We start from the raw sequence: 109644 nt of genomic DNA on the forward strand, positions 1-109644 counted from the left end.
GCGACCCCCGGCGTGACAGGCCGGTATTCTAACCGACTGAACTACCGCTGCGCGTTACTGCAAGATTGGTGGGTGATGACGGGATCGAACCGCCGACCCTCTGCTTGTAAGGCAGATGCTCTCCCGGCTGAGCTAATCACCCTTCACTCTCGAAGTGGGGCGCATTCTAGAGTGGTATCCCTACCCTGGCAAGCCCCTTTTGAAAAAAATTTTGCTAGCCGTTCCAAAGGCTTAGCTCAGGGTTGGCCTGAGTGCTCCGGGGGAGAATAATGCGCGCTTTGTGTCCGGAGAGAATTTCCCCATGTGGTTCCGTAACCTTCTCGTCTACCGCCTCACCCAGGATGTGCCCTTCGACATCGAGGCCCTGGAAGCCGCCCTGGCCACCAAGCCGGCTCGCTCCTGCGCCAGCCAGGAACTGACCACCTACGGTTTCATCGCGCCCTTCGGCAAAGGCCCCGACGCGCCCCTGGTCCACTCCAGCGAAGGCTTCCTGCTGTTGGCCGCGCGCAAGGAAGAGCGCATCCTCCCCGGCAGCGTGGTGCGTGACGCCCTGAAGGAGAAGGTCGACGAGATCGAGGCCGAACAGATGCGCAAGGTCTACAAGAAGGAGCGCGACCAGCTCAAGGACGAGATCGTCCAGACCTTCCTGCCCCGTGCCTTCATCCGCAAGTCCGCCACCTTCGCCGCCATCGCTCCGGCCCAGGGCCTGATCCTGGTCGATGCCTCCAGCCCGAAGCGCGCCGAAGACCTGCTTTCCACCCTGCGCGAGGCCATCGGCTCCCTGCCGGTACGCCCGGTCTCGGTGAAGATCGCCCCCACCGCCACCCTCACCGAGTGGGTCAAGACCCAGGAAGCCGCCAAGGACTTCTACGTGCTCGATGAGTGCGAACTGCGCGACACCGACGAAGACGGCGGCGTGGTGCGCTGCAAGCGCCAGGACCTGACCAGCGACGAGATCCAGCTGCACCTGTCCTCCGGCAAGCTGGTCACCCAGCTGTCCCTGGCCTGGCAAGACAAGCTGTCCTTCATCCTCGACGACAAGCTGGTGGTCAAGCGCCTGCGCTTCGAAGACCTGCTGCAGGACAAGGCCGAGCAGGACGGTGGCGAAGATGCCCTGAGCCAGCTCGACGCCAGCTTCACCCTGATGATGCTGACCCTGGTGGAGTTCCTGCCCCAGCTGATCGACGCCCTCGGCGGCGAAGAGATCCCGCAAGGTATCTGACGCCCCCTCGCCCGGCCGCTCGGCCGGGCGCCTCCTGACGAGTGATCCCCATGCGCGCACTGGCCGCCCTGAGCCGCTTCGTCGGCAATACCTTCGCCCTATGGGTGCTGCTCTTCGCCGTCCTGGCCTATTTCGTTCCCCAGGCCTTCCTGCCCTTGTCCATCGCCATCGTGCCGCTGCTCGGCCTGGTGATGTTCGGAATGGGCCTGACCCTCAGGCTCGAAGACTTCGCCGAGGTCGCCCGCCACCCGTGGCGCGTGCTGCTGGGTGTGGTCGCGCATTTCGTGATCATGCCGGGCGTGGCCTGGCTGCTCTGCCAGTTGCTGCGCCTGCCACCGGAAATCGCCGTTGGCGTGATCCTGGTCGGCTGCTGCCCCAGCGGCACCGCCTCCAACGTGATGACCTGGCTGTCCCGCGGCGACCTGGCCCTGTCGGTGGCCATCGCCGCTGTCACCACCCTGCTCGCCCCGCTGCTGACCCCCGCACTGATCTGGCTGCTCGCCTCGGCCTGGCTGCCGGTGTCCTTCGGCGCACTGTTCTGGTCGATCCTGCAGGTGGTGCTGCTACCCATCGTCCTCGGCCTGATCGCCCAGCGCCTGCTCGGTGCACGGGTACGCCACTTGGTGGATGCCCTGCCCCTGGTGTCGGTGGCGAGCATCGTCATCATCATTGCCGCGGTGGTCGCCGCCAGCCAGGCGAAGATCGCCGAATCGGGCCTGCTGATCATGGCCGTGGTGGTCCTGCACAACGGCTTCGGCTTCCTGCTCGGCTATGCCACCGGCAAGCTCTTCGGCCTGCCGCTGCCCCAGCGCAAATCCCTGGCCCTCGAAGTGGGCATGCAGAACTCCGGTCTCGGCGCCGCCCTGGCCAGCGCCCACTTCTCGCCCCTGGCGGCGGTGCCCAGCGCGTTGTTCAGCGTCTGGCACAACCTCTCGGGCTCGCTGCTGGCCACGGTGTTCCGGCGCATGAAGGATGAATCCGACAAGCCGGTCAACTGACGTCCGTCAGGCCGTCTATCCTCCACAACTTGTCCAGGCGGCCAGAATGTGCAAAATACTGCGCAGTGCAGGGACGGCCCTGCCACTCGCCGAGTGACCATTCCGGGGACGGCCCCGATCCAATCAGTCGTACCTTTGGAGGTCACCATGTCCTGGATCATCCTGTTCTTCGCCGGCCTGTTCGAAGTCGGTTGGGCCGTCGGCCTGAAATACACCGAGGGCTTCACCCGCCCCATCCCCACCGCGCTCACCGTATTGGCCATGGCCATCAGCCTCGGCCTGCTGGGCCTGGCCATGAAGCACCTGCCGCTGGGTACCGCCTACGCGATCTGGACCGGCATCGGCGCCATCGGCACGGTGATCGCCGGCGTCATTCTCTTCGGCGAATCCGTGGCGCTCATGCGCCTGGCCAGCGTGGCGCTGATCCTCTGCGGGCTGATCGGGCTGAAGCTGAGCACCTGAGTGCCCTGACGAAGCCGCCGCCCACAAAAAGCCCGCCGATATGGCGGGCTTTTTCATGCCTGCAGCACCTAGCGCTGGTCGCCGCGCAAGGCCGCCACCGAAGCCTGCAGGCTCAGGCGGTCGACACCTTCCGGCGCCAGCGGCTGGCCGGCCACCAGGTTGATCCGCGACCAGAAGCGCTTGAACAGGCCCTTGCCCGGGTCACGGCTGAAGAAGCTGCCCCACAGCCCCTGCAGCGCCATCGGAATCACCTGGACCGGGTTCTCCTCGAGGATGCGCTCGACGCCGTTCTTGAACTCGTTCATCTCGCCGTCGGTGGTCAGCTTGCCTTCCGGGAAGATGCACACCACCTCCCCTGCACGCAGGTACTCGGAGATCTTCTTGAAGGCGCGGTCATAGACCAGCAGGTCCTCGTTGCGCCCGGCGATGGGCACCGTGCCCGCCGTGCGGAAGATGAAGTTGAGCACCGGCAGGTTGTAGATCTTGTAGTACATGACGAAACGCACCGGCCGCCGTACCGCACCACCGATCAGCAGGGCATCGACGAAGGACACGTGGTTGCACACCAGCAGCGCGGCGCCCTCGTCCGGAATAGCCTCCAGGCCCTTGTGCTCGACGCGGTACATCGAGTGCCCCAGCAGCCAGATGAGGAAGCGCATGCTGAATTCGGGGACGATCTTGAAGATGTAGCTGTTCACCGCGATGTTCATCAGCGACACCACCAGGAACAGCTGCGGAATCGACAGCCCGGCGACGCTGAGGAACAGGATCGAGGCGATGGCCGAAACCACCATGAACAATGCGTTGAGGATGTTGTTGGCAGCGATTACCCGCGCCCGCTCGTTCTCCGCGGTACGCGACTGGATCAGCGCATACAGCGGCACGATGTAGAAGCCGCCGAACAGGCCGATGCCGAAGATGTCGGCGAGGATCAGCCAGGCCTGGGGCACGCTGATCACCGCCAGCCAGTCATGGGGCGCAGCGCCTTGGGGGAAGCCGCCCGAATGCCACCAGAGCAGGATGCCGAAGACGGTCAGGCCGATGGAGCCGAAGGGCACCAGGCCCACCTCCACCTTGCCGCCGGAGAGGCGCTCGCAGAGCATCGAACCCATGGCGATACCCACCGAGAACACGGTGAGGATCAGCGTCACCACGCTCTCGTCACCGAACAGCAGGTCCTTCGAATAGGCGGGAATCTGCGTCAGGTACACCGCACCGAGGAACCAGAACCAGGAGTTGCCCACCAGCGAGCGCGACACCGAGGGACGCTGGCCGAGGCCCAGCTGCAGGATGCGCCAGGACTGGCTGAAGATATTCCAGTCGAGCTTCAGCTCCGGCATCGCTGCCGCAGCGCGGGGGATGCCGCGGCTGGCCAGGTAGCCGAGGGAAGCGGTGATCAGGATGGCGGCGGCGACTATGGGCTCGTAGCGCTCGGCGGACATCATGATCCCGGCACCGATGGTGCCGGCGAGGATGGCCAGGAAGGTGCCCATCTCCACCAGGGCGTTGCCGCCCACCAGCTCGTTCTCACGCAGCGCCTGGGGCAGGATCGAGTACTTCACCGGGCCGAACAGTGCCGAATGGGTGCCCATGGCGAACAGCGCCGCCAGCAGCAACCAGAGGTTGTCGAGGTAGAAGCCCAGGGCGCCCACCGCCATGATCCCCACCTCGGCCGCCTTGATCGCACGGATCAGCGAGTCCTTGGCGAACTTCTCGCCGAACTGCCCGCCGAGGGCGGAGAAGAGGAAGAACGGCAGGATGAACAGCAGGGCGCACAGGTTGACGTAGACCGTCTTGTCACCAGAGATCGCCAGCTTGTAGAGGATGGCGAGGATCAGCGACTGCTTGAAGATGTTGTCGTTGAAGGCGCCGAGCAGCTGGGTCACGAAGAACGGCAGGAAACGTCGCTTGCCCAGCAGGGCGAATTGCGAATGTTGGCTCATCTTCCTTGGTACCTGGGTAATGGCTGGGGTAAAGCCGGTGCACGAAGCACGTCGCTGATTTGACAGCAACTGGCCAGCTCCAGGCCACACTTTGAGACGAAAAATGCCGAATCCCCACGCAAAAAGGGCGCCTTTCACGGCGCCCTCTTCCCTCAGATGGGCAACTGCCCCAGCCCCCAGCGCAAGGCGAAGAACAGCAGCAGGCCGCCGAGGATGGTCGCCAGCAGGTGGCGGGTGACGGCGGCGATGAGGATGCAGCCCAGCCCCCCCAGCAGGTAGGCGTTATCCAGCGCCAGCGCGGCGTGGACGCCATCGGGCATCACCATGCCCGGCACCACGATGGCGGTGAGCACGGCCGTGGGCACGTAGTGCAGGCCCTGGCGCACCACGGGCGGGAAGCGCAGGTCGGGCCAGGCGAACAGGCTGTAGCGGATCGAGAAGGTGATCGCGGTCATGCCGAGGATCAGCAGCCAGGTTTCCATCAGAGCACCTCCTCCAGCTGGCCGAGCCGATAGCGGCGCTCCAGCACGATGCCGACGACGATGCCGCTAAGGGCCGCCGCCATCAGCCCCAGCTTGTAGGGCAACCCGTGGCACAACAGCGCCACCGCGCCGGCCACCAGCGCCGCCGCCACCTGCGGGCGGTTGCGCAGCATGGGCACGACGATGCCGATGAAGGTCGCCAGCATGGCGAAATCCAGCCCCCAGGCGGCCAGGTTAGGCACGGCCTGGCCGAACACCACGCCGACCAGGGTGCACAGCTGCCAGTTGAGGTACATGGCCAGCGCTGCGCCGAGGAAGTACCAGTGCTTGTGTGGCGAAGCGTCCGCCTCCGCGTAGCGGTGCTGCACCACGGCGAAGGCCTCGTCGGTGAGCCAGAAGGCCAGGGGCATGCGCCAACGCTTGGGCAGGTGGCTGACGAAGGGCTGCAGGCTGGCGCTGTACAGGGCGTGGCGCAGGTTGACCACCAGGGTGGTGAGCAGCACCACCGCGATGCCCGCGCCACCACCGAGCAGGGTGATGGCGATGAACTGGGCGGAGCCGGCGAACACCAGCAACGACATGCCGAGGGTCTGCCAGGCACTGAGCCCGGCGCCGGCGGCGAGGGTGCCGAAGATGATGCCGAAGGGCACGGCGCCGATGAGCATCGGCACCATATCGCGCCAGGCGCGGAGGAATTCGGTTGAGCGGGACATGGGTTCTCCTTGTCCGCGCAGCTTAGAAGAGGCGTTTCAGTGAGTCTTGAACGATCTTGCGCAGGCGCTGCGGTATTCACCCGGCGCCACGCCATAGGCCTGCTTGAACTGCCGGCTCAAATGGCTCTGGTCGGCGAAGCCCAATTGCATGGCCACCGACAGCGGCGCGCAGCCCTCGCGCAGCAATGCCCGCGCCTGCTCCAGGCGACGCTGCTTGAGCCAGGAATGCGGCGGCAACCCGGTGGCCCGGCGGAACACCCGGGCGAAGTGGAAGGGCGAGAGCCCCACCGCTGCGGCCAGTTCCTCCAGGGACGGCGGTTCGGCCAGGCGCGAAGCCAACAGCTCGCGGGCAAGGGTCACCGCCTGGGGCTCATGCCCGACGGCACGGGGTGCGCCGATGCGTGCGTAGCGTTGAAACAGCAGCAGCACCGCTTCGCGCCAGGCCATCTGCTGCTCCAGCGCCGTGGCGCCCTGCTCCAGCAAACGGTGCAGGGCGAGGAAGCGGTGGGTCACCTCGGGGTCATGCAGCACGCTGTCAGCGAAGGTGGGCAGGCCGCCCATGGAGATATCCAGCTCCTCCAGCACCTCGGTCACCCGTTGCAGGTCGGGGTAGAAACCGCGATAGCGCCAGCCTTCCTCGTGGGCCTTGGAGCCGGTGTGGAGTTCGTCGGGGTTGATCAGCACCATGCTGCCCTGCTCCGCCAGGTGGTCGCTGCCACGGTGGCGGAAACGCTGGGCGCCGGACTCGATCACGGTAAAGACGTAGCCCTCGTGCACATGGGGCGCGAAACGCTGCTCGATGTAGCGTGCATGCAGCAACTCGACACCGCCGAGTTCGCCGGCCTGCCAGAAATGCGTCTGTTCGCCGCCGATGCCACTCATGTTCAGTTGCCGAAGGAAGCTTCCAGGGCCAGCTTCACCGCCGGCCATTCACGGTCGGTGATGCTGTAGAGCACGCTGTCGTCGAGGCGCCCATCGGCCAGGCGGCGGTTGTTGCGCAGCACCCCTTCGCGCTGTGCACCGAGCTTCTCGATGGCCTTTTGCGAGCGCAGGTTGCTGCCGGCGGTCTTCAGTTGCACCCGCACCACCTGCCACTCCTCGAAGGCGTGGCGCAGCATCAGGTATTTGATCGAAGCGTTGAGGCCGCTGGCGTGCTCGCTGCGGGCCAGCCAGGTCCAGCCGATCTCCACCGCCGGCAGCGCAGGTATGAAATCCGCGAAACGGCTGGTGCCCACCAGGCGGTCGCCCAGGCGGATGGCGAACACCACGGCCAGGCCTTCGCGCTGCTGGGCCAGGCCCTGGCGGTACCAGTCCGGGCGCAGCGGGCCGCTCATGTAGACCAGCTCGTCGCGGTTGGCTTCAGCGAGGGCCGAGAGCTCGGTGATGTCGGCCTCAGTCAGCGGTTCCAGGCGCAAGGCGCCACGCTGCAGGATGACCGGTTGCGGATTGAACATCTGCGCCTCCTCAGGCGAAAGACCCCTGCTGATCAGAGCGTCCGGGCACCCGGAAGTGCCCTGCAGGGCGCCGGCCTGGACGATAGGAAGTCCGCCGGCAAGGTTGCCACGCTAGCAGCCCCGCCAGCAGCGCTCAACCCCGCCTGCGACCTTGGTCGCAGCTGCCTGACGGACAACCGGCTTTGGTGCGAAACTGCCGCATCGAGACACAGGCGGGCGCATCCGTCCGCCGCTTTCACTTCGGAGTCTGCATGTCGTTGTCCAGCGGGCTGATCGCCGCGGTCGCCCTTCTCTATATGGCCGTGCTGTTCGCCATCGCCTTCTATGGCGACCGCCGTCGCGCACCCATGCCGCCGAAGGGGCGCGCCCTGGTCTACAGCCTGTCGCTGGCGGTGTACTGCACCAGCTGGACCTTCTTCGGCGCCGTGGGCCAGGCCGCCGGCCAGCTCTGGGCCTTTTTGCCGATCTACCTCGGCCCCATCCTGCTGATGGTCTTCGCCCCCTGGGTGCTGCAGAAGATGGTGCTGATCAGCAAGCAGGAGAACATCACCTCCATCGCCGACTTCATCGCCGCCCGCTATGGCAAATCCCAGGCCCTGGCGGTGGTGGTGGCGCTGATCTGCCTGGTCAGCGTGCTGCCCTACATCGCCCTGCAGCTCAAGGGCATCGTCCTCGGCGTCAACCTGCTGATCGGCTCCGGCGCCGAATCCACCGGTACCCGCGCCCAGGACACCGCGCTCATCGTGTCCCTGGTGCTGGCGCTGTTCACCATCCTCTTCGGCACCCGCAACCTCGACGCCACCGAACACCACCGCGGCATGGTGCTGGCCATCTCGTTCGAGTCGCTGATCAAGCTGCTGGCCTTCCTCGCCGTCGGCATCTTCGTCAGCTTCAGCCTGTTCGATGGCTTCGACGACCTGACCCTGCGCGCCATGCAGGCCACCCACCTGGAGAGTTTCTGGTTGCAGCCGGTGGACTGGCCGACCCTGATCGTGCAGACCGGCGTGGCGATGGTGGCGTTCGTCTGCCTGCCCCGGCAGTTCCATGTCGCGGTGGTGGAAAACATCGAGCCCCGTGACCTGCGCACCGCGCGCTGGGTGTTCCCGCTCTACCTGGGGCTGGCGGCGCTGTTCGTGGTGCCCATCGCCCTGGCCGGCAAGATGCTGCTGCCCGCCGGCGTGATGCCCGACTCCTTCGTCATCAGCCTGCCCCTGGCCGAAGCCCATCCGTCCCTCGCCCTGCTGGCCTTCATCGGCGGCGCCTCGGCCGCCACCGGCATGGTCATCGTCGAAGCCGTGGCGCTCTCGACCATGGTCTCCAACGACATGCTGCTGCCCTGGCTGCTGCGCCGGCAGAGCGCCGAGCGCCCCTTCGAGGTGTTCCGCCACTGGATGCTCTCGGTGCGCCGGGTCAGCATCGTGGTGATCATCCTCCTCGGCTATGTCAGCTACCGCCTGCTGGGCTCCACCGCGAGCCTCGCCACCATCGGCCAGATCGCCTTCGCCGCCATCGCCCAGCTCGGCCCGGCCATGGCCGGTGCCCTCTACTGGAAGCAGGCCAACCGACGCGGCGTGTTCGCCGGGCTGGCCACCGGCGCCCTGCTCTGGGCCTACACCCTGGTGCTGCCGCAGGTTGCCCGGGGACTCGGCTGGCCGCTGGAGGCCTTCCCCGGTCTCGCCGGGCTGATGGCCAACCCGCTGAACCTGCCCATCGACCCGCAAACCCAGGGCGTGGTGCTGTCCCTGGCCGGCAACTGGCTGCTGTTCGCCTGGGTCTCGGTGTTCTCCCGCACCCGGGTGTCCGAGCACTGGCAGGCCAGCCGCTTCATCGGCCAGATCGTTTCGGCGCGGCCGAGCAACCGTTCGCTGCTGGCGGTGCAGGTGGAAGACCTGCTGATGCTGGCGGCCCGCTTCGTCGGCGAGGAGCGTGCGCGGCAGAGCTTCGTGCGCTTCGCCTACCGCCAGGGCACCAGCTTCAACCCGGTGCAGAACGCCAACCAGGACTGGATCACCCACACCGAGCGCCTGCTCGCCGGCGTGCTCGGCGCCTCCTCCGCCCGCGCGGTGGTGAAGGCCGCCATCGAGGGCCGCGAGATGCAGGTGGAGGACGTCGTGCGCATCGTCGACGAAGCCTCCGAGGTGCTGCAGTTCAACCGCGCCCTGCTGCAAGGGGCCATCGAGAACATCACCCAGGGCATCAGCGTGGTCGACCAGTCCCTGCGCCTGGTGGCCTGGAACCGCCGCTACCTGGAACTCTTCGACTACCCGGACGGGCTGATCAGCGTCGGCCGGCCCATCGCCGACATCATCCGCTACAACGCCGAGCGCGGCCTGTGCGGGCCGGGCGACGCCGAGGCCCACGTCTCGCGCCGGCTGTTCTGGATGCGCCAGGGCAACGCCCACACCTCCGAGCGCCTGTTCCCCAATGGCCGGGTCATCGAGCTAATCGGCAACCCCATGCCGGGCGGCGGCTTCGTCATGAGCTTCACCGACATCACCGCGTTCCGCGAAGGGGAAAAGGCCCTCAAGGACGCCAACGAGGGGCTGGAGCAACGGGTCACCGAACGCACCCTCGAACTGTCCCAGCTCAACCAGGCGCTGATCGAGGCCAAAGGCACCGCCGAAGCGGCCAACCAATCGAAGACGCGCTTCCTCGCCGCCGTCAGCCACGACCTGATGCAGCCGCTCAACGCCGCGCGGCTGTTCTCCGCCGCCCTCGCCCACCAGCAGGACGCGCTGCCGCCGGAATCCCGCGAGCTGGTGGGCCACCTCGACAGCTCCCTGCGCTCGGCGGAAGACCTGATCACCGACCTGCTGGACATCTCGCGCCTGGAAAGCGGGCGTATCACCCCCGACCGCGCCGCCTTCCCCCTGGCCGCGCTGTACGACGCCCTCGGTGCCGAGTTCAAGGCCCTGGCCCAGGAGCAGGGCGTGGACTTCCGCGTCAGCGGCAGCAAGCTGCGCATCGAGAGCGACATGAAGCTGCTGCGCCGGGTGCTGCAGAACTTCCTCACCAACGCCTTCCGCTACGCCAAGGGCCATGTGCTGCTGGGCGTGCGCCGCGAAGGTGGCCTGCTGCGCCTGGAGGTCTGGGACCGCGGCCCGGGCATCCCCGAAGACAAGCGCAAGGTGATATTCGAAGAGTTCAAGCGCCTGGACAGCCACCAGACCCGCGCCGAGAAAGGCCTGGGCCTGGGCCTGGCCATCGCCGACGGGCTCTGCCGCGTGCTCGGCCACCACCTGGAAGTCCGCTCCTGGCCGGGCAAGGGCAGCGTCTTCAGCGTCAGCGTGCCCCTGGCGCGCACCCCGGCACCGGCCCCCGTCGTGCCGCAGAAGGAAGCCAACGGCCACGCCCTGGATGGCACCCAGGTGCTGTGCATTGACAACGAAGACAGCATCCTCACCGGCATGCACAGCCTGCTCTCGCGCTGGGGCTGTCAGGTGTGGACGGCTCGCAACCGCCTGGAGTGCGAACACCTGCTGGCCGAGGACGTGCGCCCGCAACTGGCACTGGTGGACTACCACCTGGATGAGGGCGAGACCGGCACCGAGCTGATGGCCTGGCTGCGCACCCGCCTCGGCGCACCGGTGCCGGGCGTGGTGATCAGTGCCGACGCCCGCGCCGAGCTGATCGCCGAAGTCCACGCCGCCGGCCTCGACTACCTAGCCAAGCCGGTCAAGCCCGCCGCCCTGCGTGCCCTGCTCAGCCGGCACCTGGTGCTGCGCTGAGCGGCTCGCGCTGCGCCTCCGGAAATTCGTCGTGGTGAGTCGGGAGCATCCCGACAGACCTGATGGGCCGGATTCCCCGGCCTGATTCCACGCCCCTGTCGATGGCGTATCCGTCACCGTCCAGCGTCTAGACTTCTGCCATCCGCGCAGCCGTCGAGATGCCGCTGTTCACCTCGGCGACGCGGCCCGGTATAAGGAGTGCCTGGCGCACCTGCCGCCACGCCGTAGAGACAGGAGTCTTCGCAATGAATCTTTCCAGTGGGTCGGGCCCGGTGCCGCCCCACCTTCCCGAGCGCCCGGCCGAGGACTACCTCGCCGAACGGGTCGCCACGCTCTTCTCCACCAGCCCTTCGACGGCAGTCGGCAACGTCTTCTCCGGCTCCATGGTGTTCGGGGTCTACCACGCCAGCGCGCCATTGCGCGGGCTGTGCATCTGGCTGGCCATCCTGGTGGTGCTGATGGTGGTGCGCCTGTCCCTGGTGCGCGCCTGGCGTCGTGATCCGCAGCGCTTCCCGCCGCTGACCTGGGCGCGGATGACCATGTGCCAGTGCGGCGCCGTGGGCGTGGCCTGGGGTGTCGGTGCCATCTGGCTGATGGGCTACGGCACGCCCTACGAGGACGTGATCTTCGGCTGCATCGCCCTGGCCTCGGTGATGGTCGCCATGAGCAACGTCTCCTACTGGCCGGCGCACCTGGCCTTCCATGTGCCCATGTTCTTCTTCCTCGGCATCGCCTACGGCCGTGACCCGGAGCCCCAGGCGATGTTCCTCGCCGTCTCCGCCTGGGTGGTCTGCCCCTTCATCGCCGAGATGGGCCGGCGCCTGCAGATCCGCTTCAACGAGGCTTTGAAGCTGGCCTGGGAACACCAGGTGCTGGCGCACAAGTACGCCCTGGCCAACCAGGAGCTGGCCATCCTCAGCCGCACCGATGACCTCACCCGCATCGCCAACAAGCGCCACCTCGACGAAACCCTGAAACGTGAATGGCACCGCTGCGCGCGCAACCACGAGCACCTGGGCGTGCTGATGCTGGATATCGACCACTTCAAGCTCTACAACGACAGCTACGGCCACCTCGCCGGCGACATCTGCATCCGCCAGGTGGCCGAGGCGATGCGCGCAAGCATCCGCGAGCACTGCGATTTCGTCGCGCGCTTCGGCGGCGAGGAGTTCACCGTGGTCATGCCCGGGGCCGATCTGGAAACCGCCTGCGCCATCGCCGAACGCATCCGCGCGGCCGTGGAGGACCTGGACCAGCCCCATGCCGGTGCCGAGCGCGGCCACCTCACCGTGAGCGTTGGCGTGGCCTCCACCGAGCAGGGCACGGCGATCAGCGAGGAGGCCCTGGTGGGTAACGCCGACGTGGCCCTCTATGCGGCCAAGCACGCCGGGCGCAACCGGGTGGAAGCCTTTCGCGGGCAGTCCACCATCCTCGCTCCCGTGCACTGAAGGCGCGGGCTTCAGCCCTTGAGAAAGCCCCTGAGCAGCTCGCCCACGCGGCCACCCAGCTCCTGGTTGGCCGAGAGCTGCAGCCCGCGCGCCAGCTCGCTGTCCACCACCTGCTCCACCAGCGGGCGCAGCGCCAGCAACTGACGGTTGAGGCCTTCCAGTTCGGCGACATGGGGCAGGCTGGTGCTGAGCAGCGGGTTGACCAGGTGATCGACGATCATCCGCACGATGCCCTCCGCCACCGGCTCCACCTGCTGGCGGATCGTGGCGAACTGCTCCAGCAGCACCAGCAACGGAATCCCTGAACGGTGCAACTGCACCCCGGCATTGAAGATGCGCGGGTTGAGCACGCGCAGGTGGTCCCCGGCGAACTCGATCAGCCCCAGTTCCTGGGCGATGTCCATGGCCTCGTCGGTGAGCTCGTCGCCGAACAGCGCCTGCACCTCGTCGAAGCCCAGGGGCGTGGGCTCCAGCTGGGTCCAGTCACCGACTATGGCCTGCTCCAGGCCGAGCACATGGGCCAGGTCGCGGCCCTGGTCCCAGGCCTCGAACAGCTCGCGGATGCTGGCAATGCTGTAGCCACGCTCCAGCAACTGGCCGATCAGGCGCAGGCGCGCCAGGTGCTCGCCGCTGTAGATACCCACACGACCCCGGCGCTCGGGCGGTGGCAAGAGCCCGCGATCCTGGTAGGCACGCAGGTTGCGCACGGTGGTACCGGCCTCGCGGGCCAGCTCGTCGACCGTGTATTCCTCACCGGGAACGGGCTCGGGGATGTGCGGTGCCTGGGCAAGCAAGCGCTGCATGAAACTGGGGGAATTCTTCATGGGCGGATCATATCTCCGTGCCACAACGGCCAACAACAGCGCCGCCAGAGGCCCAACCTATGGCTGGACCTGCCAACACAGAGGGCCCGCCAAAACCCGGATAACGCCACGCAAGCCCCCTGCCACGGTACTTTGCGGGCAGCGGTAACGCGGTAACAGGCGCACCGGCGAAAGCGCCCCAGCATCTGGCCAGCACCGCATCCCTGGCCGACAATCGATGACATCGAATGATGTAACGATTCAGGCCCGCAGGAGATCCGCCATGCCCGCCACGCACCCCGCCACCCTTTGCCCGCACCGGGAGTCGAGCCGATGAACGCGCCCCTCACCCTCGAACCCCAGCGCGTGACGGTGCAAGGCGACGGCGTGCGCCTGGCCACCTACCAGTGGGGCAATGCCAAGGGGCCGACCTTGCTGTTGGTGCACGGCTACCCGGACAGCCACGAGGTGTGGCTGCCGCTGGTGCGCGAGCTGGCGGCGGACTACCGCATCATCGCCTACGACGTGCGTGGCGCCGGCGCATCTGAGGTGCCGCCGCGCATCCGCGACTACCGCCTGCCGCGCCTGGCCAATGACCTGGAAGCGGTGCTGCGCGCCCTCAGCCCGGATCGCCGCGTACACCTGGTGGCCCACGACTGGGGCTCGATCCAGAGCTGGGAGGCGGTGACCGAGCCGCGTATCCAGCCACTGCTGGCGTCCTACACCAGCATCTCCGGCCCCTGCCTGGACCACGTCGGCCACTGGATGCGCAGCCGCCTGCGGGAAAAGCGCGTCGGCGCCTACCTGCAGATGATCGGGCAACTGCTCAGCTCCTGGTACATCGCCTTCTTCCACACCCCGCTGCTGCCGGAGCTCACCTGGAAACTGGGACTTGCCCGCGCCTGGCCAGGCCTGCTGCGCCGCGTCGAAGGCATCGCCAAGCCCCACGTCAGCAGCACCCAGCTCACCGACGGCCAGCGCGGGGTGAGGCTCTACCGCGCCAATTTCATCAGCAGCCTGTTCCGCCCCCGTGAACGCCACACCGACCTGCCCGTGCACCTGGTCATCCCCACCCGCGACCGCTTCGTGCGCCCGCAGCTGTTCGACGAACTGACCCGCTGGGCGCCGACCCTGTGGCGCCGCGAAGTGCGCGCCGGCCACTGGCAACTGCTGGCCGAGCCGCAGCGGCTGGCCGGTTGGCTGCGTGAATTCGTCGACCGCGAGGAACCGGCCAGGAGAGCCTCATGAGCACCGAGCACCACCGCCTCGAACAGCGCAAGGTGCGCTTCGACTTCGCCGACACGCCGCTGCACTGGGTACCGGGCGAACCCGAGGCTTCGCACATCATGAACAGCCTGCACCTGATCCTGCCGGCCGGGGAGTTCTGGTTCTGCCGGGTCTACAACAAGGCCCTGCCGCAGGTGACCGATCCGCTGCTGGCCGAGGACGTGCGCGGCTTCGTGCGCCAGGAGGCGCAACACGCCCGTGCCCATGACAGCGCCTTGAAACCCTACCTGGAACGCCACGGGCTGGACCCGACGCCGGTCACCGCCGGCATCTACCGCCTATTCGACAAGGTGCTCTGCGACCACCCGCTGGGCGAACACCGCCTGAGCCGCTGGCTGCAACCCTGGTGGCTGCGCCAGCGCGTCGGCCTGATCGCCGCCGTGGAGCATTTCACCTGCGTGCTGGGCAACTGGATCATCACCACCCGCTCCCTCGACCAAGCCGACCCGGTGATGCTCGACCTGCTGCGCTGGCACGGTGCCGAGGAAGTGGAGCACCGCTGCGTCGCCCATGACCTGCATGTGCACCTGGGCGGCAGCCTGCTGGCGCGGGGGTTCTACATGGTGGTGGCGTGCATCGCGCTGATCACCCTGTTCAGCGTCGGCTCCGCCAGCCTGATGCGCCAGGACCCGGCCACCCGCAAGCGCGCCGGCTTCCTCCGCCACTGGCGCCGCCTGGGCGCCCGCGACACGCTGCCCACGCCCGCCAGCATCGGCCGCGCGGTGCTGCGCTATTACGAACCGGGTTTCCACCCGCGTACCGAAGGCGATCTGTCAGTGGCACTGAGTTACCTGGAGCGCTCACCGGCAGCCCAACGTGCAGCGGCGGAAGCGGGCGCCTGACCTGCAGGCCGGCACCGAGGAACGAGGGCCACCACCTGGGCCCTAAACGGGGCATCACTCGTCCAGCTCATCCAGCAGCGGCAGCCCTGCCGCGCGCTCGAGCAGGTCGGTGGGCAGGCTCTTGCTGGCGCGGGCCCCCAACAGCTTGATGTTCTCGACCCGGCTGACGAGGTTGCCGCGCCCGTCCACCAGCTTGTTGCGGGCGGCGGCATAGGCCTTGTCCAGCTGCTGCAGGCGGCTGCCCATTTCGTCCAGGTCCTGCACGAAGGCGACGAACTTGTCGTAGAGGGCACCGGCGCGCTCGGCGATCTCCCGGGCGTTCTGGCTCTGCCGCTCCTGGCGCCACAGGCTGTCGATGACCCGCAGGGTGGCCAGCAGGGTGGTCGGGCTGACGATGACGATGTGCTGGTCGTACGCTTCCTGGAACAGCTCCGGGTCGGCCTGCAAGGCGGCGGCGAAAGCGGCCTCGATGGGCACGAAGAGCAGCACGAAGTCCAGGCTGTGCAGGCCCTCCAGGCGCTGGTAATCCTTCACCGACAGACCCTTGAGGTGATTACGCAAGGACAGCACGTGCTGCTTCAACGCCTGGGCGCGGACGGTCTCGTCCTCGGCGGCGATCAGCGCCTGGTAGGCGGTGAGGCTGACCTTGGCGTCCACCACCACCTGTTTGTCGCCCGGCAGCTGGATCAGCACGTCGGGCTGGAAGCGCTGGCCATCGGCGCTGTTCAGACTGACCTGGGTCTGGTACTCGCGGCCCTTCTCCAGCCCGGCATGCTCCAGCACCCGTTCCAGCACCAGCTCGCCCCAGTTGCCCTGGGTCTTCTGGCCCTTGAGCGCGCGGGTGAGGTTGGTGGCTTCATCCCCCAGGCGCTGGTTGAGCTGCTGCAGGCGCTCCAGCTCCTTGCCCAGGGAGAAGCGCTCGCGCGCCTCCTGTTGATAACTCTCCTCGACACGCTTCTCGAAGGCCTGGATGCGCTCCTTCAACGGGTCGAGCATCTGCCCCAGGCGCTGCTGGCTGGTCTCGGCGAAACGCTGCTCGCGCTCATCGAAGATCTTCCCGGCCAGCTCGGCGAACTGGGCGCGCAGATCATCGCGGGCGGCCTGCAGGTCAGTCAGGCGCTGGGCGTGGGAGTCCTGCTGTTCACGCAACTCGGCGGCCAGGGCGGCACGCTCGCTGTCGAGGCGGCGCAGCTCCCCCTCCTTGCGCTCACGCTCCTCGTTCCAGGCCGCCTGGGCTTCGCGACCGGCCTTGCGCTCGACGCCGAGCAGCTCGGCCTCGCGGCGCAGCGCAGCCAATTCGGCCTGCTGGGCGGCGTTGTTCTGGGTGAGTTCGCGGATTTCCACGCGGCTGTCGTCGAGCTGGGCACCGAGCCCGTCCTGGGCCATCTGCGCGGTGGCGAGGCGTTCGTCGAGCAGCAGCCGTTCGAGTTCGCCGGCGGCGATGCGACGTTGCTGATGCCAGGCCAGGCCCAACAGGGGAACAGCGGCAAGCGCGAGGCCGATCAGCAGGTTGGGCAGGTCGAGGGGCATGGAAGGCTCCGCGGAAGGATGCCGGGCAGTATACCCAGCGCCCGCGCGGCGGTCAGGCGCGGGGCAGGCGGCTCAACAGGCGCTGAGCTTCGTGGGAACCCTGGGCGGCGGCCTGCTCCAGCCAGTGGCGGGCCTGCTGCAGTTCCTGGGTGCGGGGCTGTGCATAAAGGCGGCCCAGTTCGAGCTGGGCGCGGCGATCACCGGCGCGGGCAGCCTGGCGCAGCATGTCGAAGCCGATACGGCGATCACGGGTGTTGCCACAGTCGCGGCAGAGCATCTGCCCGAGGCGGCTCTGGGCAGCCACCACCCCTTGGCGGGCCGGTTGCTTGAGCAGTTTGCCGGCCAGCCGTTTGACGCTGGCGGCCTGGCCGAGGCGAGGGTTGTCGAGCAACCAGAGGGCCACGCGCAGGGGCAAGCGTTGGTTCTGCTGGGCGGTTTCGACGAGTGCTCTGGACTTCATGTAAAGGGGTGTGGCGGCCGGGAAGGTCGCGCACTCTACTCCTTTTTCGCCGCAGGTAAAGTCTTGCCAAGCCTGGGAGTGGCGTTCTAGAGCAAGCGCTCGGGACAATCCACAGAAGCTGTGGATAACTCTGTGGGAAAGCAGCGAGAAATCCCCTTCACACCCGATGAAACGGGCGCTCCCGTCAAATTGACGATTTTTTCACCAACCTGAAAACCCTTTATTTTTCATTGCTTTAATAAAGCGCCACGAAGAATCAAGCGGTTACGCGCGAATGTGACTGCGAAATGACAAGGTGCTTCGCCATTGTGCACAACTCATTCCTGTCAACCCCTGCAGCGCCCCGTTTCAGGGCGCTTCGGCCCCTTTTTCCCGGCGAAAGGCCGTCGGCGGCAAGCCCGTCCAGCGACGAAAGGCTCGGGAGAATGAGCTTTGTTCGGCGAAGCCCAACAGGTAGGCGATTTCCAGCAAGGCGAAATCGGTGTGCTGCAGGTAAAGCTGCGCCAGATCCTTGCGCACTTCATCGAGCAGACCGGGCAAGGCCAGGCCGGCTTCCCCCAGGCGACGACGCAGGATGCGTGCAGTGAGCCCCAGATGCCCGGCCACGTCATCGAGGCCGATCTGCCCCTGCGCCAGACCGGTGCAAAGCGCCGCCCGCACCTCGTTGGCCAGGTTGGCGTCGAGGCGATAGGCCGCCAGGCAGGCTTCGCCCTGTGCATCCATCAGGCTGCGTAGGTGGGGGTCGGCCTCACGCAACGGTGTCTGCAGCAGCGCCCTGTGGAAAACCACCGCATTGCGCGTGCAACCGCCCTGGACCGGGCAGCCAAGCACCTCGGCGTAGACATCGGCAGCCGTGTCGAGGCGATGGCGGAACTCCACCCGCAAGGGCTGCGCGCGTCCGTCACTCAGCCAGCGACCGAAGGCCAGCCAGCCGGCCAGGGCCATCTCCACCGCCTGGCGGGGCACCCAGGGCAGCAAGCGTGGCCGCCAGGTCAGGGCAACCTGTTCACCCTCCTCCTCCAGCCGGGTTTCGCCGATGTCCCAGACCAGTTGCTCGAAACGCTGCAAGCGCTGGATGGCCTCACCGAGCGTGGCGCAACTCATGGCCGAATAACCGAGCACCTGGAACGAACGCGGACGTACAGCCAGGCCCAGGCGCAGGCCGATCAACGGGTCGCCCCCCAGGCGCTCGGCCTGCAACAGCAAGGCAAAGGCCTTGAACAGTGGCAAGCGATAGCCCGGCAACGCCAGCTGCTCCGCCGGGATATCCACAACCCGTAGCAACTCGCTGACATCCAGGCCGCGCTCTGCCGCCGCGGGCAGCAGCGACTCCACGTAGCTCGCGGCGATTCCGGCGGGGGAACCGACCAGGGACAGCAGCCGTTGCGGCCAGGATTCGCTCATCGGGAGGGACTCATGCCGGCTGCGGCAAGCGACCGTTGACGAGGAACTGGGTCATGCGGAACAGGCGCGGTGTGTCCGGTGCCTGAGCGTGCTTGAAGGCGACGTATTCGGCGGTGGTTTCGCAGAGCCAGGGCGTGAGATTGCGCGGCCGCCGCTCGGTGAAGGCTTCAGGGGTGAACAGGGCGATGTTGGTGCCCTGCAACGGGCAACGCGCGGAACGGTACTCGAAGGCCTCGACCCCCGCAGCGCGCATGGCGGCACCCAGCGCCTGGCTGGTGCGGTAGTCCACCGGATCGGCGAGTGCTTCGTCGTGGGCATCAAAAGGCGGCAATTGCAGCTGCACACCGCGCTCGACCTGGAAGCGCGCCTCGAAGGACGAATGCTCGGACAGAATACGCCCGCTGGGCGGCGGCACCGCCATGCCGCTCCACAGCACGAAGCGGTAGAAGGCGCCTTCGGCCATGGCGGTTTCCAGGCGTGATGCGGCATAGAACAGGCTGGGCTCATGAACGGTGCCGAAGCGCGATCCCCAGCGCAACGGCGGGTAGCGGAACGGAGTCTTCAGCAGGTAGTGCAGCGGTTCGGCGCTACGGGGCAGTGGCGGCTTGCTGGTCTCGATCAGCTCTTCCAGCAGCGCCTGCTCGGCGAGGTTATCCACCAGTTGCAGAGTGGCCACCTGCTCCTGGCTCTCCACCAGGCGCACCAGGCGGCCACGCAAGGGCCTGATCCGTTCCGAGCCTTGGCAGGTCGTCCAGATATCCATGTCCAGCCTTCCTTCGTTGTTGTTATCGGGGACGTTCAGATCTTGCCGCGTATGGCGTCCAGGTACTCCACCACCCTTACCAGACCCTGCACCTGGGCCATCAGTTCGAGGGGCACGGCACCCAGGTGGCGGTTCTCGGTGCGCAGGAAATGGCGCATGTCGTCGAGGTTGCCGCCGAACAGGGCGAACAGGGCGCGGTAGGCGCGGATCAGCAGCAGCGCGAGCTCGCCGGTCTTGCTCTGCGGGCGGATGCCGCCGCTGTCCGCCCAGCGGGTGATGGCGGTTCGGTGCACCCCGACGATATCGGCCAGTTGCTGTTGGGTCAGCCCCAGTTGCTCACGGGTATTGAGCAGGGCCTTGGCCAGTACGGCATCGGGATCGAGGGTGGGGCGGCTGAGGGCGCTCATGGGATTCCTCCGTGCGTTTGCATCAATATAAAGCAAATATGCTGCAAACACACAAAATACAATCCCCTCCTCTTCACCGATTGGCAGCCGTAGAATGCACCCTTCGCCGCAGGAACCTCCTCCATGGACAAAGCCCGTATCCAGCACCTGATCATCGACAAGCTCTCGGACGACCTGGACTTGCTGCAACGCGCCGCACAGACGGCCTATGAAGCGGCGACCCATGAAGAGAACGTTGCCGAGAACAAGTACGACACCCTGGGCCTGGAAGCTTCCTACCTGGCAACCGGGCAAGCCCGCCGCGCGGCCGAGATCAAGCAGGCGATCGGGCTGTTCCAGAACCTGGTACTGCGCGAGCATGACCCGGCCCTCGGCATCCAGCTCAGCGCCCTGGTGCACCTGGAGACCGAGAACGGCAGCGGCCAGCTACTCTTCCTCGGCCCGGAAGCCGCCGGGCTGAAAGTGCAGGGCGAACACGGGGAAATCACCGTGATCACCCCACGCTCCCCGCTGGGACAGGCCTTGCTGGGCAAGGACGCCGGCGCGGAGATCACTCTGATGATCGGTGGCACTCGGCAATGCTATGAGGTGATAGCAGCCCATTGAGGTCGAACCTGGCACGCCCGGGTCGGTCCATTGGCCACACAGGAGGTCCCCATGCCCACTCGCAGCCGCACACTTCACGTCAGCCTCAACCCGGTGAAACTGGTGCTGTGCATCGCCCTGGGCATCTGGCTCGGTTTCGTCGCCGTTGCCGGCACCGCCTGGTTCGGCTATCGCCACCTGGTGAGCGCCGCCTGGGAGCAAGTGGGCCAGAGCGCCATCGCACCCTTGGGTTCGCCGGTGGGGCCTGCCCCCACACCTGCACCCGCCCCACAAAGCAACGCGCAGATGTTCGAGCGCTACCAGCAGAACCAGAGTGCCGCCCAGCAGCGCGACAACGCCCGTATCGAAGAGGCGGAACGCCTGGCCAGCCCCAAGTGCCAGTTCTGGACCGCCCAGCAGCGCAACGCTCCCAATGAGAAAGCCCGGCAGAACATGGAGCGCTTCTGCAACTGAGGCACCCCGCCGCACGTCGTTCGACCCGCACTTTATTGCGCCCCTGCTGCCGAAGTTTTCAAGCACCGGCGCATTTCGCCCAAAGGAACCGGCCAGCCGACCGAAGGCGGGGCCTGTCAGGGAAGCGTCACGGATGCCGGACTAAACTCCAGATGTGTGCCCATCTGCGGGCACCGAGGCGGTTAGCGATGAGTCCTGAAGCCTTTATCGTGTTGTTGATCCTGGGTTGGCTGCTGGTAGCCGTTGCGATGCTCTGGGCCATGCTCAGAATCACCCATCACCACCATCACCCCACCACCCGAGCGCCACGTGAGCACGCCGAACACCCGGCTAGCGAGCGCAAATCCCGGCAGGCGACCGTACCCCATCACTGAGGTACGGCTTCACCCTCCCCTCACGCCAATGGCTGCCAGCGCTCCGGTCGACGGAAGCTGTGGGTGACCACGCCGCGGATCATCCAATCCTGCTCGGGCGAGAGGTTCAGCGCAGGGTAACGGGCGTTCTCCGCCAGCAGCACGCGGCGCCCGTCCTCGTGGCGCAACCGGCGTATGTAGAAATCCCCATCGATGACCGCCACCACCAGGCTGCCGTCGACGGTTACGCGGGAGCGATCCGCCAGCAGCAGGTCACCGGCGACCAGGCCCATGCCATCCATGCTGTCGTCTTCCAGACGCACGGTGAAGGTTTGTGGAATGTCGATGCCCAGGAGCTCGTCCAGGCTGACGCAGCCTTCCAGACGCAAGCGCACCGGCCCTTTGGCGTTTTCGTCAATGGCGAGGGTGTAGAGCGGAAGTTTGGCGAATGACGGCCCCAAGCGGCCGATGATGCGGACGTTACCCATGGCGGAGCCTCCATATACTGTTCATATATACAGTATTTGTGCGCCAAGGCTTCGTCAATGGGGAGCTTGCGCCGGGGTTCCCGGCGCAAGTTCGATCAGGCGTTACTTGATGTAGGCATCACCCCAACGTTCGATATCGCGCACGGCGGCCTTGCGCAGGGTCGCGCCCTGGGCCTTCTTCGCCGCTGCGATTTCGTCGTCGATGATCTTGGTGGAAATCGACAGCCAGCTGGTGGCGAACGCCATGGCGTCACCATTGATCTCCAGTGCATCGAGATCGATGTTCGCCGTGCTGTCACAGGCACTGTGGTAGCAGGGGTCGAACGGCTGGCCGGCTGCGCCGCCATATTTCTGCGCCTGCTCTTCGGTCTTGATGTCCTCGGCGCCGGTGAACAGGCCACCGAAGGCGATGCCATCCTCGAAGAACTGCGCATAGTCGGAGCGGAAGTCGATCTCGGTGCCTTCGAACTGCGCACGGCGCAGCTTGAAGTAGGCCTCGAAGAGGTGCTCGATCGCCGCCGAACCGGCCGGCCCCTTCAGGCCGAAGGACGAACCGTCGCCGTCATAGATGAAGTTCGCGTAGTTCGGCGAGCCGATCATGTCGAAGTTCAGGTAGGCCTTGATCTTCTTCTTCTCCTCGGGGGTGAGGTTGTTGACGTAGTAGGTCGAACCCACCAGTCCGGACTCCTCGGCGCCCCACCAGGCGAAACGCACCTTGTTCAGCGGGTAGGCCTTGCGCAGCAACACGGCCATCTCCAGCAACGCGGCGCTGCCGGAACCGTTGTCGTTGATACCCGCGCCCTCGAACACGGAGTCCAGGTGCGAACCCACCATCACCACGTTGTTCGGGTTGCCGTAGCGGGTCTCGGCCACCAGGTTGTAGGTCTGGGTCTTGGAGCGCACCACGTCGACCACCATACGCAGTTGCAGGCCTTGTGTACCAGCCCAGGCCGCACCGTTGTCGTAGGTGGCGAAGATCACCGGGATGCCGCCTTCGTAGCCATCCCCCAGGGTGACGTTCTCCAGGCCCTTGCGGTCGTCGGTGTTGCCCTGGTTGAAGATGATCACCCCGGCAGCACCAGCGGCGGCCGCGTTCTCGGCCTTGATCTCGAAGTTGCAGGTGCCCCGCTGGATCAGCGCGATGGACCCGCTGGGGAAGTTGGCGAAGTCTTCCGCCTCGCAGCCGCTGGAGGAGTTGTTGCCCGCTCCCAGGGCCACATCCACGGGCACCACCTTGGCGCTCACGTCACCGGCCTCGCTTTGCGAGAGGTAGGTGAAATCCGTATCCCAGACATAGTTACCGGGAGTCGGTGTGATCGCATTCAGGGTGCCCGGCCCTTTCGGGTAGTAGGCCGTGAAGGGGAACGGCTGCACCTTCACCTGGTAGCCGGCCTTCTGCAGGGTCTTCTTCACATAGTCGATGGACGCCTGATAGCCCGGTTGGCCCGCGGCGCGGTTACCCCCGTTGAGGCTGGCGATGTCCTGCAGCGCCTGGAGCCGGGTGAAGACGTTGCTCGCTTGCAGGCAGCGCGGCAGGCCGAGCGGCGTGCCGACCAGCAGCGGTGAGTTGCAGATGGAAGGGTTGGGCTTACCGGGGCTCCAGAATTCCTTGAATTCGGCGTCTGCGGCGGGGCTGGCGAAGGAAGCGGTGGAAACGGCGAAAGCGAGGGAACCGACAACACGTCTGAAATTATTTTTCATGCTGACTCCAATCCTTTTGAAGTGGTTGTAGGCAGGCCTGAAATGGCATTGCGCCACTGTCCGGTACTTCATCCTTCGGACGGCCTAAAACCTAGACTGGAGGGTGTAGCCGGGGTTCTTCGCGCGTGACGGGGAAAACGTGCACTTTGTCGCTTTTTCGATACAAAAAGGCGCAAGCTGCGACGAACGTGCAGGCAGCTGACTTCAATTTGATATCAGAAAAATATTGTGTGGCCAGTATCTCGAAGCAAGGCCGGATGAGCCGGTCACCACGGAATTCGACAGAGAGCGGAGGACTGGAAAAGGTCGTGTTGGGCCTCGTTGCGCCCGGCACCAACCTGCGGGTGTTTTCGCGCCGCAAATAAAAAACCCCGCAGTCTTTCGACTGCGGGGTTTTCTGGATATGGCGGGAAGATAGGGATTTGAACCCTAGGTGCCATTGCTGACACAACGGATTTCGAATCCGTCCCGTTCGGCCACTCCGGCATCTTCCCGAACGGCGCGCATGATACCAGCTGAAAGGCGTTTGGCGAAGCCCGCCGAGGCAATTTTTTCGCGTGCATTCAGATGCTTGCGTATTGCCCGGGCTGGCAGCCCTGCCGCTGGGATCAGGCGGTGAGCTTGGTCAGGGCTTCGCGGTACTTGTCGGCGGTCTTCTGCGCGACTTCGGCAGGCACGGCGGGAGCCGGCGGCTCCTTGTTCCAGCCGGTGGATTCGAGCCAGTCACGGACGAACTGCTTGTCGAAGCTGGGCGGGTTGCTGCCTTCGACGTAGCTCTCCACCGGCCAGAAGCGGCTGGAGTCGGGGGTCAGCACCTCGTCCATCAGGGTCAGGGTGCCGTCTTCGTCGATACCGAACTCGAACTTGGTGTCGGCGATGATGATGCCGCGGGTGGCCGCGTATTCGACGGCGGTGCTGTAGAGGGCGATGGCGGTGTCACGCACCTTGGCGGCCAGCTCCTTGCCGATGATGGCTTCGCACTGCTCGAAGGAGATGTTCTCGTCATGGTCGCCTACGGCGGCCTTGGTCGAGGGGGTGAAGATCGGCTGGGGCAGCTTGGAGGCCTCCTTGAGGCCGGCAGGCAACTGAATGCCGCAGACGGTGCCGCTCTTCTGGTACTCCTTCCAGCCGGAGCCGACGATGTAGCCGCGCACGATGGCTTCGACGGCAACGGGCTTGAGGCGCTTGGCGACCACGGCGCGACCTTCCACCAGCGGCAGCTCTGCAGCGGGGACCACGTCCTCGACCTTGTCGCCGGTGAAGTGGTTGGGCACCACGTCGGCGAGCTTGTCGAACCAGAAGTTGGAGATGGCGGTGAGGATCTTGCCCTTGTCCGGGATCGGCTGTTCGAGGATTACGTCGAAGGCCGAGAGCCGGTCGGTGGCGACCATGAGCATGCGCTTGGCATCGATCTCATAGAGGTCGCGGACTTTACCGGAGTAGATCTTCTTCAGGCTCAGGGTGCTGGGAGTGGTCATGGGGATTTTCCGCCTCTGTTAAACGAAACAGGCGAAACCTGCGGGGTTTCGCCTATTGTCTTGTCGCCGCGCCCTGGGGCGCGTCGACTGGAGCCCGGGTGGAGGTTGCCCGCCACCCGGTCGGTCCGGCCTCAGCCGAGGTTTTCCTGGATCAGGCCCAGCACGCGGCGCGCCACATCGGCGGGTGCCACGGTGTTGATGTCCTTCTCCACGGTGACCTGCACGCTGTCGCCGACACGGGTCAGGCGGACCTGGTAACGGTCGGCACGGGCTTCGATCTCTTCCTTGCTGGGCGCGCTGCCCCACAGGCGGCTGAAGAAACCGGGTTCCTGGTCCTTCTCCGCGCCTTCGGCGAGGTTGATGTAGTACACGCCCAGGCTGCGGTTGATGTCGTCGACGCGTACGTCGGCCACTTCCAGGGCACGGCCCACGCTCGACCAGGAACGGTCGAAGTCGGCGCCCAGGTTGAGGATCGGGTTACCGCTGCCGTCTTCGGACAGGGTCACGCGGCTCGGCGCATCGAAGTCACGGGCGGCCAGCAGGGACACGGAACCACCCTGCTCGGCGCTACGCGCCATGGTGGCGAGCATTTCGTCCATCAGCGCGGCCTCGAGGCTCGGGCTGTCGGAACGGCTCGGCCAGCCGGTGTCGGCGGTGCTGCCTGCCGGACGGGTGGTGGTGAGGACGAAGATCTCGCTGGTGTTGCGCTGCACACCCGGCTCGATGCGCACACGGGCACGCACTTCGCTGTCGGGCTCGACACCGCTCACGCGGCTGCCCAGGCGACGTGCCAGGGGAGCGGAGAGCTGATCCAGGCGCTGCCAGCCGGTGCTGAACTCACCGGTCTGCGGGCGCTCGTCGACGACCTTGAAGCCGCCGTCTTCGAAGAACTGGCGAGCGACCGGCCACACTTCGGCCGGGACGCGCTGGGCAACCACCCAACGGGAGTCGCCGCTCTTCTGCAGGCTGTAGTCGCTGACCTCGCCCTTGACCTGCAGGGGCTGCGGGCGCGGGACTTCGTAGTCGGCATCGTTGCGGCTGTCGGCGACGTTCACCGGCACCGGCAGCAACGGGTCAAGGCGTTTGGATTGGGCATCCGGAGGCAGCTGCATGGGCGCGGTCTGGCGCGCTTCCAGGTAGTCGTTGCCGCGGTCGCGGAAATAGCCATCTTCGCCCCAAAGCCAGCCGCAGCCGCTGGTGCTGGAGATCATCAGGGCGAGAGCGGAAAGTCCGGCCAGTCGCTTCATGCGTAGTAATTCCTCGGATTAAACCAATACACCGGACTGGCGGAGCGCCTGACGCAGCGGTTCGTGGCAACGCGGGCTGAGCCAGGTCAGCGGCAGACGGATGCCGTCGGGCATCAGGCCCATCTCGTGCAGGGCCCATTTCACCGGGATCGGGTTCGATTCGATGAACAGCGCCTTGTGCAGCGGCATCAGCTTGTCGTTGATGGCACGGGCGGTTTCAGCATCGCCACGCATGGCGGCGGCGCAGAGTTCGGCCATCTCGCGGGGGGCGACGTTGGCGGTCACGGAGATGTTGCCCTTGCCGCCCATGAGCATCAGCTCGACGGCCGTGGCGTCGTCACCGGAATAGACGAGGAAGTCCTTGCTCACGCGATCCAGTACTTCCTGGCCACGCTTGAGGTCGCCGGTGGCTTCCTTGATACCGATGATGTTGGAGATCTTCGCCAGGCGCTCGACGGTCTCGGGCAGCATGTCGCAGACGGTGCGGCCGGGGACGTTGTAGAGGATCTGCGGAATCGCGACGGATTCGGCGATGTGGCGGAAATGCTGGTACAGGCCTTCCTGGGTCGGCTTGTTGTAGTACGGGGTCACCAGCAGGCAGGCATCGGCGCCCACGCCCTTGGCGGCGGCGGTGAGGTCGACCGACTCACGGGTGGAGTTGCCACCGGTGCCGGCGATGACCGGGATGCGGCCATTGACCTGATCCACCACGCGGCGGATGACTTCGATGTGTTCGTTCACGTCCAGCGTCGCGGATTCACCCGTGGTGCCGACTGCGACTATGGCGTTGGTGCCTTCCTGCAAGTGGAAATCCACCAGCTTGGTCAGACTCGCCCAGTCCAGTTGACCTTGTGCATCCATGGGCGTGACCAGTGCCACCATACTGCCCGCAATCATGCAACCGCTCCTGCCGGAAAAAGAGAGCCGTAATGGTACTGGTGCCCATTGCCCAGCACAAGCTGACGAGGGTGCCTCAAGCATTCCCCTCGGCGGCGCTTTTCGCTAACCTTCCCGCTTTGATCGGCGCGGCTTTGCCCGCCCTCCTCTCGCTTTAGGAATGCTGCATGTCCACCACCCCGCCCCGCGAACAATTCCTTGTGATCAGTGCCCTTGGCGTCAACCCGATGGAGCTGACCAACGTGCTGTGCCGAGCCAGCCAGGAAAACCGCTGCGCAGTGGTCAGCAGCCGCCTGACCCGCCACGGCGAGTACTGCGCCCTGGTGCTGCAGGTATCCGGCAGCTGGGATGCCCTGGCCCGCCTCGAAGCCGGCCTGCCCGCCCTGGCCAAGCGTCATGAGTTCACCACCCAGGTGACCCGCAGCGCCGCGCTGGAACCCCGCCCGCAGTCGCTGCCCTACGTCGCCTACGTCAGCGCCGCGTACCGCCCGGATATCCTCAACGAGCTGTGCCAGTTCTTCATCGATCACCGTGTCGAACTGGAGAGCCTCACCTGCGACACCTACCAGGCGCCGCAGACCATGAGCACCATGCTCAACGCCACCATCACCGTGACGCTGCCCGCCGGCACCCAGATCAGCTGGCTGCGCGATCAGTTCCTCGACTTCGCCGACGCGCTGAACCTCGACGCGCTGATCGAGCCCTGGCGCCCGCAGCACCCGTAAGGAGCAAGACATGGCCGTAGCCATCGACCAACCGGTCGCCGACTTCACCGCCCCCGCCACCAGCGGCCAGCAGGTGACCCTCTCCGCCCTCAAGGGCAAGCAGGTAGTGATCTATTTCTACCCGAAGGACAGCACCCCGGGCTGCACCACCGAAGGCCAGGGTTTCCGTGACCAGCATGGCGCCTTCGCAGCAGCCAACACGGTGATCTTCGGCGTCTCCCGCGATGGCCTGAAGTCCCACGAGAACTTCAAGTGCAAGCAGGAGTTCCCCTTCGAGCTGATCTCCGACAAGGACGAGGCGGTCTGCCAGCTGTTCGACGTGATCAAGCTGAAGAAGCTCTATGGCAAGGAATACATGGGCGTCGACCGCAGCACCTTCCTCATCGACAAGGACGGCGTGCTGCGCCAGGAGTGGCGTGGCGTGAAGGTCCCCGGCCATGTGGATGCCGTTCTCGCCGCCGCGCAGGCGCTGAACAAGGGCTGAGCCCAGGCGCCATGCAGACGCAATGAAAGAAGGCCGCGATCGCGGCCTTTTTCATGTGCACTCACATCAGCGGTGATGGCCCTTCCCGCAGGGGCCCGCTGCGGGGCCAGGCATCCAGTACCGCCTTGAACAGGGTCGCCAGAGGGATGGCGAAGAAGATGCCCCAGAAGCCCCAGAGCCCGCCGAACAGCAGCACCGCGCAGATGATCGCCACCGGGTGCATGTTCACCGCCTCGGAGAACAGCAAGGGCACCAGGATGTTGCCATCCAGCGCCTGGATCACCCCGTAGACCACCATCAGGTAGATGAACTGGTCGCCCCAGCCCCACTGGAACAGCGCGATCAGGGCCACCGGCACGGTCACCACCACCGCGCCTATGTAGGGCACCACCACCGAGAGGCCGACCAACAGGGCCAGCAACGCCGCATAGTTGAGCCCGAGAGAGACGAAGGCGACGTAGGTCACCCCACCGCAGATGACGATCTCGATCACCTTGCCGCGGATGTAGTTGGCGATCTGCTGGTGCATCTCCCGCCAGACCTGGGTCATCAGCGCCCGCTCGCGCGGCAGGTAGCCGCTCATCCAGCGCTGGATCAGCTCGCGGTCCTTGAGGAAGAAGAACACCAGGATCGGCACCAGCACCAGGTAGATCATCAGGTTGACCACCAGCGGCAGGCTGGAGAGCGAGAAGGTCAGCGCCCACTGGCCGAACTTGCCGATCTCGCTGCGGGTCACCTCGATGGCATTGAGCACCTGCTCGTCGGTGACCAGGTGCGGGTAACGCTCGGGCAGCAGCAGGAGCAGCGATTGCCACTCGCCGAGCATGCGCGGCAGCTCGTTGAACAGGGTGCTGAGCTGCTGCCAGAGCAGCGGCATGAGCACCACCAGGAACAGCGCCAGGGCACCGATGAACAGCGCGAACACCAGCCACACGGCCAGCGTCTCGGGCATGCGCAGACGCTCGAGGAAATTCACCACCCCCTGCATCAGGAAGGCCAGCACCAGACCCGCCAGGACCGGCGCCAGCATGTTGCCGAGGGTGAGGACGAGGGTGAAGCCCAGGACCAGGAAGACCGCCAGTACCACCGCTTCTTCATCGGAGAAGTAGCGCTGCACCCAATCGCGAAGCACCTTGAACATCGGAGTTCCTTGGTAAGCGGAGAAATTCAGGCCTTGCGCAGCCAGTAGCGATAGGTGCCGCCCTGCTCGTCCTCGTGTAGCAGCACGTGGCCGGCGAGGCGAGCGAAGGCGCGGAAGTCGCGTTGCGAACCGGCATCGGTGGCGGTGACCTTGAGCACCGCGCCACTCGCCAAACGGTTGAGTTCCAGCTTGGCCTTGAGCAGCGGCAAGGGGCAGTTGAGCCCGCTGGCGTCGAGTTCGGCGTCGAAGGTATCGGGAGCGCCGGTGGCGTCTGTCATGGGTGTTCTCCAGGAGGGCGCCTAGGATACAGAAGCCCGCGCAACCCTGGCCAGCCGACCGGGCGGGAGGCTACAGTTAGCGCTTTGCCGACAAGAGCCCTGTGCATGAATCCGCTGCGCCCCACTCTGCTGACGCTTGCCTGCCTCCTCGCATCGCCCGTGATGGCCGATGACCTGCCGTCCCTCGGCGACTCCAGTTCGGCCATCGTCTCCCCGGAACAGGAACACCAGTTGGGCCGCGCCTGGCTCAGCCTGCTGCGTGGCCAGGTGGAACAGCTCCCGGACCCGCAGCTCAAGGACTATGTCGAAACCAGCGTCTACCGCCTGGCCGAAACCAGCCAGTTGCAGGACCGCCGCCTGGAGTTCGTGCTGCTCAAGAGCCCGCAGCTCAACGCCTTTGCCGCACCGGGCGGCATCGTCGGCGTCAACGGCGGCCTGTTCCTCTATGCACCGAACGAAGCCGAGTACGCTTCGGTCCTCGCCCACGAACTGGCTCACCTGTCGCAACGCCACTTCGCGCGCGGTATCGAAGCCCAGCAACGCATGCAGATCCCGGTGATGGCGGCCATGCTGGCCGGTATCGTCGCAGCCGCCGCGGGCGCCGGTGACGCAGGCATGGCGGCGATCATGTCGACCCAGGCCGCGGCGATCCAGGAGCAGCGCCGCTTCTCCCGGCAGAACGAACAGGAAGCCGACCGCATCGGCCTGCTCAACCTGGAAAAGGCCGGCTACGACCCCCGCGCCATGCCCAACATGTTCGAGCGCCTGATGCGCCAGTACCGCTACGACTCCAAGCCGCCGGAATTCCTCCTCACCCACCCGGTGACCGAATCGCGTATCGCCGACACCCGCAACCGTGCCGAACAGGCGCCCCCAGGCGGCGTGGAGAACAGCCTGCGCTACCAGCTGATGCGCGCCCGCGTGCAGCTGATGTTCGAAGAAACCCCGGGGATCTCTGCCAAGCGCTTCCGCGCCATGCTCGATGCCGATCCCAAGCTGGATGCCGCGCGTTACGGCCTGGCCATTGCGCAGATCAAGAACGGCCAGCTCAACGAAGCGCGTGAGGGCCTGGCGCAACTGCTGGCCAAGTCGCCCAACGAGATCGTCTACAACCTCGCCCAGGTGGACCTGGATATCACCGCCAACCGCCTGCAGGACGCCCAGCAACGGGTCGACCGGCTGCTGGGCCTATACCCCAACAACTACCCGCTGAAGCAGGCACGCAGCGACCTGATGCTCAAGCTCAACAGGCCCCAGGAAGCGGAGAAGATCCTCGACGGCCTGGTGAAGTCCCGACCCAACGACCCGGACGTCTGGTACCAGGTGGCCGAAGTACGTGGGCTGGCCGGCAACACCATCGGCCTGCACCAGGCGCGCGCGGAGTTCTTCGCCCTGGTCGGCGACTACGACCAGGCCATCGAGCAGCTGGATTTCGCCAAGCGCCGTGCCACCAACAACTTCCCACTCGCCTCGCGCATCGATGCACGTCAGCAGGAAATGATCGAGCAGCAGAAGACCATCAAGCAGATGATGCGCTGACAGCAAGCGCACATGAAAAAGCCCGGACAGGTCCGGGCTTTTTTGTGCGCGCCGATCAGGCGTTGCCGGCGAGCTTCAACCGTGCGGCCTGGGTGAAGTCGAGCATGCGCTTGAGCGGCTTGATCGCCCGGGGCACCAGCGCGGCATCGACGAAGATTTCGTTGCTGCCTTCGCGCAGGCACTGCAGGGTGCGCTCCAGGGTGTTCATGGCCATCCAGGGGCAGTGCGCGCAGCTGCGGCAGGCGGCACCATTGCCGGCGGTAGGCGCTTCGATGAACTGCTTGTCCGGGCACAGCTGCTGCATCTTGTAGAAGATGCCGCGGTCGGTGGCGACGATGAACATTTTGTTCGGCAGGGTTTGCGCGGCCTTGATCAGCTGGCTGGTGGAGCCCACCGCATCGGCCAGCTCAATGACCGCCTCGGGCGATTCCGGGTGGACCAGGATGGCCGCCTCCGGGTACAGCGCCTTCATGTCTTCGAGCTGCTTGGCCTTGAACTCTTCGTGGACGATGCAGGCACCGTCCCAGAGCAGCATGTCGGCACCGGTCTCGCGCTGGATGTAGCGGCCCAGATGCTGGTCCGGCGCCCAGATGATCTTCTCGCCGTTGTCCATCAGGCTCTCGACGATTTCCAGCGCGCAGCTGGAGGTCACCACCCAGTCGGCCCGGGCCTTCACCGCCGCGGAGGTGTTGGCGTAGACGACCACGGTGCGCTCAGGATGCTGGTCGCAGAAGGCCGAGAACTCATCCACCGGGCAACCCAGGTCCAGGGAGCAGGTCGCTTCCAGGGTCGGCATCAGCACGCGCTTTTCCGGGTTGAGGATCTTCGCCGTCTCCCCCATGAAGCGCACGCCCGCCACCAGTACCGTCTTCGCCGAATGCTGGTTGCCGAAGCGGGCCATCTCCAGCGAGTCGGACACGCAACCACCGGTTTCCTCGGCCAGGGCCTGGATCACCGGGTCACAGTAATAGTGGGCAACGAGCACTGCATCCTGCGCCTTCAGCTCGGCGGCGATGTCTGCACGCAGCTGCGCCTCTTCATCAGCCGAAAGCTGCCGGGGCTGCTTGGCGGCGAGATGGGCCTGGACGAGAAAACGTTCGGAGAGATGAGACATGTCTGCGGGACCTGCGAGCGCACTGCGCGAAAGCCTGTTGGGTCACCGCCCCGCCAAGCCAGGGGCCATGCGGTTCGGGGCGCGGATGATAACGCAGATTAACGCCAATGGGCATGGCTGCGGGAGGGGCCATCCGTCCCCCGGTGACGAGTGCACCGTACTTTTCGACGGGCAAACGAAAAGCGGGAAGACCTTTCGATCTTCCCGCTTCCGTTGCTCCTCGCGGAGCCTTGTATGGTGGGTCGTGTAGGATTCGAACCTACGACCAATTGGTTAAAAGCCAACTGCTCTACCGACTGAGCTAACGACCCGACGCGGAGCGCATAATACTGATTTTATTCAGGAATTCAACACCCCATCGAAAATATTTCAGAAATATCTCGTAGGATCCTGCACCCCAGCCGCTTCGAAGCCGGCTGCACGCAGGCGGCAGCTGTCGCATTTGCGGCAGGCGCGGCCTTCGCCATCGGCCTGGTAGCAGGACACCGTCAAAGCGTAGTCGACGCCAAGCTTCATGCCCGCCTGGACGATATCCGCCTTGCTGAGGTTCTGCAGCGGCGCCTGGATGCGGAAGCCGTCCCCTTCCACCCCGGCCTTGGTCGCCAGGTTGGCCATGCGCTGGAAGGCCTCGACGAACTCGGGGCGGCAATCCGGGTAACCGGAATAGTCCACGGCATTGACGCCGATGAAGATATCCCGCGCACCGAGTACTTCGGCCCATCCCAGGGCGAGGGACAGGAACACGGTGTTGCGTGCCGGCACGTAGGTGACCGGGATGCCTTCGGTGGGGGCTTCCGGCACATCGATGCTGCTGTCGGTCAGGGCCGAGCCACCGATGCCATCGAGATTAAGGCCGATCACCTTGTGTTCGACCACACCCAACTGCCGGGCCACACGCTCGGCCGCCTGCAGCTCGGCGCGATGACGCTGGCCGTAGTCGAAGCTCATGGTGTAGCAGGCGTAGCCTTCGGCACGGGCCATGGCTACCACGGTGGCGGAGTCCAGGCCGCCGGAAAGGAGGATTACCGCTTTCTTGTCGCTCATATCAATGTCCCGGCTCGTCGTTCCAGAGGATCTTGTGCAATTGCAGCTGCAGGCGCACCGGCAGGTTGTCGGCCACTATCCAGTCCGCCAGGTTCCGCGCGCTCACCTGCTGGTGGCTGGGCGAGAACAGCACTTCACCCGCGCGTTGCTCCAGGCGGTACTCGATCACCTTGGACACGGCCCAGTCGTAGTCCTCGCGGGAGCAGATGACGAACTTCACCTGGTCGTTGCGGGTCAGCAGGGCCAGGTTCTCGTAGCGGTTGCGCCCGACTTCGGCGGAGCCTGGCGTCTTCAGGTCGACGACACGGCTGACGCGGGCGTCCACGGGGGTGATATCCAGGGCTCCGCTGGTCTCCAGGGAAACCTCGTAGCCGGCATCGCAAAGCCGTTGCAGGAGCGGAATGCAGTTGGGTTGCGCCAGTGGCTCACCACCCGTCACACAGACGTAGCGGGGCTTGTAGGCGGCCACCTGGGCGAGGATGTCGTCCAGGGTGTGGATCTGGCCGCCATTGAAGGCGTAGGCGGTGTCGCAGTACTGGCAGCGCAGGGGACAGCCGGTCAGGCGCACGAATACCGTCGGCAAGCCGGCGGTACGCGTCTCCCCCTGCAGCGAGTAGAAGATCTCGGTCAGTCGCAGGGTCTGTTGCATAAGGGCCACGGGCGTGACGGCTAAACAGGCCATCCGCCTCCGTTGCTGGAAGAAAATATGAGGGCGGCGATTCTAAACGAAAAAACCCGCGACAGGCGCGGGTTAATCGATGCTCGGGGCGTGGATCAGGGCAGGCGCTGGAGGTCCCGCTGCGCCAGCTGGGCGGCGGAGCTGCCCGGGTACTGGGCGACGACCTGCTTGAGGATGCCCTTGGCCTTGTCGGTGTTACCCAGGCGCTGCTCGACGTCGGCGAGCTTGTAGAGGGAATCCGGCACCTTGGCGTGCTGCGGATAAACCTGGCTGACCTTGGCGAAGGCCTGGCCGGCGCCCTGCAGGTCGCCCTTGGCGAGGTTCACCTCACCCAGCCAATACTGCGCGTTGCCGGCGTATTGGCTGTTGGGGTACTTGCGCAGGAACGCGCCGAAGGCCTGGCTGGCCTTGTCGAAATCCTTGGCTTTGATCAGATCGAAGGCGGCGTCGTAGTACAGCTTTTCCTTCGCCGGATCGCCCGGTTCGGTGCTGGCGGCCGGCTGTTGTGCCGGGGCCGAGGGGGTGCCGGCGGCGTTGATCGCGCCATCGGCAGGGGAATTCTGTTGTGCAGCTGGTGCGCCCGCTGCGCCCGCGTTCAAGCGGCCATCCAGATCCTGGTAGCGCTCCAGCGATTCACGCTTGAGTTGCTGGATCTCGTTCTGCTGTTCTTCGACCATCCCGCGCAGGCGGGCAGTCTCTTCCTGCATCTGTTGCAGCTGCATGAACAGCTCGCCTTGCGCGGACACCGGGGCCGAAGCCCCGGATCCGGCATAGGCGCCAGTCGTGCCATAACCAGCGGGCGGGTAACTGTTGCCGTAACCGGCATCGTTTCCGTCCACCACGGGAACCTCAGCAAAGGCGGCCAGGGGCAGGCTGCTGAGGGCCAATACAGTCAAAGCACGATGGCACTTACGCATATCGAATTACTTACGCAGTTCGACGCGACGGTTCTGAGCCCAGGACTGCTCGTCGTTGCCAGTGGCAACCGGACGCTCTTCGCCGTAGGAAACCAGTTCCAGCTGAGCCGGGGAAACGCCCTGCAGAACCAGGTAGCGCTGAACGGCCTTGGCACGACGCTCGCCCAGAGCCATGTTGTACTCGCGGGTGCCGCGCTCGTCGGTGTGGCCTTCCAGAACGACGCGAGCGCCGTTGCCTTTCAGGTCCTTGGCGTGTACGTCCAGAGCGCGCATGGCTTCCGGCTTCAGGTCGGAGCTGTCGTACTCGAAGTAGAAGGTGGTGATGGCGCGCAGAGCGGCTTCTTCGCTCAGGCTGCCGTCAACACCGCTGTTGCCGCTGTTGTAGCCAGCGTTCGGGTCTACAGCGCCCTGGCCGGAATCGTCGCCGCCCTTGGAGGAGCAACCAACTGCAACAGCCATGGCCAGAGCCAGAGCAGCGAACTTACCGAATTTAATCATTTCCATCATGTAACTCCTAATGAGCCCCAGTGTGTTTAGCAAAACAATAGTGGATACCGCGTCAGTTCAGGTACGGCGACCAGGACGGTTCGCGGATATCGCCTTGAACGGTTGGAATCGGGAGTCGCACGCGCCCGTTTGTGGACACGAGCATCAGGACTCCCCGGCCCTGCTGGCGGGTGGCGTAGATTAGCATGGTGCCGTTTGGCGCAACAGTGGGCGAGTCATCCAGAGTGGTGCCGGAAAGGATGCGCGGAGCACCGCCACGCACCAGGTCCATGGCTGCCACCTTGAAGTTGGTGAAGCCGTCCTGGCGGTGGATCATCACCAGGGTCTTTTCATCAGCCGAGAGCTTCGGGTTGGCGTTGTAGTTGCCCACGAAGGTCACGCGCTGCGGCTCGCCGCCGTTGATGTTGGTCTTGTAGATCTGCGGCTTGCCGGCACGATCCGAGGTGAAATAGATGGTCTGGCCATCGGCGCCCCAGAAGGGTTCGGTGTCGATCGCCATGTGATTGGTGACGCGGCGCAGCTGACGGCTGCCCAGGTCCATCACGTAGATCTCCGGGTTGCCGTCCTTGGACAGCACGAACGCCAGGCGATTGCCTTCCGGCGACCAGGCCGGCGCGCCGTTCAGGCCTTCGAAGTTGGTGATCTGCTCGCGGCGACCGGTGTCGACGTGCTGGATGAAGATGCGCGGGCGCTTCTGCTCGAAGGAGACATAGGCGATGCGGCGGCCATCCGGCGCGTAGCGCGGCGAGAGGATCGGCTCACGCGACTGCAGCAGGGTCACGGCGCGCTGGCCGTCATAGTCCGAGCGTTGCAGGGTGTAGCGGGTGTTGTTCACCGAGAAACGCTCTGCGGTCACGTAGAGCATGCGGGTGGAGAACGCACCCTTGACGCCGGTGAGCTTCTCGAAGGACTGGTCGGCCACATAGTGCGCCATGTCGCGCAGCTGGTCGGTGGAACCGCTGACGCTGCCGGCGAAAACCTGTTGCTCGGTGGCGACGTTGAACAGGGCGAACTGCACCTGCAGGCGGCCGCCGGCGGGGGCGATGCTGCCCACCAGCACGTACTGGGCGCCGAGGGCCTTCCAGTCGCGGTAGATCACTTCGCTGGCCTGGGTCGGCAGGCTGATCATGTTCTGCCGAGGAATGGGCTCGAAGTAGCCGGAGTTGCGCAGGTCATTGCCAATGATCTCGGACATGTCCTCGGGCAGGACGTTACCGCCCTGCCAGCCGAAGGGCACGACGGCGATGGGCACAGCCCGGTCGGCCCCCGTGGATACCAGAATGTTCTTTTCCTCGGCCTGAGCAGCGCCAGCCAGGAAGAAAAGAGTTAACAGAACACCTTTAAGAATCTTCATCACAACGCTAGGTCCTCAGGCGTGAATGTCATCTTGAATGAACGGTAGGGATTGAAGTCCGCGGGACTCATGCCCTGCATCTCGGTAATACGGCCCACATTCTTCACTGCACTAATAGCCGACTGGTCGAACGCCGAGTCACCGCTGGAGCGGGATATCGAAGCGTTGGTAATGGTACCGTCCGGCAGCATATTGATCTGAACCACGACCGACATGCCATTGCGTGCCGACGGGGGCCTCGTCCACAGCTCCGATACTCGCAGACGAATCAAGTCATCATAGTTACCGGCCGTGGTGTCACCTACTTCGTCAGAAGCGGTCGCCTCGCGCTCTACCGAATTGGACAACAGCTCTGCGAGCGCAGCGGCCTTCTTCTCGTCGTTGGCTTTACGCTTAGCCTCCTCCGCTGCCTTTTTCTTCGCAGCTTCGGCGGCGGCCTTCTTCTTCGCATCCTCGGCAGCCTTTTTCTTGGCGGCCTCGGCTGCAGCTTTCTTCTTCGCTTCTTCAGCGGCTTTCTTCTTGGCCTCTTCGGCAGCCTTTTTCTTGGCTTCCTCTTCGGACTTCTTCTTGGCGATGTCGGCCTGCTGCTTCTTGGCTTCTTCAGCTTTCTTGGCGTCGTCGGCTTTCTTGGCTTCGGCCGCCTCTTCCGCTTTTCGAGCTTCGTCGGCTTTCTTTTGTTCCGCAGCCTTGGCAGCAGCCACTTTCTGCTGCTCCTGCTTCTCCTGCTCGGCCTTCTTCTGCTCCAACTGCTCGGTTTCGTACTGAGGAGCAGCGGTTTTCTTGGCTTCGCCGGCGATCTTCTGGTTGGTCTGGGTGGTCGCCGGGCTCTGCGACTTCAGCTGATAGAGCGTAGCCTGCACGATGGGGCGCGACGGCGGCAGCTCGGGGGTGAAGGCGAAACTGACGAACAGCGTGCCGAAGATCAGCGCGTGCAGGCCTATGGCCCAGACCGCAGGCCAGAAGTAGCTTTCCGATGGGGAGCGTTCGCTCTGCTGCTGCATCAGGGCGCCTCGGTGATCAGCCCGACATTACCCACGCCGGCCTGCTGCAGGCCGCCCATGACGGCCATCACGGAGCCGTAGTCGACGGCCTTGTCGCCGCGCACGAAGACCTGGACCTTCTTACCCTGGCTGGCGTTCTGGCTCATGATCGCCGTGACCGCCTGGACCAGCTGCGGCAACGTGCTGGACGTCTCGCTGGCCTTGCCCTGGTCCGGATCCACTTCCTCGCCCATGTTCCAGTAGTAGCTCTTGTCGGCCTTGATGGAGATGGTCAGCACCCGAGAGTCGTTGTCCTGGGGCAGCGCCTCGCTGGAGACCTTCGGCAAGTCGACCTTGACGCCCTGGTTGAGCATCGGCGCGGTCACCATGAAGATGACCAGCAGCACCAACATCACGTCGATGTAGGGCACCACGTTCATCTCGGCGACCGGCTTGCGTTTGTGGCGAATTCTGGCCATGGCGTGAAACCTGTCCTCTATTGAACCTGCGTCTTATTCGTCGCTGGTGTGTACTTTGCGGTGCAGGATGGCCTGGAACTCGTCGGCGAAGGTGTAGTAGCGACCGATCAGGGTCTCGCCACGAGCGGAGAAGCGGTTATAGGCAATGACCGCCGGGATCGCCGCGAACAGGCCGATGGCGGTGGCGATCAGCGCTTCGGCGATGCCGGGCGCCACGGTGGCCAGGGTCGCCTGCTGCACCTGAGCCAGGCCGCGGAAGGAGTTCATGATCCCCCAGACGGTGCCGAACAGGCCGATGTAGGGGCTGGTGGAGCCCACGGTGGCGAGGAACGGCAGGCTTTGCTCGAGCTTCTCCTCCTCACGGGAGATGGCTACACGCATGGCACGGGCCACGCCCTCCATCACCGCATCCGGGTCGACGCCGGGCTGCTGGCGCAGGCGGGAGAATTCCTTGAAGCCGGCACGGAAGATCTGCTCGACGCCGGAATCCGGGTCCGGGTTGCTACCGGCCTGGCGATACAGCTTGGACAGGTCGATGCCCGACCAGAAACGCTCCTCGAAGGACACGAGGGATTTCTTGGCCGCGCGCAGCAGGTTGCTGCGTTGGAAAATCATGATCCACGAGGTGACCGAGGCGGCCACCAGAGTGAGCATGACCAGTTGCACCACGATGCTGGCGTTGCTGATCAGGCTCCACATGGAGGTATGGTCGACGACGTTGGCTTCCACGCTTAGTCTCCTGCAGGGGATTGGCCCGGTACGGCGGCGAAGGCTGAACGCAGCGCTTCGGGGATCGCCCGGGGTTTCAAACTGTCGGCGCGCACACAGGCCACCAGGAACTGCCCTTCACAGAGCAGCGCATCATCCGTAGCCCGCCTAACCTGTTGACGAAAGCGCAGGCTGGCACGGTTCAATTCGATCACTTCAGCGCTGATGGTCAGCTCGTCGTCGAGCCTGGCGGGGGCGTGATAACGCGCCTCGGCCGAGTGCACGACGAACAACAGGTTCTCCCCGACCAGCTCGGACTGGGCAAAGCCCAGGCTCCGCAGGCATTCGGTTCGAGCCCGTTCCATGAACTTGAGGTAGTTGACGTAATAGACGATGCCACCGGCATCGGTGTCTTCGTAATAGACGCGGCTCCGATGCACGAAAGGCTGGGGCCCATTTTGCGCGCGCATACTCTAGTGCTTACTCCAAAGGTTGCCAATCAGGCCGGGTAACTGTTTTTTTCATCCCCGGCCCCCGCCGCTCGCTTCGACAGCGATTTCCCTTATTCGTCCCCCGCTCCGGAGAAATCATCGGCGGACGACTCGACCATGCGCTTGGGCAGGTTCAGCCCGAAATGCAGGTAGGCATGGCGGGTGACCACACGCCCACGCGGCGTGCGCATGATGTAGCCCTGCTGGATCAGATAGGGCTCGAGAACATCCTCGATGGTGTGGCGCTCCTCGCTGATCGCCGCCGCCAGGTTGTCGACGCCTACCGGGCCACCGTCGAACTTGTCGATCATTGCCAACAGCAGACGCCGGTCCTGGTGGTCGAAGCCACGTTCGTCGACGTCCAGCAGGTTGAGCGCCTGGTCGGCAATGGTCCGGGTGATCTGCCCCTGGCCACGGACTTCGGCGAAATCGCGCACGCGTCGCAGCAGGCGGTTGGCGATACGCGGCGTACCACGGGCGCGGCGGGCGATCTCGAAGGCGCCCTCCGGCTCGATGTGCAAGCCGAGGATGCCGGCCGAACGGGTGACGATGCTGGTCAGGTCCGCGGTGCTGTAGAACTCCAGGCGCTGGACGATGCCGAAGCGGTCGCGCAGCGGGTTGGTCAGCATGCCGGCGCGGGTGGTGGCGCCGACCAGGGTGAAGGGCGGCAGGTCGAGCTTGATCGAGCGGGCCGCCGGGCCCTCGCCGATCATGATGTCGAGCTGGAAGTCCTCCATCGCCGGGTACAGCACTTCTTCGACGATGGGCGACAGGCGGTGGATTTCGTCGACGAAGAGCACATCGCCGGACTCGAGGTTGGTCAGCAGCGCCGCCAGGTCACCCGGGCGCTCCAGTACGGGGCCGGACGTACTCTTGATCGAGACACCCATTTCCTGGGCGATGATGTTGGCCAGGGTGGTCTTGCCCAGGCCCGGCGGGCCGAAGATCAGCGTGTGATCGAGCGCCTCGCTGCGCCCGCGGGCCGCCTGGATGAACAGCTCCATCTGCTCACGCACGGTCGGCTGGCCGACATAGTCGGCGAGGCTCAGCGGGCGGATGGCCCGGTCCAGCTGCTCGTCGCGGTCGCGGCTGCTGGCGGTTATCAGGCGGTCGGCTTCGATCATGCGGTGTTACACCATTCCTTTCAGGGCACGGCGGATCAGTTCTTCGCTGGAAAGCCCGTCTTCCTTGATGGCAGCCACGGCACGACTGGCTTCCTGGGGTTTGAAGCCCAGGGAGATCAGCGCGCTGAGCGCATCGTTCTCGGCGCTGGAGGCGGCAGCCTTGAGCGGCTCCACCACCAGGGTAGAAATGCTCGGCATGGTTTCCCAGGCCTTGAAACGGTCCTTCAGCTCCACCAGCAGGCGCTCGGCGGTCTTCTTGCCGACCCCGGGGATTTTCACCAGGGTGGAGGTGTCCTGGGCCTGCACGCAGCGCACCAGTTCGTCCACTTCCAGCCCGGACATCAGCGCCAGGGCCAGCTTCGGGCCAACGCCGTTGAGACGGATCAGCTCGCGGAACAGCTCCCGCTCGCGCTTCTCGAAGAAGCCGTAGAGCAGGTGCGCATCCTCACGCACCACCAGATGGGTGTGCAGGGTCACGGGCTCGCCGGTCGAGGGCAGGCGGTAGAGGGTGGTCATGGGCACTTCCAGCTCGTAGCCGACGCCGTTGACATCGAGAATCAGGTGCGGCGGCTGTTTTTCCGCCAGGGTGCCACGCAAACGTCCAATCACGAAGTGCGTCCTTATATGGGGTTACAAACGGAGCCGCCCGCCACGGCGCTTGGCGGTGGCCAGGCCATGGGGAATCAGGCTCTGCCGGTGGTGCGCATGGCACAGGGCGATGGCCAGGGCGTCGGAGGCGTCGATCTGCGGCTTCTGCACCAGCTTGAGCAGGTGCATGACCATCATCTGTACCTGCTGCTTGTCGGCGCCGCCGGTGCCGGCGATGGCCTGCTTGACCTGGCTGGCGCTGTACTCGGCCACTTCCAGTCCCTCCTCACTGGCCGCGACTATGGCGGCACCGCGAGCCTGGCCCAGTTTGAGGGCAGAGTCGGCGTTGCGCGCCATGAACACCTTTTCGATGCCCATGGTCACCGGCCCGTAGGTCTGGATGACCTCGCGCACGCCACGGAAGACGATCAGCAGGCGCTCCTGCAGCTCGCCGCTGCCGGTGCGGATGCAGCCGGAAGCGATGTATTCACAGCCGCGCCCGGTATCGCGAACCACGCCGTAACCGGTGATGCGCGAGCCAGGGTCGATACCGAGGATCAGGGTCATTGGCGCTCTATATCAGGTGCCCAAGTAAAAAAGCCGAAGCGTCGGCTCCGGCTTTTTCGTGTCAGCCCAGTTGGGCCATCACATCGTCGGGGATGTCCACGTTGCTGTAGACGTTCTGCACGTCGTCGAGGTCTTCGAGCATGTCGATGAGCTTCAACACCTTCTGTGCGGTTTCCACATCGGTGATCGGTGCGCTGATCGAGGGGATCATCGCCACTTCCGCCTCGTCACCCTTGAAACCGGCGGCGGTGAGCGCTTCGTTGACGCTGAGGAAGTCGGCGAAGGAGGTGTACACCTCGACCGAGCCGTCTTCAGCGGCGACCACGTCATCGGCACCCGCTTCCAGCGCGGCTTCCATCAGGGCGTCTTCGTTCACGCCAGGGGCGTAGCTGATCTGGCCCTTGCGATCGAACATGTAGGCCACCGAACCATCGGTGCCGAGGTTGCCACCACACTTGCTGAATGCGTGACGCACTTCAGCGGCGGTGCGGTTGCGGTTGTCGGTCATGGCTTCGACGATGATCGCCACGCCGCTCGGTGCATAACCCTCGTAGCTCAGCTCGACCATGTTGTCGGCTTCGTTGGAGCCGGCGCCCCGGGCGATCGCGCGATCAATGGTGTCGCGGGTCATGTTGGCGGTGAGCGCCTTGTCCACGGCCAGGCGCAGACGCGGGTTGTCCGCCGGGTTGCCACCGCCATGCTTGGCGGCAACGGTCAGCTCACGGATGAGCTTGGTGAAGATCTTGCCGCGCTTGGCGTCCTGGCGCTCCTTGCGGTGCTTGATGTTGGCCCATTTGGAATGACCAGCCATAACTGACTCCGTGCTTGCTAGGTGGCGGCGGCGCACTGGGCGCCGCCGTCGGGATGGAACGGTTTACTCGGCCTTGGGCTGTTCGCGCAGGCGGATGTGCAGTTCGCGCAGTGCCTTGCCGTCCACGCTGCCCGGAGCCTGGGTCATGACGTCGCCGGCGCTCTGGGTTTTCGGGAAGGCGATCACTTCGCGGATCGACGCAGCACCGGTCATCAGCATGACCAGGCGATCCAGGCCGAAGGCCAAGCCACCGTGCGGCGGGGCACCGTACTTGAGCGCATCGAGGAGGAAGCCGAACTTCTCTTCCTGCTCGGCATCGTCGATGCCCAGTACGCGGAACACGGCCTGCTGCATGGCCTTGTCGTGGATACGGATCGAACCACCACCCAGCTCGGTGCCGTTGAGCACCATGTCATAGGCGCGGGACAGCTTGCCGGCCGGGTTGGCCTCCAGCTCTTCCGGGCTGCACTTGGGTGCGGTGAACGGGTGGTGCAGCGAGGTCAGGCTGCCGTCGTCGTTCTCTTCGAACATCGGGAAGTCGACGACCCACATCGGCGCCCACTCCTTGGTGAGCAGGTTGAGGTCATGGCCGACCTTGATGCGCAGGGCACCCAGGGCGTCGCAGACGACCTTGGCCTTGTCGGCACCGAAGAACACGATGTCGCCATCGACCGCACCGACGCGATCGAGGATCACGTTGAGGTTCGGCTCGGCGATGTTCTTGACGATCGGCGATTGCAGGCCGTCGATGCCGTTAGCGCGCTCGTTGACCTTGATGTAGGCCAGGCCCTTGGCACCGTAGATGCCGACGAACTTGGTGTAGTCGTCGATCTGCTTGCGCGGCATGCTCGCCCCGCCCGGAACGCGCAGTGCGGCGACACGGCCTTTCGGGTCGTTGGCCGGGCCGGAGAAGACCTTGAATTCAACGTCCTTCAACTGGTCGGCAACGTCCACCAGTTCCAGCGGGATGCGCAGGTCGGGCTTGTCCGAACCGTAGCGGCGCATGGCTTCTTCGAAGGGCATGTGCGGGAATTCGTCGAACTCGACGTCGAGGACTTCCTTGAACAGCTGGCGAACCATCTTCTCGGTGATGGCGATGATGTCGCTCTCGTCGAGGAAACTGGTTTCGATGTCGATCTGGGTGAATTCCGGCTGACGGTCGGCACGCAGGTCTTCGTCGCGGAAGCACTTGGCGATCTGGTAGTAACGATCGAAGCCGGCAACCATCAGCAGCTGCTTGAACAGCTGGGGCGATTGCGGCAGGGCGAAGAAGTTGCCCGGGTAGGTGCGGCTCGGCACCAGGTAGTCACGCGCGCCTTCCGGAGTCGGGCGGCCGAGGATCGGCGTCTCGACATCAAGGAAGCCGTTCTCGTCCAGGTAGCGACGGATGCTGCTGGTGATGCGCGCGCGCAGCTTCAGCTTGGCGGCCATTTCCGGGCGGCGCAGGTCGATGAAGCGATAGCGCAGGCGGGTCTCTTCGCCCACGTCGGAGTATTCGTCCAGCGGGAAGGGCGGGGTCTCGGCCTGGTTGAGGACTTCGAGCTCATAGCCCAGCACCTCGATACCGCCGGACGCCATGTTGGCGTTGACCGCACCGGCCGGGCGCGGACGCACCTTGCCGGTGATCTTGACGACGTACTCGCTGCGCACGCGGTCAGCCTTGGCGAAGGTCTCGGCGCGATCCGGGTCGAACACCACCTGGGCCAGGCCTTCACGGTCACGGATGTCGAGGAAGATGACCCCGCCATGGTCGCGGCGACGGTGGACCCAGCCGCAAAGGGTGATTTCCTGGCCGTCCAGGCTCTCGTTCAGTTGGCCGCAATAGTGGCTGCGCATCATGGTCGTGTTTCGCTTCTCTTGAGTCTTGAATTCGTCGGGCCGCCAGTGTGCATGCCGTCGATGACCGCGAACGGGCTGCGAATCGCCGCCGGGCATCGGGACCACACTGCCGCTGGCCAGGGACCGGTGGCAAAGGGGCGGATTATATATGGTTAATCGACACCGCGCAGCCGCCCGCCGGAAGCCTTTCTATACTGAAGGGCCCAAGCCGGTGGAGGACCATCCATGGCCACGCCTCGCCCCGTCGACATCACCACGGACCTGCTGGACGACTTCCGCCAGGAGACGCGCGAGCAGTTCTCCCGCTGCGAGCACCTGCTGATCGAGCTCGAGCGTCATCCCGATGACGACGAGCGCCTGCGCGAGCTGTTCCGCCTGGTGCACACGCTCAAGGGCAACCTCGGCTACGTCGGGCTGGACCGGCTGAACACCCTGCCCCAGGCCCTGGAGGACGTGCTCGCCCAACTGCGCGAAGGCGCCCTGGTGTTCGACAGCCTGCTGGGCGACATCCTCCTGCTGCTGCAGGACCGGCTGCGCCTGCAGATCGAACAGGCGCTGAAGGGCGACACCCGCGAGCCGGAGGACATCCGCCCACTGAGCAAGGCCCTCAAGGCGCTGGCCAATGCCCCCGAACAGCGCCAGGCGGAACTGCGCAGCGCGCTGCTGCATCGCCTGGACCCGAGCACGCGCCTGCTGCCACCCGAACCCGAAGCGAAGAACACTGGCCCCTTCGCCCGCCACGGCCTGGAAGACGAACCCGACCTGAGGTTCTTCGTCGAGTTGATGCTGGCGGCGGAGAATCGCTCGCGCTTCTGGCAGGGCCGCGGCCAGCGCCAGCTCGAACTGGCCCTGGCGATGAACGAGCGCGCCGGGCGCCCAGAATCCCCCCGCCAGCTGGCGGCCGCCGTCTGCCTGCACGACCTGGGCATGGCTCTGTTGCCGCTGGAGCTGCTGCACAAGCAGGAGCCGCTCAACCATGACGAGCGTCGGCGCATGCAGTCCCACCCGCGCATGGGCGCGGAGCTGCTCAAGCGCATGCCGCAATGGGAAGACGCCGCCGAGATCATCCTGCAGCACCAGGAGCACGCCGACGGCAGCGGCTACCCCAAGGGCCTGCATGAAACGGAGATCAGCCCCGGCGCGCTGATCCTCGACATCGTCGACACCTTCGACGCCCGCACCCACGAGCGCGCCCACCAGACCCTGAGCAAACGCCCACTGCTGCGTGCCATCCTGGAAATCAACGGCCTTGGCGGCAGCCAGTTCAGCGCTTACTGGGTGAATATGTTCAACCTCTGCCTGCAGGAAGACCCCGCCCTCGCCCACCTTTGATTCGGTTGTCGCCCCCTCGCACCCTGACTAAGCTGCCCACGCAGCCCGGCCACCCGCGACGGGGCAGAACCAACAAGGAGTCCAGATGCAGGCGCTAGCAGGGAAAGTCGCAGTGGTGACGGGAGCAGGATCAGGCATCGGCCGCGCACTGGCTCACCGATTGGCCGCCGAAGGCTGCCACCTGGCGCTGGCCGACCTCGACCGGGAAAACCTCACCCAGGTGGCCAGTGAACTGCAGCGCGACGGACTGAAGATCACCACCCACCCGCTGGATGTCGCCGAACGCTCGGCTGTCTATGCCTTCGCCGACGAGGTTCTGGCTGCGCACGGCAGCGTGCAACTGGTGATCAACAATGCCGGCGTCGCCCTTTCGCAGACGGTTGCGGAGCTGCGCTACGACGACTTCGAATGGATCATGAACATCAACTTCTGGGGCGTGGTGCACGGCACCAAGGCCTTCCTGCCGCACCTGCTGAAGAACAACGAAGGGCAGATCGTCAACGTCTCCAGCATTTTCGGCATCATCAGCCTGCCCACCCAGGGCGCCTACAACGCCAGCAAGTTCGCCGTCCGCGGCTTTACCGAGGCCCTGCGCCAGGAGCTGGCGCACACGGGAGTGAAAGCAGCCTGCGTGCACCCCGGCGGCATCCGCACCAATATCGCCAAGGCCGCACGCTTCTACCAGGGACCCGACGGCCGCCAGGACGCCGCCCGCGCAGCGGCACAGTTCGACAAGGTGGCGCGCACCACACCCGACGAAGCCGCCCGGGTGATCCTCGAAGGCATCCGCCAGCAGCGCCCGCGCATCCTGATCGGCGCCGACGCCCGTCTGCTCGACCGCATCCAGCGCCTATTGCCGGCCAGCTACCCGCGAATCCTGGCGAAACTGCTCGGTCGTCGCTGACGTTTTCGACGGCCGATAGCCTCAACGCATCGCAACGATTGATATAAGCCAAGGCAGACCATGGGACGCTCTATGCTAGGCTCTGCCGCATCACGGGCCCTAGCCAGGCCCTGGCCACTGAGAGGAGTAAAGGCATGGAAATCAATATCGGAATCGCCGAACAGGATCGCGCAGCTATCGCCGAGGGCCTGTCCCGCTTGCTGGCGGACACCTACACCCTCTACCTCAAGACCCACAACTTCCACTGGAACGTTACCGGGCCGATGTTCAACACCCTGCACCTGATGTTCGAAGGGCAGTACACCGAACTGGCACTGGCCGTGGACTCCATCGCCGAGCGCATCCGCGCCCTGGGTTTCCCGGCACCGGGTACCTACGCCTCTTATGCGCGCCTGTCGTCGATCAAGGAAGAGGAAGGCGTGCCGGCCTCCGAAGACATGATCCGCCAACTGGTGCAGGGCCAGGAGGCCGTCGTACGCACCGCCCGTGGCATCTTCCCGCTGCTGGACAAGGTCAGTGACGAGCCGACCGCCGACCTGCTGACCCAGCGCATGCAGGTCCATGAGAAGACCGCCTGGATGCTGCGCAGCCTGCTCGCGAGCTGATCACGGAAAATCTCCAGCAAAGGCCCGGTTCTCCGGGCCTTTCGCTATGCGCGTAAGCCCGCCTGAACTATGCTCTGCGAATCCGCACCCCGACACAGTGACGTGAATGAGTCAGCCGCCGAAACCACCCCTGCTCATCGAGCTGTTCCCTGAAGAGACCCGCGAAGCAGCCGAGTTGCTCAAGCAGGCGGTGCCCCTCATGGTGCGCCACGACATTCCGCCGAATCCGGTCCACTACGCCCTCTGGTACACCTACAGCAAAGGCCTGGAGCCGGACCTCAACCGGCGCCTCGACAAGATCGTCAAGGACTTCGACAGCTTTCCCCCGGAATCCGCGATCAAGCTCTACCGCGACTACATCATCCGTGGCGAACTGGACGCCGCCCGTGCCGGGCAACAGCAGGTCATCGAACTGGTGGATGACATTGAGTCCGGCGTTAGCCGCAGCGTTGTCGGCAGCACCGCCTATCAGCACAGCCTGACCCTCGGCCTCGCCGCCCTGCACGACCCGATCATCGACGACCTGCCCGGCGTCCTCGGCGAGCTGCAACAAAGCACCCAATTGATGCAGGAGCAGCAGGAACAGTTCCTCTATCGCCTGCGCGCCGCCCAGTCGGAGATTCAGAACCTGCGCAACCAGCTGGAAAAAGCCCAGATGGCCGCCACCCTGGACAGCCTCACCCAGGTGTTCAACCGCCACGCCTTCACCCGCCTGCTGGAACAGGCACTGGCCAACACCCACGACGGGCTGGCCCTGGTGATGCTGGATATCGACCACTTCAAGCAGTTCAACGACCACTTCGGCCACCCCCTGGGTGACCGGGTGCTGCAGCATGTCGGCCAGTTGCTGCGTGAACTGCTCCCTCCCCGGGCCATGGCGGCCCGTTACGGCGGCGAAGAGTTCTGTGTGGTACTGCGGGACTGCTACGACCTGGCCACCGCCCACCAGTTCGCCGAAACCCTGCGCCTGAAGTTCCAGTCGCTGCGGGTCAAGGTGCGCCGCACCGACCAGGTCCTCGACACCATCACCGCAAGCTTCGGCCTGGCCCTGGCAGAGCCCGGCGACAACCTCGAAAGCCTGCTCACCCGGGCAGATGACGCGCTCTACCAGGCCAAGCGCAACGGCCGCAACCAGGTCCACCCGCAGACCCCGGAAGCGGCGCTAACCGCTTGATTTGAGTAGCCCTCCTCTTTGCTGTTAAATACGGCCCGGTGCTCCCGGCCTCAAGTTGCCGAGGCCCGGAAACGACCCCCAGACAGCCTTCCGTAATCCGGAACCGCTACCCGGACGGTCTTTCCGACGCGAGCGTTATCAAGGTGAGTCCATTGAATATGTTGAAGATCGTCCATCTACTGACGGGCGCTGTCGCGCTCCTGTTGTCCTTCGTCCCTAGCCTGCGTACCGATGCCCTGCCCTACCTGCAACAACCCGATGCCCTTTACCTGGCACTACTCGGCCTGCTCAACCTGCTGCTCGCCCCCGTAGTACCGGCCTGGGCCAAGGGCCTGCGCAACCAACTGCAAGGCGTCGTCTCCGCCCTGCTGGTCCTGGCCGTGGTCCTGCAGACCCTGAACCTGCTCGCGCCGCTGTCCACCATCGGCAACCAGCCGGCCATCCTCCTCAGCCTGCTGACCGCCATCGCCGCCGTGCTGCTGCACCTGGCGATCAACCTGCGCAAGGTCACCCAGGCCGCACCGCTGTCCCAGGACATGTCCAACCGCGAGACCGGCACGGTCAAGTGGTTCAACACCTCCAAGGGCTTCGGCTTCATCTCCCGCGACTCGGGCGATGACATCTTCGTGCACTTCCGCGCCATCCGCGGCGAAGGCCACCGCGTCCTGATCGAAGGCCAGCGTGTGGAGTTCTCCGTCATGCAACGCGACAAGGGCCTGCAGGCCGAAGACGTTATCGCCGCACTGCCCGGCCGCCGCTAAGTCGACTGCCAAAGAAAAGCCCGCCAGATGGCGGGCTTTTTCATGCACTCGATTCAATAGTGGGGGGGCGGTACGTCGTCGTCACCGCCGCCACCAAACTGCCCGATCAGCTCCTCCTGGCGCTTGGCCAATGCGGCCAACTGCAGCTGCAAACGCTCCACGACCCGCTGCTGCATGACCAGCACATCGTTGAGCGCCTGGATGGTGTCGTCCTGGAACGCCAAGCGGGTTTCCAGTTCGTTGATGCGCTCCTCCAGGCTCATGGCTGAACCTCAGTGAAACGGAAATCGTCGGTAAGCACCAGGCGCAGCTTGGCCATCACCTCGCCGACCTGCTCCGGCCTATAGGGCTGAGCCGGATGCCGCCCCCACACAGGAGCGGGCCAGGCCACATCTTCACGACGACGCGCAATCACATGCATATGCAGTTGGCTGACCACATTGCCCAGGGTGGCGACGTTCATCTTGTCGGCGCCGAAGCTGTCCTTGAGCACTTCCGCCAGGCGGGTGGTTTCGCTCCACAGGCGCAGCTGGTCATCAGCATCGAGCTGGAACAGCTCACTGACGTCCTCACGACGGGGCACGAGAATGAACCAGGGGTAGTGCACGTCATTCATCAACAGCAGACGGCACAGGGGGAAATCTCCGACCTGCAGGCAATCCTGCTGCAGTCTCTGATCCAGGGCGAACATAACGACCTCTCCTGTTCTTCCGGGTGTAGCCCAAGCTTAATCCCGCCCCGGCGACAGACAAAGCAGCGCGAGACAGGAAACGGCGCGCAGGATACCCAAGGAAAGATCCCGGCGGAACCGTAAGCCCCTCTATATAAAGGAAGCCAGGCTTACCGAAACCCTGCGTCCTGAAAGTGCGCAGCGGTTACCGCAACGCACCAAAATCGCACACGAAGCCAAAGACCGTTACCCCACGCCACACTCGCCCCATCGCAGGGCACGGCCCTAGCGAAGCCCGAGCCATACCGCAACCCCCGAAAAGCATGAGAACACCCGCCATCCCCCATGCTGACAGGCTGCACGGCAGAGCCACCGAGCAATGCCGGCTCGCCCCGAACGAGCCATCCGCCACACTGTCGCAAAATTTCCAGGCAAAGGACCCACTTTGAGCACGGTTGTTGCTTTAGAGGGAACAAGGTCGCAGCAGGCACCTGCAAGTGCCCGCACCCCGCCTTCGAAGTGCCGACAACAGGCTGTCAAACAGCCATCAGAAGCGTGCAATAAATGAAGGACGGAAGTGCAGGCTTAGTTGTGCTAAGTGCCCGCCCAGACCGCATAAAAATACGAAACGAAGGGATTGCAAGGCGAAAACTACGAATATGCGACATGCTCACACTGAATTTGCGACATGGCCGTGAAGAATTCGTAAGGAATAGAGTTGAACTATCGCCAACATAGACGTCGTGCTATAAGTTAGCGCCGACACAAAAAGAAAGAACCGCCTTCAACATATAAGAAAGCGGCGAGAATCTTCAAAAACCAAAGGAGCAATCACAATGCAAGTGATGAAGTGGAGCGTCATCGCCCTGGCTGTGGCCGCGGGCACCACTCAAATGGCAGTAGCCAGCCAACAGTCCGACTCCAAGGGCTTCGTTGAAGACAGCACTCTCAGCGTGCTGGCGCGCAACCTTTACATCAACCGCGACTTCCATCGTGGTGGCGACGCGACCAACTATCGTGCAGTTGACGATAATCCCGCCGGCTACACCTCCGAGTGGGGCCAAGGCTTCATTGGTACGTTCTCCTCCGGTTTCACCCAAGGCACCGTTGGTGTAGGCGTTGACGCCTACGGCCTGCTGGGCATCAAGCTGGACAGCGGCAAAGGCCGTGCCGGCATCCTCGAAATGCCCATGGACAGCGAAGGCCGTTCCCAGGACGAGTTCTCCGAAGCCGGCGCCGCTGTAAAAGTCCGCCTGTCCAACTCCGTACTGAAATACGGCAACCAGTTCGTGGCCCTGCCCGTATTCAGCACCGACGACAGCCGTCTGCTGCCGGAAGCTACTACCGGTACTCTGCTGACCGTCGAAGAGATCGAAGGCCTGACCCTGAGCGGCGGTCGCTTCACTGCACTGAACCAGCAGTGGGAAACCGAGCGCGACAGCGGCGGCATGAAATCGATCAACGTCTACGGTGGCACCTATGCCTTCACCGACTCGCTGAGCGCCTCTCTGTTCGCGTCTGACCTTGAAGACACCTTCAAGAAGAAATACGCCAACGTCAACCTGACCGTACCGCTGGCTGAAGAGCAGTCCCTGGGCTTCGACTTCAACATCTACAAGACCGACTACGACAAGAAAGCCTACGGCCAGAGCCTCGACAACACCATCTGGAGCCTGGCAGCGTCCTACACCCTGGGCGCCCACAAGTTCACCGTCGCTCACCAGCGCAACAACGGTGACAACGGCTACGACTACGGCGCAGACGGCGGCGGCACCATCTACCTGGCCAACTCCATCCAGGTGAAGGACTTCAACGCCGAAGACGAAACCTCCTGGCAGGTTCGTTATGACATCGACATGGCGACCTTTGGCGTCCCCGGCCTGAGCTTCATGGCACGTTACGTCACCAGTGACAACGCCACTCTCCGCGAAGATGACCGCAGTGTCGTTGACAGCGACGCCAGCCGCTGGGAACGCAACCTGGAAGCCAAATACGTTGTTCAAGATGGCGCAGCCAAGGACCTGTCCTTCCGCGTTCGTCATGCAACCGTTCGCAGCGACGTAGCTTTCGGCTCGTCCAACGACGTAGACGATGTACGCCTGATCGTCGAGTACCCGCTGAGCATCCTGTAATACAGGCCCAGCTGTTACTTCGATACAAAAGAGCCCGGCTTATGCCGGGCTCATTCTTTATATATGTGCCTATACATACGGAGTTGATTGTTATTACCAACTAAAAGTTGTCGCCTCAGTCAGATTGGCAATGCATAAGTCCCCGTTACATGCGCCACCAGCTCATCTTCCCCGCCTTGTGAATACAACGACACTTCGCACACCGCCTGCCTTCTGCTCAACCTGAGTATCCGCGCATCGGCGAGCAAATCCACAGCCTGCGGCCGCGCCAGGAAGTTGATGTTGAGGTTGCTGGTCACCGCCATCTCCACCCGCCCCAACCTGCCGAGCACCACTGCGTACATCGCCGCATCAGCCAGCGCCATGATAGTCGGACCGGACAGGGTGCCGCCCGGCCGCACCAATTTGGGCTGGAAGGGGACCCGCGCCAGTGCACCCGCTTCGTCGAGGCGTTCAATGCGCAGGTCGATGTCCTCGGCCATGGGCACGCCCTGGCGGATCAGCGCCTCCACCTGTTTTGCACTCAAACCGCCCATCGCCTCTCCCCTTGCCGATTACCAGGCCGCAACCTGTACGCGCCCCAACGAGCGCCGTACAATGCCGAGCCTATAAAACCCATCGCAACCGACGAAACGGCCAAACATGCGTACCAGTCAGTACCTGCTCTCCACCCTGAAGGAAACCCCCACCGACGCGGTGGTGATCAGTCATCAGCTGCTGCTGCGCGCGGGCATGATCCGCAAGCTGGCTTCCGGTCTCTACACCTGGCTGCCGATGGGCCTGCGTGCACTGCGCAAGGCCGAGGCGATCGTACGTGAGGAAATGAACGCCGCTGGCGCCCTCGAAGTGCTGATGCCGGCCATCCAGCCCGCCGAACTCTGGCAGGAATCCGGCCGCTGGGAACAGTACGGCCCCGAGCTGCTGCGCCTGAAGGACCGCCATGGTCGCGAATTCTGCGTCGGCCCGACTCACGAGGAAGTCATCACCGACCTCGCGCGCAACGAGCTGAACAGCTACCGCCAGCTGCCCATCAACATGTACCAGGTGCAGACCAAGTTCCGTGACGAGATCCGTCCGCGCTTCGGCCTGATGCGTGGTCGCGAATTCATCATGAAGGACGCCTACTCCTTCCACGCCTCCCAGGAATCCCTGCAGGAAACCTACGACGTCATGTACGGCGCCTACTGCAAGGTGTTCACCCGCCTGGGCCTGAACTTCCGCCCCGTGCAGGCCGACAACGGCTCCATCGGTGGCAGCGGCTCCCATGAATTCCACGTGCTCGCCGACTCGGGCGAGGACGACATCGTCTTCAGCGACAGCTCCGACTACGCGGCCAACATCGAGAAGGCCGAAGCCGTACCGCGCGAAACCTCCCGTGGCGCCGCCACCGAGGAGCTGCGCCTGGTGGACACCCCCGACACCAAGACCATCGCTGCCCTGGTCGAGAACTTCGGCCTGGCCATCGAGAAGACCATCAAGACCCTGGTCGTGCATGGCGCCGAGGAAGGCACACTGGTCGCCCTGATAGTACGTGGCGACCACGAACTGAACGAAATCAAGGCCTCCAACCAGGCCCTGGTCGCCAGCCCCCTGGTCTTCGCCAGCGAAGAGGAACTGCGTGCCGCCATCGGCGCCGGCGCAGGCTCCCTGGGCCCGCTGAACCTGCCCATGCCCTGCATCATCGACCGCTCCGTGGCCCTGATGAGCGACTTCGCCATCGGCGCCAACATCGATGACAAGCACTACTTCGGCGTCAACTGGGAACGCGACCTGGCCGTTCCGGAAATCGCCGACCTGCGCAACGTCGTCGCCGGCGACCCGAGCCCCGACGGCAAGGGCACCCTGGTGATCAAGCGTGGCATCGAAGTGGGTCATATCTTCCAGCTCGGCACCAAGTACAGCGAGGCGATGAACCTCAGCGTACTGGGCGAGAACGGCAAGCCCGTCACCCTGATCATGGGCTGCTACGGCATCGGCGTATCCCGCGTGGTCGCTGCTGCCATCGAGCAGAGCTACGACGAGCGCGGCATCCTCTGGCCGGACGCCCTGGCGCCCTTCCAGGTCGCCCTGGTACCGCTCAAGTACGAAACGCCTGCCGTCAAGGAAGCTACCGACAAGCTCTATGCCGAGCTCACTGCCGCTGGCATCGAAGTGCTGCTGGACGACCGTGACAAGAAGACCAGCCCCGGCGTGAAGTTCGCCGACATGGAACTGATCGGCATCCCCCACCGCATCGTGGTGAGCGAGCGCGGCCTGGCCGAAGGCAACCTGGAATACAAGAACCGCCGGGAGACCGACAGCCAGGCTGTCGCTGTCGACGAGGTTCTGCCCTATATCACAGCCCGCGTACGTCGCTGATCGAGAAGAAATGTTCAAGCGTAGTTCCATCCGCCTCACCGGCGCCGCCCTTGGCGGCGCCCTCTTCCTCAGCGGCTGCGCCAACCACCTGCCCCAGCGGGCGGAACACGAGGAGCGCGTCGAGCGCAAGCTGCTCAACCATGAGCTGCAGATCGACGTCGGCGAGCCCCGCGTGCTGGAACTGCCGCAGCGCCGCGTGCGCGTGAACGAGCAGAAGACCTTCGAGGTGACCGAGTTCGAGGTCACCCGCCGCTACGACCGCTACACACCCTACCAGCCCTGGCGCGAACTCTATGAAGTACCACTGGGCGCGGTAGCGGTAGTAGCCGGCGTCGGCGCCAACGTACTCAACGTGGTGCTTCTCGGCAGCCTGCCCGATACCGCTACCAAGGACTGGATCAGCTACGGCTTCGCCGGGCTCAACCCGTTCATGAACGTCGAGTCCAATGGCCGCTCCGAGCAGAACCTGGCCAGCCTCGACGAGCAGCAGCGCGACAAGCGCGTCGAGTACTCCAGCCTGCCCTGGGCCGAGCGCCCGGTACTGGTGGCCGCCGGCAAGCAGAGCAATGAGCTGCTCACCGACCGCCACGGCGTACTGCGCCTGAACCTGCTCGATGGCCCCTTCGCCGAACAGGACACCAGCCGCATCGGCAAGCTCCTGCTCAGCGTCGAAGACCCGCTGGACACCACCCGCGCCGAAGCCACGCTGATGGTCAGCCGCAGCCTGCGCAGCAAGCTGCAGGAAGCCCACGCGCTGATCTTCGAAGACCTGGAAGACGACGAGGTGCCGCAATGGGTGCACCGGGTCAAACGCCTGTCCGAGCTGGGCCTGGAAGAGGAAGCCAGCGAGCTGGAACAGAGCCTGATCGAACTGACCCGCAATGACCCCGAGCTGCAGCAGGAATTCCTCAAGGCGCTGATGAAGGACGCCGGCCGCCTGGCAGCCGATCCTGGCGAAAGCGACTGAGTCACCCCGTGCCCGCGCCCTGGCGAACCCTGCTCCTGAGCGGCCTGCTGGCGCTGGCCCTGCCCGCCTCCGGCAATCTGCGCCAGGCGCCGGAACCCGAGCTGCGGGAACTGCTGCAACACACGGTGGCCGAGGCCGATAGCTTCGGCGACCGTTTCGACGCCGAAGTCTGGCTGCTCGACATGTCCACCCGCCTGAAACGCTACGTGCCCGACCCGGCGCAGCGCCTCGACCTGCTCAGGCTGGTGCACCACGAAGCCAGCAAGGCCGGCCTCAGGCCTGACCTGGTGCTGGCACTGATCCACGCAGAAAGCCGCTTCGATCGCTTCGCCATCTCATCCGTAGGCGCGCAGGGGATGATGCAGGTGATGCCCTTCTGGAAAGCCGAACTGGGCCGCCCTCAGGACAACCTCACCGACAACGCCACCAACCTGCGCTACGGCTGCACCATCCTCAGCTACTACCTGAAGAAGGAACGGGGCGATATCAACCGGGCCCTGGCCCGCTACAACGGCAGCCTCGGCGAGAACTGGTACCCGGCCAAGGTAGTCGGGCTCTGGCAGGACATCTGGTACGTGCGCCCCTGACCTAGCGCCGCACGATGAACCCGGCGATGCCCTGCAAGGGCTGCTCCGTCAGCTCCACCGCGTCGACCTTCGCCCCGCTCGGGCCTTGCTCGAGCCAGGCGGCGAGCTCGCGAACCGCGCCCTCCTCGCCTTCGAACAGCACCTCGACACGGCCATCCGCGAGGTTACGCACCCAACCGTCCAGATCGAGGCGGTCCGCCTCCTCCTGGGTCGACTGGCGGAAATGCACGCCCTGGACCTTGCCACTGACATAACCGTGCAGGCAGATGCGCGCCATGCTTACTTTCCTTCCTTCAGTCTGGTCAGGTGCCCGGAAAGCCCGGCAGCGGTCTGTTCGCCCATCAGGCGCTCACGCACCTGGCCCTGGGGGTCGATGATATAGGTCACCGGCAGCGCTTCGCTGCGTGGCAATTTGTAGCGCTCGGCCGGGTCCTGGGCGAGCACGGTGAAGTCGATGCCCATCTGCTGGGCGGCCTTTTCCAGCTCGGCCCCCTGCAGGCCGTCGAAGTTGACGCCCAGCACGCGCACGCCACCACCCTTGAGCTGCCCGGCCAGGGCGTTGAGCTCGGGAATCTCGGTACGGCAGGGCCCGCACCACTCCGCCCAGTAATTAATCACCAACCACTGGTTTTCGAGGCCGTCAGTCGCTACCTTCTGTCCATGCTGATCGAGGCCGACGTCATCCGAACAACCTCCCAGCAACAGCCCGGCACCCATGAGAATGAGCGCCCCGAAAACAGCCTGGAGTCGTGATCCCATGCAATCGATCCTCGTGTACGCAGGGTTGATATGACGCTGGATGCCCTGTGCCTGGAAGTACCGGACATCCTCGAAGAGGACACCCCTATCCTGGCGGGCCTGAACCAGTTCCTCGCCGAGGCGCGCCTGCAGCCCCAGGATGGCGCGCTGCAGCAGGTGCTCGGGCGATTGTTCCGGCTGAACCGGAGTGCGGTGACCTTACTCGAAAGGCAACGGGCGCTGCAAAGCTTCAGCGAGGAATACCGCCACTACGCCACGGCCTATGAACAGGGCGCGCTGCCGCCGATGCTGTTCCTGCGCCTGTGCAGCGAGCTGGCCGCAGGCTTCAAGCGCCTGCTGTTGCAGATACTCCAGGGCCGCCAGCCTTCCCGGCCACACCTGGCCTGGTGCCTGTACATGGCCCAGCACTTCATCGCGCAGACGCTGATGCGCCACTACCAGCACTACCAGGAGCCGCCCGGCTCGCTCTGGCGCGACAGCCACCTGCTGTTCTGGATCGGCGAGCACCAGGAATGCCTGGACGAGCCGGTTGCCGCGGCCTTCCGTCCCGTGCCAGCCAGCACCCTGCGCGGCCTCTATCAGCAGGTGCTGCTGCTGGCCCTGAGCAACCCCTTCCACCTCACCGAAGGCGAATGCACGCTGCTGTTCGGCGCCCTTGCGCCCCTGGCCGGCCTTGCGCACCTGCTGCCCTGGGATCAGGAAGACGAGAGCGACGGTGCGACGATCGACCTCACCGAGGCGCACCCCTATGTCCCCCAGGACCGCCTCGACAGCATCATCGCCGGCCCCTACCTGCGCCGCCTGGAGCTGGGGCCCCTGCTGATCGCCCTGCATGACCCGGCCCCCCTGCAAAGCAGCGCCGAGCACGAACTGCTCGAACGCGTGCGGCAGAACTGGCTGGGCCGCCAGCAGCGACGCCATCCGCGTACCGAATACGAAGGCTCCTGCAGCATGGTGGTGGGCCTGCCCGCCATCCATGCCCAGTTGCTGGCGCAACGCCCGGCCACCCTGGATGCGCAGATGCTCGACTCCAGCGCCGGAGGCGCGCGGTTGCTGTGCCACGCCGACCAGGGCGCGCAACTGCCGGTAGGCCAACTGACCCTGCTGCTCAACAGCGGCACGCCGACCCTGGCACTGGTGCGCTGGCGCCACACCAACCAGGAAGGCCTGCACCTCGGCCTGCGCTACCTCAAGGGCCTGCCACGACCGGTCTGGCTGCGCCGGGCCCCCAACTCGCAGACCCACCCCGGCGTGCTGCAAAGCACCCCGGCCCCCGGCAATGGCTGGCATCACGGCCTCTGGCTGCCCAAGGATCAGTTCGTCGGGGGCGAACACCTCTGGCTGCAGCTCGCCAGCGTGCACAACCAGGCCATCCTGCCGCTCCCCGAGCCCAACCTCAGCACCGCCATGGTCGCGCGCTATCCGCTGAAAATGGCCTGATCGGCGAAAGTGCGAGACGGGTCACGCCGCTCATCGGCGAAGCGCACAGTTTCATCCGGGCACCCTCCCTATAATTCCCCGCACTAACCGTACGAACGTTCCGCTATCAGCCTGGAAACCCCCTAATGTCCCAGAATCAAGACAAGCTGATCGGCCCCGTGCCGTCCCGCATCGTCGAGGCGGCACGCCCGATCGTGACCCCCTACGAGGGCCGGGTCGCCGAATTCAATATCGCCGCTTGGCTGCAGCTGCCTGGCCTTGCCACCCTGCCGGTATCGCTGCTGGTCAGCTACCGTGATGGCGAGATCCGTCGCGAAGTCGCGGTGGACCACGGCAAGGTCAACGCCCACGGCAAGATCCTGCTCTCGGGTATCGCCCGCATGCCTATCAAGCACAAGATCGAAGACATGCAGGTGCGCCTCAAATCGGCGGTCACCGTGCAAGGTCTGCTGGTGGAAGAACTCTTCGTCCAGGCCGTCGAACAGGCCGGAGCGGACAGCCGCCAGGCGCTCGCCTGATCGGCCACAAGGGCTGAAAACAAAAACCCCGCGCCTGTCGCGGGGTTTTTCGTTTTCGCTCAGGCGCGGGCAGCGCCATTGCTGGGGGTTGGTGGCTCCTGGTCCTCTTCCCGACGGGCTTCGGGTACGGGCGCGGGGGGAACCAGGGATTCGGGCCATTGCGAGAACTGCAGGCCGGTGATCCGGTTCAGGCGCTCAAGCGCCTCCTGCGGATCACGCTCATGGAGATGGACAACTTTGCCCTTGGCCTTACTCATAGAACACTTCTTTCCTTGGCTTATCCCTGCCTAATGGCAGAGTGACAGCAAACTCCCCCTGAGATTGCCAGAAACGTGCCATTTTTCACCCCCCCGCGCTTTCTGGCTCTGGTGCCAGGTGGAGGCAGAAATGACAGCTGGCAATATGCCGCAAACTGCCCTTTTTTGTCACTCCGATGCGGGTCGCAACCAGCCGGCCAGGCTGCCATCGAATAGCGCCTGCTGTTCCTGCTGCAGGGCCTCCAGGGCGGCCTTCAGCGGCGGGTACCAGGCCTCGTCGAGGTGCTCCGGCAGTTGCGCCGGGCGCGGCAACGGCCAGGGACAGTGGCTGAGCAACTGATGCAGGCTGTAGCTGTTCAGGTCGCGGGAAAGCACCCAGGAGCCCCCGCCCACCCGACAAGCCAGGTGCTGGCCTTCGAGCAGTTCCATGAACTCCAGCCACTCGTCCTCCGGCAGCAACCAACCGGCACGCTGCACATCCAGATGCCGTGCCGGCAGGCCGCGGATCTGGCGGTCATGCATCACCCGCAGGATGCCCATCAGGGACAGCAGGCGCGGCATCTGCCGGCGCCGCCAGTGACGCGAACCGGCCAGGTTGCACACCAGTTCGGCACCGAAGAGCACGATCACCCAGGACACATAGACCCACAGCAGGAACAGCGGCACGGTGGCGAAGGCGCCGTAGATCAACTGGTAGCCCGGGAAGAAGCTCACGTAGAGCCCGAACAGCGCCTTGGCGGATTCGAACAGCAGGGCCGTAAAGGCACCACCGATCAGCGCGTGGCGGATCGGCACCCGGGCATTGGGCACCGCCGCGTACAGCAAGGTGAAAGCGGCGACGTTGAACAGCAGCGGCGTAAAGCCCAACAGGATGCGGGTACCGGCAATCTCGTTGAGGCTGGAAAGCAGCGACAGCGAAGTGATGTAGGTGCTCACCGCGAAGCCCGTGCCCAGCAGCAACGGCCCCAGGCTGAGGATCGCCCAGTACAGCAGGAAGCTGGAAACGCCCCGGCGCGGCTGGCGCACCCGCCAGATGGTGTTGAACGCCTTCTCGATGGTCACCAGCATGGTGAAGGCGGTCACCGCCAGCAGCGCCACGCCCACCCAGGTCAGGTGCCGGGCCTGCAGGGTGAAGCCTTGCAGGTACTCCTGCACCGCCTCGCCGCTCGACGGCACGAAGTTATGGAAGATGAAACGCTGGATCTGCTCGCCCATGCCCTGGAAGGCCGGAATCGCCGAGAGCATGGTGAAGGTCACGGTCATGATCGGCACCACCGCGAACAGGCTGGTATAGGTCAACGCGGCTGCGCTGTTCATGCCGTGGTCACTGAGAAAGCGATGCAACAGGAAGCGCCAGAACTCTTCCACGTCTTTGATGCGTTGGCGCATTCCATCTCCTTAGTTGCTGGGTGCCCTGTCCGCTGGCCGACTCGACACGCAAGGTTCAGACCTGCGCCCGGACGCGGTTAGAATAGCCGCCTCCCACAAGGCCTTGCGACCCCCGCCATGACCGAAATGACGCTGTATCACAATCCCCGCTGCTCGAAATCACGCGGTGCCCTGGAACTGCTCGAAGCACGCGGCCTCGTACCGCATGTCGTGCGCTACCTGGAAACCCCGCCCAGCGTCGCCGAAATCGAAACCCTGCTCAGCCGCCTCGGCATCGGCGCGCGCCAACTGCTGCGCACCGGCGAGGACGAATACAAGAGCCTTGGCCTGGACGACGCGGGCCTCGATGACGCCGCGCTGGTCTCCGCCATGAGCGCTCACCCCAAGCTGATCGAGCGCCCGATCCTGGTGGTGGGCGACAAGGCCGTGATCGGCCGCCCGCCGGAGAAGATCCTGGAGATCCTGCCTTGAGCGCGCCCTATATCCTGGTCCTCTACTACAGCCGCCATGGCGCCACCGAGCAGATGGCCCGGCAGATCGCCCGGGGCGTGGAACTGGGTGGCATGGAGGCGCGCCTGCGCACCGTGCCCGCCGTCTCCACCGAATGCGAGGCGGTCGCCAGCGACATTCCCGCCGACGGCCCGCTCTACGCCAGCCTCGACGACCTGAAGAACTGCGCCGGCCTGGCCCTCGGCAGCCCGACCCGCTTCGGCAACATGGCCGCCGCCCTCAAGTACTTCCTCGACGGCACCAGCAGCCTCTGGCTCAGCGGTGAACTGGTGGGCAAACCCGCCGGCGTCTTCACCTCCACCGCCAGCCTGCACGGCGGCCAGGAAAGCACCCTGCTGTCCATGTTGCTGCCGCTGCTGCACCACGGCATGCTGGTCACCGGCCTGCCCTACAGTGAGCCGGCCCTCCTCTCCACCAGCGGGGGCGGCACGCCCTACGGCCCCAGCCACTACGCCGGTGCCGACGGCAAGCGCGCCCTCGACGAACAGGAAACCACCCTTTGCCGCGCCTTGGGCCAACGCCTGGCGACGACTGCGATCCGCCTGGAGAAACCCCGTGGCTAAGCAACCCAAGATCCTCCCCGAGCTGAGCTGGCTCGCCCCGCGCCTGGCCATCAGCCGCGCCCTGAGCCTGTTCGCCTTCTTCGGCCTGGCCCTGCTGCTGGTGGTCTGGACCCTGGTCTACGCCGAACTCAACGGCGCCCGCCCCTGGGTGGTGTTGAGTATCGAGCTGCTGCCGCTGGCGCTGCTGGCGCCGGGCATGGTCCTCGGCAACGCCCGCGCCCACGCCTGGGCCTGCTTCGTGATCAACCTGTACTTCATCCAGGGCGTGCTGGCGGCCACCGACCCGAACCGCGCACTGTTCGGCTGGCTGATGGGCGGGCTCAGCCTGCTGCTGTTCTGCGCCGCGCTGCTCTACACGCGCTGGCGCTTCCAGTACAACCGCAAGCTGGCTGGGGAAAGCTGAAGGGAAATGCGAAACGGCGCGGCCGTGGGCCGCGCCGGGCTCACCAGCCCAGGGTTTCCTTGAGGAAAGGGATGGTGAGCTTGCGCTGGGCCTGCAGGGAGGCCTGATCGAGACGTTCGAGCAATTCGAACAGGGCGCTCATGCTGCGCGACCCGCGGGTGAGGATGAAACGCCCGACCTCGTCGGTCAGGTGCAGGCCACGGCGCGAAGCACGCAGTTGCAGGGCGCGCAGCTTGTCCTCGTCGGACAGCGACTGCAGCTGGAAGATCAGCGCCAGGGTCAGGCGTGATTTCAGATCCGGCAGCTTCACCGGCAACCCGCGCGGCGCGGTATTGGCCGCCAGCAGCAGCTTGCGGCCGGAATCGCGCAGGCGGTTGAACAGGTGGAACAACGCCTCTTCCCAATCCGCGCGACCGACGACCGCGTCGAGGTCGTCGAGGCAGACCAGCTCGCACTGCTCCAGGTTGTCGAGGATCGCCGTCCCGTATTGCGCCAGTTCCGCCAGGGGCAGATAGACCGCCTGTTCGCCACGCTGCTCGAAGCGCAGGCACGCCGCCTGCTGCAAATGGCTACGCCCAACACCCTCCCCGCCCCACAGGTAGATCAGGCTTTCGGTCCAGCCGGCATCGGCCTCGCAGAGGCGCTCGACATAGCCGAGCGCCGCGGCGTTGGCGCCGGGGTAGTAGTTGGCAAAGGTCGCGTCGTCACGCAGGCGAATGCCGAGGGGAAGCTGAATGGGTTTCATGCCGAATCGCTGGGTTCGTCGGAACCGCTGCCGGTCTCTCCGTAAAGTTGGGAAAGTTTATATAAATCATGAGCATGACGCAGCAAAACCATGATCACCGCTGCAACGGGCAGCGCCAGCAGCACGCCGGTGAAGCCGAACAGCTGGCCACCAGCGAGTATGGCGAAGATCACCGCCACCGGATGCAGGCCGATGCGATCGCCCACCAGCAGCGGCGTCAGCAGCATGCCTTCGAGCAGTTGGCCGATGCCGAACACCACCGCGACGCCGATCAGCGGGTACAGCTCGAAGCCGCCGAACTGGAACAGCGCGGCCGCCACGGCAGAGCCGAAACCGACCACGAAGCCCATGTAGGGAACGATGCTGGCCAGCCCGGCGAGCAGGCCGATCAGCAGGCCGAGGTCCAGCCCGATGGCCATGAGCCCGACGGAGTAGATGACGCCCAGTGCCAGCATCACCAGCAGCTGGCCGCGAATGAAGGCCCCCAGCACTTCATGGCACTCGCCCGTCAGCTTCAACACCAGGCCTTCGCGATTGCGTGGCAGCAACCCGCGTAGCTTGGCCATCATCAGGTCCCAGTCACGCAGCAGGTAGAAACCGACCACCGGGATCAGCAGCAGGTTGCCGATCCAGCCCACCAGCGCCAGCCCGGATGCGGTGGCACTGGCCAGTAGCACGCCGACCACATCGGTGGTCTGGCCGAGGTGGCCGCTGATCACTTCCTTGAGCTTGTCGAAACGCCAGAAGCCCTGGGGCAGCCCCAGCTTGGCCTGGACCCAGGGCAGCGCGCTGTTCTGCAGCCAGTCGAGCATCTGCGGCGCCAGTTCATAGAGGCGCACCAACTGGCGACCCAGCATGGGCACGAGGACCAGCAGCAACGCCAGGAGGATCAGGCTGAACAGGGTGAATACCGCCACCACGCCCCAGGTGCGCGACAGGCCCAGGCGCTCCAGCCGGTCCACCAGCGGGTCGCCCAGGTAGGCCAGCAGCATGCCCACCAGGAACGGGGAAAGAATGGGGTGCAGCTGATACAGCAGCCAGCAAAGAAGCAGGACGCCCCCCAGCCAGAGCCAGCGACGCGAATCGGTCATGGGAAATCCTCAGCCTTGAGTTGCGGGAGTGGCCGTCCGGGCCCTCACCATTGGAATCGCAATACCGGGTCACGCGGCTGCACCTGCGGCGCAGGGGCGGCGCCCGGGATGGCCGGAGCCTGGCCGGCATCCACCGGAGCGGCCTCGGCGGGCGACTCCTGCAAGCCGTTCAGCGCCAGCTGGGCACGCAATTGTTCGCTGCTGGCGTTGACCTGGTAGCGCAGCAGATCGCCTTCGACCTGCACCAGGCGGGCGCCGAACGGCTCCAGCGCGCGGGACAGTTCGGCGTAGCGCGCAAGATCAGCGCCCTTCACTTCCAGGATCTGGCTCTGGCCGACACCCGCCGCCACCACGAAACGCGGCGCCAAGCGCTGGCTTACGGCGAGCAGCACGGCATCGGCCAGCGCGCCCTGGTCGGCAGCTTCCAGGGTGCCCTGGTCGCGGTTGTCACCCAGCCACAGGTGCCATTGCGCCTTCCACTTGCCATCGGCTTCGCTGGCCAGCACGGCGAGCAAGGCATCGGCGGAATAACGTTCGGAGGCCGGGCGCAGCGCCTCGGGGTCGGTCGCTACCAGGGCTTCCGGGGTGGCCACCAGTTGCTCGCTGAGGTCGGCCAACGGCAGGCGCAGGGGCAGGCCGCGGTGTTGGGCGGCATCACGCAGCGGCTTGGCGGCTTCCTGGGCATCGCCCACCAGGCTGGCCCCTTCGCTGCTCTGGTTCAGCCACCAGCCGAGGATCGCTGGGCGGTTGGCGCCCCACAGCGGTACGCCGGCCTGACGCAGGGTGCGCTCGGTGGTCACGGGGTCGAAATCCACCAGCAGGGACTGGCCTTCATAGCCGAACTGGCTGATCAATTGCTGCGGGTTCTTGCGCGCCTCGGCCAGGGCCGGGTTATCCAGCGCCTTGGCATCGCCGGCCAGACGGATCACCAGGGTCTCCAGCGCGCGGTTCAGGGCCTGGTCACGGTCCGCCGGCTGCTGCGAAGCCACGGGCTCGCGCACCTGGTAGAGGCCGCTGACCGTTTCGGCGAGGGCCGGCAGGCTGGACAACGGCAGGCAGACCATGAGCAGGCGGGCGATCAGGCGCATTGAAGACTCTCGATATTCTGTTGGGCGGCGGCTGGCCGCGAGTGAAGGGCTATACCTTAAACAGGCCCAACCTCACGGGCAACGGGCCGGGGGCCGGGCGAGCACTTATTTGAACGCTTTTCGCCAACGCCGACCGCTGCCGATGGCTGCTGTTGGCCAAGCCTGATAAAATCGCGCGCCTTCGCAAACCGGCAGCCAGACTTGCCGGTTGATCCTCGAATTTCCCCTATAGGCCTGGATTTATGAGCAAGCAACCCTCCCTGAGCTACAAGGACGCCGGTGTGGACATCGACGCAGGCGAAGCCCTGGTCGAACGCATCAAAGGCGTGGCCAAGCGCACCGCGCGCCCTGAAGTGATGGGCGGCCTGGGTGGCTTCGGCGCCCTCTGCGAAATCCCGGCCGGCTACAAGCAGCCCGTGCTGGTCTCCGGCACCGACGGCGTCGGCACCAAGCTGCGCCTGGCACTGAACCTGAACAAGCACGACAGCATCGGCCAGGACCTGGTCGCCATGTGCGTGAACGACCTGGTGGTCTGCGGCGCCGAGCCGCTGTTCTTCCTCGACTACTACGCCACCGGCAAGCTCAACGTCGACGTGGCCGCCACCGTGGTCACCGGCATCGGTGCCGGTTGCGAACTGGCCGGCTGCTCCCTGGTAGGTGGCGAGACCGCCGAGATGCCCGGCATGTACGAAGGCGAAGACTACGACCTGGCCGGCTTCTGCGTCGGCGTCGTGGAAAAGGCCGAAATCATCGACGGCTCCAAGGTCGCCACCGGTGACACCCTGATCGCCCTGCCCTCCTCCGGCCCGCACTCCAACGGCTACTCGCTGATCCGCAAGATCATCGAAGTCAGCGGCGCCGACATCGAGAGCGTGCAGCTCGACGGCAAGCCCCTGGCCGACCTGCTGATGGCGCCGACCCGCATCTACGTCAAGCCGCTGCTCAAGCTGATCAAGGACACCGGCGCGGTGAAGGCCATGGCCCACATCACCGGCGGTGGCCTCACCGAGAACATCCCGCGCGTGCTGCCCGAAGGCGCCCAGGCAGTGATCGACGTCGCCAGCTGGCAGCGTCCGGCCGTGTTCGACTGGCTGCAGGAAAAAGGCAACGTCGATGAGCACGAGATGCACCGCGTACTCAACTGCGGCGTCGGCATGGTCATCTGCATCGCCCCCGAGCAGGTCGACGTGGCCCTGGAAACCCTGCGCGCCGCTGGCGAGCAACCCTGGGTCATCGGCCAGATCGCCGCTGGCGTCGAAGGCAGCGAACGCGTCGTCCTGAACAACCTGAAAAGCCACTGATGTCCGACCGCTGTGATGTGGTGGTGCTGATCTCCGGTTCCGGCAGCAACCTCCAGGCCCTGATCGACAGCAGCTCCACAGCCGACAGCCCGGCACGCATCCGCGCGGTGATTTCCAACCGCGCCGATGCCTACGGGCTGGAGCGCGCCCGCCAGGCGGGGATCGCCACCCAGGTGCTCGACCACAAGCAGTACGAAGGCCGCGAGGCCTTCGATGCGGCACTGGTCGCAGCCATCGACGCCCATGCACCGCGCCTGGTGCTGCTAGCCGGCTTCATGCGCATCCTGACCCCCGGTTTCGTGCGCCACTACCAAGGGCGCCTGCTCAACATCCACCCGTCCCTGCTGCCTCTCCACAAAGGCTTGCACACCCACCAGCGCGCGCTGGAAGCCGGTGATGCCGAGCATGGCTGCAGCGTGCACTTCGTCACCGAGGAACTCGATGGGGGCCCTCTGGTCGTACAGGCGGTAATCCCGGTAGAGTCTGATGACACACCGGAAAGCCTGGCCAGGCGGGTGCATGTGCAGGAACACCTTATCTACCCGCTGGCCATGCGCTGGTTCGCCGAAGGTCGCCTGAGCCTGGGCGAGCAAGGCGCGCTACTGGATGGCCAAGCGCTGCCCCCCTGCGGGCAGCAACTGCGTAACTAGGAGATTTTGCCGATGCGTCGTGCCCTGTTGTTGCTCCTCGCCCTGTTTACCCTGCCGGTCACCGCGGCCGAGCTGAAACCCTTCGAGGCCAGCTACACCGCCGACTGGAAGACGATGCCCATCAGCGGCACCGCCGGCCGCAGCCTGAAGAAGCTCGACGATGGCCGCTGGCAACTGGATTTCGAGGCCTCCATGCTGGTGGCCAGCCTGACCGAAACGAGCGTATTCCGCCTGGAAAACAACGCCTTCCTGCCCCAGACCTACCGCTTCAGTCGCAGTGGCCTGGGCAAGAGCAAGCAGATCGAGCTGGACTTCGACTGGAGCCAGAAGCAGGTGATCGGCAGCGATCGCGGCGACCAGGTGCGCGTGCCCCTGAACCGTGGCCTGGTGGACAAGTCCACCTACCAGCTGGTGCTCCAGCATGATGTCGCCGCCGGCAAGAAAAGCATGAGCTACCAGGTGATCGACGGCGACGAAGTCGAGACCTATGACTTCCGCGTCCTCGGCGAGGAGAAGGTCGAGACCAAGGCCGGTACGGTCGACGCCATCAAGGTCGAGCGCGTGCGCGACCCCACCCAGAGCAACCGCAAGACCACCCTCTGGTTCGCCAAGGACTGGAGCTACCTGCTGGTGCGTCTGAACCAGGTGGAGAAGGACGGCAAGGAATACCAGATCATGCTCAAGGACGGCACGGTCGACGGCCGCAAGGTCGAAGGCGCCCAGTAAGGCGCCAGCGTTGCCGAGAAGCCGGGCCCATGCCCGGCTTTTTCATGCCCTTACAAAGGTGGGCTGGCAGCGCGCCTCCACGGGTATAGGATGATCGGCATCCTGAGTCGAGACTCCCGCCCCGAGGAGACCGAGATGAGCCACTACCTGCCCCTGTCCTGCGAACTCTATGACTTCATCGAGATCGCCTGCCTGCACCGCTACCAGTTGCTGATCGAGTTGGACGACGGCGCCAGCCTGGAAGCCCGCGCGGTGAACACCGAGACCACGCCGGCGAAGGAGGAGTTCTTCCTCGTCCAGGGCGAAGCCGGCCCCGAGCGCCTGCGCCTGGACCACATCACCGCCATCACCCCACTGACCGAAGGCGCCAGCTTCGGCCGGGTGCTGCTGGGCAACCAGATCTGCTGACCCCCACATGCCCCGGGCTGAAGGCCGGGCTACGGAAAGCGGACTCACTCCCGACACCCCTCCTCACCAAACGCCCATGAAAAAGCCGGGCATCGCCCGGCTCTCTTCATGCTCGCACCGCACTCACCACATCAGGTCGTCCGGCACCTTGTAGGCGGCGTAGGGATCGTCCGCATCGGCTTCTTCGGTGGGGGTGTTGAGCAGCAGGATACGGCGCGGGTCGCGCTCCTGGATACGCAGCGCAGCATCACGGGGAATGATCTCGTAGCCGCCGCCATGCTGGACGATGGCCAGGGAGCCACGGCTCAGCTTGTCGCGGACCATGTCGTTGACAGCGATGCGCTTGACCTTCTTGTCGTCGACGAAGTTGTAGTAGTCCTCGGTGGTCAGCTTGGGCAGGCGCGAGCTGTCGATGAGCTGCTTGATCTGCGCCGAGCGGGCCTTCTGCTCGGCCTTTTCCTGCTGCTGGCGGTTCAGCTCCTGGTCACGGGCGACTTTCTCGGCCTGTGCCTGAAGGGCGGCCTGGCGTTGGCTGTCATCCTTCTCGACCTGGTTCTTCTTCTCCAGGCGCTGTTGCTTCTGCTGTTGCTTGCCGGCCTGCTTGACCTGCTTTTCATTGACCAGCCCGGCTTTCAGCAGTTGGTCACGGAGGGAAAGGCTCATGGGTAATTCAGTCTCTCTGCTTAGCAGCCAAGGGCGGCTTTTTCCTGTTTCTTGGCTTCGCCCCACAGGGCATCCAGTTCGTCCAGGGTGCAATCTTCAATGGGACGACCCGCTTCACGCAATGCCTGTTCGATGAATCGGAAGCGCTGCTCGAATTTACCGTTGGCTCCACGCAAGGCGGTTTCCGGGTCCACCTTGAGATGGCGCGCCAGGTTCACCACCACGAACAGCAGGTCGCCAATCTCATCGGCGATGGCGGCGGGGTCGTTGTCAGCCATCGCCTCCAGCACCTCGTCCAGCTCCTCGCGCACCTTGTCCACCACCGGCAGCGCCTCGGGCCAGTCGAAGCCCACCTGGGCCGCACGCTTCTGCAGCTTGGCCGCGCGACTCAGCGCCGGCAGCACGGCGGGCACGTCGTCCAGCAGGGACAATTGCTCCGGCGCGGCGGCCTTCTCGGCGCGCTCCTCGGCCTTGATCTCCTCCCAGCGCTGCTTGATGGCGGCCTCTTGCAGGCGCGCCATGTCCGGCGCGCCGTACAGATCGCCATCGGGGAACACATGGGGATGGCGGCGCACCAGCTTGCGGGTGATGGCATCGACCACGGTGGCGAACTCGAAACGGCCCTCCTCCCGCGCCAGCTGGCTGTAGTAGACGACCTGGAACAGCAGGTCACCCAGCTCGCCCGGCAACTGCTCGAAGTCGCTGCGCTCGATGGCATCGGCCACCTCGTAGGCTTCCTCGATGGTGTGCGGAACGATGGTCGCGTAGTCCTGCTTCAGGTCCCAGGGGCAGCCGTACTGCGGGTCACGCAGCCGGGCCATCAGGTGCAGCAGGTCGTCGAGTCGGTACATGGCAGGTCCAGTGATTTATGCCCGGCACGACCTGAACGTCACGAGCGAAGGGCTGGCTAGGCGGGAAGGCTTCGGAAAAGCGGAGTTGGCTATTGCCAATGAGCATTTTCCGAAGCCTTCCCAACAACGCCAGACCGAGCGCAGTAGTTCAGGCAGCGCGGTTACGGCGGGCTTCGATGATATTGGGTAGCTGCGAGATCCTGGCCAGCAAGCGCCCCAGCGCATCCAGCCCGGGAATCTCGATGGTCAGCAGCATGGACGCGGTGTTGTCTTCCTTGTTCGAGCGGGTGTTCACCGCCAGCACGTTGATGCGCTCGTTGAGCAGCACCTGGGAGACGTCGCGCAGCAGGCCGGAGCGGTCATAGGCACGGATGACGATGTCCACCGGGTAGGTCTGTACCGGTACCGGACCCCAGCTGACCTGGATCATCCGCTCCGGCTCGCGACCGGCCAGTTGCAGCGCCGACGCGCAATCCTGGCGGTGGATGCTGACACCACGCCCGAGGGTGATGTAGCCGACGATGGGGTCGCCCGGGAGCGGCTGGCAGCAGCCCGCCATCTGGGTCATCAGGTTGCCCACGCCCTGGATCTGGATGTCGCCACGCTTGCCCGGTTTGTACTGGCCGGTCGCGCGGCGGGGAATCAGTTCCAGCTGCTCGCTGGCGCCACGTTCCGGCTCCACCAGCTGCTGCGCGCAGTTGACCACATGGGCCAGGCGCAGGTCGCCGGCACCGAGTGCGGCATGCATGTCTTCGGCGGTGCGCAGGTTGCACTTCTCGGCGAGCTTCTCGAAGTCCACCGGCGGCAGGGCCAGGCGGGCCAGCTCGCGTTCGAGCATGGCCTTGCCGGCAGCGACGTTCTGGTCGCGGGCTTGCAGCTTGAACCAGTGGACGATCTTCGCCCGTGCACGGGAGGTGGTGATGTAGCCGAGGTTGGGGTTGAGCCAGTCACGGCTGGGCGAGCCCTGCTTGCCGGTGATGATCTCCACCTGCTCGCCGGTCTGCAGGCTGTAGTTCAACGGCACGATGCGGCCGTTGATCTTCGCGCCCCGGCAGTTGTGGCCGATCTCGGTGTGCACGCGGTAGGCGAAATCCAGCGGCGTCGCGCCCTTGGGCAGGTCGATGGCGTGGCCATCGGGGGTGAAGACATAGACCCGATCGGGCTCGATATCCACCCGCAGCTGTTCGGCCAGGCCGCCGATATCGCCCAGTTCCTCGTGCCATTCCAGCACCTGGCGCAGCCAGGAGATCTTCTCTTCGTAATGGTTGGAGCTGGGTTTGACGTCGGTGCCCTTGTAGCGCCAGTGGGCGCAGACCCCGAGCTCGGCTTCCTCGTGCATGGCGTGGGTGCGGATCTGCACCTCCAGCACCTTGCCGTCCGGGCCGATCACCGCCGTGTGCAGGGAGCGGTAGCCGTTCTCCTTGGGGTTGGCGATGTAGTCGTCGAATTCCTTGGGAATGTGGCGCCACAGGGTGTGCACGATGCCAAGCGCGGTGTAGCAATCACGCACCTCCGGCACCAGCACGCGCACGGCACGCACGTCGTAGATCTGGCTGAACTGCAGGCCCTTGCGCTGCATCTTCCGCCAGATGGAATAGATGTGCTTGGCACGCCCGCTGATATCGGAGCGGATGCCGGTCGCGGCCAGTTCTTCGCGCAGCTGGTTCATCACGTCGGCGATGTACTGCTCGCGATCCAGACGGCGCTCATGCAGCAGCTTTGCGATCTGCTTGTACTGGTCCGGCTCCAGGTAGCGGAAGGACAGGTCCTCCAGCTCCCATTTGATATGGCCGATGCCCAGGCGATGGGCCAGGGGCGCATAGATATCGAAAACTTCGCGGGCGACGCGGTGGCGCTTCTCGTCGTCGGCGTTCTTCACCTCGCGGATGGCGCAGGTCCGCTCGGCCAGCTTGATCAGGGCGACGCGCACGTCGTCGACCATGGCCACCAGCATCTTGCGCAGGTTCTCCACCTGAGCCTGGGTGCCCAGCACCAGCGACTGGCGCGGGCTGAGGCTGGCGCTGATGGCGGCCATGCGCAGCACGCCCTCGATCAGCTTGGCCACCACCGGGCCGAAGCGCTGGTTGACCTCGGGGAGCGGGATCTTGCCCTCGCGCACGCCACGGTAGATGACCGCAGCCACCAGGGATTCCTGGTCCAGCTTGAGATCGGCAAGGATCTCGGCGATCTCCAGGCCGGTCTGGAAACTCGAGGTGCCTTCGGCCCAGAGGTTCTGTGCGGCATTGGCCTGCTGCTCGGAGTCCCGGGCGAATTCGCAGGCCTTTTTCAGCACCTCGCGGTCCAGCACCGGATCGAGACTGAGGACATGATCCAGCCACGCCTCGAGGTTGATACTGCCGTCGGTATTGACCGGCTGTTGCGCTCTGACCTGTACCATCTTGCCTTACCTTCCCTACGACGTACGCCCGTCACGCCGAATGTTCGCCAGCCTCTCTGGGCCAGTCGGATTACGCGAGCATCCTAGCCCGCCTCGAATAACGCCATGGCCTCGACATGGGCCGTCTGCGGAAACATGTCGAGGATGCCGGCTCTCCTGAGCCGATAACCCTGTCGGACCAGCTCGGCACTGTCACGTGCCAGCGTCGCCGGGTTGCAAGACACATACACCACGCGTTTCGCGCCGAGCTCGCCAAGGTGGCGGGCGATCTCGAACGCGCCGTCGCGCGGCGGGTCCAGCAGTACCGCATCGAAGCCCTGGGCAGCCCAACGGGCCTCGGCCAGCGGCTTCGACAAGTCGGCCTGGAAAAAGTGCGCATTCTCCAAACCATTGGTTACAGCATTGCCGCGGGCGCGTTGGACCATGACGTCCACACCTTCCACCGCCACCACCTCGCGCGCCTGGTGCGCCAGTGGCAGGGCGAAATTGCCGAGCCCGCAGAACAGGTCCAGCACCCGCTCGGAGGCTTGCGGTGCCAACCAGTCTAGCGCCTGGGCGACCATCGCTTCGTTGACCGCGGCATTGACCTGGACGAAATCCCCCGGTCGGTATTCCAGGTCCAGGCCCCACTGTTCCAAACGGTAACCCAGGCGTGCGGCGGCGTCGTCCGGCTGCGGTTCGCCCGCACCGTGGAGCCACAGCTGGGCCTGGTGTTCGGCGCAGAAATGACGCAGGCGCTGCAGGTCCGCCTCACCCAGGGGCTGGGTATGGCGCAGCAGCAGCGACGAGGCATTGCCGTGAAAGAGCTCGACATGACCGAGGGCTTGCGGCCTTTCCAGGCTGCGCAGCAGTTGCGGTAACGCACGGACGATGGACTGCAAGGGCTGTACCAGCACGGCGCAATCGTCGATGCCGACGATCGACTGGCTGGCTGCGGCGCGGAAGCCCACATCCAGGCGCGCGGCCTTGGCGTCCCAGCGCACGGCGATGCGCGCGCGGCGGCGATAACCGAGCTCGGGTCCGACCAATGGCGCAGCCCAGGCTTCGGGCTCGAGTCCGGCGAAGCGCGCCAGCTGTTCGGCCAGCGTGCGCTGTTTCAGAGCAAGCTGTTCGGCATGGGGCAGGTGCTGCAGGGTGCAACCACCGCACTGGCCGGCATGGGCGCAAGGCTCGATGCGGCGCAGCGGGCTGGCGACCAGCACCTTCTCCGCACGGGCTTCGACTATCTGGGCGCGGGCACCGAGCACACGGCTCTCCACCTCTTCGCCCGGCAGCGCGCCGGAAACGAACCAGGTACGTCCGTCGACAAAGGCAATGCCACGGCCATCGTTGGCCAGACGCTCGATGACCAGGCGCTGCTTCTTGCCGGTTGGCACCTGCTGCGCCGGGCGCGAGCCGCCACTGGGCTGGAACCGCAGGCCGCCACTACGCTTGGCCATCTTTCACACTCTTGGGCAGGAACCAGGGGCGCTGCAGCAAAACCGACGGCGCATAACGGGAAACGGCCGGAGCGGCGCCCAGGGCGATGCCCCGGCCACTGCCGCTCACGGGGTGCAGGTGAATACGATAGGCACGCAGCGAATAACGGCCTGCGCAACCATCGGGACGGGGAATGACGAGTTTCACGGGATCGGGTCGTACACGCCGGTGGACAGGTAGCGGTCGCCGCGATCGCAGATGATCGCCACCATCACCGCGTTCTCCACCTCGCGGGAGAGGCGCAGCATGGCCGCCACCGAACCGCCGGAAGAAACGCCACAGAAGATGCCTTCCTCGCGGGCCAGGCGGCGCATGGTCTGCTCCGCTTCGACCTGGGCCATGTCGACGACGCGGTCGACACGATCGGCCTGGTAGATCTTCGGCAGGTATTCCTCGGGCCAGCGGCGGATGCCGGGAATGGCCGAGCCTTCCTGGGGCTGCAGGCCGACGATCTGGATCTCGGGGTTCTGCTCCTTGAGGTAGCGCGAAGTGCCCATGATGGTGCCAGTGGTACCCATGGAGCTGATGAAATGGGTGATGCTGCCCTGGGTCTGGCGCCAGATCTCGGGGCCGGTGCCCACGTAATGGGCCTCGGGGTTGTCGCCGTTGGCGAACTGGTCCAGCACCTTGCCGCGGCCTTCGGCCTGCATGCGCTCGGCCAGGTCGCGGGCGCCTTCCATGCCCTCGTCCTTGCTGACGATGATCAGCTCGGCGCCGTAGGCGGTCATGGCCGCCTTGCGCTCGGCGCTCATGTTGTCCGGCATGATCAGGACCATCTTGTAGCCCTTGATCGCCGCCGCCATGGCCAGCGCGATACCGGTGTTGCCCGAGGTCGCCTCGATCAGGGTGTCGCCGGGCTGGATGGCGCCGCGCAGTTCGGCGCGGGTGATCATCGACAGGGCCGGGCGGTCCTTCACGGAGCCCGCGGGGTTGTTGCCTTCGAGCTTGACCAGGAGGGTGTTGCTGGTGTCTCCGCCCAGGCGCTGCAGGCGCACCAGCGGAGTGTTGCCGATGCAGTCGGCGATGGTTGGGTACTGCAGGGTCATGGCGAGGTTCGCAATCCAGACGCAGGGGGTGCACATGATACCGGCAAACCGGCGGAGGCCATATCGCAGGAACGTATCGCGTTATGCCATGAGGCTATAAGCATGGAACCCGTGGCTATGGCCGATGCATCGTTTGCCCTCTTCTATCTTGCCCTCTTCTATATAGGAGGGCGCTAAACGACGAAGCCCCGGCAGCGGGTGCGGCCGGGGCTTCGTTGGCTGAAGGTGCGGCCAGGGCCGCACCGGTCAGAAGTGGAAGTTGGTGCTCAGCAGCGCCGTCCGACCCGCCGCCTGGTTGGCGAAGTGGGTGGAGTAGGCCTTGTCGTAGTAGGTCTCGTCGGTGAGGTTCTGCACGTTCAGCTGCAGGTCGACGTTCTTGGTCAGCTCGTAGGCGACCATCGCGTCGTAGCGCCAGTAGGACGGGGCGTACACGGAGTTGTTGTTGTCGCCGAACACGTCGTCCACGTAGAAGGCACCACCGCCGACGGTCAGCTGCGGCAGGACCTGGTAGGTGGTCCACAGGCTGAAGCTGTTCTTCGGCGTGTTGGGCATCTCGTTGCCCTTGGCCGCGTTGGTGATGCTGGTGACCACACCGGTACGGTTGCCCACCGCGCCCGGATCGACCAGCTCGCTGTCCAGGTAGCTGTAGCCGGCGAACACCTGCCACTTATCGGTGATCTTGCCGCTGGCGCTCAGCTCGAAACCGTCGACACGGGTCTTGCCGGCGTTCTCGTAGGTGTAGTTGCTCACCAGGATGCGGGTGTTCTCCTTCTCCGTGCGGAAGATCGCAGCGGTCAGCGACAGGCGCTCATCCAGCAGGTCCCACTTGGTGCCCAGCTCGTAGTTGACGGTCTCTTCCGGCTCCAGGTCGCTGACGATGCTGGTCGGAGTGCCCACGGACGTCGGCAGGCCGTTGCCCTCGGTGCCCTCGCCGAGCATGGCGCCCGGCGGGGTCGCGGAGGTGGCGTAGGAGGCGTAGATGCTGCCGTTGCTGGCCGGCTTCCACACCAGGCCCACCTGGTAGTTGACGAACTCGGACTTGTCGGAAGCCTTGAAGGTGGTGGCGCCGGTGGCGGACTTGGTCTTGGAGTCGGTCTCGAAGCTGTCGTAGCGCAGGCCCAGGTTGAGGATCCATTGCGGGTCCAGCTCGATGCTGTCGAAGGCGTAGATCGCGCGGGTATCACCCGTTGTGACGGTTCCCGAATAGTCGCGCGCCACGCTTCCGGCCCAGGGGTCATCCGGATTGGGGTTGCCCAGGGAGGTGCAGTTGTAACCGGTGCTCGCGCCAGTGGTCGGGCAGTTGAGGTTACCGGTGCCTACCGAGTTGGCCACTGTGTAGGTGGAACGATCGGACTCCTCGCGGGACAGTTCGATGCCCGTGGAGAAGCTGTTCTTGAAGCCCGCCAGTTGGAAGTCACCGAACAGGTCGGTCTGGTTCGTGGTGGTGGCGGTGTTGCCCACACGGGTGTTGGCGCGACGCCACACGTTGCCCTGGCGCACGTTGCCTTTGCTGTCGTCCGGCTGGGTCAGGATGTAGTCCTGCATGCTGTTGCCGTGGCGCAGGGTGTTCTTGATGGTCAGCGAGTCGGTCAGGTCGTGCTCGATGGCGATGGTGGCGATGTCCGCGCGGGTCTTGCGGAAGTCGCGGTTGGTCAGGCCATAGAAGTTGCTGCTGTCGCCGCCGTCGACGGGCTTGTCCGGGCTGGCGGCGGTGTGGGTAGTGCCCACCGAGTAGCCGTAGGGGATGCCCGAGTCCGGCAGGTCGTTGCTTTCCATGTGGTAGAAATCGAGGTTCAGCCGGGTGTCGGTACCCAGGCCGAAGGCCAGCGAGGGCGCGACGCCCCAGCGGTCGTAGTTGACCTTGTCGCGGCCGGCGACGTTGCTCTCGTGGCTCATCAGGTTGAGGCGGAGCGCAGCAGTGTCGAGGAACTGCTGGTTGATGTCGGCGGTGTAGCGCTGGGTCTGGTCGGAGCCCCAGGTGAAGCCGCCGTCGATGGAGTCGCCCAGGTGCGCCTTCTTGGTCACCAGGTTGAGGCTGCCGCCGGCCGAGCCGCGACCGCCGAAGGAGGAGTTGGGGCCCTTGCTCACTTCCACCGATTCGATGGCGAAGATCTCGCGGGTCTGCGCGCCGGTGTCACGCACGCCGTCCAGGTAAGTGTCGGACTGGGCATCGAAGCCACGGATGAAGGGGCGGTCGCCCTGGGGGTTGCCGCCCTCGCCTGCACCCATGGTGATGCCGGGCACGGTGCGCAGGGCATCCTGCAGGGAAAGCGCGCCGGTGTCCTTGATCACCTGCTGCGGAATCACGGTGACCGAGCGCGGGGTATCCACCAGCGGCGCGGTGTATTTCTGCGAGGCGGAACGCTGGACCTGGTAATCCTCGTTCTCGATCTGCTCGCCCACCACCGATGTGGCATCGAGGGAAATCACGCCATCCTTTTCGCCGTCCTTCTTCTCCGGCTGTGCGGCATGGACGACCGGCGCCATGGAAGCGGCCGACAGGGCGACGCCGATGGCAGAAGCCAGCAGGCGCTGGGCAGAAACAGTGGACTCGAGCAGCTGACGCGACATCGTTTTCCCTCCCCAGGGATTTCAGAGGTCGCGGAATCTATTTCAAAATATTTACAGTAGCAATTGCCAAAAATTCTCATTTGCGTCTTTTTTACAATATTTACACTTGTCATGACGGGTCGTCGGAAGCCCTCGCGAATCCGCTTGAAAGTATCAAATGAAAATCACTACTATCCGCGCCATTTTCCCATCCGGAGGCCGATGACCATGCTCCTGCGCATACCCGGTGTATTCACCCCCGACGAGGCCGCCCGCATCCGCGAGGCGCTGGAACAGGCCGACTGGATGGACGGCCGCATAACCGCCGGGTACCAGTCGGCGAAGGCCAAGCTCAACGAGCAACTGGTGGAAGGACACCCCCTGGCCAAGGAAATCAGCGTCGCGATGCTGCAGCGCCTGTGGAGCCACCCCCTCTTCGTTTCCGCCGTGCTGCCGCTGAAAGTCTACCCGCCGCTGTTCAACCGCTACTCGGGTGGCGGCACCTTCGACTACCACATCGACAACGCCATCCGCCGCATCCAGGGCAGCCCGGAGCAGGTGCGCACCGACGTCTCCGCGACACTGTTCTTCAGCGAGCCGGACAGCTACGACGGCGGCGAGCTGGTGATCCAGGACACCTACGGCACCCAGCGGGTGAAGTTCGCCGCCGGCGACCTGGTCATCTACCCGTCCCACAGCCTGCACAAGGTCGAGCCGGTGACCCGTGGTGCGCGCATCGCCTCGTTCTTCTGGACCCAAAGCATGGTCCGCGACGACGGCCAGCGCACCCTGCTCTACGAGATGGACCAGGCCATCCAGAGCCTGACCCGCGACGTGCCCGAACACCCCGCGCTGGTCCAGCTCACCGGCAACTACCACAACCTGCTGCGCCGCTGGGCGGAGCTCTGAAATGAACTTCACGCTGAAGCGCACCGAAACCCTCAGCGGCGATGAGCTGCGCGAGCGCTTGGCGAGCGACCCGCGACAGGCCGCGCGAATCATCCTCAGTGCCGCTCGTGATGGGCTGACCGACGCCCAGACGCTGCTCGGCCAGATCCTCCTGGACGGCCAAGGCATCGAGAAGGACCCGGCCCTGGCCCGCACCTGGTTCCACATTGCGGCCCAAAGCGGCGACGTCATGGCCCGCAACATGCTCGGCCGCTGCCTGGAACACGGCTGGGGCGGTGATATCGATCTTCCGGAAGCCGCTCGCCACTACCGGCTGGCCCTGGCCGAGGGGCTCGACTGGGCCATGTACAACTACGCGGGTCTGCTGGCGACCGGGCGCGGGGTGCCCAAGGACCAGGAACAGGCCTTCGCCTGGTACCTCAAGGCCGCCGAGGCGGGGCACGCCAAGTCGATGAACCTGGTGGGGCGCTATCACGAAGAGGGCATCGCCGTGGCACGCGATGCAGAGGTCGCGCTGGAGTGGTATCGCCGCTCGGCACAGGGCGGCGACTTCCGCGGCCAGTTCAGCTATGCCGCCGTACTCGCGGCCCAGGGGCGGATCGACGAGGCACTGGGCTGGCTGCAACGCTCGCTGGCCACCGGCAACCTCAACTTCCTGCGCGCCACCCGCGCCAGCCTGGGCCAGGCCAGCGACCCGCGCATACGGGTTCTGGCCGGTGACTTCCACCAGCGCGCGAGCGAGCTCGGTGACGACAGCGACCGCCAGGCCCAGGAGCAATTCCTAGCCCAACCCGGCGGCGGCATGTAACGGAAGGGAAATATTTGCTAACAGCGCACCCGTAAAGCAAATGTAAAACGATTTCGTTTGATAAATATTCTCAACTAGCTTGGCAGCTCATCTTTTCAGGGAGAAAACTCCGATGACTGCCAAGAAGCCTCTGGGCCTCCACCTGCCCCAGGCCACCCTCTCCAGCTCTGCCGTGGGCCTGGCCTTCGCCTCCTTCGCCGGCATGGGATTCGCCGCAGAGGCGAAGAAGGACGAAGACAGCACCGCCGCCCCCAGCACCCTCGAACTGGACGCCACTAACATCCGCTCCCACGCGAGTGATGGCTACAAGGTCGACCAGGCGTCCTCGCCAAAATTCACCGCTCCGCTGCGCGATACGCCGAAGTCGGTCACGGTGATCACCGAGGAACTGATCAAGGAACGCGGCGCCAGCTCGCTGAAGGACGTACTGCGCACTACCCCGGGCATCACCCTGGGTGCGGGCGAAGGCGGCACGCCGGTCGGCGACCGCCCCTTCATCCGTGGCTACGAAGCCAGCACCGACATCATGATCGACGGCGTTCGAGACGTCGGTCGCAACGCCCACGAAGCCTTCAACCTGGAGCGCGTGGAGATCATCAAGGGCCCGGGCTCCGCCTACACCGGCCGCGGGGCCACCGGTGGCAGCATCAACCTGGTGAGCAAAACGGCGCAGATGGACGACTTCGTCGCCGGCAGCCTGACCCTGGGCACCGACCAGCTCTGGCGCACCACGCTGGACGTCAACCAGTACCTGCCCGAACAGAACATGGCATTCCGCCTCAACGCCATGAAGCACGAAGCCGATACCCCCGGCCGCGACGACGTCGACGTCAAGCGCTGGGGCCTGGCACCGACCGTGACCTTCGGCCTGAATACCCCGACCCGCGCCACCTTCAGCTACTACCACATGGAAACCGACGACATGTCGGACCTCGGCCACCCGATCTCCAACATCACCGGCAAGCCGGTGAAGGTCGATCGGGACAACTTCTACGGCCTGGTCGATCGCGACTTCAGCAAGACCTCCGCGGATATCGCGAGCATCGTCCTCGAGCACGACTTCAGCGAAACGCTCTCGGTGCGCAACACCACCCGCGGCGGCCGCACCCTGCTCGACTACGTAATGACCCGCCCCAACTTCGGCAGCACCAACACACCGGCCCAACTGACAGCCGCCATCAACCGCGAGCTCAATGGCCAGGTGGTGCGCGACGGTCGCTCACGCAACAGCGTGACCCAGACCCTGGTCAACCAGACCGACCTGTTCGGTGAGTTCTTTACCGGCTCGCTGCAGCACAACTACTCGGCCGGCGTGGAATTCAGCCGCGAAACCATCGACCAGAAAGAGCGCTACATCACCCCGGCCGGCAGCAATGCCAACCTGCAGGACCCGAACCCTCACGACCCCTTCCCTGCCGTCACCCGTGGCAGCGGCGCCACCAGCGAGACCAAGCAGACCGTACGGGCCGCCTATGTGTTCGACACCCTGAAGCTGCACGAGCAGTGGGACCTGAACCTGGGCCTGCGCTACGACGACTATTACGTAACGAACGGCAGCGCCTCCAACTCCAGCGAGATGCTGAACTACCAGCTCGGCGTCGTCTTCAAGCCCCTCCCCAACGGCAGCATCTACCTGTCCTACGCCACCTCCTCCAACCCGGCAGGCGAAACCGTCGGCCAGGCCGGGGGCGCCGATGGCGCGGCTAGCGGCGCGGCGGTGAACAACCTCGACCCGGAGAAGAATCGCAGCCTGGAACTGGGCACCAAGTGGGACCTGCTCGATGAGCGGCTGTCGCTGACCGCCGCGATGTTCCGCACCGAGAAGACCAATGGCCGTTCCCAGGACCCGACCACGGGTGACGTCACCCTCTCCGGCGACAGCCGTGTGGATGGCTTCGAACTGGGCGCCACCGGGCACCTCACCGAGGCCTGGCAGGTCTGGGCGGGCTACACCTATCTCGACCCGGAGACCCACAAGTACCGCAGCGGCAATACCGATTTCTCGGGCAACCAGATGAAGTTCATCGCACCGGAAAGCTTCAGCCTCTGGAGCACCTATGCGATCACTGAAAAGTGGACGGTCGGCGGCGGTGCCAACTACATGGACGAGCGCTACCTGGACGACGCCAACACGCGCAAGCTCGAGTCCTATTGGCGCTACGACGCCATGCTCGGCTACAAGGTGAACAAGAACCTGGACCTGCAGCTGAACGTGCTGAACCTGGCGGACGAGACCATCTACGACGCCTCACACGTCGGTATCTTCGCCAACGTAGCACCCGGGCGCTCGGCCGAGTTGACGGCCAACTTCAGGTTCTGAACCTGGTCCCGGGCGGTGTCAGATGCCGCCCGGCCATGCCTGCAGTTGCATGTGCAACCCCAACCCCGGGACCAAGTTGCGCGCCCACAGCCGCCCGCCCTGAAGATCGATGGCACTGCGGGCGATGCTCAGCCCCAGGCCGAAACCGCCATCGCCGGGCCGCGCCTCATCGAGCCGGGCGAAGGGCTCGAAGATCAGTTCCAGGTGTTCTTCCGCCACCCCCGGCCCCTGGTCGCAGAGGCACAGCAGCCAGTGCTCGCCTTCTTGTCGGCCAGACAGCGTGACCAGCCCGCCCACAGGTGAATAGCGGATGGCATTGCGCAGCATGTTCTCCATGGCCTGGGCCAGGCTGTTGAGGTTGGCCTTGACCACGCACCGCTCGTCCAGCTCGAAACGCAACTGCTCCCTGGGCCAGCCGGTTTCGAAGCAGGCATCTTCCGTCAGCACGTCCCAGAGCGGCCGCAACGGCACCGCTTCCTGGGGGAAGTGCGGTCGCTCGGAATCCATCCAGGCCAGCTCCAGGGTGTTTTCCACCAGTTGCTGCATCACGCCGATCTCGCGCTCCAGGCGCTGGCGCAGCGTCGGCAGATCATCCTCGCGCTCGCTGGCTGCTCGCAGGCGGCTGAGCGGCGTCCGCAGTTCGTGGGACAGGTCGCTGAGCAAGCGGCGCTGATAGACCACGGTGCCTTGCACACGATCGGCCATGTGATCGAAGGCACGGCCCAGCTCACCGAGCTCGTCTCGCCGCGAAATGAAGGGCTCGCCGAGGCGCGCGCCCAGGTCATCCGCCTTCAGGGAATTGGCCTGCTCACGCAGGCGCGTCAGCGGTGCGATGAACAACCGGTAGAGCAGCATGCCCAGCAGCAGGGCCAGCAGCCCGGGCACCACTTTCTGGGCGATGAAGAACAGCAGCGGCCGAGGGCCCCAGGGGCTGAAGCGTTGCGGCAGGAGCATGACCAGTTGCCCGCTCTGATCCTCGAAGGGGATGCTCAGGGTCCGGGGTTCCGGGGTCTGCCGCCCCATCGGCCACTCCAGTTGGCGCATGAAGCTCAGTCGGCGGCGCTGCTCCTCGCTGACCGGGCGGCTGCCCAAGGGGAACAGGTGCCGGTCGAGCACCAGCGCCCAACTGCCCTCGCGGCGCTCCAGGTCGGCCTGGAAGGCATCGACGCCGGCCTGGCCGCTCTCACGCCAGGCCTGTTCGGCCTCGCGGGCATAGCCACGCAGGGTCGTGCGCGCCTCCTCGGAGAGGTAGGAGGTGTGTTCACCGATGAGCTGGCCGAAGGAAAGCGTCAGCGCAATCATCACCAGGCAGAAGCCGATGAGGATGATCGCCAGCTTCCAGAACAGCGAATGGCGACCGGGCATCAGCCTTTCTCGCTGGTCAGCACGTAACCCTTGCCCCAGACAGTCTCGAGCCGCCACTCGGTATAGTCGAGCCGCGCCAGTTTTCGGCGGATATGGCTGACGTGCATGTCCAGGCTGCGGTCATGCTGCGAATAGGCCCGGTGCAACACGTGCTGGTAGAGGAACGCCTTACTCTGTGCCTCCTCCATGTGCCGCGAGAAGGTCACCAGCAGGCGGTATTCGGTGGGGGTGAGTTCGGCCCAGCGCCCGCGATAGCTGATATCCGAGCGGCCTTCGTCGAACTTCAGCTCCAGCTCTTCACTGGGCTGTTCAGGTTCGCGGCGCTCATAGGCCACGCGGCGCAGCACCGCATCCACACGCACCTGCATCTCCACCATGCTGAAGGGCTTGGGCAGGTAGTCGTCCGCACCCTGGCTGAAACCGGCGATGCGGTCCTGCTCGGCACCCAGCGCCGACATCAGGATCACCGGCACGCCACGGCGGCGGCGCAGCTCGGCGAGCACCTCCAGGCCGTTACGGCCGGGCAGCAGGATGTCCATGAGGATCAGGTCGAAATCCTCGGCGCAGGCCAGGCCCAATCCCTCGTCGCCGTTCTGCCGCAGGGTCACGTCGAAGCCGCGGCGGCCCAGGTGGTCACAGAGGTGAGCAGCCAGTACGGGATCGTCCTCGATGGCGAGGATGCGGGCGCTCTGAGGGGTACTGCCGTTCATGGGAACCACCAGCAAATGCGAATAATTCGTTAATAGAATCGCATTTTGACAAATTGCAAACGGGATTCCCACATATAAGCGGGAGGATTCCGACCGGCCGAGTCGCTACACTCCCGGCATTCACCTTCGCAAGGAATGAGCGTGTACAAGGATCTAGGCATCAAGGGCCGCGTTCTGCTGCTCACCCTCCTGCCCACCAGCCTGCTGGCCATGGTGCTGGGTGGCTACTTCATCTGGGCGCAGCTTTCCGACATGCAGGCGCAATTGCTGCAACGCGGGCAGATGATCGCCGAGCAGCTCGCACCGCTGGCCGCCCCCGCCCTGGTGCGGGGCGATGCGGTGCTGCTGGAGCGTATCGCCGACCACGCGCTGGACCAGCCCGATGTACGCGCGGTGAGCTTCCTCAGCCTGGAGCGCGCGCGCCTGGCCCACGCCGGGCCGAGCATGCTCAACAGCAGCCCGGACAACGACGGCAGCCACCTCAGCCTGACCAGCAACACCGACGCCACACGCTTCATGCAACCGGTGTTCGAGCGCCACCGGGTGCTTTCCGGCGACACCGCGAAACTCGGCAACGACCAGTTGCTGGGCTGGGTGGAACTGGAGATGTCCCACCACGGCACCCTGCTCAAGGGCTATCGCAGCCTGTTCGCCAGCCTGCTGCTGATCACTGCTGGCCTGGCCGTCACGGCCCTGCTCGCCCTGCGCATGAGCCACCAGATCAACGAACCGCTGCGGCGTATCAAGCAAGGCGTGGCGCTGCTCAAGGAAGGTCGCCTGGAAACCCGCCTGCCGCAACTGGGCAACCACGAGATGGACGAGCTGGCCGGCGGCATCAACCGCATGGCCGAGGCCCTGCAAAGCGCCCAGGAAGAACTGCAGCACAACATCGACCAGGCCACCGAAGACGTCCGCCAGAACCTGGAAACCATCGAGATCCAGAACATCGAGCTGGACCTGGCGCGCAAGGAAGCCCTGGAGGCGAGCCGGATCAAGTCCGAGTTCCTCGCCAACATGAGCCACGAGATCCGCACCCCGCTCAACGGCATCCTCGGCTTCACCAACCTGCTGCAGAAGAGCGAGCTGTCGCCGCGCCAGCAGGACTACCTGTCGACCATCGAGAAATCCGCCGACAACCTGCTGGGCATCATCAACGAGATCCTCGACTTCTCGAAGATCGAGGCCGGCAAGCTGGTGCTGGAGAACATCCCCTTCAACCTGCGCGACCTGATCCAGGACACCCTGACCATCCTCGCACCCGCCGCCCATGAGAAGCGCCTGGAGCTGGTCAGCCTGGTCTACCGCGACACCCCGCTGCAGCTGGTGGGCGACCCGCTGCGCCTCAAGCAGGTGCTGACCAACCTGGTGAGCAACGCCATCAAGTTCACCCGTGAAGGCACCATCGCCGTGCGCGCCATGCTCGAGGACGACAGCGACGCCGACCTGGTGCAGCTGCGCATCAGCGTGCAGGACACCGGCATCGGCCTCTCCGACGAAGACCTGCGCGCGCTGTTCCAGGCCTTCAGCCAGGCCGACAACTCGCTGTCACGCCAGGCCGGCGGCACCGGGCTGGGGCTGGTCATCTCCAAGCGCCTGATCGAACAGATGGGCGGCGAGATCGGCGTCGCCAGCACCCCGGGCGAAGGCTCGGAGTTCTGGATCAGCGTCAGCCTGCCCAAGGCCCGCGATGACGCCGACGACCTGCCCAAGGCCCTGCTGGCCGGGCGTTTCGCCGCGGTGTTCGAGCCCCAGGACCTGGCCCGCCAGGCCCTGCACCACCAACTGGAGGATTGCGGCCTGGAGGTGCAGGACCATCCCAGCCTGGATGCCCTGCTGGAGGCGGTGGAAACCCAGCGCAACGGCCCCCGTGCCGTGGCCTTCGCCGTCATGGGCGTCACCGCCCGCGAGCTGCCGCCCGACCGCCTCAGCCAGTACATCTGGGACCTGGAGCAACTGGGCTGCAAGAGCCTGGTGCTCTGCCCCACCACCGAACAGGCGCTCTACCACCAGGTACTGCCCGACTCGCACAACCAGTTGCAGGCCAAACCGGCCTGCACCCGCAAGCTGCACCGCGCCCTCACCGGCCTGGTCAGCCCGCGCCAGCAACCCCGCCTGGAAGCGCCGCAGCCGCAGAACACCCGCGCCCCTAAGATCCTCTGCGTGGACGACAACCCGGCCAACCTGCTGCTGGTGGAAACCCTGCTCGGCGACATGGGCGCACTGGTGACGGCGGTGGACAGCGGCTACGCCGCGGTCGAGGCCACGCAACAGCACAACTTCGACCTGATCCTCATGGACGTGCAGATGCCCGGCATGGACGGGCGCCAGGCCACCGAGGAAATCCGCCGCCTGGAGGCCGGCAAGGACCTCAGCCCGGTGCCTATCGTCGCCCTCACCGCCCACGCCCTGGCCAACGAGAAGCGCGCCCTGCTGCAAGGCGGCATGGACGACTACCTGACCAAGCCCATCGGCGAGCGCCAGCTGGCCCAGGTGGTGCTCAAGTGGACCGGCCTGAGTCTGCACAGCCCCAGCCCCGACCGCAGTGCCGAACACCCGGCCAACGACGACGAGCCCAGCGTGCTGGACCCGGAAGAAGGCCTGCGCCTGGCGGCCGGCAAGGCCGACCTGGCCGCCGACATGCTGGCGATGCTGCTGGCCTCGCTGGCTGCGGACCGCCAGGCCATCCGCCAGGCGCTGGACAGCGACGACCACGCCACGCTGCTGGAGCGCGTGCACCGCCTGCATGGCGCCACCCGTTACTGCGGCGTGCCGCAACTGCGCGCGGCCTGCCAGCGCAGCGAAACCCTGCTGAAGAAGAACGACCCGGCCTATCGCCAGGCCCTGGACGACCTGGACGTGGCCATCGTCCGCCTGGCCGGGGAAACCCGGGTCAATGCCTGAACCGACCTGATGCAAGGCGCATGTTGCCTGGCCACCCTGACGGCCGAGCAACGCAAGGAGAGCCGATGCGTACCATCCTTTTCAGCAGCCAGAACTACGACCGCGACAGCTTCCTCGGTGTCGCCGCCGGTATCGAACTGCATTTCCAGCCGGCCCGGCTGACCCTGGACACCACGGCCCTGGCCAACGGCTTCGACGTGGTCTGCGCCTTCATCAACGACGACCTGTCCGCCCCGGTGCTGGAGCACCTGGTGGCTGGCGGCACACGCCTGATCGCCCTGCGCTCGGCCGGCTACAACCATGTCGACCTCAAGGCCGCCCGCGAGCTCGGCCTCACCGTGGTTCGGGTGCCGGCCTACTCGCCCCATGCCGTCGCCGAACATGCGGTGGCGCTGATCCTCGCCCTAAACCGGCGCCTGCACCGCGCCTACAACCGCACCCGCGAGGGCGACTTCAGCCTGCACGGTCTCACCGGTTTCGACCTGGTGAACAAGCGCGTGGGCGTGGTCGGCACCGGGCAGATCGGCGAAACCTTCGCCCGCATCATGGCCGGCTTCGGCTGCCAGCTGTTGGCCTATGACCCCTTCCCCAATCCGGCGGTGGAAGCCCTGGGCGCGCGCTACCTGCCCCTGGATGAGCTGCTCGCCGAGAGTGACATCATCAGCCTGCACTGCCCCCTCAACGACGCCACCCGCTACCTGATCAACGCCGCCAGCCTGCAGCAGATGAAACCCGGCGCGATGCTGATCAACACCGGACGCGGCGCACTGGTGGAGACCCCGGCGCTGATCGAGGCGCTGAAAAACGGCCAGCTCGGCTACCTGGGCCTGGATGTGTATGAAGAGGAAGCGAACCTGTTCTTCGAAGACCGTTCCGACCTGCCGCTGCAGGATGACGTGCTGGCGCGGTTGCTGACCTTCCCCAACGTCATCGTCACCGCGCACCAGGCCTTCCTCACCCGCGAGGCGCTGGCGGCCATTGCCCGCACCACCCTCGACAACATCGCCGCCTGGGCCGCCGGGCGGCCGTGCAACCAGGTCGACACCTAGGCCGTGTTAGGATGCGCGGCGCTTCTGGAGGACCTATGGCCGAACACGATTTCCGTTACAACCTGCTCAACCCCGCTCACACCCTCAGCGAATGCCGCGCGCTCGCGCCGGGCCGCTATCAGGTCACCGGCACCGGTGGCTCGATCCAGAACGGCGACACCTTGGTCGTCACCCTCAAGGGCAGCCGCGACCTGGCCATGCGCCTGGAAGTGGAGAAGGTCCGCCACCTGATCAACCCGCCCGGCCAATGGCTGGCCGTGGCCAAGGGCCCGGTCTTCAAGGAGCTGTCCATCCTCAACTGGCACGTCGACTGCGACGCCTGCGCCAAGCGCCTGGACTTCGAATTCGCCGTCGACTCCAGCCTGGGCAAGGCCGCGCAGGCCCCCGCCGCCGAAGCGCGCATCACCGAGCTGGGCTGGGTGAACAGGGACGGCAAGCACCTCTGCCCGCAATGCCGCAAGGAGACCCCATGAAACACAATGCGCTGATCCTCGGCCTCGCAGCCGCGACTCTGGCGGGCTGCGCCAGCGAGGGCCCGAGCATCGAGACCGAACGCACCTACCAGGTGGAATGGATCGGCGAACGCCCGCTGATCGACAACAGCCACCTGACCATCACCCTCGGCCGCGACGGCCGCGCCTACGGCAACGCCGGCTGCAACCACTGGTTCGCTTCCTACGAGCTGAAGGACGACACGATCAGCTTCGGCCCCGCCGGCAGCACCCGCAAGATGTGCGCACCGGCGCTGATGGAGCAGGAACAGCGCTTCCTCGACGCCCTGCCGGGCGTGCAGCGCTGGGACTTCTCGGCGATCGAACAGCTGCGCCTGTGGCCCGCCGAAGGCAAGCCGCTGCGCCTATGGCCGGAACGCTGAGTTTCAGAAAAGCTTGAGTTGCTCGGCGACGCCTTGCAGGTCCTGCAGGCGCACGCCGACGCCGATCAGCCGCACCGGCTTGTCGCCGCGCGCGAAGGCCGCCCCCAGCAGCAGCTTGTAGCTGTCCAGGTCACGCCCGGCGCCCGCCTGCTCCAGGGTGGTCTGGGAGAAGTCGTGGAATTTCAGCTTCACGAACGGCTTGCCCGGCTTGTAGCTGGAATCCAGCCGCTGCAAGCGCCGCTGCAATTCCTCGTAAAGCTCCGGCAGGCGCTCCAGGCACGCGCCCAGGTCGGGCAGGTCCTGATCGAAGGTATTCTCCACGCTCAATGACTGGCGGCGGCTGTCCACCTGCACCGCGCGCTCGTCGATGCCCCGCGCCAGCCCATACAGGCGCTCGCCGAAACTGCCGAACTCGCGGGCCAAGGCCACGCGGCTCCATTCGCGCAGGTCCACACAGTTGATGACGCCGAGGCGGCCGAGCTTGTCCGCCGTGACCTTGCCCACCCCATGCAGTTTGCTCACCGGCAGCTCGGCGACGAAGTCGTCCACCTGGTCAGGCGTGATCACGAACAGCCCATTGGGCTTGCGCCAGTCGCTGGCGATCTTGGCCAGGAACTTGTTCGGTGCCACCCCCGCCGAGACGGTGATGCGCAGCTCCTGCCAGACCCGCTTGCGAATCTCCTGGGCGATGCGCGTGGCGCTACCGCTGAAGTGCTGGCTTTCGGAAACGTCGAGGTAGGCCTCATCGAGGGACAAGGGCTCGATGATCTCGGTGAAGTCGCGAAGGATGGCGTGAATCTCCCGCGAGGCCTCGCGGTAGGCGTCGAAGCGCGGGCGCACGATCAGCAGGTCCGGGCACAGCTTCAATGCATGGTGCGACGACATGGCCGAACGCACGCCATAGGCGCGCGCCTCGTAGTTGCAGGTAGCGATCACCCCGCGCCGATCCGCCGAGCCTCCGACCGCCAGGGGCCGGCCGGCCAGCGACGGGTCGTCGCGCATCTCGATGGCTGCATAGAAGCAGTCGCAATCTATGTGGATGATCTTCCTTTGACTCATGAACGCCTGATACCGATGGAGCGAAGGAAGCACGCTCGGGCGGGCGGATGCCGCCGGGGGAGCCTCCACGGACGGGAGGCGGCAAATTCTAGCTGATTTGCCCGGCGGGTTTCAGGGGGCGGACAACCAGGACTTCAGGGCTCGGGCGTGGTGCTCACACCAGAGTTCCGGGCGGGGGTCGGGCGCGCGCCAGGTCCTCATATAGAGGTCATGAGCAGCGTCCACCTCATCGATCGCAGGCAGGCGCGCCGGGTCGGTCCACAGCAGCAGGCGGGCGAAGGCGCCGGCGAGCACGTCGTCATGCTCCAGCGCGGCGCGCACCCGCTCATCCACCGGTGGCACCTGGCGGGCATCGCACACCGCCACGGCCAGGTCGCGGGTGACCGGGCAACGCAGAACGAAATGCACCATCTCGTCGGGCGAACCCGACTGCCAATAACTGTGGGGCCCACCTTCGGCCAGGGGACGCTTGTCCAGGCCACTTTCCTGCAGGGCAATGGCGAGCAGCATCAACTGCGCCTCAGGGCTGTTCATCTCATCGGGCAGCAGGGACAGGGCCGGCTCGAGGGCAAGGCGGCGAAGGGAATCGAGGGTCATGGGGACTCCACAACTATGCGCCCAGTGAAACAGGGCGGCAGGTAGAAGGCCGGCGCGCCGAAGGGTGCGCCCCGAAAGCCGGGGCAGTATCGCCAGCACCCTGCCCACTACAACGCCCTCGAAATGGAATCAGCCTGGGCCTACCAGTGGCTGGAAGTTTCCTACAGGCACCTCCCGGTACTCTCGACCAGCGGCCAGGAAATGGATTTCCTGTCGCCCTCGGGGCCGGTTCCCCGTTCCGGGCCCGAGGTTTCCCCCAACTGCTCTCCTTTACCTGTAATCCCCCTGTAAAAGCCCTGTAAAACTGCACGCCACTAAGGCTGCACGGGTACCTGACCGCACGGTCCACGCTAAGCATCTGAAGAAAAAACACTTTTTTCTAAATCAGGCGTTGACAGGGTGAATTAAATCGCTAGAATGCCGACCCACAGACGCGGGATGGAGCAGTCTGGTAGCTCGTCGGGCTCATAACCCGAAGGTCGTTGGTTCAAATCCAGCTCCCGCAACCAAATACGGAAAGGCCACTCGAAAGAGTGGCCTTTTTCGTTTGGGCGTCTTTTCTTAGGCTATAGCCGCTCCTCCCTCGGTCAGGCCATGAGCCATGGAAAATATTGCATGACGGGGCTTGGAACTTGCCCGCGCTGCCCACATCCTGTGGCGCACATTGCATGAGGTGCTCGATGCGCGCCAACTCCACCGCTGAAAACCCGCTCCCCGAAGATCCCACCCTGCAGGACGAACCCGCACAACTGCGCTGGCTCGACCGCATAAGCGCCTACCGACAGCCCATCGGGCTGGCCTTTACCCTTCTGCTGTTCACCATCGGCCTGGTTGCCTGCTGGCACCTGCTGCGAGAACTCGACCCCGATGCGCTGCGTACGGCGGTGCGAGACGTGCCCGGCACCAGCCTGCTGATGGCCATCGGCGCCACGGCGATCGGCTTCGTCGCGCTGATGGGCTACGAGTGGTCCGGCTGCCGCTTCGCCGGGGTCAAGCTGCCCTTCCCCCGCATGGCCCTGGGCAGCTTCTGCGCCACCGGTATCGGCAACGCCATCGGCCTGTCGGTGATCACCGGCGGCTCGGTGCGCTACCGCCTCTATAGCCGCGACAACGTCGGCACTGGGGATATCGCCCGCATCACCCTGTTCGCCAGCCTGGCCCTGGGCAGCGCCCTGCCGCCCCTGGCCGCCGTGGCCGCGCTGAGCGACCTGCCGGCCGCCGCCCAGGCCCTGCGCATTTCCACCACCCTGGTGGCGATCATCGCCAGCGCGGTGATCGCGGCCACCGTCATCGCCGTGCTCTGGCTGTCGCGCCTGCGTGAGCCGGTGGCGCCGACCCCGGGCTGCGTGAATATCCGCATCGGCCATCGCACCCTGCGCCTGCCGGGCCTGCAGCTGTCCGCGCTGCAACTGGTGATCACCCTGGTCGATGTCTGCGCTGCCGCCGCCGTGCTTTATGTGCTGCTGCCGGAAGCGCCGCCCCTGGGCGCCTTCCTGCTGGTCTACCTGCTGGCCCTGGCCGCCGGCGTGCTCAGCCACGTGCCGGGCGGCGTCGGTGTGTTCGAGGCCGTGCTGCTGGCGGCCTTCGCCGGCCAGCTCGGTGCCGCGCCCCTGGCCGCCGCGCTGCTGCTCTACCGCCTCATCTATGTGGGCCTGCCGCTGATCCTCGCCTGCCTGCTGCTGCTGGCCAACGAGGCGCAGCGCTTCCTGCCCGCCGGGCGCCAGGCGGTACGCGCTGCCTCCGGCCTGGCCGCGCCGGTGCTGTCGCTGATGGTGTTCCTCTCCGGCGTGGTGCTGCTGTTCTCCGGTGCCACCCCGGCCATCGACACCCGCCTGGAGCACCTGAGCTTCCTCATTCCCCATCGCCTGATCGACGCCTCGCACCTGGCCGCCAGCCTGGTGGGCGTGCTCTGCCTGCTGCTGGCCCACGGCCTGCGCCGGCGCCTGTCGGCGGCCTGGGCGTTGACGGTGATCCTGCTGCTGGCCGGCGCCGGGCTGTCGATGCTCAAGGGCTTCGATTGGGAAGAGGCCAGCCTGCTGGTGCTCACCGCCATCCTCCTGGCGATGTTCCGGAACGCCTTCTACCGCCCCAGCCGCCTGCTGGAGATGCCCTTCTCACCGGTCAACCTGGGCGCCAGCGCCTGCGTGCTGGCGGCGTCACTGTGGCTGATGTTCTTCGCCTACCAGGACGTGCCCTACAGCCATGAGCTGTTCTGGCAATTCGCCGTGGACGCCGACGCCCCGCGCACCCTGCGCGCGACCCTGGGCAGCGGCCTGTTGCTGGCCGGCCTGGCGCTGATCTGGCTACTGCGGCCGATCCCCCTGGTGATCCACGAGCCCACCGAGGAAGAACTGCTCAAGGCCAGCGAGATCGTCAAGGCATCCGGCCAGCCCGACGGCGGCCTGGTGCTCACCGGCGACAAGGCGCTGCTGTTCCACCCCGAGGAAGATGCCTTCCTGATGTTCGCCCGTCGCGGCCGCAGCCTGGTGGCGCTGTTCGACCCCATCGGCAAGGCCAACCACCGCGCCGAGCTGATCTGGCAGTTCCGCGACCTCTGCGACGTGCACCACGCGCGCCCGGTGTTCTACCAGGTGCGCGCGGAGAACCTGCCCTACTACATGGACATCGGCCTCAGCGCCCTGAAGCTCGGCGAGGAGGCCCGGGTTGACCTGCGCCGCTTCGACCTGGAAGCCAAGAACAAGGCCATGAAGGACTTGCGCTACACCCTCAGCCGCGGCCAGCGCGACGGCCTGTCGATGGAGATTTTCGACGCAGGGCTGGCGCCCCTGGAGACGCTGCAGGCCATCTCGGAAGCCTGGATGCAAGGCAAGCAGGTGCGCGAGAAGGGCTTCTCCCTGGGCCGCTTCGACCCGGACTACCTCAAGCACTTCCGCATCGCGGTGGTTTCCTTCGAAGGCAAGGCCATGGCCTTCGCCAACCTGCTGGAAACCAACAGCGGCGACCTGGCCAGCCTGGACCTGATGCGCGTGCACCCCGAGGCGCCCAAGCTGACCATGGAATTCCTCATGCTCAACCTGCTGCTGCACTTCAAGGAGCGCGGGCATGAACGCTTCAGCCTCGGCATGGTGCCCCTGGCCGGCCTGCAGCCGCGCCGTGGTGCACCGCTGACCCAGCGCCTGGGCGCCCTGGTGTTCCGCCGTGGCGAGCAGTTCTACAACTTCCAGGGCCTGCGCCGCTTCAAGGACAAGTTCCAGCCCGAGTGGGAGCCGCGCTACATGGCGGTGCCCGCTGGCCTCGACCCGCTGGTGGCGCTGGCCGATACCGCCGCGCTCATCGCCGGCGGCTTCACCGGACTGGTCAAACGCTGAGGGAACCATGCTCAAACGTAAATGGCAGCGCCTCCTGCTGGTCGTCATCCTTCTTGCCATCGGCGTCGGCCTGGCGCTCTGGAGCCGCCCCGCGCCCCAGGCACGGGTCGAGCAGAAGCAGCTGGCGGACGGCAGCCCCGCCACCCTGGCGACCCCGCCTGCGGATGCCAAGGCGCGGGTATTGGTCCTGGTGAGCGCCGACCAGCAACTGAAGGAAGCCGAGCTCTTGGCCCTGGCCCACGATGGCGCCGCCCGTATCGTGCAACTGGCCCTGCCGGCCAATGACTGCGACGCCCAGCAGCACCTGCTGCAGGAGGCCCGTGACCTGCTCCAGGGCGAGCCCACCCTGGTGGCGGGTATCGGCCCGGGCGCCGCCTTCGCCTGGCGCTGGCTCGGCGCGCAGGACAAGGATGACGCCCGCGCGCTGTCCATCGACTTCAGCCTGGAACATGCCGACTGCCCGACGCCGCTGCCCAAGGCCGCGCCCCATGGTCACTGGACCATCGCCTGGAACGACAACCCGGACGACCCCAGCGCCGCCTTCGCCCGCGACCAGGCCAACGCCGACACCAGCATCAGCGACTACGACACCACCCTGCCCCAGCTGCTCAACGAGCAGCTGCGCGCCCTGTTGCAGGGCGAAGGCGTGCAGATGCCGGTGGTCGAAGTGCCCGCCACCAAGCCCTCCGGCACCGTCACCCTGTTCTATTCGGGCGACGGTGGCTGGCGCGACCTGGACCGCGCCGTGGCCGAGGAAATGGCCAAGCGCGACCACTCGGTGGTCGGCATCGATGCGCTGCGCTACTTCTGGCAGCACAAGAGCCCCGAGCAGGGCGCCGCCGACCTCAGCCGGCTGATGAAGCAATACCGCGAGAAATGGGGCGCCCAGCGCTTCGTGCTGGCGGGTTACTCCTTTGGCGCCGATGTGCTGCCGGCTTTCTACAACCGCCTGCCCAAGGCGGACCAGCAGCAGGTGGACGCCATTCTCCTGCTGGCCCTGGCGCGCAGCGGCAGCTTCGAGATCGAGGTGCAGGGCTGGCTCGGCAAGGCCGGCCAGGAAGCCGCCACCGGCCCCGAGCTGAGCAAGCTGCCGGCGCCCAAGGTGCTTTGCGTCTACGGCAAGGAAGAAGCCAGCGAAAGCGGCTGCACCCAACCCGGTGCGGTGGGCGAGGTGCTGGCGCTGCCCGGCGGCCACCACTACGACGAGAACTACCCGGCGCTGGCGGAAAAGCTCCTGCACGCCGTGCAGCAGCGCCAGGCGGAGCCGGCGAAAAACTGATCCCGGTCCGTCACGGCTGCAGGTTTTGCCGTTAACCTGCAGTCGAGCCCGCCAGAAGATGCGGGCGACAAGGAACCGTGATGACCTCGACCACTCCCCCCTCCCGCTACGGGAAACCCTCCATCGCCCTGCACTGGCTGATGCTGGTGCTGATCGCCGCCGTTTACGCCTGCATCGAGCTCAAGGGCAACTTCCCCAAGGGCAGTGATACCCGCGAACTGCTCAAGCAATGGCACTTCATGCTCGGGCTTTCGGTGCTCGCCCTGGTGCTGCTGCGCATCCTCGCGCGCCTGCTGTCGAAGACCCCGCCGATCATCCCCAACCCGCCGGCCTGGCAGAACGCCCTGGCCAAGCTGATGCACCTGGCGCTGTACGGCCTGATGCTGGGCCTGCCACTGGCGGGCTGGCTGATACTCAGTGCTGCCGGCAAGCCGATCCCCTTCTTCGGCCTGGAACTGCCGCCGCTGCTGGAGAAGAACCCGGACCTCGCCGGGCAGATCAAGGAGGTGCACGAGACCGTCGGCGTGATCGGCTACTGGCTGATCGGCCTGCACGCGGTGGCCGCCCTCTTCCATCACTTCGTCAGCCGCGACGACACCCTCAAGCGCATGCTGCCGGGGCGGGATTGAGGCTCGGCTTTCCCGGGCTGAAGCCCGGGCTACGAAGCGCAGCCAGGCCCTGAAATGCAAAAGCCCGGGTCATGCCCGGGCTTTTGCTGTGCCTGCGTCGCTAGATCTCGACCTGGGTGCCCAACTCGATCACGCGGTTGAGCGGTAGATTGAAGTAGCGCAAGTTGCCGTTGGCGTTCTTCAGCAGGAAGGCGAACAGCGCCTCACGCCAGATCGCCATGCCGATCAGCTTGGAAGGGATCACCGTCTCGCGGCTGAGGAAGTAGGTGGTGCGCATCGGGCTGAAGTCCAGCTCGTTGAGGTGGCACAGTTTGAGGGCCTGCGGGATGTCCGGGTCCTCCATGAAGCCGAAATGCAGTACCACGCGGAAGAAGCCCTCGCCGTAGGCGTCCACCTCGAAGCGCCGATCCGGCGATACCCGCGGGCTGTCTTCGTTGACCACGGTGAGCAACACCACCTGCTCGTGCAGCACCTGGTTGTGAAGCAGGTTGTGCAACAACGCATGGGGCACGGCGTCGGAGCGCGCGGTGAGGAAGATGGCGGTGCCCTGCACCCGGTGCGGCGGCTGCGAGCGGATGCTGGCGATGAACAGCGGCAGCGGCAGCGAGCCTTCGTCAAGGCGCTCCACCAGCAGTTGGCGGCCGCGCTTCCAGGTGGTCATCAGGATGAACAGGCCGATACCGGCGATCACCGGGAAGGCACCGCCCTGGATGACCTTGGGCAGGTTGGCGGCGAAGAACAGCGTGTCCACCAGCAGCATCATCAGGAAGAAGGGGATGGCCAGCCACAGCGGCCATTTCCACAGCAGCCAGACCACCACGCCCATCAGCAGGGTGGTCATCAGCATGGTGCCGGTCACCGCCACGCCATAGGCCGATGCCAGCGCTGCAGAAGACTCGAAGCCCAGCACCAGCAGCACCACGCCGACCATCAGCGCCCAGTTCACCGCGGGGATGTAGATCTGCCCCTGCTCGTGGCTGGAGGTGTGCTGGATGAACATGCGCGGCACATAACCGAGTTGGATGGCCTGGCGGGTCAGGGAGAAGGCGCCGGAGATCACCGCCTGGGACGCGATCACCGTGGCCGCCGTGGACAGCGCCACCATCGGCAGCAGCGCCCAGCCCGGCGCAGTGAGATAGAAGGGGTTACGCGCTGCCTCGGGGTTGACCAGGATGGTCGCGCCCTGGCCGAAGTAGTTCAGCACCAGCGCCGGCAGCACCAGGGCGAACCAGGCGCGGGCGATGGGCTTGCGGCCGAAGTGGCCCATGTCGGCGTACAGCGCCTCGGCACCGGTCAGCGCCAGCACGGTGGCGCCGAGGATGGCAACGCCGATGCCGGGGTGGGAGATGAAGAAGTTGATAGCCCAGACCGGGCTCACCGCCTTGAGCACCTCCGGCTCCCGCGAGACGCCATAGACACCCAGGGCCGCCAGGGCGAGGAACCAGGCCACCATCACCGGCCCGAAGAGGATGCCGATGCGCGCGGTGCCGTGCTTCTGGATCAGGAACAGGGCGATCAGCACGATCAGCGACAGCGGCACCACCCAGTGCTCCAGCCCATCGAAGGCGATCTCCAGGCCCTCGATGGCGGAGAGCACCGAAATGGCCGGGGTGATCATGCTGTCGCCATAGAACAGCGCGGCACCGATCAGGCCGGCGATCACCACCATCGCCTGCAGGCGGCGGCGCCCGGTGGCGGCGCGACGGGCCAGCGCGGACAGGGCCATCACCCCGCCCTCGCCCTGGTTGTCGGCACGCAGGACGAAGATCACGTACTTGATCGACACCACCCAGATCAGCGACCAGAAGATCAGCGAGAGCACGCCGAGCACGCCATCGTGGTTGGCCTGCACGCCGTAGCCGCCGATGAAGACTTCCTTGAGGGTGTAGAGGGGGCTGGTGCCGATATCGCCGTAGCAAACGCCTACGGCGCCGACCATCAGGCCGATCGCGGAGCTGGAATGGGGCTGTTCATGTTCAACGGCGCCGGCGCTTGCATCGGACATGTAACAAAATTCCTCAGAAAAAATTCCGCGCATCCTGCTCCGACCCATTCGTCGATGCAAGGGCCGGGCGCGGTCGACTTGAATGACTATAGAGCCTGTCCGCCACAATTACCGGGCGCCGGGGAGCCGGATCGAACGTGCGTCGGCTCGCCCGAAATAGGCTGGTCAAGCACGCGGGCTGCCGCTAGAATTGCGCACTTTTTGATCAGAGGCACCCAACGAGGTGCCCTTCGAGGTTAGCCGCCAATGTCCACCGCAACGCCCAAAGTCGGTTTCGTCTCCCTTGGTTGCCCCAAAGCCACGGTCGATTCCGAACGCATCCTCACCCAGCTGCGCATGGAAGGGTACGAGATCGTCCCGACCTACCAGGATGCCGACGTCGTGGTGGTCAACACCTGCGGCTTCATCGACAGCGCCAAGGCCGAATCCCTGGACGTGATCGGTGAAGCCATCGCCGAGAACGGCAAGGTCATCGTCACCGGCTGCATGGGTGTGGCCGAAGACAGCATCCGCAACGTGCACCCCAGCGTGCTGGCCGTGACCGGCCCGCAGCAGTACGAGCAGGTGGTCAACGCGGTGCACGAGGTGATCCCGCCGAAGACCGAGCACAACCCGCTGATCGACCTGGTGCCGCCGCAAGGCATCAAGCTGACCCCGCGCCACTACGCGTACCTGAAGATCTCCGAAGGCTGCAACCACACCTGCAGCTTCTGCATCATCCCCTCCATGCGCGGCAAGCTGGTCAGCCGCCCGGTGGGTGATGTGCTCAGCGAAGCCGAGCGCCTGGTAAAAGCCGGCGTGAAGGAGCTGCTGGTGATCTCCCAGGACACCAGCGCCTACGGCGTCGACATGAAGTACAAGACCGACTTCTGGAACGGCCAGCCGGTGAAGACCCGCATGCTGGAGCTGTGCCAGGCGCTGTCGAGCATGGGCGTGTGGGTGCGCCTGCACTACGTGTACCCCTACCCGAACGTCGATGACGTGATCCCGCTGATGGCCGCCGGCAAGCTGCTGCCCTATCTGGACATCCCCTTCCAGCATGCCAGCCCGAAGGTACTCAAGGCCATGAAGCGCCCGGCCTTCGAAGACAAGACCCTGGCCCGCATCAAGAAGTGGCGCGAGATCTGCCCCGAGCTGACCATCCGCTCCACCTTCATCGTCGGTTTCCCCGGCGAGACCGAGGAAGACTTCCAGTACCTGCTGGACTGGCTGAGCGAAGCCCAGCTGGACCGCGTCGGCTGCTTCCAGTACTCCCCGGTGGACGGCGCCCCGGCCAACGACATGAACCTGGAGCCGGTGCCGGACGACATCAAGCAGGACCGCTGGGATCGCTTCATGGCGCACCAGCAGGCGATCTCCGCCGAGCGCCTGCAACTGAAGATCGGCAAGGAAATCGAAGTGCTGATCGACGAAGTGGACGAGCAAGGCGCGGTCGGCCGCTCCTTCGCCGATGCCCCGGAGATCGACGGCAGCGTGTTCATCGACAGCACCGACCTGAAGCCGGGCGACAAGGTGATGGTGCGCGTGGTCGATGCCGACGAGTACGACCTCTGGGCCGAGCGCGTCTGAGCAAGCCCTGAGCCATGAAGAAGCCCCGCCGATGCGGGGCTTTTTCATGGGCGGCGGAAATCCGGACCGAAGTCCGGGCCACGGTGGGATGGGGTTGGCATTGGCTGGCACCCGTTGTCGGTTCGGCCTTGCGCCGTGGCGAGACTCGCCTATACAGGAAGCTCTCGACCAAGGAAGACCCCACCATGCCCGCCATGAACCATCAGGACGCCCACGAGCTGATCGCCACCCTGCGCTACGCCGTCAACGAGTCCTTCGAAAAGAACCAGAAGCTCTCGAACTTCAACCCCGAAGCGCACAACCTGTGCATCGCCCACTGCACCTTCAACAGCGCCCCGCCGCTGAACCTGTTCTCCTTCTCGGCCATGAGCTCCTTCAGCAAGACGGCCCTGAACAAGCTGGTGCACGAGTGGGGCGTGGAGTTCGTGCCCGACGTGGCAACCAATATCCGCACCTTCGCCTGCGGCGGCATGGGCCAGTTCCATACCGAGCCGCGGCTGATCAACTACATCCACGGCCGCCCGGGCTTCATCGGGCATCTCACCGACGTCACCCTGGTCAGCGAGATCGACTGCTGCGGCACCTGCGTGCCCCACAGCATCAACGCCTTCAAGCAGACCTTCACCGACGTGCAGGTGCATATCATCGAACTGGGCATGAAGCCGAGCCTGGGCATCGGCCCGCAGTACGGCTACGCCCACCTCTATTGATCGTCGGAGCTGTCATGAACCGCCACATCACCCTGTTCCACTGCCCGCACACCCGCTCCTCCGGCATCCTCACCCTGCTGGAGGAGCTGGGTGCCGACTACGACCTGCACCTGATGAACATGCACAAGGGCGAGCAGCGCCAGCCCGCGTACCTGGCCATCAATCCCATGGGTAAAGTCCCGGCCATCCGCCACGGCGAAACCATTGTCACCGAGCAGGTCGCGGTGTACCTCTACCTGGCCGACCTGTATGCCGACGCCGGGCTCACGCCCTCGCTGGAAAGCCCGCAGCGCGGCACCTTCCTGCGCTGGATGGTGTTCTCCGGTACCTGCTTCGAACCGGCGGTGGTGGACCACGCGCTGCAGCGCGAACCCGTGGAACCCTCCCGCTCGCCTTACGGCGATTTCGCCACCGTGCTCGATACCTTTGCCAACCACCTGCAAGGGCGCACCTGGGTCCTGGGGGATGACTTCAGCGTCGCCGACGTGCTCTGGGGCACCGCACTGAACTGGACCATGGCCTACGGCCTGATCCCCGAACGCCCGGTGTTCCGCGCCTACGTCGAACGCTTCCTCGCCCGCCCCGCCGTGCAAAAGGCCAGGGCCAGGGACGCGGAACTGGCCACAGCGCAGGAAGCCGGCTGAAGCGCAGCGGCGGAATGGCGGCGCATTCCGCGCCTCGATAATGCCGCCGCGACGGCTGGCGCCGGGCTAGGGTATGGACCTCACCCGATCAGCGACGAGGTTTCCATGCACCACTACTTCAGCCTCCAGGGCCGCACCGCCCTGGTGACCGGCGGCACCCGCGGCATCGGCAGGATGATCGCCCAGGGCTTCCTCGAAGCCGGCGCCCGCGTATTCATCTGTGCCCGCAATGCCGAAGCCTGCGCCGAGACCGCCGCCGAGCTGTCCACCTACGGCGAGTGCATCGGCCTGGCGGCCGACCTCTCCAGCGAAGAAGGCGCCAAGGCCCTGGCCAACGAGCTGGCCGGGCGCATCGAGCACCTCGACATCCTGGTCAACAACGCCGGCACCACCTGGGGCGCGCCCCTGGAAAGCTACCCGGTGAAGGGCTGGGAAAAGGTCATGCAGCTCAACGTCACCTCGGTGTTCAGCTGCATCCAGCAGCTGCTGCCGCTGCTACGCAAGGCCGGCAGTGCCGAGAGCCCGGCACGGGTGATCAACATCGGCTCGGTGGCGGGCATCAGCTCCCTGGGCGAGCAGGCCTACGCCTACGGCCCGAGCAAGGCGGCGCTGCACCAGCTTTCGCGCATGCTGGCCAAGGAGCTGGTGGCCGACCACATCAACGTCAACGTGATCGCCCCCGGCCGCTTCCCCAGCAAGATGACCCAGTTCATCGCCAACGACAGCGAGGCCCTGGCCGCCGACGTGGCGCACATCCCCATGAAGCGCTGGGGCCGCGAGGAGGAGATGTCCGCCCTGGCCCTGAGCCTGGCCAGCACCGCCGGCGCTTACATGACCGGCAGCATCATCCCCATCGACGGTGGCTTCCACCTCTGATGACACTGTGCGGGCCGCCGGGCAATGGCGGCTTGCGCAAGGCCAGGCCGGGGCGCTAGGGTAGCCGCGCCACCGCCCCGGATTTCCGCACCATGCGCCTGCTGCCCCTGCTCCTTTCGCTCGCCCTCGCCGCCCCGGCCTTCGCCGCGCCGGCTCCGTTCTACCTCTGGCAGAGCAAACTGGACGGCCACTACAGCTGCGCCCAGGTACAACCCGGCGAAGGCTGGCTGCGCCACAGCGGCCCCTACCGCGACGCGGGCTGCCGCGTGCCCCTCGACGCCCCGATCCGCAGCCGCTGAGCCCACCCGTCATGCAGTATTCCGTTTCGCCCGTGGGCATCGTCCGTTCCTGCTTCAAGGAAAAATTCGCCATCCCCCGCCAGCCGCACCTGGCGCCCGCCGCCCGTGGCGTGCTGGAACTGCTGCCGCCCTTCGACAGCGGTGATGCGGTGCAGGGGCTGGAGGAGGTCAGCCATGTCTGGCTGCTGTTCCTCTTCCACCAGGCACTGGAAGACAAACCGCGCCTGAAGGTGCGTCCGCCTCGCCTCGGCGGCAATCGCTCGCTCGGGGTATTCGCCACGCGCTCGACCCACAGGCCCAACGGCATCGGCCAGTCGGTGGTGAAGCTGGACAAGGTCGAGCCCGGGCGGCTCTTGCTCTCCGGCATCGACCTGCTGGACGGCACCCCGGTGCTCGATATCAAGCCCTACGTGCCCTATGTCGACCGCCAGGAGGGCGCCACCAACCGCATCGCCGAGACGGCGCCGGAACCGATTCCGGTGGAGTGGGAAGAGGCGGCGCTGGCCCAGGCCCGCGAACATGCCCTGCGCCTGGGCGAACCGCTGGTGGAGCTGGTCGAACAGTGCCTGGCCCAGGACCCGCGCCCGGCCTACCAGCAGCCGGAGCCGGAGCGCCGCTATGGCGCGCGCCTCTGGGACCTGGACGTGCGCTGGCACTACCCACGCCCGGGGCTGATCCGTGTGCTGGAAATCAGCCCCTCGGCCTGAATGGCCACCCTCCCCTCGGTCAACTAACGCGCCGCGTTGAGCGCCAGCACATCCGCCTCGATGACGTCCTGCTGGACGATCAGCGGGTTCACCAGCGGGCGGCTGGCGAGGAAATGCGGCGTTTCCATATGCGCCTCGAAGGCCGCTTCGTCGGTGTAGACCTCGTAGAGCCACACCAGGTCGGGGTCGCTGCGATCACGCAGGACGTCGAACACCAGGCAACCGGGTTCATCGCGCACGGAGGCAGCGGCGTTGACGCCCATGGCGTCCATGAAGGCATCGAGGCTGCCGGGCTTGAGCTGGGTCTTGAGCAGAAGGCAATACACGTTGGAGTCCTTTTGTTTTATATTCCGTTAAAATTGTATACAAAAAAGGAATCCCGCTCATGCCTGTCCGTCCGAGCCACCTCAACGGTCTCCGCCACCTGGCGATCGTGGTGCCCAACCTCGAGGAGTGCGAACGTTTCTACGTGGACATCCTCGGCATGCAGGTGCTCAACCGCGCCAACGAGGACCTGGTCTACCTCACCTGCGGTAACGACAACCTCTCCCTGGGCCGTTCCGACGTGCCCAGCAGCGGCATGCAGGCGGTGGATCACTACGGTTTCGTGGTGGACAGCCTGGATGAGCTGCGCGCCTGGTACGACTACCTCAAGGCCAGCGGCGTGACCATGCTCGACCGTCCCTTCGCCCATGGCGACGGCGCCCACAGCTTCCACGTGCTGGACCCGGCGGGGAACAAGATCCAGCCGATCTACCACCCGGCGATTTCGGGCCAGCGCTTCGGCTCGCCGATCTGAGCCCGCACCGGCCACAATCGACGGAACGCAGAAACGAAAAAGCCCGCTGATCAGCGGGCTTTCTCATGGCGCGGGAAACGCTTACTTCTCGACGAATGCACGCTCGATCAGGTAATCGCCCGGCTCGCGCATGCGCGCGGAGATCTTCAGGCCGAAGCTGTCGAGCACTTCGCTGGTCTCGTCGAGCATGCTCGGGCTGCCGCAGATCATCGCGCGGTCGTCCTGCGGGTTGATCGGCGGCAGGCCGATGTCGGTGAACAGCTTGCCGCTGCGCATCAGGTCGGTCAGGCGGCCCTGGTTCTCGAAGGGCTCGCGGGTGACGGTGGGGTAGTAGATCAGCTTGTCACGCAGGGCCTGGCCGAAGAACTCGTTCTGCGGCAGGTGCTCGGTGATGAACTCGCGGTAGGCGACTTCGTTCACGTAGCGCACGCCGTGGACCAGAATCACCTTCTCGAAGCGCTCGTAGGTTTCCGGATCCTGGATCACGCTCATGAAGGGCGCGAGACCGGTGCCGGTGCTGAGCAGGTACAGGTGCTTGCCGGGGTTGAGGTCATCGAGTACCAGCGTGCCGGTGGGCTTCTTGCTGATGATGATCTCGTCGCCTTCCTTCAGGTGCTGCAGCTGGGAGGTCAGCGGACCGTCCGGCACCTTGATGCTGAAGAACTCCAGGTGCTCTTCCCAGTTCGGGCTGGCAATGGAATAGGCGCGCATCAGCGGGCGGCCGTTGGGCTGCTGCAGGCCGATCATGACGAACTGGCCGTTCTCGAAGCGCAGGCCCGGGTCACGGGTGCACTTGAAGCTGAACAGCGTGTCGTTCCAGTGGTGAACGCTGAGGACGCGCTCGGAGTTCATGTTGCTCATTTACGGGGGCTCCGAAAATTGGGATGTCGCCAGCGCCACGCGGGGCGCAATTGCGCGACATTGTATTGATAGCCACAATATCTGTTAACTGGATTATCAAGATATAGGTTATCGGTTATATCGATATGCGATTCACTCTCCGTCAATTGCAGGTATTCGTCAGCGTCGCCCAGCAAGGCAGCGTCTCCCGGGCCGCCGAATCACTGTCGCTGTCACAGTCTGCCGCCAGCACCTCGCTGACCGAGCTGGAGCGCCAATCCGGCTGCCAGCTCTTCGACCGCGTCGGCAAGCGCCTCAGCCTCAACGCGCTGGGCCACCAGTTGCTGCCCCAGGCGGTGGGGCTGCTGGACCAGGCACGGGAGATCGAGGACCTGCTCAACGGCAAGAGCGGCTTCGGCTCCCTGTCCGTCGGCGCCACGCTCACCGTGGGCAACTACCTGGCGACTCTGCTGATCGGCAGCTTCATGCAGCGCCACCCCGAGTGCCAGGTGAGCCTGCATGTGCAGAACACGATGAATATCGTCCAGCAGATCGCCCACTACGAACTTGATCTGGGTCTAATCGAAGGCGATTGCCAGCACCCGGATATCGAAGTGTTGCCCTGGGTGGAAGACGAACTGGTGGTGTTCTGTGCGCCCGGCCATCCCCTGGCGGTGCGCGGCCAGGCCTCGCTGGACGAACTCAGCCGCGAGGCGTGGATCCTCCGCGAGCAGGGGTCGGGCACGCGTCTGACCTTCGACCAGGCCATGCGCCACCACCCCACGCCGCTGAATATCCGTCTGGAACTGGAGCACACCGAAGCCATCAAGCGGGCGGTGGAGTCGGGGCTGGGCATCAGCTGCATTTCGCGCCTGGCGCTGCGCGATGCGTTCCGTCGCGGCAGCCTGGTGGCGCTGGAGACGCCGGGCATCGACCTGCGCCGGCAGTTCTACTTCATCTGGCACAAGCAGAAGTACCAGACGGCGGCGATGCGCGAGTTCCTCGACCAGTGCCGCGAACTGACGGCGGGCGTACGGCGCAGCGACGAGATCGTGCTGCCACCGATCGCCTGATCAACCCAGGAGGATGGTGGCCCAGACGGCAGTGATCAGGCTCAGGGCGACGAACTGGGCCGCGCTGCCCATGTCCTTGGCGTTCTTCGACAGCGGGTGGCGATCCAGGGAGATGCGGTCGATGGCCGCCTCCACCGCCGAATTGAGCAGCTCGACGATCAGCGCCAGCAGGCAGGCGGCGATCATCAGCGCCCGCTCGCCACGGCTGACGTCGAGGAAGAAGGCGATGGGGATCAGCACCACGTTGAGCAGCACCAGCTGGCGGAACGCGGCTTCACCGGTGAAGGCGGCACGCATGCCGTCCAGGGAGTAGCCGGCGGCATTGAGGATACGCTTGAGGCCGGTCTGGCCCTTGAATGGCGATGACATAGATAGAGGGACTGCTAGGAAAGGAGGCCGCAGGCTAACCCGCGACGGGTCAAATTTGCGTGAAAACCGCCGGCTCAGGCCGACGGAATCGATTCCATCTGTTGCAACAGCAACGCCGCCTGGGTACGGGTGCGCACGCCGAGCTTGCGGAAGATCGCGGTGACGTGGGCCTTGACCGTCGCCTCGGAAACGCTGAGCTCGAAGGCGATCTGCTTGTTCAGCAGCCCCTCGCAGACCATGGTCAGCACGCGGAACTGCTGCGGCGTCAGGCTGGCGAGACCGGCGCTGGCAGCCTTGGCCTCAGCCGACACCGCGACATTCTCCTCGACCTGCGGCGGCCACCAGGCATCGCCATCGAGCACCGCGCGCACGGCGCTTTGAATCACCTCCAGGGGGCTGGATTTGGGGATGAAGCCGCTGGCACCGAACTCACGGGAGCGGACCACGACCGCCGCCTCTTCCTGGGCGGAGATCATCACCACCGGAATCTGCGGGTACTGGCCACGCAGCAGCACCAGGCCGGAAAAGCCGTAAGCGCCGGGCATGTTCAGGTCCAGCAGGACCAGATCCCAGTCGGCCTTTTCGGCCAGGCGCGATTCGAGTTCGGCGATGCTCGCCGCCTCGACCAGGCGCACGTCCGGGCCCAGCCCGAGGGTCAGCGCCTGGTGCAGGGCGCTGCGGAACAGGGGGTGATCGTCGGCGATGAGGATTTCGTATGCGGCCATGGGCGTATCCTTTTTCTTGTGGGCCCAGAGATGCTGCCGATCTTGTCGGAAACACCCGGCACGAGGGAGGTGCCGCCTCTGCCAAGCCCTGAACTGCTTACGGGTTGGCCGTAAAGCGGCGCTCAGCATGCCGACCCGCAACGGGGTGGTCAAGCAGGCATCTTTACGGCAAAGTCTGCGCCTTTGCCCGCCGAGAATCACCATGCGAAGCCACGCCCTGCGCGCCGATATCCTGATGCTGATCACCGCCGCCATCTGGGGTGCCGCATTCGTCGCTCAGCGCCTGGGCATGGATGCCATCGGCCCCTTCCTCTATACCGGCCTGCGCTTCACCCTCGGTGCGCTGGTGCTGCTACCGCTGCTGTTCCTGCTGCCACGCCCGGCACCGAAAGCGCCACTGAATCGGGGCATGCTGCTGGGCGGCGTGCTGATGGGCCTGGCCCTGTCGCTGGGCATCAACCTGCAGCAGGTGGGCCTGCTGTTCACCAGCGTGACCAACTCGGGCTTCATCACCGGGCTGTACGTGATCATCGTGCCGCTGCTGGGGCTGCTGCTGGGCCACCGCACTGGTATGGGCACCTGGCTGGGGGCCGGTCTGGCCGTCGCGGGCATGTTCCTGCTCAGCGTCGGTGAGAACTTCCAGGTCGCGTCGGGCGACTGGCTGCAGCTGTGCGGCGCCTTCGTCTGGGGCGTGCATGTGTTGCTGGTGGGCTTCTTCGCCAGCCGCTATGACCCGATCCGCCTGGCCATCCTGCAGTTCATCACCTGCGCGGTGATCAGCATGGTGCTGGCCGTGGTGCTGGAGGAGATCCGCCTCGACGCCATCCTCGCGGCCGGCCCGGCGATCCTCTATGGCGGCGTCATCGCCGTAGCCATTGGCTACACCCTGCAAGTGGTGGCGCAGAAACATGCCATCGCCTCGCACGCGGCGATCATCCTGTCCCTGGAAGCGGTGTTCGCCGCCATCGCCGGGGCCCTGTTGCTGGACGAATCGCTGCATGCCCGTGGCTACCTGGGCTGCGGCCTGATGTTCGTCGGCATGCTGATCGCGCAGCTGTGGCCACAACGCAAGGCTGCGGCCGCAAGCGCAGAGACGGCCTCTCAGAGATAGGGGCTGAGTGCCTGGTGGGCCGGGCTGGCCAGGTCCAGCGGCAGGGCGCGCTTGGCACCGATGTAGTGCTCGGTGAATACATCCAGGTAGGCGTTCAGCGCCCCTGCCGCACGCTCATCCCCGGCCAGCTCCAGGCACAACGCCGCCACTTCAGCGGTGCACAGGTGCTCCTCGCGATTGGACCGGCGCAGGCGATAGCGGGAAATCTGCTCTGGCTGCAGGCTGAGCACCGGGAAGCGATCCAGGTAGGGGCTCTTGCGGAACATCTTGCGGGCCTCGCTCCAGGTGGCGTCCAGCAGGATGAACAGCGGGCGCTTGCCCTCCTCCACCTGCACGTCGCTGACCACCCGTGATTGCGGCTCGACATACTCACCCGGGAACACCAGGTACGGCTGCCATTGCGGGTCGTCGAGCAGGGCGATGATCGCCGGGTCGACCTCGGTGCGCGACCAACCGAACGCGGCCGTATCGGCCACGATGTCGGCGATCAGCCAGCCGGTATTGCTCGGCTTCATCGGTTCCGAGCAGTACATGAACAGGCACACGCCCGAGCGCACATCCACCTGCGGGCGCAGCGCGCAGAAGCAGTATTCGGCGATCACCCGGCAACCCGGGCAGCGTGGCGAACGGGCCCCACGGGCGACGAAGGGGCGGGTACTGCGCGCCAGGCACTCGGCGCGCAGGCGGGAAACGGCGTGACTCATCGGGTAACGGTCCAGTGCAACTGATAGAGGTCGCGGCGCCGGTCCTGGCCGTTGCGCACGGCACCCTGCTGGCGCAGTTGTGCGAGGCGGGCGAGGTCCAGATCGGCGATCGCGAAGGATTCGATATTGGCGTCCGCCTGGGCCAGCACGGCATCGGGCGGGAATGGCAGGTCGGCCGGGCTGAAGATCGCCGACTGGCTGTACTGGGTGTCGACGTTGTCCACGCCACGCAGCAGGCCGACGCCGCCGGCGATGGCGACGTAGCACTCGTTCTCCACCGCGCGGGCCTGGGCACAGAGACGCACGCGCAGGTAGCCGTGACGGGTGTCGGTCCAGAACGGCACCAACAGGATCTCCAGCCCCTGCTCACGCAGCAGCCGTGGCAGCTCGGGGAACTCCACGTCGTAGCAGACGAGGATGCCGACCCGGCCGACATCGCTGTCGAACACCTGCAGGCTGTTGCCACCTTCCAGGCCCCAGGCTTCACGCTCGTTGGGGGTGATGTGCAGCTTGGGCTGGCGGTCCTGGCTGCCGTCGCGGTGGCACAGCCAGCTCATATTGAGCATGCGCCCGCCCTCTTCCAGCGGCAGGCTGCCCGGGCACAGGTTGACCCGGTAGCGTTGGGCCAGGCGTGAGAACGCGGCCAGCAGCGGCTCGGTGTATTCGGCGAGCTTGCGCATCTGCGCCGGGCCCTGGGCGAATCGTGCGCCCTTGAGCAGGTTGACGTGGAAGAACTCGGGGAATACCGCCAGGTCGACGCCATAACCGGCGAGGGTCGCCACCGTATGCTCCAGAGCATCCAGAAGGGCCGGCAGCTCACTGCTCTGGCCGAGCGCCCACTGCACGGTGGCGACACGCACGGGACGGCGTTGCTGGGCAAGCGGCAGGGCGGTTTCCGGGCCTGGCATGGCGGGCTCCTGAAGGGCGGGGGAATGCCGCGCAGTTTACCTGCGCCTCCACGGAAAAGGGCGGCCGCAGCCGCCCTTCTGTCCGCGCCCGCACTCAGAAGGTGTGGTTGAGGGCCAGGCCGATGAAGTGGATCTGGGTCTTGTACTCGCCCTTGTAGTTACCGCCGTTGCCGGTGCAGCGCACGCCGCTGTCGACATAGGGGCCGCCGCTGCCGGGAACCCAGCCGGCCGGGGAGCAGTTGTCGGTGTAGTCCATCTTGCCGGTGTCGAACTGCACGAAGCTGTAGGCAAGGTCCACCGAGGTGTCCTTGAACAGCTTGTAGTTGGCGCCGAAGGACATCCAGTAACGATCCGCGTCGGGGAAGCCCGGATGGCGGGTGGTGGAGCCGCTGACCGGGCTCTTGTCGTAGGCGACGCCGGTGCGCAGCAGCAGGTCATCGCTGTACTGGTAGTTCATCCCCAGGGAGATCTTGTAGGTGTCGTTCCAGTCCTGCTTGACGTTGAGGTCGCCCTCGGTGACGCCGTTGAAGTAGGGATAGCCGGCGACCTGATCAAGACCAACGCCGATGTTGTCCAGCCGCGAGTGGCGGGTCCAGGTGACGTCGGCCATCAGCGCGACCTTGTCGTTGAGCTGGTGGAAGGCGTTGATGGACAGCGACTCGGGGGTGTCGATCGAGGTGCTGGCGTTGGAGTTGGGGTGCAGGCGGCTGGCGGCGAAGTCGCCGGGGTTGATCCAGTTGGATGGGTCGAGCACCTGCTCCAGCGCATCCTGTGGCGGCAAGGTGATGATCCCGAGATCGATACCGCCGCTCAGGTCTGTCGTGGGGGAAGGAACGGCCCCCTGAACGCCAGCGAAGCTCCATTTCGATTCGCCTTCCAGCGTGTGCTTGATATGAGAGCGGTAGGAAACACCGAAGCGAGTGAACTCGGTGGGCTCCCACAGGTAGCCGATGTTCCAGCCGAAGCCCCAGTCATCACCCTTGGCGCGGAAGTAGCCATCGCCCTGGACGTTATCCGAGAAGTTGGAGGCCACACAGTCCACGAAGGAGTCACCGGTCTGCCCGTCACAGCTACTGATTTCGGTGGGTACGTTGACGCCATAGAGCAGAGGGATCGCGAACTGCCCGAGAGGCGACGCCGCCAGCTCGGTGACATCCTGGTTGGCCGCGACGAACTGCCCGGCCAATTGCCGCGACGCGCCTTTCACATCCGCCGCGCCACGCTGGACCGACTTGATGTACTGGGCCGAGACGCCGAAGCCGATGCTGTGATGCTCGTTGAACCGGTAGGCGATGCTGGGGTTGAAGTTGACCGTCTCCAGGCTCGCCGACTGGATGCCGTAGCGGCCGCTCCAGTCTTCCTCGTAATCCAGCTTGGCGCCGTAGGGCACGAAGATGCCCATGCCGATGGTGACGTTGTCGTTGATCTCCTTGGAGAAGTAGAAGTTCGGCGCCGCAGCAGCGTCCGGCAGGTAGGAACCGGCATCGCCATCACCCGTGCCGGTGGGGTTGCCGAACAGGTCGGTGGAACCCTTGTCTTCGTATTCGCCCTTGGGGATCAGGATGCTTATTCCCGATGTCATCTGGGTACCCTTGAGGCGGGCCAGCCCGGCA

110 protein-coding genes, 4 tRNA genes and 1 pseudogene (1 of these 115 only partly in view) are annotated in these 109644 nt (G+C 65.4%); 51 read left to right on the plus strand and 64 right to left on the minus strand.

Annotated features, from left to right (window positions below; all coding sequences use genetic code 11):
* Positions 1-66 precede the first annotated feature (66 nt).
* Positions 67-142 (minus strand) — tRNA-Val (locus tag OEJ36_RS00005).
* 159 nt (positions 143-301) lie between these two features.
* Between OEJ36_RS00005 and rdgC the strand changes: the two genes are divergently transcribed.
* From rdgC to sugE, 3 genes are all read left to right on the plus strand, one after another.
* Positions 302-1222, plus strand: a complete 921-nt coding sequence (gene rdgC / locus OEJ36_RS00010) for a recombination-associated protein RdgC (protein ID WP_263399901.1) — start codon at positions 302-304, stop codon at positions 1220-1222.
* A gap of 50 nt (positions 1223-1272) precedes the next feature.
* The gene (locus OEJ36_RS00015; RefSeq protein ID WP_263399902.1) at positions 1273-2220 is read left to right on the plus strand and encodes a bile acid:sodium symporter family protein; all 948 of its coding nucleotides are present in this window, start codon (positions 1273-1275) and stop codon (positions 2218-2220) included.
* A 147-nt stretch (positions 2221-2367) separates the two neighbouring features.
* Entirely contained in the window at positions 2368-2682 is a 315-nt protein-coding gene (gene sugE, locus OEJ36_RS00020; protein ID WP_021221383.1) for a quaternary ammonium compound efflux SMR transporter SugE, read from the plus strand.
* A gap of 68 nt (positions 2683-2750) precedes the next feature.
* On the opposite strand, the gene OEJ36_RS00025 is transcribed toward sugE, so the two are convergent.
* The 5 genes from OEJ36_RS00025 to OEJ36_RS00045 form a co-directional block, all read right to left on the minus strand.
* Positions 2751-4625, minus strand: a complete 1875-nt coding sequence (locus OEJ36_RS00025) for an MFS transporter (protein ID WP_263399903.1) — start codon at positions 4623-4625, stop codon at positions 2751-2753.
* A 152-nt stretch (positions 4626-4777) separates the two neighbouring features.
* Positions 4778-5107 (minus strand): AzlD domain-containing protein, encoded by a 330-nt coding sequence (locus OEJ36_RS00030; protein WP_021221385.1) that lies wholly within the window; start codon positions 5105-5107, stop codon positions 4778-4780.
* Positions 5107-5820: an AzlC family ABC transporter permease gene (locus OEJ36_RS00035; RefSeq protein ID WP_263399904.1), complete on the minus strand. Its 714-nt coding sequence runs from the start codon at positions 5818-5820 to the stop codon at positions 5107-5109. The genes OEJ36_RS00030 and OEJ36_RS00035 overlap by 1 nt, the downstream gene beginning before the upstream one ends.
* A gap of 36 nt (positions 5821-5856) precedes the next feature.
* A complete protein-coding gene (locus OEJ36_RS00040; protein ID WP_263399905.1) occupies positions 5857-6702 on the minus strand; it encodes an AraC family transcriptional regulator in 846 nt (281 codons plus the stop codon).
* 2 nt (positions 6703-6704) lie between these two features.
* On the minus strand, positions 6705-7274 hold the full coding sequence (locus OEJ36_RS00045) for a GNAT family N-acetyltransferase (RefSeq protein WP_263399906.1): 570 nt from the start codon (positions 7272-7274) through the stop codon (positions 6705-6707).
* 251 nt (positions 7275-7525) lie between these two features.
* Between OEJ36_RS00045 and OEJ36_RS00050 the strand changes: the two genes are divergently transcribed.
* Both OEJ36_RS00050 and OEJ36_RS00055 read left to right on the plus strand, forming a co-directional pair.
* Entirely contained in the window at positions 7526-11002 is a 3477-nt protein-coding gene (locus OEJ36_RS00050; RefSeq protein WP_184487762.1) for a NahK/ErcS family hybrid sensor histidine kinase/response regulator, read from the plus strand.
* Positions 11003-11247: 245 nt separating this feature from the next.
* Entirely contained in the window at positions 11248-12450 is a 1203-nt protein-coding gene (locus OEJ36_RS00055) for a GGDEF domain-containing protein (protein WP_263399907.1), read from the plus strand.
* 11 nt (positions 12451-12461) lie between these two features.
* On the opposite strand, the gene OEJ36_RS00060 is transcribed toward OEJ36_RS00055, so the two are convergent.
* Entirely contained in the window at positions 12462-13274 is an 813-nt protein-coding gene (locus tag OEJ36_RS00060) for a MerR family transcriptional regulator (RefSeq protein ID WP_184487760.1), read from the minus strand.
* A gap of 312 nt (positions 13275-13586) precedes the next feature.
* On the opposite strand from OEJ36_RS00060, the gene OEJ36_RS00065 reads away from it, so the two are divergent.
* Together OEJ36_RS00065 and OEJ36_RS00070 are read left to right on the plus strand one after the other, a co-directional pair.
* Complete coding sequence (locus tag OEJ36_RS00065; RefSeq protein ID WP_184487759.1) at positions 13587-14501, plus strand: alpha/beta fold hydrolase; 915 nt, start codon at positions 13587-13589, stop codon at positions 14499-14501.
* Positions 14498-15382, plus strand: coding sequence for a metal-dependent hydrolase (locus OEJ36_RS00070; RefSeq protein ID WP_263399908.1), 885 nt, complete (start codon positions 14498-14500; stop codon positions 15380-15382). The genes OEJ36_RS00065 and OEJ36_RS00070 overlap by 4 nt, the downstream gene beginning before the upstream one ends.
* Before the next feature lie 54 nt (positions 15383-15436).
* Here OEJ36_RS00070 and rmuC read toward each other — a convergent pair whose 3' ends face one another.
* From rmuC to OEJ36_RS00095, 5 genes are all read right to left on the minus strand, one after another.
* Complete coding sequence (rmuC, locus tag OEJ36_RS00075) at positions 15437-16798, minus strand: DNA recombination protein RmuC (RefSeq protein ID WP_263400163.1); 1362 nt, start codon at positions 16796-16798, stop codon at positions 15437-15439.
* A gap of 166 nt (positions 16799-16964) precedes the next feature.
* On the minus strand, positions 16965-17372 hold the full coding sequence (locus OEJ36_RS00080) for a tetratricopeptide repeat protein (RefSeq protein ID WP_263399909.1): 408 nt from the start codon (positions 17370-17372) through the stop codon (positions 16965-16967).
* Positions 17373-17720: 348 nt separating this feature from the next.
* Positions 17721-18776 carry an AraC family transcriptional regulator gene (locus OEJ36_RS00085; RefSeq protein ID WP_263399910.1) on the minus strand — a complete coding sequence of 352 codons (1056 nt, stop codon included), beginning with the start codon at positions 18774-18776 and terminating at the stop codon, positions 17721-17723.
* A gap of 10 nt (positions 18777-18786) precedes the next feature.
* Positions 18787-19539 (minus strand): RES family NAD+ phosphorylase, encoded by a 753-nt coding sequence (locus OEJ36_RS00090; RefSeq protein WP_263399911.1) that lies wholly within the window; start codon positions 19537-19539, stop codon positions 18787-18789.
* 35 nt (positions 19540-19574) lie between these two features.
* Positions 19575-19946, minus strand: a complete 372-nt coding sequence (locus tag OEJ36_RS00095; protein WP_021221398.1) for an antitoxin Xre/MbcA/ParS toxin-binding domain-containing protein — start codon at positions 19944-19946, stop codon at positions 19575-19577.
* Between the two features lie 123 nt (positions 19947-20069).
* Here OEJ36_RS00095 and OEJ36_RS00100 point away from each other — a divergent pair, with 123 nt between their 5' ends.
* Entirely contained in the window at positions 20070-20552 is a 483-nt protein-coding gene (locus tag OEJ36_RS00100; protein WP_263399912.1) for a GreA/GreB family elongation factor, read from the plus strand.
* A gap of 51 nt (positions 20553-20603) precedes the next feature.
* The gene (locus OEJ36_RS00105) at positions 20604-21005 is read left to right on the plus strand and encodes a hypothetical protein (RefSeq protein WP_263399913.1); all 402 of its coding nucleotides are present in this window, start codon (positions 20604-20606) and stop codon (positions 21003-21005) included.
* Positions 21006-21399: 394 nt separating this feature from the next.
* On the opposite strand, the gene OEJ36_RS00115 is transcribed toward OEJ36_RS00105, so the two are convergent.
* From OEJ36_RS00115 to dapA, 6 genes are all read right to left on the minus strand, one after another.
* Positions 21400-21846 carry a LexA family protein gene (locus tag OEJ36_RS00115; RefSeq protein WP_263399915.1) on the minus strand — a complete coding sequence of 149 codons (447 nt, stop codon included), beginning with the start codon at positions 21844-21846 and terminating at the stop codon, positions 21400-21402.
* Between the two features lie 102 nt (positions 21847-21948).
* Positions 21949-23547 (minus strand): M28 family metallopeptidase, encoded by a 1599-nt coding sequence (locus OEJ36_RS00120; protein WP_263399916.1) that lies wholly within the window; start codon positions 23545-23547, stop codon positions 21949-21951.
* Positions 23548-23951: 404 nt separating this feature from the next.
* Positions 23952-24041: transfer RNA gene (locus tag OEJ36_RS00125), tRNA-Ser, on the minus strand.
* 114 nt (positions 24042-24155) lie between these two features.
* Positions 24156-25025: a phosphoribosylaminoimidazolesuccinocarboxamide synthase gene (locus OEJ36_RS00130; RefSeq protein WP_263399917.1), complete on the minus strand. Its 870-nt coding sequence runs from the start codon at positions 25023-25025 to the stop codon at positions 24156-24158.
* Between the two features lie 131 nt (positions 25026-25156).
* The gene (gene bamC / locus OEJ36_RS00135) at positions 25157-26272 is read right to left on the minus strand and encodes an outer membrane protein assembly factor BamC (protein ID WP_021221406.1); all 1116 of its coding nucleotides are present in this window, start codon (positions 26270-26272) and stop codon (positions 25157-25159) included.
* 18 nt (positions 26273-26290) lie between these two features.
* A complete protein-coding gene (gene dapA / locus OEJ36_RS00140; protein ID WP_021221407.1) occupies positions 26291-27169 on the minus strand; it encodes a 4-hydroxy-tetrahydrodipicolinate synthase in 879 nt (292 codons plus the stop codon).
* 167 nt (positions 27170-27336) lie between these two features.
* On the opposite strand from dapA, the gene OEJ36_RS00145 reads away from it, so the two are divergent.
* Both OEJ36_RS00145 and OEJ36_RS00150 read left to right on the plus strand, forming a co-directional pair.
* Positions 27337-27894 carry a glycine cleavage system protein R gene (locus OEJ36_RS00145; RefSeq protein WP_021221409.1) on the plus strand — a complete coding sequence of 186 codons (558 nt, stop codon included), beginning with the start codon at positions 27337-27339 and terminating at the stop codon, positions 27892-27894.
* 10 nt (positions 27895-27904) lie between these two features.
* Positions 27905-28378, plus strand: coding sequence for a peroxiredoxin (locus OEJ36_RS00150; RefSeq protein ID WP_263399918.1), 474 nt, complete (start codon positions 27905-27907; stop codon positions 28376-28378).
* 61 nt (positions 28379-28439) lie between these two features.
* Here the strand turns inward: OEJ36_RS00150 and OEJ36_RS00155 are convergent, their stop codons facing one another.
* A complete protein-coding gene (locus tag OEJ36_RS00155) occupies positions 28440-29519 on the minus strand; it encodes an AI-2E family transporter (protein ID WP_021221411.1) in 1080 nt (359 codons plus the stop codon).
* A gap of 26 nt (positions 29520-29545) precedes the next feature.
* Complete coding sequence (locus OEJ36_RS00160) at positions 29546-29797, minus strand: sulfurtransferase TusA family protein (RefSeq protein WP_263399919.1); 252 nt, start codon at positions 29795-29797, stop codon at positions 29546-29548.
* A gap of 105 nt (positions 29798-29902) precedes the next feature.
* Between OEJ36_RS00160 and OEJ36_RS00165 the strand changes: the two genes are divergently transcribed.
* Entirely contained in the window at positions 29903-31336 is a 1434-nt protein-coding gene (locus OEJ36_RS00165) for a M48 family metalloprotease (protein ID WP_263399920.1), read from the plus strand.
* 55 nt (positions 31337-31391) lie between these two features.
* Here OEJ36_RS00165 and nadA read toward each other — a convergent pair whose 3' ends face one another.
* The 16 genes from nadA to aspS all read right to left on the minus strand — a co-directional run bounded on the left by nadA (position 31392) and on the right by aspS (position 44538).
* Entirely contained in the window at positions 31392-32450 is a 1059-nt protein-coding gene (gene nadA / locus OEJ36_RS00170) for a quinolinate synthase NadA (RefSeq protein ID WP_043243095.1), read from the minus strand.
* Positions 32451-32685: 235 nt separating this feature from the next.
* Positions 32686-32761, minus strand: a tRNA-Lys gene (locus tag OEJ36_RS00175).
* A 58-nt stretch (positions 32762-32819) separates the two neighbouring features.
* Positions 32820-33494, minus strand: coding sequence for a 7-cyano-7-deazaguanine synthase QueC (gene queC, locus OEJ36_RS00180; protein ID WP_263399921.1), 675 nt, complete (start codon positions 33492-33494; stop codon positions 32820-32822).
* A 1-nt stretch (position 33495) separates the two neighbouring features.
* Complete coding sequence (gene queE, locus OEJ36_RS00185) at positions 33496-34143, minus strand: 7-carboxy-7-deazaguanine synthase QueE (protein ID WP_263399922.1); 648 nt, start codon at positions 34141-34143, stop codon at positions 33496-33498.
* A gap of 125 nt (positions 34144-34268) precedes the next feature.
* Positions 34269-35090, minus strand: a complete 822-nt coding sequence (gene ybgF, locus OEJ36_RS00190; RefSeq protein ID WP_263399923.1) for a tol-pal system protein YbgF — start codon at positions 35088-35090, stop codon at positions 34269-34271.
* A 6-nt stretch (positions 35091-35096) separates the two neighbouring features.
* Complete coding sequence (gene pal, locus OEJ36_RS00195; RefSeq protein ID WP_111263836.1) at positions 35097-35594, minus strand: peptidoglycan-associated lipoprotein Pal; 498 nt, start codon at positions 35592-35594, stop codon at positions 35097-35099.
* Positions 35595-35649: 55 nt separating this feature from the next.
* A complete protein-coding gene (tolB, locus tag OEJ36_RS00200; RefSeq protein WP_263399924.1) occupies positions 35650-36951 on the minus strand; it encodes a Tol-Pal system beta propeller repeat protein TolB in 1302 nt (433 codons plus the stop codon).
* Positions 36951-37952 (minus strand): cell envelope integrity protein TolA, encoded by a 1002-nt coding sequence (gene tolA / locus OEJ36_RS00205; RefSeq protein ID WP_263399925.1) that lies wholly within the window; start codon positions 37950-37952, stop codon positions 36951-36953. Before tolA ends, tolB begins: the two co-directional genes overlap by 1 nt.
* On the minus strand, positions 37952-38410 hold the full coding sequence (gene tolR, locus OEJ36_RS00210; protein ID WP_263399926.1) for a protein TolR: 459 nt from the start codon (positions 38408-38410) through the stop codon (positions 37952-37954). The genes tolA and tolR overlap by 1 nt, the downstream gene beginning before the upstream one ends.
* A gap of 33 nt (positions 38411-38443) precedes the next feature.
* Entirely contained in the window at positions 38444-39139 is a 696-nt protein-coding gene (gene tolQ, locus OEJ36_RS00215) for a protein TolQ (protein WP_184487741.1), read from the minus strand.
* 2 nt (positions 39140-39141) lie between these two features.
* Positions 39142-39588 (minus strand): tol-pal system-associated acyl-CoA thioesterase, encoded by a 447-nt coding sequence (gene ybgC, locus OEJ36_RS00220; protein ID WP_263399927.1) that lies wholly within the window; start codon positions 39586-39588, stop codon positions 39142-39144.
* 92 nt (positions 39589-39680) lie between these two features.
* The gene (gene ruvB / locus OEJ36_RS00225; RefSeq protein ID WP_263399928.1) at positions 39681-40733 is read right to left on the minus strand and encodes a Holliday junction branch migration DNA helicase RuvB; all 1053 of its coding nucleotides are present in this window, start codon (positions 40731-40733) and stop codon (positions 39681-39683) included.
* A 6-nt stretch (positions 40734-40739) separates the two neighbouring features.
* Entirely contained in the window at positions 40740-41342 is a 603-nt protein-coding gene (ruvA, locus tag OEJ36_RS00230; protein WP_263399929.1) for a Holliday junction branch migration protein RuvA, read from the minus strand.
* 21 nt (positions 41343-41363) lie between these two features.
* Positions 41364-41888 (minus strand): crossover junction endodeoxyribonuclease RuvC, encoded by a 525-nt coding sequence (ruvC, locus tag OEJ36_RS00235; protein ID WP_021221426.1) that lies wholly within the window; start codon positions 41886-41888, stop codon positions 41364-41366.
* Between the two features lie 61 nt (positions 41889-41949).
* Complete coding sequence (locus OEJ36_RS00240; protein ID WP_021221427.1) at positions 41950-42699, minus strand: YebC/PmpR family DNA-binding transcriptional regulator; 750 nt, start codon at positions 42697-42699, stop codon at positions 41950-41952.
* 63 nt (positions 42700-42762) lie between these two features.
* Positions 42763-44538: an aspartate--tRNA ligase gene (gene aspS, locus OEJ36_RS00245; RefSeq protein ID WP_263399930.1), complete on the minus strand. Its 1776-nt coding sequence runs from the start codon at positions 44536-44538 to the stop codon at positions 42763-42765.
* Between the two features lie 225 nt (positions 44539-44763).
* Between aspS and OEJ36_RS00250 the strand changes: the two genes are divergently transcribed.
* From OEJ36_RS00250 to OEJ36_RS00270, 6 genes and pseudogenes are all read left to right on the plus strand, one after another.
* A complete protein-coding gene (locus OEJ36_RS00250) occupies positions 44764-45870 on the plus strand; it encodes an HD domain-containing phosphohydrolase (protein WP_263399931.1) in 1107 nt (368 codons plus the stop codon).
* 85 nt (positions 45871-45955) lie between these two features.
* Complete coding sequence (locus tag OEJ36_RS00255; protein WP_263399932.1) at positions 45956-46774, plus strand: SDR family oxidoreductase; 819 nt, start codon at positions 45956-45958, stop codon at positions 46772-46774.
* Between the two features lie 134 nt (positions 46775-46908).
* Positions 46909-47379, plus strand: a complete 471-nt coding sequence (locus OEJ36_RS00260; protein WP_021221431.1) for a Dps family protein — start codon at positions 46909-46911, stop codon at positions 47377-47379.
* Between the two features lie 106 nt (positions 47380-47485).
* Complete coding sequence (locus OEJ36_RS00265) at positions 47486-48553, plus strand: GGDEF domain-containing protein (RefSeq protein ID WP_263399933.1); 1068 nt, start codon at positions 47486-47488, stop codon at positions 48551-48553.
* A 158-nt stretch (positions 48554-48711) separates the two neighbouring features.
* Positions 48712-49035, plus strand: a pseudogene (locus OEJ36_RS30430) (cold shock domain-containing protein membrane protein); the annotation flags it as partial.
* Between the two features lie 54 nt (positions 49036-49089).
* On the plus strand, positions 49090-49314 hold the full coding sequence (locus tag OEJ36_RS00270; RefSeq protein WP_164488216.1) for a cold shock domain-containing protein: 225 nt from the start codon (positions 49090-49092) through the stop codon (positions 49312-49314).
* A gap of 53 nt (positions 49315-49367) precedes the next feature.
* Here OEJ36_RS00270 and OEJ36_RS00275 read toward each other — a convergent pair whose 3' ends face one another.
* Together OEJ36_RS00275 and OEJ36_RS00280 are read right to left on the minus strand one after the other, a co-directional pair.
* The gene (locus tag OEJ36_RS00275) at positions 49368-49577 is read right to left on the minus strand and encodes a SlyX family protein (protein ID WP_021221434.1); all 210 of its coding nucleotides are present in this window, start codon (positions 49575-49577) and stop codon (positions 49368-49370) included.
* Positions 49574-50005 (minus strand): HIT family protein, encoded by a 432-nt coding sequence (locus tag OEJ36_RS00280; protein ID WP_263399934.1) that lies wholly within the window; start codon positions 50003-50005, stop codon positions 49574-49576. The genes OEJ36_RS00275 and OEJ36_RS00280 overlap by 4 nt, the downstream gene beginning before the upstream one ends.
* Before the next feature lie 815 nt (positions 50006-50820).
* Between OEJ36_RS00280 and OEJ36_RS00285 the strand changes: the two genes are divergently transcribed.
* Complete coding sequence (locus OEJ36_RS00285; RefSeq protein WP_263399935.1) at positions 50821-52116, plus strand: OprD family porin; 1296 nt, start codon at positions 50821-50823, stop codon at positions 52114-52116.
* A 119-nt stretch (positions 52117-52235) separates the two neighbouring features.
* Here OEJ36_RS00285 and OEJ36_RS00290 read toward each other — a convergent pair whose 3' ends face one another.
* On the minus strand, positions 52236-52643 hold the full coding sequence (locus OEJ36_RS00290; protein ID WP_184488102.1) for a PaaI family thioesterase: 408 nt from the start codon (positions 52641-52643) through the stop codon (positions 52236-52238).
* A 115-nt stretch (positions 52644-52758) separates the two neighbouring features.
* Between OEJ36_RS00290 and OEJ36_RS00295 the strand changes: the two genes are divergently transcribed.
* From OEJ36_RS00295 to OEJ36_RS00305, 3 genes are read left to right on the plus strand one after another with little or no spacing between them, the layout of a single operon-like run.
* On the plus strand, positions 52759-54474 hold the full coding sequence (locus OEJ36_RS00295) for a proline--tRNA ligase (protein WP_263399936.1): 1716 nt from the start codon (positions 52759-52761) through the stop codon (positions 54472-54474).
* Between the two features lie 10 nt (positions 54475-54484).
* A complete protein-coding gene (locus tag OEJ36_RS00300; protein WP_263399937.1) occupies positions 54485-55441 on the plus strand; it encodes a hypothetical protein in 957 nt (318 codons plus the stop codon).
* Between the two features lie 8 nt (positions 55442-55449).
* Positions 55450-56028: a lytic transglycosylase domain-containing protein gene (locus OEJ36_RS00305; protein WP_021221440.1), complete on the plus strand. Its 579-nt coding sequence runs from the start codon at positions 55450-55452 to the stop codon at positions 56026-56028.
* 1 nt (position 56029) lies between these two features.
* On the opposite strand, the gene OEJ36_RS00310 is transcribed toward OEJ36_RS00305, so the two are convergent.
* Together OEJ36_RS00310 and OEJ36_RS00315 are read right to left on the minus strand one after the other, a co-directional pair.
* Positions 56030-56305, minus strand: a complete 276-nt coding sequence (locus OEJ36_RS00310; RefSeq protein ID WP_263399938.1) for an acylphosphatase — start codon at positions 56303-56305, stop codon at positions 56030-56032.
* Positions 56306-56307: 2 nt separating this feature from the next.
* Entirely contained in the window at positions 56308-56787 is a 480-nt protein-coding gene (locus tag OEJ36_RS00315) for a TlpA disulfide reductase family protein (protein ID WP_037022106.1), read from the minus strand.
* A 30-nt stretch (positions 56788-56817) separates the two neighbouring features.
* Here OEJ36_RS00315 and OEJ36_RS00320 point away from each other — a divergent pair, with 30 nt between their 5' ends.
* The gene (locus OEJ36_RS00320) at positions 56818-58227 is read left to right on the plus strand and encodes a PilZ domain-containing protein (RefSeq protein ID WP_263399939.1); all 1410 of its coding nucleotides are present in this window, start codon (positions 56818-56820) and stop codon (positions 58225-58227) included.
* 125 nt (positions 58228-58352) lie between these two features.
* Entirely contained in the window at positions 58353-58745 is a 393-nt protein-coding gene (locus OEJ36_RS00325; RefSeq protein WP_263399940.1) for a hypothetical protein, read from the plus strand.
* Positions 58746-58804: 59 nt separating this feature from the next.
* Here the strand turns inward: OEJ36_RS00325 and OEJ36_RS30435 are convergent, their stop codons facing one another.
* Together OEJ36_RS30435 and OEJ36_RS00335 are read right to left on the minus strand one after the other, a co-directional pair.
* Positions 58805-59002 (minus strand): hypothetical protein, encoded by a 198-nt coding sequence (locus OEJ36_RS30435; RefSeq protein ID WP_021221445.1) that lies wholly within the window; start codon positions 59000-59002, stop codon positions 58805-58807.
* Positions 59003-59170: 168 nt separating this feature from the next.
* A complete protein-coding gene (locus OEJ36_RS00335; RefSeq protein WP_263399941.1) occupies positions 59171-60391 on the minus strand; it encodes a YihY family inner membrane protein in 1221 nt (406 codons plus the stop codon).
* Positions 60392-60508: 117 nt separating this feature from the next.
* Between OEJ36_RS00335 and arsC the strand changes: the two genes are divergently transcribed.
* Genes arsC through OEJ36_RS00350 form a run of 3 tightly spaced genes read left to right on the plus strand, consistent with a single transcriptional unit; the run spans position 60509 to position 61867 of the window.
* Entirely contained in the window at positions 60509-60862 is a 354-nt protein-coding gene (gene arsC, locus OEJ36_RS00340; protein ID WP_263399942.1) for an arsenate reductase (glutaredoxin), read from the plus strand.
* Positions 60859-61464, plus strand: coding sequence for an NAD(P)H:quinone oxidoreductase (gene wrbA, locus OEJ36_RS00345; protein WP_021221448.1), 606 nt, complete (start codon positions 60859-60861; stop codon positions 61462-61464). Before arsC ends, wrbA begins: the two co-directional genes overlap by 4 nt.
* Complete coding sequence (locus OEJ36_RS00350; RefSeq protein WP_021221449.1) at positions 61457-61867, plus strand: DUF2069 domain-containing protein; 411 nt, start codon at positions 61457-61459, stop codon at positions 61865-61867. Before wrbA ends, OEJ36_RS00350 begins: the two co-directional genes overlap by 8 nt.
* Before the next feature lie 40 nt (positions 61868-61907).
* On the opposite strand, the gene hda is transcribed toward OEJ36_RS00350, so the two are convergent.
* Genes hda through OEJ36_RS00365 form a run of 3 tightly spaced genes read right to left on the minus strand, consistent with a single transcriptional unit; the run spans position 61908 to position 64791 of the window.
* The gene (hda, locus tag OEJ36_RS00355) at positions 61908-62612 is read right to left on the minus strand and encodes a DnaA regulatory inactivator Hda (protein ID WP_021221450.1); all 705 of its coding nucleotides are present in this window, start codon (positions 62610-62612) and stop codon (positions 61908-61910) included.
* Positions 62609-63703 (minus strand): AI-2E family transporter, encoded by a 1095-nt coding sequence (locus OEJ36_RS00360; RefSeq protein ID WP_184487724.1) that lies wholly within the window; start codon positions 63701-63703, stop codon positions 62609-62611. The genes hda and OEJ36_RS00360 overlap by 4 nt, the downstream gene beginning before the upstream one ends.
* Positions 63704-63747: 44 nt before the next feature.
* Positions 63748-64791, minus strand: coding sequence for a DUF2066 domain-containing protein (locus OEJ36_RS00365; RefSeq protein WP_263399943.1), 1044 nt, complete (start codon positions 64789-64791; stop codon positions 63748-63750).
* Positions 64792-65033: 242 nt separating this feature from the next.
* On the opposite strand from OEJ36_RS00365, the gene purM reads away from it, so the two are divergent.
* The 4 genes from purM to OEJ36_RS00385 all read left to right on the plus strand — a co-directional run bounded on the left by purM (position 65034) and on the right by OEJ36_RS00385 (position 67876).
* Positions 65034-66092 carry a phosphoribosylformylglycinamidine cyclo-ligase gene (gene purM, locus OEJ36_RS00370; protein ID WP_021221453.1) on the plus strand — a complete coding sequence of 353 codons (1059 nt, stop codon included), beginning with the start codon at positions 65034-65036 and terminating at the stop codon, positions 66090-66092.
* The gene (purN, locus tag OEJ36_RS00375; RefSeq protein ID WP_263399944.1) at positions 66092-66742 is read left to right on the plus strand and encodes a phosphoribosylglycinamide formyltransferase; all 651 of its coding nucleotides are present in this window, start codon (positions 66092-66094) and stop codon (positions 66740-66742) included. The genes purM and purN overlap by 1 nt, the downstream gene beginning before the upstream one ends.
* A 12-nt stretch (positions 66743-66754) precedes the next feature.
* Positions 66755-67468 (plus strand): DUF3108 domain-containing protein, encoded by a 714-nt coding sequence (locus OEJ36_RS00380; protein WP_263399945.1) that lies wholly within the window; start codon positions 66755-66757, stop codon positions 67466-67468.
* Positions 67469-67603: 135 nt separating this feature from the next.
* Positions 67604-67876, plus strand: coding sequence for a Rho-binding antiterminator (locus OEJ36_RS00385; protein ID WP_021221456.1), 273 nt, complete (start codon positions 67604-67606; stop codon positions 67874-67876).
* A gap of 123 nt (positions 67877-67999) precedes the next feature.
* Here OEJ36_RS00385 and OEJ36_RS00390 read toward each other — a convergent pair whose 3' ends face one another.
* The 6 genes from OEJ36_RS00390 to OEJ36_RS00415 all read right to left on the minus strand — a co-directional run bounded on the left by OEJ36_RS00390 (position 68000) and on the right by OEJ36_RS00415 (position 76884).
* A complete protein-coding gene (locus OEJ36_RS00390) occupies positions 68000-68539 on the minus strand; it encodes a DUF2058 domain-containing protein (protein ID WP_021221457.1) in 540 nt (179 codons plus the stop codon).
* Positions 68540-68559: 20 nt separating this feature from the next.
* A complete protein-coding gene (mazG, locus tag OEJ36_RS00395; RefSeq protein WP_263399946.1) occupies positions 68560-69390 on the minus strand; it encodes a nucleoside triphosphate pyrophosphohydrolase in 831 nt (276 codons plus the stop codon).
* 148 nt (positions 69391-69538) lie between these two features.
* Positions 69539-71788, minus strand: coding sequence for a GTP diphosphokinase (gene relA, locus OEJ36_RS00400; protein ID WP_263399947.1), 2250 nt, complete (start codon positions 71786-71788; stop codon positions 69539-69541).
* Positions 71789-71871: 83 nt separating this feature from the next.
* Complete coding sequence (gene rlmD, locus OEJ36_RS00405; protein WP_263399948.1) at positions 71872-73227, minus strand: 23S rRNA (uracil(1939)-C(5))-methyltransferase RlmD; 1356 nt, start codon at positions 73225-73227, stop codon at positions 71872-71874.
* Positions 73228-73410: 183 nt separating this feature from the next.
* Positions 73411-74313 (minus strand): cysteine synthase CysM, encoded by a 903-nt coding sequence (gene cysM, locus OEJ36_RS00410; protein ID WP_263399949.1) that lies wholly within the window; start codon positions 74311-74313, stop codon positions 73411-73413.
* Between the two features lie 246 nt (positions 74314-74559).
* A complete protein-coding gene (locus OEJ36_RS00415; RefSeq protein WP_263399950.1) occupies positions 74560-76884 on the minus strand; it encodes a TonB-dependent receptor in 2325 nt (774 codons plus the stop codon).
* Between the two features lie 207 nt (positions 76885-77091).
* Here OEJ36_RS00415 and OEJ36_RS00420 point away from each other — a divergent pair, with 207 nt between their 5' ends.
* From OEJ36_RS00420 to OEJ36_RS00430, 3 genes are all read left to right on the plus strand, one after another.
* Positions 77092-77772 (plus strand): Fe2+-dependent dioxygenase, encoded by a 681-nt coding sequence (locus OEJ36_RS00420; protein WP_263399951.1) that lies wholly within the window; start codon positions 77092-77094, stop codon positions 77770-77772.
* A 1-nt stretch (position 77773) separates the two neighbouring features.
* Positions 77774-78580 carry a tetratricopeptide repeat protein gene (locus OEJ36_RS00425; protein ID WP_263399952.1) on the plus strand — a complete coding sequence of 269 codons (807 nt, stop codon included), beginning with the start codon at positions 77774-77776 and terminating at the stop codon, positions 78578-78580.
* A gap of 112 nt (positions 78581-78692) precedes the next feature.
* Positions 78693-80900, plus strand: coding sequence for a TonB-dependent receptor (locus tag OEJ36_RS00430; RefSeq protein WP_263399953.1), 2208 nt, complete (start codon positions 78693-78695; stop codon positions 80898-80900).
* Positions 80901-80918: 18 nt separating this feature from the next.
* Here the strand turns inward: OEJ36_RS00430 and OEJ36_RS00435 are convergent, their stop codons facing one another.
* Complete coding sequence (locus OEJ36_RS00435; protein WP_263399954.1) at positions 80919-82265, minus strand: sensor histidine kinase; 1347 nt, start codon at positions 82263-82265, stop codon at positions 80919-80921.
* On the minus strand, positions 82265-82975 hold the full coding sequence (locus tag OEJ36_RS00440; RefSeq protein WP_263399955.1) for a response regulator transcription factor: 711 nt from the start codon (positions 82973-82975) through the stop codon (positions 82265-82267). Before OEJ36_RS00440 ends, OEJ36_RS00435 begins: the two co-directional genes overlap by 1 nt.
* A gap of 141 nt (positions 82976-83116) precedes the next feature.
* Between OEJ36_RS00440 and OEJ36_RS00445 the strand changes: the two genes are divergently transcribed.
* The 4 genes from OEJ36_RS00445 to OEJ36_RS00460 all read left to right on the plus strand — a co-directional run bounded on the left by OEJ36_RS00445 (position 83117) and on the right by OEJ36_RS00460 (position 87799).
* A complete protein-coding gene (locus OEJ36_RS00445; RefSeq protein WP_263399956.1) occupies positions 83117-85876 on the plus strand; it encodes an ATP-binding protein in 2760 nt (919 codons plus the stop codon).
* Between the two features lie 65 nt (positions 85877-85941).
* Positions 85942-86925 carry a 2-hydroxyacid dehydrogenase gene (locus OEJ36_RS00450; protein WP_263399957.1) on the plus strand — a complete coding sequence of 328 codons (984 nt, stop codon included), beginning with the start codon at positions 85942-85944 and terminating at the stop codon, positions 86923-86925.
* Between the two features lie 35 nt (positions 86926-86960).
* Complete coding sequence (locus OEJ36_RS00455; protein WP_021221474.1) at positions 86961-87398, plus strand: hypothetical protein; 438 nt, start codon at positions 86961-86963, stop codon at positions 87396-87398.
* Positions 87395-87799, plus strand: coding sequence for an META domain-containing protein (locus OEJ36_RS00460; protein ID WP_263399958.1), 405 nt, complete (start codon positions 87395-87397; stop codon positions 87797-87799). Before OEJ36_RS00455 ends, OEJ36_RS00460 begins: the two co-directional genes overlap by 4 nt.
* Before the next feature lie 3 nt (positions 87800-87802).
* Here OEJ36_RS00460 and dinB read toward each other — a convergent pair whose 3' ends face one another.
* The gene (gene dinB / locus OEJ36_RS00465; protein ID WP_263399959.1) at positions 87803-88858 is read right to left on the minus strand and encodes a DNA polymerase IV; all 1056 of its coding nucleotides are present in this window, start codon (positions 88856-88858) and stop codon (positions 87803-87805) included.
* A gap of 111 nt (positions 88859-88969) precedes the next feature.
* Positions 88970-89455, minus strand: a complete 486-nt coding sequence (locus OEJ36_RS00470) for a hypothetical protein (RefSeq protein WP_263399960.1) — start codon at positions 89453-89455, stop codon at positions 88970-88972.
* Between the two features lie 432 nt (positions 89456-89887).
* Here OEJ36_RS00470 and OEJ36_RS00475 point away from each other — a divergent pair.
* The 4 genes from OEJ36_RS00475 (at position 89888) to OEJ36_RS00490 (ending at position 94692) form a co-directional block, all read left to right on the plus strand.
* A tRNA-Met gene (locus OEJ36_RS00475) sits at positions 89888-89964 on the plus strand.
* Between the two features lie 171 nt (positions 89965-90135).
* The gene (gene mprF / locus OEJ36_RS00480) at positions 90136-92784 is read left to right on the plus strand and encodes a bifunctional lysylphosphatidylglycerol flippase/synthetase MprF (RefSeq protein WP_263399961.1); all 2649 of its coding nucleotides are present in this window, start codon (positions 90136-90138) and stop codon (positions 92782-92784) included.
* Positions 92785-92791: 7 nt separating this feature from the next.
* Entirely contained in the window at positions 92792-94063 is a 1272-nt protein-coding gene (locus OEJ36_RS00485; RefSeq protein WP_263399962.1) for a virulence factor family protein, read from the plus strand.
* Between the two features lie 80 nt (positions 94064-94143).
* Positions 94144-94692, plus strand: a complete 549-nt coding sequence (locus tag OEJ36_RS00490; RefSeq protein WP_263399963.1) for a cytochrome b — start codon at positions 94144-94146, stop codon at positions 94690-94692.
* A 100-nt stretch (positions 94693-94792) separates the two neighbouring features.
* Here OEJ36_RS00490 and OEJ36_RS00495 read toward each other — a convergent pair whose 3' ends face one another.
* The gene (locus tag OEJ36_RS00495; RefSeq protein ID WP_263399964.1) at positions 94793-96697 is read right to left on the minus strand and encodes a potassium transporter Kup; all 1905 of its coding nucleotides are present in this window, start codon (positions 96695-96697) and stop codon (positions 94793-94795) included.
* Positions 96698-96943: 246 nt separating this feature from the next.
* On the opposite strand from OEJ36_RS00495, the gene rimO reads away from it, so the two are divergent.
* The 6 genes from rimO to tsaA all read left to right on the plus strand — a co-directional run bounded on the left by rimO (position 96944) and on the right by tsaA (position 101502).
* Positions 96944-98266 (plus strand): 30S ribosomal protein S12 methylthiotransferase RimO, encoded by a 1323-nt coding sequence (gene rimO, locus OEJ36_RS00500; protein WP_263399965.1) that lies wholly within the window; start codon positions 96944-96946, stop codon positions 98264-98266.
* Positions 98267-98451: 185 nt separating this feature from the next.
* Positions 98452-98976, plus strand: coding sequence for a hypothetical protein (locus OEJ36_RS00505; protein WP_263399966.1), 525 nt, complete (start codon positions 98452-98454; stop codon positions 98974-98976).
* Positions 98977-98990: 14 nt separating this feature from the next.
* The gene (locus OEJ36_RS00510) at positions 98991-99620 is read left to right on the plus strand and encodes a glutathione S-transferase family protein (protein ID WP_263399967.1); all 630 of its coding nucleotides are present in this window, start codon (positions 98991-98993) and stop codon (positions 99618-99620) included.
* 105 nt (positions 99621-99725) lie between these two features.
* Entirely contained in the window at positions 99726-100496 is a 771-nt protein-coding gene (locus OEJ36_RS00515) for an SDR family oxidoreductase (protein ID WP_263399968.1), read from the plus strand.
* A 92-nt stretch (positions 100497-100588) separates the two neighbouring features.
* Entirely contained in the window at positions 100589-100795 is a 207-nt protein-coding gene (locus OEJ36_RS00520) for a hypothetical protein (protein ID WP_263399969.1), read from the plus strand.
* A gap of 11 nt (positions 100796-100806) precedes the next feature.
* Positions 100807-101502, plus strand: coding sequence for a tRNA (N6-threonylcarbamoyladenosine(37)-N6)-methyltransferase TrmO (tsaA, locus tag OEJ36_RS00525; RefSeq protein ID WP_263399970.1), 696 nt, complete (start codon positions 100807-100809; stop codon positions 101500-101502).
* 23 nt (positions 101503-101525) lie between these two features.
* On the opposite strand, the gene OEJ36_RS00530 is transcribed toward tsaA, so the two are convergent.
* Positions 101526-101828 (minus strand): putative quinol monooxygenase, encoded by a 303-nt coding sequence (locus OEJ36_RS00530; RefSeq protein WP_263399971.1) that lies wholly within the window; start codon positions 101826-101828, stop codon positions 101526-101528.
* Positions 101829-101887: 59 nt separating this feature from the next.
* Here OEJ36_RS00530 and OEJ36_RS00535 point away from each other — a divergent pair, with 59 nt between their 5' ends.
* Positions 101888-102301, plus strand: coding sequence for a VOC family protein (locus tag OEJ36_RS00535; RefSeq protein WP_263399972.1), 414 nt, complete (start codon positions 101888-101890; stop codon positions 102299-102301).
* An 81-nt stretch (positions 102302-102382) separates the two neighbouring features.
* On the opposite strand, the gene fpr is transcribed toward OEJ36_RS00535, so the two are convergent.
* A complete protein-coding gene (gene fpr, locus OEJ36_RS00540; protein ID WP_263399973.1) occupies positions 102383-103162 on the minus strand; it encodes a ferredoxin-NADP reductase in 780 nt (259 codons plus the stop codon).
* 125 nt (positions 103163-103287) lie between these two features.
* Here fpr and OEJ36_RS00545 point away from each other — a divergent pair, with 125 nt between their 5' ends.
* Complete coding sequence (locus OEJ36_RS00545) at positions 103288-104214, plus strand: LysR family transcriptional regulator (protein WP_043243618.1); 927 nt, start codon at positions 103288-103290, stop codon at positions 104212-104214.
* On the opposite strand, the gene OEJ36_RS00550 is transcribed toward OEJ36_RS00545, so the two are convergent.
* Together OEJ36_RS00550 and erdR are read right to left on the minus strand one after the other, a co-directional pair.
* Entirely contained in the window at positions 104215-104583 is a 369-nt protein-coding gene (locus OEJ36_RS00550; protein ID WP_021222523.1) for a diacylglycerol kinase, read from the minus strand.
* 74 nt (positions 104584-104657) lie between these two features.
* Complete coding sequence (gene erdR / locus OEJ36_RS00555; protein WP_021222522.1) at positions 104658-105308, minus strand: response regulator transcription factor ErdR; 651 nt, start codon at positions 105306-105308, stop codon at positions 104658-104660.
* A 127-nt stretch (positions 105309-105435) separates the two neighbouring features.
* Here erdR and OEJ36_RS00560 point away from each other — a divergent pair, with 127 nt between their 5' ends.
* Positions 105436-106419 (plus strand): DMT family transporter, encoded by a 984-nt coding sequence (locus tag OEJ36_RS00560; RefSeq protein ID WP_411860953.1) that lies wholly within the window; start codon positions 105436-105438, stop codon positions 106417-106419.
* On the opposite strand, the gene OEJ36_RS00565 is transcribed toward OEJ36_RS00560, so the two are convergent.
* The 3 genes from OEJ36_RS00565 to OEJ36_RS00575 all read right to left on the minus strand — a co-directional run.
* Complete coding sequence (locus OEJ36_RS00565) at positions 106410-107123, minus strand: tRNA-uridine aminocarboxypropyltransferase (RefSeq protein ID WP_021222520.1); 714 nt, start codon at positions 107121-107123, stop codon at positions 106410-106412. The genes OEJ36_RS00560 and OEJ36_RS00565 overlap by 10 nt on opposite strands.
* On the minus strand, positions 107120-108031 hold the full coding sequence (locus OEJ36_RS00570; protein ID WP_263399975.1) for a carbon-nitrogen hydrolase family protein: 912 nt from the start codon (positions 108029-108031) through the stop codon (positions 107120-107122). Before OEJ36_RS00570 ends, OEJ36_RS00565 begins: the two co-directional genes overlap by 4 nt.
* Positions 108032-108125: 94 nt before the next feature.
* Positions 108126-109644, minus strand: partial view of an OmpP1/FadL family transporter gene (locus OEJ36_RS00575; protein WP_263399976.1) — the 3' portion only. 182 nt of this gene lie beyond the right edge of the window; only the last 1519 of its 1701 coding nucleotides appear in the window; its start codon lies off the right edge, out of view — the gene reads right to left on this strand; the stop codon is at positions 108126-108128.

This window comes from Pseudomonas sp. PDM13, assembly GCF_025685765.1.
GTDB classification, from domain to species: domain Bacteria; phylum Pseudomonadota; class Gammaproteobacteria; order Pseudomonadales; family Pseudomonadaceae; genus Metapseudomonas; species Metapseudomonas solani.

Bases quoted from the DNA above. Each gene is read 5' to 3' on its own strand.
- fpr (WP_263399973.1), bottom strand. From the start codon at position 103,162: ATGAGCAACATGAACTCCGAGCGCGTCCTCAGCGTTCACCACTGGAAC.
- OEJ36_RS00165 (WP_263399920.1), top strand. From the start codon at position 29,903: ATGAATCCGCTGCGCCCCACTCTGCTGACGCTTGCCTGCCTCCTCGCA.
- OEJ36_RS00485 (WP_263399962.1), top strand. From the start codon at position 92,792: ATGCTCAAACGTAAATGGCAGCGCCTCCTGCTGGTCGTCATCCTTCTT.
- tsaA (WP_263399970.1), top strand. From the start codon at position 100,807: ATGCAGTATTCCGTTTCGCCCGTGGGCATCGTCCGTTCCTGCTTCAAG.
- OEJ36_RS00565 (WP_021222520.1), bottom strand. From the start codon at position 107,123: ATGAGTCACGCCGTTTCCCGCCTGCGCGCCGAGTGCCTGGCGCGCAGT.
- OEJ36_RS00060 (WP_184487760.1), bottom strand. From the start codon at position 13,274: ATGAAGAATTCCCCCAGTTTCATGCAGCGCTTGCTTGCCCAGGCACCG.
- OEJ36_RS00560 (WP_411860953.1), top strand. From the start codon at position 105,436: ATGCCGACCCGCAACGGGGTGGTCAAGCAGGCATCTTTACGGCAAAGT.
- OEJ36_RS00470 (WP_263399960.1), bottom strand. From the start codon at position 89,455: ATGACCCTCGATTCCCTTCGCCGCCTTGCCCTCGAGCCGGCCCTGTCC.
- ruvC (WP_021221426.1), bottom strand. From the start codon at position 41,888: ATGACCCTGATCCTCGGTATCGACCCTGGCTCGCGCATCACCGGTTAC.
- OEJ36_RS00080 (WP_263399909.1), bottom strand. From the start codon at position 17,372: ATGAAGTCCAGAGCACTCGTCGAAACCGCCCAGCAGAACCAACGCTTG.
- OEJ36_RS00115 (WP_263399915.1), bottom strand. From the start codon at position 21,846: ATGGGTAACGTCCGCATCATCGGCCGCTTGGGGCCGTCATTCGCCAAA.
- hda (WP_021221450.1), bottom strand. From the start codon at position 62,612: ATGAAACCCATTCAGCTTCCCCTCGGCATTCGCCTGCGTGACGACGCG.
- purN (WP_263399944.1), top strand. From the start codon at position 66,092: ATGTCCGACCGCTGTGATGTGGTGGTGCTGATCTCCGGTTCCGGCAGC.
- OEJ36_RS00520 (WP_263399969.1), top strand. From the start codon at position 100,589: ATGCGCCTGCTGCCCCTGCTCCTTTCGCTCGCCCTCGCCGCCCCGGCC.
- OEJ36_RS00295 (WP_263399936.1), top strand. From the start codon at position 52,759: ATGCGTACCAGTCAGTACCTGCTCTCCACCCTGAAGGAAACCCCCACC.
- erdR (WP_021222522.1), bottom strand. From the start codon at position 105,308: ATGGCCGCATACGAAATCCTCATCGCCGACGATCACCCCCTGTTCCGC.
- rimO (WP_263399965.1), top strand. From the start codon at position 96,944: ATGTCCACCGCAACGCCCAAAGTCGGTTTCGTCTCCCTTGGTTGCCCC.
- OEJ36_RS00425 (WP_263399952.1), top strand. From the start codon at position 77,774: ATGAACTTCACGCTGAAGCGCACCGAAACCCTCAGCGGCGATGAGCTG.
- OEJ36_RS00095 (WP_021221398.1), bottom strand. From the start codon at position 19,946: ATGAGCGCCCTCAGCCGCCCCACCCTCGATCCCGATGCCGTACTGGCC.
- arsC (WP_263399942.1), top strand. From the start codon at position 60,509: ATGACCGAAATGACGCTGTATCACAATCCCCGCTGCTCGAAATCACGC.
- cysM (WP_263399949.1), bottom strand. From the start codon at position 74,313: ATGACCCTGCAGTACCCAACCATCGCCGACTGCATCGGCAACACTCCG.
- purM (WP_021221453.1), top strand. From the start codon at position 65,034: ATGAGCAAGCAACCCTCCCTGAGCTACAAGGACGCCGGTGTGGACATC.
- OEJ36_RS00280 (WP_263399934.1), bottom strand. From the start codon at position 50,005: ATGTTCGCCCTGGATCAGAGACTGCAGCAGGATTGCCTGCAGGTCGGA.
- OEJ36_RS00390 (WP_021221457.1), bottom strand. From the start codon at position 68,539: ATGAGCCTTTCCCTCCGTGACCAACTGCTGAAAGCCGGGCTGGTCAAT.
- OEJ36_RS00065 (WP_184487759.1), top strand. From the start codon at position 13,587: ATGAACGCGCCCCTCACCCTCGAACCCCAGCGCGTGACGGTGCAAGGC.
- OEJ36_RS00515 (WP_263399968.1), top strand. From the start codon at position 99,726: ATGCACCACTACTTCAGCCTCCAGGGCCGCACCGCCCTGGTGACCGGC.
- OEJ36_RS00250 (WP_263399931.1), top strand. From the start codon at position 44,764: ATGGCCACGCCTCGCCCCGTCGACATCACCACGGACCTGCTGGACGAC.
- nadA (WP_043243095.1), bottom strand. From the start codon at position 32,450: ATGTCTCATCTCTCCGAACGTTTTCTCGTCCAGGCCCATCTCGCCGCC.
- OEJ36_RS00535 (WP_263399972.1), top strand. From the start codon at position 101,888: ATGCCTGTCCGTCCGAGCCACCTCAACGGTCTCCGCCACCTGGCGATC.
- ruvB (WP_263399928.1), bottom strand. From the start codon at position 40,733: ATGATCGAAGCCGACCGCCTGATAACCGCCAGCAGCCGCGACCGCGAC.
- OEJ36_RS00335 (WP_263399941.1), bottom strand. From the start codon at position 60,391: ATGCGCCAACGCATCAAAGACGTGGAAGAGTTCTGGCGCTTCCTGTTG.
- OEJ36_RS00265 (WP_263399933.1), top strand. From the start codon at position 47,486: ATGAGTCAGCCGCCGAAACCACCCCTGCTCATCGAGCTGTTCCCTGAA.
- OEJ36_RS00055 (WP_263399907.1), top strand. From the start codon at position 11,248: ATGAATCTTTCCAGTGGGTCGGGCCCGGTGCCGCCCCACCTTCCCGAG.
- rlmD (WP_263399948.1), bottom strand. From the start codon at position 73,227: ATGGCCAAGCGTAGTGGCGGCCTGCGGTTCCAGCCCAGTGGCGGCTCG.
- OEJ36_RS00505 (WP_263399966.1), top strand. From the start codon at position 98,452: ATGCCCGCCATGAACCATCAGGACGCCCACGAGCTGATCGCCACCCTG.
- OEJ36_RS00510 (WP_263399967.1), top strand. From the start codon at position 98,991: ATGAACCGCCACATCACCCTGTTCCACTGCCCGCACACCCGCTCCTCC.
- OEJ36_RS00570 (WP_263399975.1), bottom strand. From the start codon at position 108,031: ATGCCAGGCCCGGAAACCGCCCTGCCGCTTGCCCAGCAACGCCGTCCC.
- OEJ36_RS00310 (WP_263399938.1), bottom strand. From the start codon at position 56,305: ATGGCGCGCATCTGCCTGCACGGTTATGTCAGTGGCAAGGTCCAGGGC.
- OEJ36_RS00145 (WP_021221409.1), top strand. From the start codon at position 27,337: ATGTCCACCACCCCGCCCCGCGAACAATTCCTTGTGATCAGTGCCCTT.
- OEJ36_RS00120 (WP_263399916.1), bottom strand. From the start codon at position 23,547: ATGAAAAATAATTTCAGACGTGTTGTCGGTTCCCTCGCTTTCGCCGTT.
- OEJ36_RS00070 (WP_263399908.1), top strand. From the start codon at position 14,498: ATGAGCACCGAGCACCACCGCCTCGAACAGCGCAAGGTGCGCTTCGAC.
- OEJ36_RS00030 (WP_021221385.1), bottom strand. From the start codon at position 5,107: ATGGAAACCTGGCTGCTGATCCTCGGCATGACCGCGATCACCTTCTCG.
- OEJ36_RS00415 (WP_263399950.1), bottom strand. From the start codon at position 76,884: ATGTCGCGTCAGCTGCTCGAGTCCACTGTTTCTGCCCAGCGCCTGCTG.
- OEJ36_RS00100 (WP_263399912.1), top strand. From the start codon at position 20,070: ATGGACAAAGCCCGTATCCAGCACCTGATCATCGACAAGCTCTCGGAC.
- OEJ36_RS00490 (WP_263399963.1), top strand. From the start codon at position 94,144: ATGACCTCGACCACTCCCCCCTCCCGCTACGGGAAACCCTCCATCGCC.
- OEJ36_RS00025 (WP_263399903.1), bottom strand. From the start codon at position 4,625: ATGAGCCAACATTCGCAATTCGCCCTGCTGGGCAAGCGACGTTTCCTG.
- OEJ36_RS00150 (WP_263399918.1), top strand. From the start codon at position 27,905: ATGGCCGTAGCCATCGACCAACCGGTCGCCGACTTCACCGCCCCCGCC.
- OEJ36_RS00275 (WP_021221434.1), bottom strand. From the start codon at position 49,577: ATGAGCCTGGAGGAGCGCATCAACGAACTGGAAACCCGCTTGGCGTTC.
- ybgF (WP_263399923.1), bottom strand. From the start codon at position 35,090: ATGCGTAAGTGCCATCGTGCTTTGACTGTATTGGCCCTCAGCAGCCTG.
- OEJ36_RS00495 (WP_263399964.1), bottom strand. From the start codon at position 96,697: ATGTCCGATGCAAGCGCCGGCGCCGTTGAACATGAACAGCCCCATTCC.
- bamC (WP_021221406.1), bottom strand. From the start codon at position 26,272: ATGAAGCGACTGGCCGGACTTTCCGCTCTCGCCCTGATGATCTCCAGC.
- OEJ36_RS00040 (WP_263399905.1), bottom strand. From the start codon at position 6,702: ATGAGTGGCATCGGCGGCGAACAGACGCATTTCTGGCAGGCCGGCGAA.
- OEJ36_RS00325 (WP_263399940.1), top strand. From the start codon at position 58,353: ATGTCCCAGAATCAAGACAAGCTGATCGGCCCCGTGCCGTCCCGCATC.
- OEJ36_RS00255 (WP_263399932.1), top strand. From the start codon at position 45,956: ATGCAGGCGCTAGCAGGGAAAGTCGCAGTGGTGACGGGAGCAGGATCA.
- relA (WP_263399947.1), bottom strand. From the start codon at position 71,788: ATGGTACAGGTCAGAGCGCAACAGCCGGTCAATACCGACGGCAGTATC.
- dapA (WP_021221407.1), bottom strand. From the start codon at position 27,169: ATGATTGCGGGCAGTATGGTGGCACTGGTCACGCCCATGGATGCACAA.
- OEJ36_RS00550 (WP_021222523.1), bottom strand. From the start codon at position 104,583: ATGTCATCGCCATTCAAGGGCCAGACCGGCCTCAAGCGTATCCTCAAT.
- pal (WP_111263836.1), bottom strand. From the start codon at position 35,594: ATGGAAATGATTAAATTCGGTAAGTTCGCTGCTCTGGCTCTGGCCATG.
- OEJ36_RS00035 (WP_263399904.1), bottom strand. From the start codon at position 5,820: ATGTCCCGCTCAACCGAATTCCTCCGCGCCTGGCGCGATATGGTGCCG.
- queE (WP_263399922.1), bottom strand. From the start codon at position 34,143: ATGCAACAGACCCTGCGACTGACCGAGATCTTCTACTCGCTGCAGGGG.
- OEJ36_RS00420 (WP_263399951.1), top strand. From the start codon at position 77,092: ATGCTCCTGCGCATACCCGGTGTATTCACCCCCGACGAGGCCGCCCGC.
- OEJ36_RS00440 (WP_263399955.1), bottom strand. From the start codon at position 82,975: ATGAACGGCAGTACCCCTCAGAGCGCCCGCATCCTCGCCATCGAGGAC.
- rdgC (WP_263399901.1), top strand. From the start codon at position 302: ATGTGGTTCCGTAACCTTCTCGTCTACCGCCTCACCCAGGATGTGCCC.
- OEJ36_RS00430 (WP_263399953.1), top strand. From the start codon at position 78,693: ATGACTGCCAAGAAGCCTCTGGGCCTCCACCTGCCCCAGGCCACCCTC.
- OEJ36_RS00545 (WP_043243618.1), top strand. From the start codon at position 103,288: ATGCGATTCACTCTCCGTCAATTGCAGGTATTCGTCAGCGTCGCCCAG.
- OEJ36_RS00315 (WP_037022106.1), bottom strand. From the start codon at position 56,787: ATGGGATCACGACTCCAGGCTGTTTTCGGGGCGCTCATTCTCATGGGT.
- OEJ36_RS00130 (WP_263399917.1), bottom strand. From the start codon at position 25,025: ATGACCACTCCCAGCACCCTGAGCCTGAAGAAGATCTACTCCGGTAAA.
- tolR (WP_263399926.1), bottom strand. From the start codon at position 38,410: ATGGCCAGAATTCGCCACAAACGCAAGCCGGTCGCCGAGATGAACGTG.
- OEJ36_RS00385 (WP_021221456.1), top strand. From the start codon at position 67,604: ATGAGCCACTACCTGCCCCTGTCCTGCGAACTCTATGACTTCATCGAG.
- OEJ36_RS00090 (WP_263399911.1), bottom strand. From the start codon at position 19,539: ATGGATATCTGGACGACCTGCCAAGGCTCGGAACGGATCAGGCCCTTG.
- sugE (WP_021221383.1), top strand. From the start codon at position 2,368: ATGTCCTGGATCATCCTGTTCTTCGCCGGCCTGTTCGAAGTCGGTTGG.
- OEJ36_RS00320 (WP_263399939.1), top strand. From the start codon at position 56,818: ATGACGCTGGATGCCCTGTGCCTGGAAGTACCGGACATCCTCGAAGAG.
- OEJ36_RS00260 (WP_021221431.1), top strand. From the start codon at position 46,909: ATGGAAATCAATATCGGAATCGCCGAACAGGATCGCGCAGCTATCGCC.
- OEJ36_RS30435 (WP_021221445.1), bottom strand. From the start codon at position 59,002: ATGAGTAAGGCCAAGGGCAAAGTTGTCCATCTCCATGAGCGTGATCCG.
- queC (WP_263399921.1), bottom strand. From the start codon at position 33,494: ATGAGCGACAAGAAAGCGGTAATCCTCCTTTCCGGCGGCCTGGACTCC.
- aspS (WP_263399930.1), bottom strand. From the start codon at position 44,538: ATGATGCGCAGCCACTATTGCGGCCAACTGAACGAGAGCCTGGACGGC.
- mazG (WP_263399946.1), bottom strand. From the start codon at position 69,390: ATGTACCGACTCGACGACCTGCTGCACCTGATGGCCCGGCTGCGTGAC.
- OEJ36_RS00460 (WP_263399958.1), top strand. From the start codon at position 87,395: ATGAAACACAATGCGCTGATCCTCGGCCTCGCAGCCGCGACTCTGGCG.
- OEJ36_RS00160 (WP_263399919.1), bottom strand. From the start codon at position 29,797: ATGACAGACGCCACCGGCGCTCCCGATACCTTCGACGCCGAACTCGAC.
- OEJ36_RS00045 (WP_263399906.1), bottom strand. From the start codon at position 7,274: ATGTTCAATCCGCAACCGGTCATCCTGCAGCGTGGCGCCTTGCGCCTG.
- tolB (WP_263399924.1), bottom strand. From the start codon at position 36,951: ATGAAGATTCTTAAAGGTGTTCTGTTAACTCTTTTCTTCCTGGCTGGC.
- tolA (WP_263399925.1), bottom strand. From the start codon at position 37,952: ATGCAGCAGCAGAGCGAACGCTCCCCATCGGAAAGCTACTTCTGGCCT.
- OEJ36_RS00015 (WP_263399902.1), top strand. From the start codon at position 1,273: ATGCGCGCACTGGCCGCCCTGAGCCGCTTCGTCGGCAATACCTTCGCC.
- OEJ36_RS00155 (WP_021221411.1), bottom strand. From the start codon at position 29,519: ATGTTCAAGGTGCTTCGCGATTGGGTGCAGCGCTACTTCTCCGATGAA.
- OEJ36_RS00270 (WP_164488216.1), top strand. From the start codon at position 49,090: ATGTCCAACCGCGAGACCGGCACGGTCAAGTGGTTCAACACCTCCAAG.
- OEJ36_RS00450 (WP_263399957.1), top strand. From the start codon at position 85,942: ATGCGTACCATCCTTTTCAGCAGCCAGAACTACGACCGCGACAGCTTC.
- OEJ36_RS00240 (WP_021221427.1), bottom strand. From the start codon at position 42,699: ATGGCTGGTCATTCCAAATGGGCCAACATCAAGCACCGCAAGGAGCGC.
- OEJ36_RS00050 (WP_184487762.1), top strand. From the start codon at position 7,526: ATGTCGTTGTCCAGCGGGCTGATCGCCGCGGTCGCCCTTCTCTATATG.
- OEJ36_RS00085 (WP_263399910.1), bottom strand. From the start codon at position 18,776: ATGAGCGAATCCTGGCCGCAACGGCTGCTGTCCCTGGTCGGTTCCCCC.
- OEJ36_RS00105 (WP_263399913.1), top strand. From the start codon at position 20,604: ATGCCCACTCGCAGCCGCACACTTCACGTCAGCCTCAACCCGGTGAAA.
- OEJ36_RS00365 (WP_263399943.1), bottom strand. From the start codon at position 64,791: ATGCGCCTGATCGCCCGCCTGCTCATGGTCTGCCTGCCGTTGTCCAGC.
- OEJ36_RS00300 (WP_263399937.1), top strand. From the start codon at position 54,485: ATGTTCAAGCGTAGTTCCATCCGCCTCACCGGCGCCGCCCTTGGCGGC.
- OEJ36_RS00435 (WP_263399954.1), bottom strand. From the start codon at position 82,265: ATGCCCGGTCGCCATTCGCTGTTCTGGAAGCTGGCGATCATCCTCATC.
- mprF (WP_263399961.1), top strand. From the start codon at position 90,136: ATGCGCGCCAACTCCACCGCTGAAAACCCGCTCCCCGAAGATCCCACC.
- OEJ36_RS00285 (WP_263399935.1), top strand. From the start codon at position 50,821: ATGCAAGTGATGAAGTGGAGCGTCATCGCCCTGGCTGTGGCCGCGGGC.
- OEJ36_RS00455 (WP_021221474.1), top strand. From the start codon at position 86,961: ATGGCCGAACACGATTTCCGTTACAACCTGCTCAACCCCGCTCACACC.
- OEJ36_RS00360 (WP_184487724.1), bottom strand. From the start codon at position 63,703: ATGACCGATTCGCGTCGCTGGCTCTGGCTGGGGGGCGTCCTGCTTCTT.
- OEJ36_RS00380 (WP_263399945.1), top strand. From the start codon at position 66,755: ATGCGTCGTGCCCTGTTGTTGCTCCTCGCCCTGTTTACCCTGCCGGTC.
- ybgC (WP_263399927.1), bottom strand. From the start codon at position 39,588: ATGCGCGCGCAAAATGGGCCCCAGCCTTTCGTGCATCGGAGCCGCGTC.
- dinB (WP_263399959.1), bottom strand. From the start codon at position 88,858: ATGAGTCAAAGGAAGATCATCCACATAGATTGCGACTGCTTCTATGCA.